The organism is Orrella sp. JC864 (assembly GCF_037026685.1).
In the GTDB taxonomy this organism is placed as follows: domain Bacteria; phylum Pseudomonadota; class Gammaproteobacteria; order Burkholderiales; family Burkholderiaceae_B; genus Orrella.
Genome location: NZ_JBANET010000004.1, coordinates 168,944 through 282,442, shown reverse-complemented (window position 1 = coordinate 282,442; position 113,499 = coordinate 168,944). Strand labels below are relative to the sequence as shown.

Genomic DNA, 113,499 nt, shown 5'->3' with positions numbered 1-113,499 from the left:
GAGCAGGATGAATCCTCCCTTCGACCCCAGCTTCCATTATTCCTTTCGCAAGATGCCGGTGCTGGCCGCCAACGTGGTCAGCACCACCCAGCCGCTGGCCTCGCAAGCCGGCCTGCGCATGCTGCTGGCCGGCGGCAACGCCGTCGACGCCGCGCTGGCCACCGCCATCGCCCTGACGGTGGTCGAGCCGGTCATGAACGGCATCGGCGGCGACATGTTCGCGCTCGTCTGGCACGAAGGGCAATTGCACGGCATCAGCTCCTGTGGACGCTCGCCCGCCGCCTGGACGCCCGAATATTTCGCCGGGCGCGACGCCATGCCGCCCACCGGCTGGGGCACGGTCACGGTGCCGGGCCAGGTGGCCGGCTGGAAGGCGCTGTCGGACAGGTTCGGCAAGCTGCCCTTCGCCCAGCTGTTCGAGCCAGCCATCGAATACGCCTCGCGCGGCTTCCCGGTCTCGCCCACCATCGCCCGCCAATGGGCCACCCAATCGCCCAAGCTGGCGCACGAGCCGGGCTTCAAGGAAGCCTTCCTGCCGGCCGGGCGCGCGCCGCAGGCCGGCGAGGTGTGGCGCTTCGAAGCGCAGGCCCGCACGCTGCGCGAGATCGCCGAAACCGGCGGCGCCAGCTTCTATCGCGGCGAACTGGCCCGGCGTATCGCCGACTTCGCCGCCCGCACCGGCGGCGCCCTGACGGCCGATGACCTGGCCGCGCACGAGGCCGAATGGGTCCAGCCCATCTCGCAGCGTTTCCGCGACGTGCACCTGCACGAGATCCCGCCCAACGGCCAGGGCATCGCCGCGCTGATCGCGCTGGGCATCCTGGAACACTTCGACCTGGAGTCCATGGGCCGCGACAGCGCCGACTACTACCACGTCAGCATCGAGGCCATGAAGCTGGCCTTTGCCGACCTGCACCACCACATCGCCGACCCGGCCCACATGCGGGTCGGCGCGGACCAGCTGCTGGACCCGGCCTACCTGGCCGAGCGCGCCAAGCTCATCCGGCTGGACCGCGCCGGCACGCCGGCAGCCGGCACCCCGCCGGCCGGCGGCACGGTCTACCTGACCGCGGCCGACGCCAGCGGCACCATGGTGTCGTTCATCCAGTCCAACTACCACGGCTTCGGCTCGGGCGTGGTCGTGCCCGATACCGGCATCAGCCTGCACAACCGCGGCCTGAACTTCGTGCTCACGCCCGGCCACGTAAACCAGGTCGGCCCGCGCAAGAAGCCCATGCACACCATCATCCCGGGCTTCGTCACGCGCGGCGGCCAGCCGCTGATGGCCTTCGGCGTGATGGGCGGCTCGATGCAGGCGCAGGGCCACCTGCAGATGGTCACCCGCCTGGCCGCCTTCGGCCAGAACCCCCAGGACATGAACGATGCGCCGCGCTTTCGGGTCGAGAACGGCCCGGTGGTCAACGTCGAGTCCCACCTGCCCGCCGACGTGGCGCAGGTGCTGCGCGATCGCGGCCACAACCTGGCGGTGGCCGCGCCCGACAGCCTGGAGTTCGGCTCGGCCCAGCTCATCCAGCGCCTGGGAGAGCACTACTTCGCCGCCTCGGACGCCCGGCGCGACGGGCAGGCGGTCGGGTTCTAGGGCCGCCTGCTGGCAAAAGGCCCCGCTGCGCGCGGGGCCTTATCCGTTTTCCTAGGTGGTACATTCTGCGCAGGTTCAGCGCCAGGCAAACGACGTTCCACTGCCCTGCACTAACTAGATTGGCAGCCAGGAAGGAGGACCATCATGGGTAGCCGAATTGATCCAACAACGGATAGCGCGGTCCGAGAGTTCCTGGCGGCAGTAAAGAAACGGCCGGACTATGCCGGTGCTGTGCTTTTCGGGAGCCGCGCGCGCGGGACGCACATTGGCTCTAGCGATGCTGATGTTGCCATTCTCCTGAAAGGGCCTGCGCAAAAAACCATTCCGATTGCTTTGGAAATGGCGGATGCGGCTTATGCTGTATTGCTGAAGACAGGGGTGAATGTCCAGGCGATGCCGATCTGGGTTGACCAGTGGGAACACCCGGACCGACATTCCAACCCTTGGCTGTTGAAAAACATCAAAGAGGAAGGGGTTCTGTTATGAGCTCATCTGATTTGATGGTAAAGGCAAAGCGCGCAGCGATGTCGGCCCAATCCCTGCTTGATGATGGCGATCCTGACGGAGCCGTGAACAGAGCGTATTACGCAATGTTCGATGCAGCCAAAGCGGCGCTGATTTCTGCTGGAGTGCCGCAAGGGAAAACACACAAGGGAACGCTTGCGGCGTTTAGCGAACATTTCGTGAAAACCGGCATTATTTCAACCGAGACCGGCCGTTCCTTGAAATGGGCGGAAACGGTTCGCCTTGCTGCGGACTACTCTGACGAAAGCGTCGATCTTGATACCGCCCAAAAGATCGTACAGGAAACCGAACGGTTTATTTCTGTGGTCGAGCGGAAAATAAAGCTGCCCCAGGAGCAACGCAATTCAGAGCCGCGCAGGCCAGGTCCATGACAATGGGCCAAGATGCCGCAAGCCCCGCAGGACCCGCCCCCTCCCGCCTGACCACTCCCGTCATCGTGCTGATGTCGGTGGCCACCGGCCTGGCGGTGGCCAGCAACTACTACGCCCAGCCGCTGCTGCACACCATTTCGCTGGAGTTCGGCCTGTCCACCGCGCGGGCCGGCGCCATCGTGACCACGGCCCAGCTCAGCTACGCGCTGGGCCTGCTGCTGCTCGTGCCCCTGGGCGACCTGCTGGAGCGGCGCCGGCTGATCGTGCTGATGACGCTGCTGTCGGCCTGCGGCCTGCTGCTGACCGCATCGGCGCAAGCGCCCGCCATGATCTTTGCCGGTACGGCCATCACCGCCCTGCTCTCGGTGGTGGCCCAGGTGCTGGTGCCCTATGCCGCCACGCTGGCCGGGCCGGCCCAGCGCGGCCGGGCGGTGGGCACCATCATGAGCGGCCTGCTGCTGGGTATCCTGCTCGGGCGCACGGCCGCCGGCGCGCTGGCCGACCTGGGCAGTTGGCGCACCGTCTACTGGCTGGCCGCCGGCGCCCTGGTGCTGTGCGCCGCCGCCTTGTGGCGGGTGCTGCCGGCCTCGCGCAGCGCCGAACGGCTGTCCTATCCCAGCCTGCTGCGCTCGGTGGGCGAACTGTTCGTGCAGGAGCCCCTGCTGCGCGCCCGCGCCCTGCTGGGCGCACTGGTCTTTGCCATGTTCGGCGTGCTGTGGACCGCCATGACCTTCCTGCTGGCCGGGCCGGCCTATGGCTATTCGGACACGGCCATCGGCCTGATGGGCCTGGCCGGGGCCGCCGGGGCCCTGGCGGCCACCCGCACCGGCCGCCTGGTCGACCGGGGGCTGGGCAACCGGCTGACGCGCTGGGGCCTGCTGATGCTGCTGGCCGCCTGGGCGCCGCTGGCGCTGGCGCCAGTCTCGCTGGCAGCGCTGGTGGCCGGCGTATTGGTGCTGGACATGGCCATCCAGGTGGTGCACGTGACCAACCAGAGCACGCTGTACCGCATCCGCCCGGATGCCCGCAGCCGGCTGACCGCCGCCTACATGACGGTGTACTTCCTGGGCGGGGCGGCCGGATCCCTGCTGTCGGCCACCCTCTACGAACACGCTGGCTGGACGGGCGTATGCCTGGCCGGCGCGGCCCTGGCGCTGGCCGCCCTGGCCTACGAATGGCGCTCGCCCGCGGCCCGGGTGCCCGCCCTGCCGCCGCCCGGGCAACCCTAGCCGCGCCGCTACTTCTATAATCAAGAGCTTTGGCCGCGCGAGCGCGCGGCCTTCGACCCATTTTTGCCGCACGCCCGGACCGCCATGCAGGAACGCTATCAACCCAATGCCGTCGAAGCCGCCGCCCAAGCCGATTGGCAGGCCCGCGACGCCTACCGCGTCGTCGAGCACGCCAAGCGCGCCGACGGCAGCGAAAAACCCAAGTTCTACGCCTGCTCGATGCTGCCCTACCCCAGCGGCAAGCTGCACATGGGCCACGTGCGCAACTACACCATCAACGACATGATGGCGCGCCAGCTGCGCATGCGCGGCTACAACGTTCTCATGCCCATGGGCTGGGACGCCTTCGGCATGCCGGCCGAGAACGCCGCGATCAAGTCCAAGGTGCCGCCGGCAAAATGGACCTACGACAACATCGCCTACATGAAGAAGCAGATGAAGGCGATGGGGCTGGCCATCGACTGGTCGCGCGAAATGTGCGCCTGCGATCCCGAATACTACAAATGGAACCAGTGGCTGTTCCTGAAGATGCTGGAAAAAGGCATCGCCTACCGCAAGACGCAGATCGTCAACTGGGACCCGGTCGACCAGACGGTGCTGGCCAACGAGCAGGTCATCGACGGGCGCGGCTGGCGCTCGGGCGCGCCGGTCGAAAAGCGCGAGATCCCGGGCTACTACCTGGGCATCACCGCCTACGCCCAGGAACTGCTCGATCCGGTCCAGAACGGCCTGCCGGGCTGGCCCGAGCGCGTGCGCGTCATGCAGGAGAACTGGATCGGCAAGAGCGAAGGCGTGCGCTTCGCCTTCCCGCACGAGATCCGCGACGAACAGGGCCGGCTGGTGCAGGACGGGCGCCTGTATGTCTTCACCACGCGCGCCGACACCATCATGGGCGTGACCTTCTGCGCGGTCGCGCCCGAGCACCCGCTGGCCGAACTGGCCGCGCGCGGGCAGCCCGGGATCGCCCGTTTCATCGAGGAGTGCCGCAAGGGCGGCACCACCGAGGCCGAAATCGCCACCCGCGAAAAGGAAGGCATGCCGCTGGGCCTGTCCGTCTCGCATCCGCTGACCGGCCAGCCGGTGCCGGTCTGGGTGGGCAACTACGTGCTCATGAGCTACGGCGACGGCGCGGTCATGGGCGTGCCGGCCCACGACGAGCGGGACTTTGCCTTCGCCCGCAAGTACGGCATCGAGATCCGCCAGGTGATCGAGGCGCCGGGCCGCGAGTTCTCGCTGCAGGCCTGGCAGGACTGGTATGGCGATAAGCAGGTCGGCCGCACGGTCAACTCGGGCAAGTACGACGGCCTGCCCCACGCGCAGGCGGTCGATGCGGTAGCCGCCGACCTGGCCGCGCTGGGCCTGGGCGAGAAGCAGACCACCTTCCGGCTGCGCGACTGGGGCATCTCGCGCCAGCGCTATTGGGGCACGCCCATCCCCATCATCCATTGCGAGGACTGCGGCCCGGTGCCGGTGCCCGAAAAAGACCTGCCGGTGGTGCTGCCCGAAGACCTCATCCCCGACGGCAGCGGCAACCCGCTGGCCAGGCACGAGGCCTTCCTGGCCTGCCAGTGCCCGCGCTGCGGCAAGCCGGCGCGCCGCGAAACCGACACCATGGACACCTTCGTGGACTCGTCCTGGTATTTCATGCGCTACGCCTCGGCCGGCAACCCGAATGCCATGGTCGATGCCCGCAACGATTACTGGATGCCCATGGACCAGTACATCGGCGGCATCGAGCACGCCGTGCTGCACCTGCTGTACGCCCGCTTCTGGACCCGCGTCATGCGCGACCTGGGCCTGCTCAAGTTCGACGAGCCCTTCACCCGGCTGCTGTGCCAGGGCATGGTGCTCAACCACATCTACTCGCGGCGCACGCCCCAGGGCGGCGTCGAGTACTTCTGGCCCGAAGAAGTCGAGAACACCTATGACGCGCGCGGGGCCATCGTCGGCGCCCGTCTCAAGTCCGACGGCAGCCCCGTGGACTACGGCGGCGTGGGCACCATGTCCAAGTCCAAGAACAACGGCGTGGACCCGCAATCGCTGATCGACACCCAGGGCGCGGACACCGCGCGCCTGTTCGTCATGTTCGCCAGCCCGCCCGAGCAGACGCTCGAATGGTCCGACTCCGGCGTGGAAGGCGCCAACCGTTTCCTGCGCCGCCTGTGGTCGGCCTGCCATGCGCGCCAGGCCCGGGTGCAGGCCGCCCTGGCCGCCGGCGTCCCCGTGCACGCGGCCGACGCGCCGGCCGCGGCCAAGGACCTGCGCCGCGAAATCCACACCCTGCTCAAGCAGGCCGACTACGACTACGAGCGCATCCAGTACAACACCGTGGTCTCGGGCTGCATGAAGATGTTCAACGCCATCGACGGCGCCCAGCTGCCCGAGGGGCCGCAGGCCGACGCGGCCCTGGCCGAGGCCCTGGGCGTGCTGCTGCGCGTGCTCTACCCCGTCGTGCCGCACATCACCTGGCTGCTCTGGCGCGAACTGGGCTATGCCGGCGTCTATGGCGACCTGCTCGACGCGCCCTGGCCGCAGGTGGATGAAGCGGCCCTGGTTGCCGAGCAGATCGAGCTGGTGCTGCAGGTCAACGGCAAGCTGCGCGGCTCGCTGCGCGTGCCCAACGGCGCCGCCCGCCAGGACATCGAAGCCCAGGCGGCCGGGCACGAGGCCGTGGCGCGCTATCTCGAAGGCCGCCCCCCGAAACGGGTTATCGTGGTGCCGGGCAAGCTGGTCAACGTCGTAGGCTGAGGTCTCTCCCATGGTTCGCTCCCTGTCCCTTTCCGCTCTCCTGCCCCGCCTTGCCGGCGTGGCGCTGCTGGCCATGCTGGCCGGCTGCGGCTTTGCGCTGCGCGGCGCGCAGCCGATGCCGCTCGAGACGCTGTACATCGGGACGCCGGACAACACCCGGTTCGGGGCGGACCTGCGGCGCGCGCTGCAGGCCAGTTCGCCCAACACGCGGCTGGTAGCCACGCCCAAGGAAGCGCAGGCCTCGTTCGTCGAGGTGGCGCGCAGCCGCGGCGAGCGGGACGTCTCGCTCAACCCGGATGGCCGGGTCGAGGAATACGAGCTGACGGTGCGCTACGTCTTTCGGCTGGTGGACGACCGGGGCAGGGTGATCCTGCCCGACACGACGCTGACGGCCGTGCGCGACATGCCGTATGACGACCAGGTGCTGCAGGCCAAGCAGCAGGAGGCCCAGACACTGTTCGAGGACATGGAACGCTCCCTGGTCGCGCGCATCGTCCGTCGCCTGACCGCGCCCGACGTCACGCTGGCCATCGAGAACCTCAGGGCCAATCCCGACGCCGAAACGCTGGGCCCTGCCGTGGCTGCGCCCGCGCCGCAGACGGGACCCGACAGGCCAGCCGCGCCGGACCAGCCCCCCACCCTGGGATCGCGGCCCAGCCGCTACTGATCCGCCCATGCCCCAGCCGATCGAGGCGGACCGCCTGATCCAGTCGCCGCAGCAAGCCGCCACGCTCGCGCCGCTGTATTGCGTGACCGGCGACGAGGCGCTGCTGGTCACGGAGGCGTTGGACGCCCTGCGCGCCGCCGCACGCCAGAAGGGCTATACCGAACGCCGCACGCTGGTGATGGACGCGCGCAGCGACTGGGGCGCCGTGGCCGCCGAGACACAAAGCGTCTCGCTCTTCGGCGAGCGCAAGCTGCTCGAGATCAAGCTGCTGTCGGGCAAGCCCGGCAAGACCGGCGGCGAGACGCTGGCGCAACTGGCCGAGGCCTCGCGCGGCCAGGCCGATCCGGACACCGTGGTGGTGCTGTCGCTGCCCCGGCTCGACCGCGCCACGCGCGAGAGCAAATGGGCCGGCGCGCTGGCCGCGCACGCCGCCTTCGTCGAAGTGCCCACCATCGACCGCAGCCGCCTGCCCGGCTGGATCGCCCAGCGCCTGGCCCGGCAGAACCAAAGCGTCGATGCCGCGACCCAGCAATGGATCGCCGACAAGGTCGAAGGCAACCTGCTGGCCGCCCACCAGGAGATCATGAAACTGGGCCTGCTCTACCCCGAAGGCCCCATTGCGGCCGAGGACGTGGAGCGGGCGGTCATGAACGTCGCCCGCTACGACGTATTCGGCCTGCGCGACGCCATGCTGGCCGGCGACGCCCCGCGGGTGGTGCGCATGCTCGAAGGCCTGCGGGCCGAAGGCGAGGCGCTGCCGCTGGTGCTGTGGGCCGTGGGCGAGGAAATCCGCTCGCTGGCGCGCCTGGCCGAGGCCCGTGCCGGCGGCCAGGACGTCAACGGCCTGATGCGCCGGCTGCGCTTCTTCGGCAACCACGAGCGCCTGGCGCTGCAGGCGCTGTCCCGCGTTCCCGCCCAGGCATGGCCGCTGGCCGTGCAGCACGCCCATGACGTGGACCGGCTGGTCAAAGGGCTGAAAGTGCCCGGGCGACTGGCCGATCCCTGGGAAGAAATGCTCAGGCTGGCCTTGCGGGTGGCGGCGGCTTCTGGCGCTCGGCAGCCGGGTAAAATCCTCAAAAATGCGTATTGATGCTGCCCTCTTCCGGCATGTCCGCAGCGGCTGGCTACTGGGTAGACAGTCCTAGACCTGAACAACAAGGATCTCGATGAAGCTTATTCCCGTCATCATGTCCGGCGGCGTCGGCAGCCGTCTCTGGCCCGTTTCGCGACAGACGCATCCCAAGCCGTTCATGCCCTTGCCGGACGGCGACAACCTTATCCGCAAAACATTCCGCCGCGCCGCTGCGCTGGAAGACGTGGTCGAAATCATCACCGTCACCAATCGCGAACTGCTGTTCAAGACCGAGGACGAGTACAAGCAGGTGCCCACGGCCGAACTTGCCCTGAGCTACGTGCTGGAGCCCTTCGGCCGCAATACCGCCGCCGCTGTGGCGGCCGCCGCGCTGCATGCCCAATCGCAGCACGGCGACGATAGCATCCTGTTGGTGCTGGCCGCCGACCACCTGGTGTCGGACGAAAGCGGCTTCAAGGCTGTCGTGGGGCAGGCCAGCAAGCTGGCCGCCGCAGGCTACCTGGTCACCTTCGGCATCGAGCCGTCGCGACCGGAAACTGGCTATGGCTACATCGAATGCGACGCACAAGCCCCGCTCGAACACGGCTTTCGCGTCAAGCGCTTCGTGGAAAAGCCAGACCTGGAAACGGCCCGCATGTATGTGCAAGCGGGCAATTTCCTCTGGAACTCGGGTATGTTCTGCTTGCGCACCGGCACAGTCATCGCCGAACTGGCCCGGCATGCCCCCGACGTGCTGCAATCCGTACAGGCGACTCTGGCAGCCTCGCGCCTGGCCCAATCGAAGAACTATGCCAGCATCACCCTTGATGCCGAACAGTTCGGCCACGTGCCCGACATTTCCATCGACTATGCCCTGATGGAGCGCTCCGACCAAGTGGCCACCATCCCATGCTCGATAGGCTGGAGCGACATCGGTTCCTGGGACGCGGTCAGCGAGCTGATCCCGGCAGACGAATCAGGCAACCATATCGAAGGCGAAGTCCTGTTGCATCAAGCCTGCAACAACTACGTGCGCAGCACCGAACGGCTTGCGGCGCTGGTCGGCGTGCAAGACCTGGTCGTGGTGGACACCAGCGATGCGCTGCTCATCGCCCACAAGGACAAGGCGCAGGACGTCAAGCACATCGTCAGCCAACTCAAGCGCTCGGGCCATAGCGCCCATCTGGTCCACAGCACGGTCCACCGGCCCTGGGGCACCTACACTGTCCTGGAAGAAAGCGAACGCTTCAAGATCAAGCGCATCGTGGTCAAGCCCAAGGCCTCTCTTTCACTGCAGATGCACCACCACCGCAGCGAGCACTGGATCGTCGTCAACGGCATGGCCCGCGTGATCAACAACGACATGGACCTGCTGCTCAACACCAACGAATCGACGTTCATCCCGGCCGGGCACAAGCACAGGCTGGAGAATCCCGGCGTGATTGACCTGGTGCTGATCGAAGTGCAAAGCGGGGACTACCTGGGCGAAGACGACATCGTCCGGTTCGAGGATGTGTACGGTCGCGCCTGATGGTCATTAACATGTTCAAGGCCGTCTGGGCCTACAGGGGTTTCATCAAGGGCAGCGTCAGCCGCGAATTCCAGGCCAAATACCGCAATTCCCTGCTGGGCGCCGCCTGGCCTGTGCTGCAACCGCTAGCGATGATCGTGATCTACACGGTCATCTTCTCCCAGGTCATGCGCGCCCGCCTGCCTGATGCCACCGGCACGTTCAGCTATAGCATCTACCTATGCGCCGGACTGCTGCACTGGGGACTGTTCTCGGAAATCACCTCGCGCGCGCAGAACACCTTCATAGAAAACGCCAACCTGCTCAAGAAGCTCAATTTCCCCCGCCTGTGTCTGCCGATCGTCGTCACCATCGGCTCGCTGGTCAACTTTGCGATTATATTTTCGCTGTTTACGGCATTCCTGCTGATCACCAGCAACTTTCCCGGCATCCCCATTCTGGGGCTGATTCCCATCCTGCTGGTGCTCGTGACATTCTCGATCGGCCTGGGCATGACCCTGGGCGTGCTGAACGTCTTCTTTCGCGACGTAGGTCAACTGTTCGGCATCGTGCTGAACTTCTGGTTCTGGGCCACACCCATCGTCTACCCCATCAGCATCCTGCCCAACATCGCGCAGCGCCTCATGCGTTTGAATCCCATGGCCAACCTGCTCGAGGCCTGCCAGACCATACTGGTGCAGGGCAAATGGCCGGCGTGGCAGAACCTGGTGCTGCCCGGGGTGCTTGCCGTCGCGTTCTGCCTGTTGGGGTTCTGGCTGTTCCGCAAGCATGCAAGCGAAATGGTGGATGAACTCTGATGAGCAGCAGCATTACCGTCACCGGCCTGGGCAAAGCCTACAAACAGTACCCCTCCCGCTGGGCGCGCCTGAAAGAATGGCTCAGCCCCGTGCGCAAGCCGCGCCATCAGTTGCACTGGGTACTCAAAGAGATCGATTTCACCGTGGCACAAGGCGAGGCGGTGGGCATCGTGGGCGTCAACGGCGCAGGCAAGAGCACCTTGCTCAAGATCATCACGGGCACGACCCGTCCCACCACCGGCAGCGTCCAGATCAACGGCCGCATCGCGGCTCTGCTCGAACTAGGAATGGGATTTCACCCGGACTTCACTGGACGGCAGAACGTGTTCATGGCCGGGCAGCTCCTAGGTTATTCCGCCGAGGAGATCGGCCGTCTGATGCCCGACATCGAAGCGTTCGCCGAGATCGGTGACTACATCGACCAGCCGGTGCGCATCTATTCCAGCGGCATGCAGGTCCGGCTGGCGTTCAGCGTGGCAACTGCGGTACGGCCCGATATTCTGATCGTCGACGAGGCCTTGTCGGTAGGCGACCGATACTTCTCGCAAAAGGCCTTCAACCGCATTCATGGATTTCTGAACCAAGGCACCACCCTGCTGTTCGTCTCGCATGACGCGACCTCCATCAAGGCCTTGTGCGACCGGGCTATCCTGATGGAAAACGGTAGCATCTCGATGATAGGCAACCCGGAAACTGTCATCGACCGGTATAACGGCCTGCTGCTGGAGAAAGCCAACCAGGCGTCCGCAGGCTCCGACAAGCGGTCTGCGGGCACGGGCCAAGGATCCAAGCATGCCAGCGGCAAGCCGGTAAAGGGATTTCGCGATACGCACGCACAGATCGATACGCAGGAAGTGGTACTGACCGATTTTGCCGTATTTAACGCAAGGGGCGAACCCACCATTTCGGTAACCATCGGGGATACGGTCCTGATTCGCTACACGATCCAGGCTCTCACCGACCTGGATGACCTCTATTTCGGCATATCGATCAGAAACAATCTTGCGATATCCATCTTCAACAGCAATTCGCATGCGATGAACCGCGAGCCCGTCTCCCTGAAAAAAGGAGAATACTGCTCGGTATCGTTCAAGATGAAGCTGCCGCTGCAGGTCGGGCAATACGGCCTGTGCATCGGCGTGGCTGCCGGGGGCGGGGGTGCAGGCGCGTTCGACCGCTACCTGCTGAACATCATCAATGCGGAGGTATTGGAGATCATTGGCGACGGGCCAAGCCGGTTTGGCGGGGTAGTCGACCTCAACCCGACTTTCGAGGCTACGAAATGACCTTGCGCGTGATCAGCATCACGACTTCGAACTACCTCAGGCACACCATCCGCCTGGTACGCAGCGTAAGACGCGTGCATCCCGATGCGGAAATCACAGTCTACGGGGAATCCGACGAGCTCGCGCCCAGGCTGGCCGCCCACGGCGCCAGGATGCACATACTGCCCGAAATCGCCACCCTGGGCGTGAAGCGGGCGAAGTTCTACGCTTACGCCCATGCCGCCCAACAGGGCGGATTCATCTATCTGGACGGCGACATCGTGGTGCTCGAACCGCTTCAGGCCCTGTGCCGGGTCGAGCGGTTCACGGCCTGCCGCGACGACCTCAGCGGCTGCGATTTCATCGAAGATAAGGCATACCCCTGGGTCAACGACCCGGCGCTCTCGGGCGAACGCTACTTCAATAGCGGCGTATTCGCCGTGCCGCAAGGCTTGGGTACTTTCTTCGAGAGTCTGCGCACCAGCGCCGCCAGCGACGAGGACTGGCTGCGCTACATCATTCCGGGCAAGCTCCATGACAACCATTATTTGTGCGCGAAATTGGCCCAACAGGGACTGGAGGTCGACTTTGTCCCGGAGCACGAATACAACTGGCAGGGCTTCACGCATCAGGGCCGGCTCGACTGCCATGCCGACGATGACGGCAGGCTACGCAGCAACGCCACGGGCGCGACACTAAGACTGGTGCATTTCGCCGGCATCGACGGGATCGACGCGTTCCTGGCCTCGCTGCCGGCTGAAGTGCTGCGCCCCATCGCCAAGGCGCTGGGTGAGGACGATACCGGTTTCCTGGAGGCCGCCAGCTTCCTCTGGCGACTCGACCCGCAGGCCGCCGCCCAGTTCCGCCTGCCGATTATCAGGGCCCTGGGATCGCTTTCCTCGACGGAGCCGCTGGCGCCGGGCAAGGAAGTTTCCCTGCTTGGCGCGGACGCGGCCTCGGCGGTGTCGATCGCGCTTTCCTCGGCCGACAGCCAGTTCGAATGGAACGGCCTGCGCTGCGGCAACGCCTATCTGTCAGCCCCGGAATACAAGCTGCTGCGGGACTTCATCAAGACCCATAACATCGATTCGGTACTGGAATTCGGCGCCGGCTACACAACCGTGCTGTTCAAGCGGCTGGTCCAACAGCAAATCGCCATAGAAGGCTGGGAAGGCCCCTGGAGCGATTTCGCCAGGCGGCACGGATGCCGGGTGACCATCACGCCCTTCTCTACCGCCAGCGGCTTCGACGAAGCCGCCGTCCAAGCAGCAGCGCAAGGCGTCACCGCCCGGTCCCGGCGCTCAATGATCTTTTTAGATTCTCCGCAGGGCACCTACAACCGTTCGCTGGTGGCCGAACAGATCATCGCCCATGCCCCCGCGGCCGATTTCTACGTCGTGCACGATTCGGTACGCGATTCGCAGAACGTCTATCGCCTTGCCTGCGCCTTGAATCTGCGGATCATCGGCCATTTTCCGTCCTTGCGCGGAATGACCTTCCTGGCCAGGGAAGCGGACAGCGGTCTTCCGGACCAGCACAGCCAGGTGGACGAGGCGCTAGCGCGGGACATCCGCTTTACGGTGACGCCAGGCCAAACGCTGCGCCAGCCTGGCCACGGCTGGCGCATCAAGATAGGGCTGAAAAATACCGGTTCAGTAGCCATTGCTTGCGCCGCCGAAGGCGCGCTGCGGTTCTCGCTGCATTTCATCGGGCAGGAAGGACTGCAGGTGGCATGGGATACTCCTCGCTACGTCCTCCCGGTGGACATTGCGCCGGGCGACGAAATCGGTTTCTGGCTGACCTACGACGGCGCCCACGGCGCCTTGCAGGCGGTGGAGTGCGACTTCGTCAAAGAAGGGGCTTTCTGGTGGTCCCAGCTATCCGGCACTCCGGCCCCCCGCATCCCTCTGGTCTAACCCGCCCCAAGGCGGCTGCGCCCGCCCCTTCACTGCGTGCGCGGCAGGCAAGCCCTGGCGACTTGGCGGGCGCTGTCGGCCCAGGTTTGCCATGTCAGGCCTTGCGAGCCGGGATGCTCGCCCGCCCGGAACGCCGCCAGCCACTGCGAGAGGGACTGAGCCATCGCAGCGTCCTCACCTCGACCCGCGGAAACGTACCACGCCCGTTCGCCGGCGATTTCCCGGAACACCGGGATGTCGCGCAATACCAGCGGCAGCCCCCTGCGCGCGGCCTCGATAAGCGGTAGACCGAAACCTTCGCCCCAGGACGCGAACAGCAGCCCGCTGGCCATGCTGTAGAGCTGCTCCAGGTATTCGTCACTGACGCCTTCCAGCCAGAACAGGCGCTGCCCGCCTTGCGGATGGTTCCTCAGGCGCCTCACGGTCTGGGGAATATCACGGCGGGCTGCAGCCGGCAGATCGGTCCAGCCTTCTCGCCCGACAATGACCAGATTGAAATCTTCGCCGCGCGACCATAGCAGCTCGCAAGCCGATAGTGCCTGCGCATAGCCTTTTCGAGGTTCGATGGTGCCCACCATGAGCAGCGTCGGCCGCTGCGCGCAGGCCTGTGCCACGACGGGCGCGATGTCCGGCAGGCCCATCGTAGGCGCCGACTGGTCCAGGTCCGCGCCATGATGGAACCATTCGATGCCGAATCGGTCCGACCGCGCAGCAGCGTGCGCTTGTACCCAGCTGCTCAGCTCTTGGGCCACGGTACGGCTGACGCAAACCGCGCCATCGAGCTTGACGACCTGCTCCAGCCAGCGCACGTGCCCGGCATCGGCGTCCGGCGGGAAATACTGCGGCAGCGTCACCGGCAGAATGTCGTGCACGATGGCCCAGGCCTGCACGCCCATATCGCCGAGCCGGCGCAAGAGTCCTTGCTCGCCGGCCTGGACGAAGCGCTCGCCCGACAGATCGGCGACCAAAAGCGTGTCGCCCGCGCGGAACGACACCAGATCGTCCGCCAACGCGTGCGGCGGGCACTCGAGCAGCGCCAGGGTATAAGCGCGAGCATGACGGTAGGCCCAGCCGCCCGCCTCATGGCTCAGCCTGATAGGCTCCACGCGCAAGCCGGGCACCGCCCCGTCGAGCCAGGCCAAGCAAAGGGCGCGTGTCACGCGCTCGATGCCTGTGCGGCGATCGTTGTCCGCCGTGCCGGTCACATCCACGTACAGCACTGGCGCGCGATGCCGAAGTCCTATCGAGGCATCGAGCGCCTGCGCCAGGGCCTGGCAGTCGGCATCGTCAGGCAACGGAGCACGCCCATCCTCGGCATGGCGCAGGACGCTGTCCAGAACGGCCGCGGGATCGGCGAACCGCCCCTGGCGGTAGCACGCTTCCATGGCTTGCATATAGGCCTTCGCGCAGCGGTCCGGGTGGTGCCGCTGTGCCACGTACTCGCGGGCCCGCACCGCCATCTCCTGGCGCCGGGCGGGATGATTCCAAAGCGCCTCTAGCGCCTGGGCCAACCGCTGCGGATCGAAGTCGTCCGGCAGCATTTCCACCACATCGGCCGGCAGCTCGCCAAAGGATCCGTTGGCATTGACGATGGTGGGCAGGCCAAAATTCAGACAGTCGAGCACCGCTCCGGACGTCTCGCCACGCGATGATGCGCGCAGTTGGACCGCCAGGTCGGCGGCGCCCAGATGGCGGCGAAATCCGTCCAGGTCCGTCCAACCCGTGATCTGCACGCGTTCCGGGGCCTGGCAGCCCGCGATGGTCTCGGCCAGCATCCGGCCATAGTCGCCGCCGTGATTTTCTCCGACGAACACCAGCCTGCAGCGCGGATCGGTGCTCAAGGCGCTGTCAAGCCAGGCGCGCAGCAAGACGTGATTCAGCTTGGTGGCATCCAGAAAGCCGAAGCTGCATACGACGAAGTCGTCAGCGGCCCAGCCCAGTTCGCGGCGCGCCTGGGCGCGCTGCTGCGCCTGCGCCACCGGCGCGCGCAACAGCGGCACGTAATGCAGGCTGGCAGCGGCCTTGGCGCCATACCAGTCCATGGCCAGCTGCCGGGCATACTCGGAATGCACGGCCACCCCGCGCGCATGCTGCAGCACCTCGAAGCTGGCCGGGTAGCGCAGCTTGACCTGGTCGAATGGCTCGTGAAAACGGGCGCGCACGGCATCATAGCCATGCGATTCGTACAGGGCCTGCACCCAGGCGCCCTCCTCGCCCGCCTCGACCTCCAGCCATGACTTGGCCGAACTGAGGAAGAAGTCGTGCAGCACCACCATGCCGGGAATATCTCTGAGCAAGGCGAACATGTGCCGGTGCAAGGGCGAATTGCCTACCTGGTACAACACCCGGTCGAGACGGTGCGCATGCGCGCGCAGCCAAGCCACGTCGCGCAGCTGCACCCCGTGTTCAGCCAATGGCGCAAGCGCCTTGCGATCGACGCTGTCCTGGTCCACCACCAGCTCGATACGGTAATACCTGGCCAACGCGGGCAGCAGCTCCACGCTGTAGTCGGAGATACCGCTGCGCTCGGGCGGCAAGGGCGAAACGTAAGCCAGCACAGGCTTCGTACCGGCCGTATCGGCTAGCCCCTCTGTCTGCCACGCCGCACAGCCTTCGAAAGCCTGCCACGCCTTGCGCGCGCTGTCGTCCCAGGAAAACGTGGCAGCCCGCTCCAGCCCGTGCTCGCAAAGCGACTGCCGAAACGCCTCATCGGTCAGCACCCGCTGCAGGCTGTCGGTCATGGCCTGGGTGGAGTGCGGATCGAAGAGTGCCTGCCGGCAGCCGATGACTTCCGGCAAGCTCGATGTATTGGCGCCGATCACCGCCGTCCCGCAGCGCATGGCCTCCATGGCCGGCAGCCCCAGGCCCTCGTGCCAGGACGGAAAGACAAAGACCTCGCACAAGTTGTAGAGCAGCACGAGATCTTGGTCCGAAACATAACCGGTCAGTACCAGTTCGCCCTTGCGCAAGCCTGCGGCGTGCGCCTGGCCCCTGAACGCCTGTGCCTCGGCGTCGGAAAAATGGCCGGCAAAAACCAGCTGATGCGTCGCGCGCAACGCGGCCGGCAATGCAGCGTATGCCTGGATCAGCCGTGGCAGGTTCTTGCGCCGGTCGGCCCCGCCCGTGTAAAGGATAAAGTTCCGGTCGATGCCGAGCCGCGTGCGTTCGGCCAGGCCTTCGGCCTGGGTCAGCCGCAGCGGCGCAAAATCGCCATCCACCGCCCCGAAGACATTGACGATCCGCGAAGGTTCCAAGGCCAGGTGCGTCAGGCCTTCCTGCCGGGTGGAATCGGAATTGGCCAGCAGCAAGGCCGCGTGCTGCAATTGCGCGATCTTGTCGCGATAAAAAGCCTCGAAAACCGAATCGTGCAGATACTGCTCGGGATTGAGCAGGGGAATGAGATCGTGCAGCGTGACGCACACCGGCGTGGCGGTATCGAGACGGCCGATACTGACGGCCGCATCATCCACGAAGCCTTCAAAAAGGTTGGGAACGTAGATGAGATCCGGCGCTAGGCTGGCCAGTGCGGCCTCGCGGCTCAGTTCAGCGGCGTGGCGGCGCCAGGCGTTGGCCGGCTGGTGGGCAGCCACCGGGCCGGGTGGAAACCATACATGAATACTGCCTGGCGGCAGCATTGGCGCGAAAGTTTCGCGCAACGGACCGAGGGTCTCTTCGAAGGCGCCATTGAGTAGCAGCAGCACCTCGTGCTCGCCGCGTAGTCGTATCAGGGCCCGGCACAGCGACAAGGCATATCGGCCGACGCCCCTGTACCGGCTGGCGGTCTGGGCGCCCTGCATATCTATTACTACCCTCATCGATCGTCCTTGCGCAAAGAATCCATGGCTTGGCTCAGCCGCGCGTACAGTCTGCCCGCGCGCGGCGTCATATGCTGGCCGCCTTGCGCCACGGCTTGGCCATGGCGGTGCATACGGGCTTGATGCTGTATGCGGTGGTACAAAGCCCGCAAGGGCTCGTGCAAGCCCAGGCGCACGGCCCAGGCCGCGCTGCGCTCGCGCAGCACTGGATGCGCATGCAGTAAAGCGCTCAGTCGCGCCGCGGCTGGGCGTCCGAAACGCACGGCCGCGCGCCGCATCCTTTGCCTGAGCCCTTGCTCGCGCAAGGCGCGCGCCTGCTCCACACTCCAGCGCAGCGGCGCGGTCAGCCGCCAGGAACTGCTTTGCCTGATTGCCTGCAGCTCGGCAACGGCTAAGGCATGCGCCTGCTGGGCCTGCGCCAGGCGAGCTTCCATCTGCGCATGCTGTGTCCGCAACTGCTCTCCCAGGCCTTGGATCGCCTGATGGATCTCGCGTTTGGATTGATGCCACTGGGCGTCATAACGCAATGCCAGCGCCTCGGTGGTCAAGCCCGACTTCATGGCGAAAGCGGCATCGAAACCGGCCAGGAAGTCGGCATCGCCTCCCTTCTGCGCGATGACGGCATAGTCGGGGCTGGCGCCGTCGATGACTTCCTGAAGGCCAACCTGCTCGCGTTCGCGTAGATCGGCGCGCTCGTGCAGTGGCATGATCTTCACGCGCGCAAAACCGGCATGCTCGGCCACGAAGGCCAGCAGGTCGGAAGGAATGGGCTTGCGGTGCGTGGGATCCCTGTAAAAATCCCGCGAGGCCACCACGAGATTGTCGGGATTGGGCGTCTCCAGAATGAGCAAGCCCCCGGGCGCTAGCGCGCGCATAGCATCGGCGGCCAACTGCCGCAGGGCGTCGAACTCGATATGTTCGACCAGGTGGAAAGCCGATACGATAGCCTGGCTTTGCGCAGGCAGGCCTGCCAGCCACGCCAGCGCATCGGTCTCGTGCACCGTCAAGTCGCGCTCGCGACAGGCCGCCAGCATGTCCGTGTCCAAGTCGGCCCCTTGCGCGGCAAAACCCAGTTCTTGCGCCAGTTCCAGCCATTCACCGCGGCCGCAGCCCAGGTCCGCCAGGGCATGCGTGCCGGGCTCGGCACGCCAGGCCTGCAGGAAAGGGACATAGCACTCGAGCCGCTGCCGCACCACCTCGCGTGGGCCCCGGTGCCTGTCCTCGAACGCTCGGTAAAAACCCTTTTCCATAGCGTGCACGTGATCTCGCCTGTTTGAAAGAAGAATCGCCATTGCCCGATTCGCATCAGACAATGGCGCAGCGCCTGCCGGCCCTGCGGATTTTAACTGAAGCGTCCCGTGCAGCTGCCCTTTGCATGTCGGCCTCCGGCGGTCGCGCACACCCGCTCGTAAAGCGCCAGGTATTGCCGCCCGAAGTACGCCCGGCCGCACAAAGCATCGAACCAGTCCCGCGCCGCGCGGCCATACTTCTGCGCCAGTTCGGGTGACTCCCACAGGATGCGCATCGCCTGGCGCAAGGCTGCCGGATCGGCCGGCGGCACCACGATCCCCGTTTCCCCGTCCCGGTTGACGAAGCTGGTTCCCGTGCCGATCTCTGCGCTGATCATCGGGCGGCCCAGCATGCTGGCCTCGAGCAGGCTGATGCCGAATGCCTCCGAACGCAGATGCGACGGAAAGACGAAAGCATGGCAGGCCTGCAGCAAGTCCATTTTTTCCTGCTCGCTCACCTCGCCGATGAAATGGACGTTCTTCAAGCCCAGCGAGTCAGCCATGGCGCGCAAGCGTGGCAATTCGGGACCGCCGCCGGCCAGCACGACGGGCCACGGACAGCCGGCCAGCGCCTGCATGAGGAAATGCAGCCCCTTGTAGTAGCGCAGCACACCCACGAAAAGAAAGAAACGCCCGCCAAAGCGTTCGCGAAGCGCCGCCACCTTGCAGGCGTCTGGCTCGGGATAGAGAGCCTGGTCAATCCCCAGGGCAATGACCTCGGTTTTTTCCCGGAATTGCGCCAGCACGGACGAACTGGCCAGGTAATTGGGGCTGGTGGCCACGATTGCGTCCACGCTGCCCAGGAACCGCCGCATCAAGGGCTGGTACAGCCTGTTGAAGAAACGCTGGCGGACAATGTCCGAATGGTAGGTCACGATGCTTGGTTTTTGCGCACGGGCCAGGAAGTGCGCCACGTCCATATAAGGCCAGGGAAAGTGGTAGTGCACCACGTCGGCCTGGGCCGCCAGCTCCGAGAATTTGCCGACCGCCGAAAAGGAAACGCTGGTCGAGGCTAGGCGGAAATCCTCCTTGGCATGGTGCTGGACATAGTCGGGCGTCACCCGCGCGGGCTGCGGCCGCGGTTCGAGCGAAAGCACGGTATGCGCCACACCCAGCGGGGTGGTGACGTGTGCTAGGTGCGTGATGAAATGCGCCACCCCGCCGCGCTCCTTGCCGCCGAATGCCTTGTAGAAATGCAGCACTTTCATGGATGCATCCCCTTGTTCGCGACGCGGGCATCCGCCGTGGCACCGATCCCAGTCCGGGGTTTAGGCTTTTGCAGCATGTTCATAAGCATGGATCGTCAGCTCTGCACACCGGTCCCAGCTGTGGCGCGCGGCGATGCGCGGCCCGGCCCGGCCCGCGGCCTGCCGGCGGACTGGATCTTCGAGCAGCCCGCCCAGCACCTGCGCCAAGGCCTCGCCTTGGCCGGCCGGAAACGTCGTGCCAGCCACGCCGCAGAACTCCTGCATGGCCGTGCCTGCCGCTATCACGACGGGGGCCCCGCAAGCCATGGCTTCCAGTACGGGCAGGCCAAAGCCTTCGTAGACCGAAGGGTAGACAAAAACCGCCGCCCCCGAATAGAAGGCAGGCAAGTCCGCCAGTGGGAGGTAGCTGAGCAGGCGGATTTCGCCGGTCCGCCGCAGGCGCTCCATGCGCCCGAGCAAGGCGCTGTTCTGCCAGCCCGATGCGCCGGCGATAGCCAAGGGATAGGCACGGCGCAGCGCCGCGGGCAGTTGGAGATACGCATCGAGCAGCACATCCAGGCCCTTGCGCGGCTCGAGGGTGCCGACGAAGGCCAGATACCGGCCATGCTCCAGGCCGTAGGCCTGCAGCGTCTTGTCCGTCTGGATGCAGGGGCGGAAATGCGCCGAGACGCCCAGATGGGTGGCGCTCACCTTGCTGGCAGGCACGGCGAACTGTTCGATCAACTCCTGGCGGACCAGTTCGGACACGGTCAGCACATGGCAGGCCCGCGCCAGCGTGCCGGGCAATTCGCGGTTGAGCCAGCGCACCCGCTCGGGAGGATGAAAAGCCGGATAGTGCACGAAGGAGAGGTCGTGCACCGTCACCACGCTGGGCCCGGGGTGCGGCTTGAGAATGAAGTTCGGTTCGTGATAGACCCAGTCGGCCAGGGCACCGGAGCGCCGGGCGTACTGCAGCTCGCGCACCTTTGCCCGCAGGGGATAGGCAAACGGAAGGCTGCGCAAGCCTGCCTTCAGGCCCGCGAGCCAGCCTTGGCCGGCCGCGGGTGCGGCACTCATGCGTTCGCAGGCCGCCAGCGCTTGCGCCGCGCTTGCCCAGCCGGCGTCGGAGAAACAATCGATGCGTTCGAGCTGCGGCTTGCGCAGCAAGGCGGCCAGCAGATGAAACGTATAGTTTCCGATGCCGGTCAATGGCGGCCGCAGCGACTCCGACCCCAACACCAGCTTCATCGGCAATGCACCATTTTGCCCGGCATGTTCATTGCGAGTGCCATGACCTCATGAATCCGCAGAAATTCATGCCCGACCCTGTACCTGATCAATCAATGAGGGGAGAAAAGACGTGCTCAGGTCTGGAATAAGGGCAGAAACAGGAAAATGACCGGCGATTGTACCCGAGCCCTCCGGCGGCTTTCGCCCCGGCGCTCCCCTTCGCCGGGCGGGCAGAATCTGTACACTTGCAGGCCAGCTGGCGCGCAAGACCGCGCCGTCCATACCGGAAAAAAGCGCATGACTACCCCGTTATACCAATCGATGCAGCAGATCGGCCGCCGAGCCCGCGAGACCTCGCGCCGGCTGGCCCGGGCCAGCGACGCGGAAAAAAGCCAGGCGCTGCGCGCCATCGCCCGATCGCTGCAAGCCCAGCGCGCCACCCTGAAGGCCGCCAACGCCCGCGACCTCGAAGCTGCCCGCGCCGGCAACCTCGCCCCTGCCCTGCTCGACCGCCTTACGCTCTCGGACCGCGCCCTGGACACCATGGCCCTGGGCCTTGAGCAGATCGCCGCCATGCCCGATCCAGTGGGCAGCCTCTCGGCCTCGAGCGTGCGCCCCAACGGCATGCGCGTGGCACAGATGCGCGTGCCCCTGGGGGTGATCGGCATCATCTACGAATCGCGTCCCAACGTCACCATCGATGCCGCGGCGCTGTGCCTGAAGTCGGGCAACGCCACCATCCTGCGCGGCGGCAAGGAAGCGTTGCATTCGAACCTGGCGCTGGGCAAGGTCATCCAGGAAGGCCTGGCGGCCGCCGGCTTGCCCGAGGCCGCGGTGCAGGTGGTGGACACCGCGGATCGCGAGGCCGTGCGCCATCTGGTCACCATGACCGAATACGTGGATGTGATCGTACCGCGCGGGGGCAAGGGATTGATCCAGCGCCTAGCCGAAGAGGCCCGCGTGCCGATGATCAAGCACCTGGACGGCAACTGCCATGTCTACGTCGACGAGGCGGCGGACCTGCAAAAGGCCCACCGTGTCGCCTTCAACGCCAAGACCTATCGCTACGGCGTGTGCGGCGCGATGGAAACGCTGCTGGTGCACGAAAAAGTCGCCGCGGCGCTGCTGCCCGGCCTGGGCCAGGCGCTGGCCGACCACGGCGTGGAACTGCGCGGCTGCGAACGCACGCGCCAGCTGCTGCCCGGCGCGCTGGCGGCCACCGACGAGGACTGGGCCACCGAATACCTGGGCCCGGTCCTGGCGATCCGGGTCGTGGACGGCATCGAGCAGGCCATGGACCACATCGCGCGCTGGAGTTCGGGCCACACCGAATCCATCGTCACCGAGAACCTGGCGGCGGCGCGGCGCTTCCAGCGCGAGGTCGATTCCAGCTCGGTCTACGTGAACCTGCCCACCTGCTTTGCCGACGGCTTCGAATACGGCCTGGGCGCCGAGATCGGCATCTCCACCAACCGGCTGCATGCGCGCGGGCCGGTGGGCCTGGAGGGGCTGACCACCTACAAATGGGTGCTGGAAGGCGATGGGCAGTTGCGGGGGTGAGTCCCTTCGCTTCCATCTTTCCAGCCAATTTTAGGGCGCGTATAATGTACTAAACTTTGCGCAAGCCTTGAAGGAGCCGGATATGGCTATCTCCGCCGTTGACGTGATTCCGCTGTCGCAAGCCAGGGCAAACCTGTCTGAACTGGCCGACCAAGTCAAGGCTGGTGCCGAAAAGATCATCACCAAGAACGGCGAGAGCTACGTAGCCCTCATCGACGCCCACCGTTTGGACTACTACCACCAGTTGGAGCGCGAACGCATCCACCTGCTGCTGCTCGACGACGCCGGTCGAGGCCTCGCGGATGTCGCTGCGGGCAAGGTCAAGGACGCACACAGCACCCTGTCCGCCATCAAGCGTCGCCGTGCTGCCAAGACCGCTGGCTGACACCCAGCACGGCATCGTGACAGTCCAGCATACCGTCAAACTCACCGCCAACTTCGAGCGAAATCTTGAAGAAATCGAAACTTTCCTGGCGCAAGCTGAGGTCCCGCACGCCTTCGATGCGCTGCTGGACGAGTTAACGGATATCGTTATTCCGAACCTGGAGAACTTCCCCGGCATGGGCCGTTTGCTCCTGGAGCGCCCCGTACGTTCGGTCGAGGTCGCCAACAGCATGGCTCGCTTGCACAAGCAACTTGGCACCCTCGCCGGGGAGATCCAGCTGCACGAGTACGTAATGACGCATTACCTGCTGCTGTATGCACGGGTCAGCAGTTCGGTACTCCTGCTTTCGATCCGCCATCAGCGGCAGCTTTCATTCGATTTTCAGGCACTGTGGCTTGCCTCACCTTGATATCGCCGCCCCGCCGCCTGCAAAGCCTCCCGCACGTCCACGGCTGGCTGCCACCCCAGCAGGCGGCGGGCCTTGGAAGCATCCACCACCAGGTCATCGCACAATTGCCGGCACATCGCCGGCTTGCCCACCAGCGCGGCGCCCAGCCGCAAGCCGGCCGGCGGGAACGGAAACAGGCGCGCCGGCCTGCCCATGCCCGCCGCCAGCGTCCGGATGATGGCCGGTGTTGACAGGGCCGCTTCGTCGGCCACCAGGAACACCTGGTTTGCCGCGCCAGGGTGGCTGGCCGCCGCAATCAGAAAATCGACCAGGTTTTCCAGCGCCACCATGCTGCGCCGGTTGCGCACCGACGCCAGCGGCAGCGGCACGCCCCGGCGCACCCACCGGAGCAGCCGGCCGAAATTGCCCGGCGCATGGGCCGCATACACCAGCGGCGGGCGCACGATCACCCACTGCATGGCCTGGCCGGCCAGCATCCGCTGCAAGCCGGTCTCCGCCTCGAACTTCGACACGGCATAGTCGGCCGCCGGCTGGCAGCGCGCGTTCTCATCGAACGGCATGCCGGCGGTGCGGGCGCCATTGACGCCGATCGAGCTCACGAAAACCAGGCGCCGCACGCCGGCATGCATGGCCTGCTCGGCCAGGCCCAGCGTAGCCGCGGTGTTGACAGTCCGGAATGCCTGCAGCGGGTCGTGGCCGGACTCCTTGAGCACGTGCGCCCGGCCGGCCAGATGCACCACGCAATCGACGCCCGCCAGGGCTTCACGCCAATCCGTGGCCCCGGAAAGTTCGCCGACGGCACAGGCCTGCACGCCCTCGGGCAGCGACGCGGCGCCTGCATGGCGCAGCGCGGCGCGCACTTCATAGCCAGGCCGCCGGGCCAGCTCCTGCACCAGGCGCGCGCCGATGAAGCCCGATGCGCCAGTCACCAGCACCCTCATGGCGCCGCTACCAGGGAAAATCGATCAGCTCGCCATACAGGCGGCGCAAGGTCTGCTTGACCTCGGGCGATTGCTGGTAGATCTGGATGAACTTGAGCAGCCGCGGGTCCTGGGCGCGCTCGGGCACGGTCACCCAGCGGATGGCGTAGCGCTTGAGGCTGTCCATATCGGTGTTGTCGAAGGCCAGGCCGTCCTTTTCGTCCAGGCCGCCGTGCTTGGCGAAGGTGGTATAGGTGACCGATGCGGTCACGTCGTCGAAGGTGCGCGCGGCCTGCGCCCCTTCGATGGGCACCAGCTTGATGCGGCGGGGATTGGCGACGATGTCGGCCTGCGAGGCTTCGTGGCCCACGCCTTCGCGCAGCTGCAGCAGGCCCATGGACTGCAGCAGCAGCAGGGCGCGCCTGGTGTTGACCGGATCGGAAGGGATGCCGATGGTCGCGCCCTGCGGGATTTCGTCGCCGCGCCTGAGCTTCTTGGAGAACAGCCCGATGGTGGTGGAATAGCCGTAGGCGATGGCTTGCAGGTTCGCGCCGCGATTGCGGTTGAACTGCAGCATGAAGGGCTCGTGCTGGAAGAAGTTGGCGTCCACCGAACCGTCGGCCACGGCAATATTGGGCAGCACCCAGTCGCTGAATTCCACCAGCCGCACGTCCAGCCCTTGCTGGCGCGCCTGTTCGATGGCGATCTCGGTGGCTTCGTTGGCCACGCTGGGGATGACGCCTATGCGCAAGGGCTGTGCCTGGGCGGCGCCCAGCGCCAGCAGGCAGGCCAGCCAGCCAGCCAGATGGCGCAGAATCGTTTGCAGTGTCATGGCGATGCTCCCGGGCTCGGACAAGGGGACACGATACTATCGCATGCGCCGCCCGGGTGCTTGCCCGCGCCGCGCGCCGCGTTATACGCAGCGGATCGCTAGAGCGGCGCCAGCACGTGGGCCAGGGCCTCGGCTGCCAAGGGCCGCGAGAACCAATAGCCCTGCACTTCGTCGCAGCCCATCTGCTGCAGCTTGTCGGCCTGCTCCTGCGTCTCCACCCCTTCGGCGGTTACCCGCAGCCCCAGCGCGTGCGCCATGGCGATGACGGCGCTGACGATGGCGGCGCTGCGCGTATCGTGCAGCATGCGCACGATGAAGGAACGGTCTATCTTCAGGCGGTCGGCCCGCATGCGCGTCAGGTAGGCCAGGCTGGAATAGCCGGTGCCGAAATCGTCGATGGCCACGCTCACGCCCAGTTCGCGCAAGGCATCCAGCGTCTGCAGCGCAGCCTCGGTATCGCCCAGCAGCACGCCCTCGGTCAGCTCGATCTCCAGGTGCCTGCCCTGCAGCCCGTGAGCCTGCAGGCAACGCTGCACCACCTGGGGCAGGTCCTGGTTCTGGAACTGCACGGGCGAGACATTGACCGACACCATGGGCGTGCTGCCCAGCTTGCGCAGCAGCTGGCTGGCCTGGCGGCAAGCCTGGTCCATCACCCAGGCGCCCAGGTCCAGGATCAGGCCGCTTTGCTCGGCTACGGGGATGAACTCGGCGGGACTGACGGTGCCGCGGACCGGATGCTGCCAGCGAACCAGCGCCTCCATCAGCCGGATCTCGCCCGAGGCCAGGTGCAGCTGGGGCTGGAACACCAGCCTGAACTCCTGCTTGTCCAGGCCCGCGCGCAGCAGGCTCTCCAGTTCCAGGCGGCCGACCGCGCGCGATTGCATGCCCGGCTCGAACCAGCGCAGCTGCCCGCCGCCGTCCTGGCGCGCCGCGGCCAACGCCAGGCTGGCGCGGCGCAGCAAGGCGGCGGGCTCGGCCGTGCCCTCGCCCCGGCACAAGCCGGCGCTGGCGGTCAGGCGCAAGGCCAGCGCGCCGCCGCCGCAGGGCAAGGCAAGCTGCCTGAGCCACTGGCGCACCCGGTGCGCGAAATCGTCCTCGTGCGCCTCGCTCAGTACCGCGAACCGGCTCTCGTCCACGCAGGCCAGGCTCTCTCCGGGTCCGAGCAGCGCGCGCAGCCGGGCCGCCACCATGCCCAGCGTGGACGCCAGGGCCTCGGCGCCCAGCGAATCGCGCACGCGGTCCAGCTTGTCCGCCTCGATCAGCGCCAGCAGAAAACGGCCCTGGCCCTGCCGGCTGCGCGCTATCTTCAGCGCCAGGCGCTCTTCCAGCCAGGTCTGGTTGGGCAGGCCGGCCCCGGCGCGGTGCTCGGGCAGGCGCCATAGCAGGGACAGGTCGGGCGATGCCTCGTCCCGCGGCAGCAGCGTACCCAGCAGGCCGCAACAGCGCCCTTGCGCATCGTGCGCGGGCCGCATGGCCAACATCAGGGGCAAACGGCTGCCGTTCTTGTGCCGGCAGGTACACGCGCGGTGCAGCGGCGCGGCGCCGCCCTGCCCTGCCCACGCCGCCAGCGCCGGGCCGGCGCGCTCGGGACAGTCGCGCAGCAGGTCCGTGTGGCGCAGCCGGCCCGCCAGCTCGGCGGCCGTATGACCGGTCAACGCTTCGAAAGCCTCGTTCACGTGCGTGAAAACCCCTTGCGGATCGCAAATGAAGGCAGCGCAAGGGGATTGCCGCCAGGCCATGTCCGGCGAGGGAGGGGCCGGCGGCGCATCGAAGGCCCCGTTGCCGCAGGCGGAAGACGGAAGGTCGGTCAGCATGGCAGGCCGGCTAGGAAAAAAGGCCGTCCAAGTGTAACGGGCCTGCCCGGGACGCGGGCAAGCGACAGCCTCAAGGCTGCGAGCATCGCGCCGTCCCGGACAAGGGGCGCGCCGGTTCAGCCCGGCGCGCGGGCCTGCTCCTGCAGCAGCCACTGCAGTTCGGCTTCGGTAAAACCGGCGGCGCGCCGGGCCTGCAGGTTGAAAGGCCCCTTGGGCCTTGGCGCATCGTAGCGCGCCGCCACGCGCGCATAGGCCAGGACAGGATCCTCGCCGCGCTCGCGGCACAGATGGCCGAACCAGTGGTTGCCCACGGCCACGTGGCCGATCTCGTCGCGCAGGATGATGTCCAGGATGGCCGCGCCGCCGGCATCGCCGGCCTGGGCCAGCTTCTCGCGGATCAAGGGCGAGGCGTCCAGGCCGCGCGCCTCCAGGGTGCGCGGCACCAGCGCCAGCCGGGCCAGCAGGTCGCCGCTCGTTTTCTCGGCCATGTCCCAAAGCCCGTCATGGGCCGGGAAATCGCCATACGCGTGGCCCAGCGTCCGCAAGTGGCCGCACAGCAGGCCGAAGTGCATGGCCTCCTCGGCCGCGACCGTCGCCCACTGGCGATAGAAGGCCGGCGGCATGCCCGCGAAACGCCACATGATGTCCAGCGCCAGGTTGATGGCATTGAACTCGATGTGCGCCAAGGCGTGGACCAGCGCGGCCCGGCCCTGGGCGCTGCCCAGCGAGCGCTGGCGCACCTTGGCCGGCGCCACCAGCTCGGGCCGCGCCGGACGACCGGGCAAGGGACGGCTGGGCTGCAGGCCGGCCAGCGGATCGACCAGGCCGCCGCTGTCCAGGCGCTGCACCGCCGCCACCTTGGCCTGGGCATCGTCCTGCTGCAAGGCATGCAGGGCCGCGGCGCGCAGCTCGGCTGGCAGGGCCTGTCCGCTCATATGAGGTTCCCCACGTCGAACAGGGCCATCAGCCCCAGCACCAGGAAGATCGCCGCGGCCACCGCGTGGATGGCCCCGATGGGCACCTTGCGCGTGACCCGCTCGCCCAGCAGCACCGCGGGCACGTTGGCCAGCATCATGCCCAGGGTGGTGCCCACCACCACCGCGCCGAAGGCGGCATACTGCGCGGCCAGCGCCACGGTGGCGACCTGCGTCTTGTCTCCCATTTCGGCCAGGAAGAAGGCCACTGCCGTCGTGCCGAAAACGCCGAACAGCCGGTGCTCCTGGCCGCCTTGCGCGTCGAGCTTGTCAGGGATCAGGGTCCAGACAGCCATGACGAGGAAAGACAGGCCCAGCACCCAGCGCATGACGTCCGGCCCCAGCCGCTGCGTCACCCACGCGCCGATGGCGCCGGCAAAGGCATGATTGACCAGGGTAGCCACGAGGATGCCCAGGATGATGGGCAGAGGGCGGCGAAAACGGGCCGCCAGCATGAGGGACAGGAGCTGGGTCTTGTCGCCCATCTCGGCCAGGGCCACGACTCCGGTCGATACCAGGAAAGCTTCCACGTAGATGACTCCGGCCGGACGGACGCAAAACGACCGCGCCGCCCTCCGGCCAGCTGGAGGCAACGCGGTCGATGGTCTCGCCAAGCACGGGCACCACCTGCGCCATGCCCGTAATGGACAAGTGTGTTGACGCAGGTCCCTCTGGAAGGAAGGAGGCTACTCCCCAAAGACCCGGCGATTGTAGCCTAAGGCCGGACCCATGCCTTGCGTGGGCTCAATCCGGCTCGTATTCGGCGCAGATGTGCACCTGCGGCGCGCCGCCCAGGGCGACCGAGGCGATGCAATCCTTGCCGCTGCGCTTGGCGTGCGCCAAGGCCTGGGCCACGGTCATCATGGCCTGCACGGGCATGACGCGGTCCTGGCCGGGCTGGAGCGAAAGCACGCCGATGCTCGCCGTGAGCCGGTCGGCCGGCCGGCCGTCGTGCGCGAGCTTGGCCTTGTGCAGTTGCAGGCGCACGGCCTCGGCCACCTGCAGCGCCTGCGCGGCGTCGGCATCGGCCAGCACCATGAGGAACTCCTCGCCGCCGGTGCGGATCACCGCGTCGCCGGCCTGTCGCCGCGCATCGCGCAACAGGCCCGCGCACACCTGCAGGCAGCGGTCGCCCTCGGAGAACCCGTAGCGCTCGTTGAAATCGCGAAAGCAATCCAGGTTGAACGCCAGCAGCGCGAGCGGGGCATCGCGCGTATCGGCGCGCAGCCATTCGCGGCCCAGCAAGGGCTTGAGCAGCTTGCGCTGGTAGGCCCCGCTCAGCGGATCGTAGAGGGTCTGGCCGTGCAGGCGTATCAGGTCTTGCACCACGGCGCCCAGCTCGATCAGCATTTGCCGGGAAGCATCCGCCAGTTCGTGCGGCGTGCTGTCCATCATGCACAGCACGCCCACGCGCTTGCCCCCGCGCCCGCGGATCGGCACGCCGGCATAGTGGCGGATCGGATCGACCGCCGCGGTCACCATCGGATTGTCGTGGAACCGTTCGTCGTTGCGCGCATCCTGCACCACCATGATCTCGTCGGACAAAATGGCATGGCTGCAAAAGGCGATATCGCGCGAGCTTTCGCTCAGGCTCGTGCCCACGCGGTTGATCACGCGCTGCATGTCGCCGTCGATGACGGTCAACGCCGCCATGCGCGGCTTGCAGGTCATGTGCAGCACCTGGACCACCCGCTGCAGGCTCTCGCGCAGGGCGGCATCGCGCAGCAGCAGGTCGTCCACCGCGCGCTGGCGTTCAATTTCGTCCGCAGGAATCGGCGGTTTCTTCATGAAGCCCCCACTGGGTAAGCAAGCAAGCTTGCGACCCTGGAAATACTAGGGGGCGGCCCCGTTTCATGGCGCCTTTTTTTCAACCCGATACGCGCAGGCAGGTTTGCCAACAGCGCCGATACGAAAGCCGTGGGCTACAGGTGTTACGCCGCCGGCTCAAAGCCCATCAAGCATTATTCGAATGTAACCCCCAGCCCACGCCGGCGCTGCGCGGGCCATTACATTTGCCCACAACAGTCTTTTGACGCTCTGGGGGCGGCGCATTAATGTGTCCCCATGCCAACGGGAACGCCGCGCGGCAACGGCCGGCGGCGAGGAACCAACACAGCACAAAGCGAGGTGCATCATGGCTATCAACCAAGACATCATGGCAGGCAAATGGAAGCAGCTGGCTGGCAAGGCCAAGATCGCGTGGGGCAATCTCACCGATGACGACCTGGCTCGCATCGACGGCAATGCCGAGCGCCTGGCCGGCGTGATCCAGGAGCGCTACGGCAAGACCCGCGAGCAAGCCGAGCAGGAAGTCAACGACTTCTTCGAGCGCAACCGCTAAGCACCCGCAGACAAGGAGAAGCATCATGCTGCACTATGCCGTCATCTTTTTCATCATCGCCCTGATCGCCGCGGTCCTGGGCTTCGGAGGCATCGCGGCAGGCGCCGCCTCGATCGCCAAGATCCTGTTCTTCATCTTCCTGGTGCTGGCCGTGCTGTCGCTGCTCAGCGGCGCGCTGCGCAAGAAATAGCCGCCTGGCGCCAGGTGCCTGGCGCGCGGCCCACGCCTCGCGCCCCGAGCTTTGACCCGGCCGCCTGCCGGCGGCCACCCGGAAGGAGGAAAAACATGTCCGCACGCAAATACTTCGCAGCCCTGGCCCTGGGCGCAGCCGGCACGCTGGCCGCTCCCGCCGTCCTGGCGGCCGGCAACGAGGCCGACAAGCAGCAATCGGCCGGGGAATATGTCGACGATGCGGTCGTAACGACCAAGATCCGCGCGGCCATCGTGGCCGAGGACAACCTGAGCAACTTCGATATCGGCGTGGAAACCATCGATGGCGTGACCACGCTGACCGGCACCGTCGAGACCGATGCGCAGAAGGAAGCCGCCGAGCGCGTGGCCAAGGAAGTCGAAGGCGTGCGCCGCGTGAACAACGACCTGCAGGTCAAGGGCTGACCCCGGTTCGGACCGGACGCCGGACCCGGCCGCGCACCGAACCCCCGCCGCCCGGCACACCCGGCGTTTCCGAAAGTCAAAAGGCACTGCCTGCAAGCAGTGCCTTTTGGCTTTTCGCCCCGGACCGGCCAGGGGACCGCGGCGGCCCGGCGGCGTTTGCCTGCTGCGGCGCGCTCAGACGTTGACCACGCCCTGCCCCAGCGGCATCACCCGCCCCCCTACCCGGATGGCCCCGTCCGGACGCACCTCCAGCTGCAGGGTGCAGGGCCGGCCTACGAAGGTGCCTTGCTCGACCTTCACATGGGTAGGCACTTCCTTGCCGGTCAGGATCAGCCAGCCGCCCAGGTTGGCGCAGGCCGAACCGGTGCCTGGATCCTCGTCGATGCCGCCGGTCACTGTCGAGAAGAAGTAGCGCGCCAGGGCCCGCTTGCCGAAACGCGTGGGGCCGGCCGATTCAAGCGGCGAGAACACGTAGGCATTCTTGCGCCCGCGGGCATTGGCCGGCCACGTGCCGAGCAAGGCGGCGTTGGGCTGCGCCCGGCGCACGATATCGGGGTTCTTGACCGGCACCAGCAGCTGCTCGTTGCCGGTGTCCACCCAGACCGGATGATCGAGCAGATCGTCCACCTGCAGGCCCAGCATGGCCGCGATCTCCGCATTGCTGGCCAGCGGCCGGTTCATGCGCGGGCCGCCGCTGGGCACTGGCGCCGTGAACACCCAATCGTCGCCCACGGCCTCGAGGGTGACGGCGCCCGCCTGCGTCTGCAGCGTGACCGGCGAGGCGCCGCCAGCCAGGCGGCTGACCACGTGCGCGGTGCCGATCAGGGGATGGCCGGCGAAAGGCAGCTCCATGCCCGGCGTGAAGATGCGCACCCGCGCGTCGGCGCCGCCTTCTGGCGGCAGCACGAACACGGTCTCCGACAGGTTGAACTGCCGGGCCAGCGATTGCATCTGGCTTTCGGTCAGCCCCAGCGCATCCTCGAACACGCACAAGGGGTTGCCGCCGAAAGGCGCCCGGGCAAACACGTTGACCAGGCTGAAGGCATACTCAGCCAATCCGTTCCCCCGGGCTTTCGGCCTGGTCCGGCTGCTGCGAATCGTCGTAGCCGGTCTGCTCCGAGCCAGGCGCCCTGCGCTCCAGGCGCTGTTCCCTGCCCGAGCGGTACAAGCCGACCTTGATCAGCAGCATGGCGCTCAGCGGCGCCGTCAGCACGATGAAGCAGGTGATCAGCAGTTCGTGGATCACCGGCCGGCCGGAGGTGGCGGTGAAATAGATCATGGAGGCGATCAGCACGCAGCCGCAGCCCAGCGTCGCGCCCAGCGTGGGCGCATGGATGCGCTGGTAGAAGTTGGACAGGCGCACCAGCCCGAACGAGCCGATCAGCGCCAGCAGGCCGCCGGCCACCAGCAACAGCGCCACCGGGATGGCGAGCCACAGCGGCAGGGTTTCGACCTGGGCGCTCATGGCTCGATGACCTCCCCGCGCAGCAGGAACTTGGCCATCGCCACCGAGCCCACGAAACCGAACAGGGCGATCAGCACGGCCACCTCGAAATACACCGCGGTGCCCAGCCGTATGCCCTGGGCGAGCACCAGCAGCATGCCGTTGATGTAGAAAGCGTCCAGCGCCAGCACGCGGTCCTGGGCGGTGGGGCCGCGCAGCATGCGCACGGTGGTGCAAGCCATGCCCAGCAGAAAACAAAGGCTGGCGAAGCCGGCCGCCAGCGGTACGATGGCGTTCATTCGTAGATCTCCCGAAGCGGGCGCTCGTAGCGCGTCTTGACGATACGGATCCATTCGGCCTCGTCCTTGAGGCTGAGCACGTGCAGCGTCAGCTCGCTGCCGTCGGCCTTCAGTCCGGCAAAGACGGTGCCTGGGATCGAGGTGACCACCGCGGCCAGCACCGCCAGGCCGTGCGGATCGCGCAAGTCCAGGGGCACCTGGATGAACCCGGAATGCTGGCGCCGCTCGTCCCTGCCTAGTATGACGCAGGCCACGGCAATGTTCGAGCGCACGTTATCGACCAGCACGTTGCCCAACAGCCTGAGGATGGCCGGCGTGAGCCGCGCGCGGGCCTTGAGCGGGCGCAGCCGGTCGGCAGCCACCGGCCCGAACCAGGCCAGCGCCAGCCCCAGGGCAACGTATCCGGGCGAAGTGCTGTCGTTCATCAGCAGCCACAGCACCAGCAGGAACGCCGACAGCGGCAGCGACGGGAACCAGCGGGATTTGAAGGATTTCATCGCCCGCCTCCTTGGCCGAGCACGGCATCGATATAGCCTTGCGGCGCGTGCAGGGCCTGCGCGGTCTGGTTCAGGTAGACCAGCACCGGCTCGGCCCAGATGGTCAGCGCCACGCAGCACAGCACCAGCGCGAATACCGGCGCGGCATCGAGCAGGCCGAGCTTGAGCACGTTGCGCTCGACCGCCCAGAAGGTACGGATGCCCGAGCGCGCCAGCGCCAGCACGCCGGCCAGCCCCGACAGCAGCAGCCCGGCCATCATGAGCCAGCCGGTGGCGGGCACGGCGGCGCCCTGCCCGCCTTGCAGCGAAGCCGACAGCAGGCCGAACTTGGCCACGAAGCCCGACAGCGGCGGCAGCCCCGTGATCAGCAGCGCGCAGACCACGAAACCCACGCCCAGGATGGCCATGACCGCGGGCAGCGCCACGCCGACCACTTCGTCCGGGCGGTCAGGGTCCACCGGATCGTCCAGGCCGAAGGCTTCCAGGCTGATCGCCAGCATGTTGGCGCCGAACGGCCGGTTGCGTTCGATCAGGTCGATCAGCAAAAAGAAGATCGAGACCGCCAGGGTGGACGTGATGAGGTAGTACAGCGCCGGCCCCAGCGCCGCCGTGCTGCCCAGCCCGATGGCCGCCAGCAGCGTGCCGGAGGACACCAGCACGCTGTAGGCGGCCTGGCGCCGCAGCTCCTGCGCGCCTAGCAGGCCGGCCGAGCCCAGCATCAGCGTGAGCAGCCCGCCGGCGAACAGCCAGTCGCTGGCCAGCACCTGGCTGGCGCCCTCGCCCGAGAGCAGCGAGCTCAGCCGCAGCACCGCATAGATGCCGACCTTGGTCATGATGGCAAACAGCGCTGCCACCGGCGGCGTGGCCGAGGTATAGGCGGCCACCAGCCAGAAGTTCAGGGGCCAGACGGCGGCCTTGATGAGGAAGGCGCAGCCCAGCACCGCCAGGCCGGCATGCAGCAAGGCGCGCTCCGGACCGGCGATGGCCGGCATGCGCACTGCCAGGTCGGCCATGTTCAGCGTGCCCGCCGCCCCGTAGATCAGGCTCACGCCGATCAGGAACAGGAAGGCGCCGACCAGGTTGACGGCGATATAGTGCAGGCCCGAGCGCACCCGCGCCACGCCCGAGCCATGCAGCAGCAGGCCGTAGGAAGAGGCCAGCAGGATCTCGAAGAACACGAACAGGTTGAACAGGTCGCCCGTCAGGAAAGCGCCGTTCAGGCCCATCAGCTGGAACTGCAGCAGCGGGTGGAAATGCACCCCCACGCGGTCCCAGCGCGAGAGCGAGGCCACCAGGCAGGCCAGCCCCAGGACGGCCACCAGGACCAGCATCAGCACGGCCAGCCGGTCGGCCACCAGGACGATGCCGAAGGGCGCGGGCCAGTTCGCCGGCAGGTACACCAGGCTGCGCACGCCCGTCTCGCCGCTGACCTGGCCCAGCAGCAGCAGCGAGACCGCCAGCAGCAAGGTGGTGGCCACCAGGTTGAGCACGGTGCGCGCGGTACGGTGCGAATCGCCCAGCAGCAGCATGGCCGCGCCGGTGACCAGCGGCAGCACGATGGGCAGGATGGGAAGATGGTTCAGCAGGAAGTTCACGACTCGGACTCCTTGCCATCCACGTGATCGGTGCCGGTCAGGCCGCGCGAGGCCAGCAGCACGACCAGGAACAGCGCCATCATGGCAAAGCCGATGACGATCGCGGTCAGCACCAGGGCTTGCGGCAGCGGATCGGTATAGTGGGCCAGGTCGGTGGGCACCCCGTCCACGATGAGCGGGGGCATGTCCGTCTTGAGCCGCCCCATGCCGAAGATGAACAGGTTCACCGCGTAGGACACCAGCGACAGGCCCATGATGAACTGGAAGGTGCGCGGGCGCAGCAGCAGCCAGACGCCGGAGCCGGCCATGACGCCGATGGCCAGGGCAAGAATCAGCTCCATCAGCCTGCCCCCCCGTCGCCGGCCTTGCGGTGGCTGCGCGCCGACTGGTGGGCCAGCGCCACCAGGATGAGCACGGTGGCCCCTACCACGAGCATGTATACCCCTATGTCGAAGAACAGCGCGCTGCCCAGGTGGATCTCGCCCAGCAGCGGCAGGTAGCCGTGGTAGGACAGGCTGTCCATGTAGGGCTGCCCGGCCAGCCAGGATGCCGCCCCGGTCAGGGCGGCGATCAGGATGCCCAGCCCTACCCAATGTTGCGGATGCAGGCGCATGCGCGATTCGACCCAGGCGGTGCCGCCGACCATGTATTGCAGGATCACCGCCATGGCCATCACCAATCCGCCCACGAAGCCGCCGCCGGGCTGGTTGTGCCCGCGCAGCAGGAAGAACACGGAAGCCAGCGCCGCCACCGGCAGCAGCAGGCGCACCAGCACCGCCGGCACCCGCAGGTAGCCATCGGGCAGCTCGCCGCTTTCGCGGCTGCTGGCATAGGCATGCGGATCGCGCTGCTGGTGCGGCAGGTCCATGCTTTCGGGCGCGGGGCGGAAGCGCCGCAGCAAGGCATAGACGGTCAGCGCCACGATGCCGAGCACGCCGATCTCGCCCAGGGTGTCGAAACCGCGGAAATCCACCAGGATGACGTTGACCACGTTCCGGCCTTCGCCTTCGGGCAGCGCGCGCTCCAGGAAGAACGGCGCGATGCTGTCGGGCGCCTGGCGCGTGAACACGGCATAGGACAGCCAGGCGATGCCCGCGCCCGCGCCCCCGGCGATCAGCAGGTCGCGGCCGCGGCGCAGCCGGGCGCGCAGCGAGGTCTCGGCCATGGGCAGGCGCTTGGGCAGCCAGCGCAAGCCCAGCAGGATCAGCACCAGGGTGACGATCTCCACGCCCAGCTGGGTCAAGGCCAGGTCGGGGGCCGACAGCCAGGCGAAGGTCAGGCAGGTGACCAGGCCCGCCCCGCCCATCAGCACCATGGCGGCCAGGCGGTGGTACTTGGCCTGGTAGGCCGAGGCGATCGCGCATACGCCGCCCAGCAGCCACAGCAAGGCGAACCAGGGATCGAAGGCGGAAACCACCTGCCCCGGCGAGCCGGCGCCCTGCCCCCACAGCGCCAGCGCGCCCATGGCCAGCACCACGCAGACCAGGGCCAGCATCTGCACCTGCAGGCGTTCGGAATTGACGGTGCGGGTGAGCCACTCGGCGCCCGTGGCCAGGGCCTCCTGGAACCATTCGAAGGTGCGCTTGCCGTCGAAGCGGTAGATCAGCGGCGTGCCGTCGAGCTGGCCCATCTTGAGGTTGCGCCGCAGGGTGTAGTAGCCGATCACGCCGCCGGCCAGCGCCAGCAGGCTCATGATCAGCGGCAGGTTCACGCCGTGCCAGACCGACAGGCTGAATTCGGGCAGGCGATCGCCCAGCACCGACAGTCCGGCCGCGCCCAGCACGCCGCTGACCGTCAGGCCCGGCACCACGCCCACCACCAGGCACAGCAGCACCAGGAATTCGATGGGGAAACGCATCCAGCGCGGGGCCTCGTGGGGCTCGCGCGGCAGGTCGGTGGCCAGCGGGCCAAAAAAGACCTGGTGGATGAAGCGCAGCGAATAGATCACGCTGAAGGCGCCGGCCACCGTGGCCGCCACCGGCAGCCCGATCTGGGTCCACATCGAGCCCGAGGTGGTGTAGACCGTTTCGGCGAAGAACATTTCCTTGGACAGGAAGCCGTTGAGCAGCGGCACGCCCGCCATCGAGGCGCTGGCCACCATGGCCAGGGTCGCCGTGATCGGCATGGCCCGGTATAGGCCGCTGAGCCTGCGCATGTCGCGGGTGCCGGTTTCGTGGTCGATGATGCCGGCGGCCATGAACAGCGAAGCCTTGAAGATCGCGTGATTGAGGATGTGGAAGATCGCCGCCAGCGTCGCCAGGTCGCTGTTCATCCCCAGCAGCAGGGTGATCAGGCCCAGGTGGCTGATGGTCGAGTAGGCCAGCACGCCCTTGAGATCCTGCTGGAAGATCGCCGCGTAGGCGCCCAGCACCAGCGTGCACAGCCCCGGGCCGCCGACGACCCAGAACCACAGCTCGGTGCCATCCAGCACTGGCGAGAGCCGCGTCAGCAGGAACACGCCAGCCTTGACCATGGTGGCCGAATGCAGGTAGGCCGAGACAGGCGTGGGCGCGGCCATGGCGTGCGGCAGCCAGAAATGGAAGGGAAACTGGGCGCTTTTGGTCAGCGCGCCCAGGGCCACCAGCACCAGCACCGCCGCATAGGCGGGATGGTTGCGGATCAGCTCGCCCGAGCCCAGCACCTCGTCCAGGTCGTAGCTGCCCACGATATGGCCGATGAGCAGCACGCCGGCCAGCAGGCACAGGCCCCCGGCGGCAGTGACCGTCAGGGCCATGCGCGCGCCCTGCCGCGCATCGACCCGGTGATGCCAATAGGCGATCAGCATGAACGAGGCCAGGCTGGTCAGCTCCCAGAACAGGGCCAGCTGGATCAGGTTGCCCGACAGCACCACGCCCATCATGGCGCCCATGAAGGCCAGGAAGAAGGAGAAGAAGCGCGGCACCGGATCCTGCGGCGACATGTAGTAGCGCGCATACATGACCACCAGCGTGCCGATGCCGGTGATCAGCATGGCGAACATCCAGGAGAAGCCGTCCATGCGCAGCGAGAAGGTCAGCCCCAGCGCGGGTATCCAGGGCAGCGACAAGGCCACGACGCCGCCGTCGGCCACGCGCGGATACAGCAGCGCGACCTGCACCAGCCCGGCCAGTGCGATCAGGCCGGCCAGCCAGGCTTCGGCGTTGCGGGCGTTGGGCCGCATCAGCGCGGCCACCAGGCAGCCGGCAAAGGGCAGGCCCAGTATCCAGAGCAGCGACCATTCGTTCATGGACGGGCTCCGGCAGGAACGGCGGCCGCAACGCTCATGGACGGCCTCATGATCCGGCGCAGCGCCAGGTCATGAGGTCGGCCGGCGATGCGGGCCGGCTGGCAGGCGCTGGGCAGGCGCCACGGGTAAGGATCGGCATGCTTGGACAGACTTTTCTCCTGGAAGCGGCGCGCCGCCAGGACAGCGCGCAGGTTCGTTGGCAGGGACGCGTCGGCAGGCGCCAGCCCGGCCGCCCGCCAAGACCGGGCCTGGCTTGCAGGCCGACACCCGAGCGGCGATCTCCCGGTAACAGCAGGATCGCGACGGCAGGGTTGATGGGTTTTGGTTTTAGCGGGCGTCGCCCCGGGCGCCCACACGGGGCCCGGCGGCTGGTGCGCGTGCTGCGCTGCGCTTTACTTTACCAGACCGGCACGCCTTTCCACACAGTGAAAAGCAAAAAAAACGTATCAGCCTTTGTTGCGCGTGCCGGGCCCCTGTCCGGGGCCGAAGGGGAAGTTCGAGAACATGGAGCGGGTCTGGTCCTGCATCTGGTCCTGCATCTGCACGAACAGGTTCTTGCTCTGCTCGATGTAGCTGTTCATCATGTTCTGCATCATCGGGGTCTGCACGTTCATGAACTGGGCCCAGGCCTCGGGGCCGAACTGCTGGCCGTACAGCCCCTTGGAGTGCTCGGTCATGCGCTCCTGGATTTCCATGAAGGCCTGCAGGTTCTTCTCCAGGTAGGAGCCCATCATGCCCTGCAGCGCATGGCCGTAGAAACGGATGATCTGCGCCAGCATGTTCGAGGAGAACATCGGCACGCCGCCGCTTTCCTCTTCCAGGATGATCTGCAGCAGGATGCTGCGCGTCAGGTCCTCCGAGGTCTTGGCGTCCACGACCTGGAAGGCCTCGTGGGCCAGCACCAGCTGCTTGACGTCGGCCAGCGTGATGTAGGTGCTGGTGCGCGTGTCGTACAGGCGCCGGTTGGGGTATTTCTTGATCAGTCGGGCGTCGCTTGCCGGGTTTTGTTTCATGGACATGTTCTCCGCTCAGCCCATGTGCAGGCCGCCGTTGAGCGAGAAGTCCGCTCCGGTGGCAAAGCCCGCATCGTCCGAGGCCAGCCAGGCCACGATGGAGGCGATTTCCTCGGGGGTGCCCAGCCGCTTGACCGGTATGGTGTTGACGATCTTGTCCAGCACGTCCGAGCGGATCGCACGCACCATGTCGGTGCCGATATAGCCCGGCGAAACGGTATTGACCGTGACGCCCTTGCTGGCCACCTCCTGGGCCAGCGCCATGGTAAAGCCGTGGATGCCGGCCTTGGCGGTGGAATAGTTGGTCTGGCCGAACTGGCCTTTCTGGCCGTTGACCGAGCTGATGTTGATGATGCGGCCCCACTGCCGGTCGACCATGCCGTCGATGACCTGCTTGGTCACGTTGAACAGCGAGTTCAGGTTGGTGTCGATCACCGCGCGCCAGTCGTCCAGCGTCATCTTGCGGAACACGCCGTCGCGGGTGATGCCGGCGTTGTTGACCAGCACGTCGACCTCGCCATGCTCGCGCTTGACCTTGTCGAAGGCGGCCTGGGTGGAATCCCAGTCGGCGACATTGCCCACCGAGGCATGGAACTCGTAGCCCAGCGCCTTCTGCTCATCGAGCCACTGCTTGAAGTTGCGGCTGGGTCCGCAGCCCGCCACCACGCGAAAACCTTCCTTGGCCAGCCGTTGGCAGATGGTGGTGCCGATGCCGCCCATGCCGCCGGTCACGTAAGCTAGTTTGCCGCTCATACCTGTCTGTCTCCCGTTCGAATGCGCCGCGCGGCTTGAAGACCAGGCCGGCCGGTAAATGTGTCAACCATACCAGAGTGCAACCGGTCCGTCAGACCGCCCGCACTTTCACGTAGCGGCCTGGCGCCGCCTCGATCGCCGGATAGCGGGCGCTGCCCGGCGTCCTGTGCTTGCGCAGCCTGCGGCCCGAATGGGCGGCCAGCCACTGCGACCAGTCGTTCCACCAACTGCCCGGCTGCTCCTGCGCCTGCGCCAGCCAGGCATGCGGGTCGCCGGGCAGGCGCCGCGCCTGCCCGGGCCAGACCCAATGGCTGCGCCGCCCGCGCGCAGGCGGATTGATCACCCCCGCCACGTGCCCCGAGGCGCCCAGCACGAAGCGGCAGGGCCCGCGCAGCACGGCGCTCGAGGCGTAGGCGGTGGTCCAGGGCACGATATGGTCCTCGCGCGAGCCGAACAGGTAGGCCGGCATGTCCAGCCGCGTCAGGTCCAGCGGCACGCCGCCGACCTTGATGCGGCCCGGCTGCTGCAGGTTGTTCTCCAGGTAGGTATTGCGGAAATACCAGGCGAAGAACGGGCCCGGCAGGTTGGTGCTGTCGGCGTTCCAGTACAGCAGGTCGAACGGCGGAGGCGTCTCGCCCTTCAGGTAATTGCCCACCACGTAGTTCCAGACCAGCTCGTTGGGCCGCAGGAAGGCAAAGGTGTTGGCCAGCTCCAGCGCGGACATCAGCCCGCCGGCGCCCAGCAGCTGGTCGCGCAGCGCCGCGTGGGCCTCGTCCACGAACACATCCAGCACGCCGGTCTGGCGGAAATCCAGCATGGCGGTCAGCAGCGTGAGCGCGGCCACCGGCCGGCGTCCGCGTGCGTGCGCCAGCGCCAGCGCCGAGGCCAGCATGGTGCCGCCCACGCAAAAGCCCAGCGCGTTGACCTGCGGCTGGCCGCAGATCTCGCTGGCCACATCGAGCGCACGCAGCACCGCGTGGTCGATATAGTCGTCCCAGGTCGCGCGGTCCACCCCGTCCTTGTCGCCAGGCAAGGGGTTGCGCCACGAGATCATGAAGACGGTAAAGCCCTGCCCGACGGCATGGCGCACGAAGGAGTTCTCGGGCTGCAGGTCCAGGATGTAGTACTTGTTGATGCACGGCGGAACCATGACCAGCGGACGCGCATGCACCGTCGGCGTGGCCGGCTCGTACTGGATCAGCTGGAACAGCGGGTTCTCGTAGACCACGCTGCCCGGGGTGACGGCCAGGTTCACGCCCACTTCGAAGCGGGACTCGTCCGACTGCAGGATGCGGCCGCGCCGCAGGTCGCGCAGCAGGTTCTCGATCCCCGCCTGCAGCACCTCGCCGCTGGACTGCACCAGCCTTTGCTGGGCCTCGGGATTAAAAGCCAGGAAGTTGGACGGCGCCATGGCGTCGATCCATTGCATCACCGAAAAGCGCAGGCGTTCGCGCAGCGCGGCCGGCACGTCTGCGGCATCGACCAGCCGCGCAAGCGAACGGGCGGCGACCAGGTACAGGTGCGCCATGAGCAGGTGCTGCGGGCTGCCGGCCCAGGCCTCGCCCTGGAAGCGGCGGTCGGCGGGGGGCGTGAGGGCCTGCCTGCCCGCCTCGGCGACCACGCGGCTCCATTCGCGGGAAAACTCGGCCTGGATCTCGGCCAGGGCCTGCGGCGCCACGGCGCTGGCCGTCCATGCGGCAGGATACGGGGCTTTCACGACAACACCTTGTTATGCGGCTTGCTGGGCTGGGAAAAGCGCGCCGCCTTTGCGCGCCTTGTCTCCCAAGGCATGGTGCATCGCAGCCTTGGCGCTGTCAATCCGCAGCCTTCAGGGCTAACCCGCACCCGTGCCGGTGAGCCAGGCCAGCACCGCCTGCCGGCCGGTCACGCCGCGGTCGCGGCGGTGCGAGAAAAAGACCTGCGGCTCGCTGGCGGTGCAGCGCTGGGCGATGTGGATTTCCTGGACCCCGGCGGCCGCCAGCCGCATGCGCGCCAGCGCATACAGGTCGGCCCACCACTTGCCCGGCGCGCGCGCGGGAAAGAACGCCGCCTCGGCCTGCGCCTGCGTGTCGAGAAAGGCCTGGCGCACCTCCTCGCCCACCTCGAAAGCCTGCGGGCCGATGCCCGGGCCTACCCAGGCCCGCCAGTGCTGCGCACCGGGCTGTCGCCGGCGCAAGGCCGCCACGGTGTTCTCCAGCACGCCCGCCGCCAGGCCGCGCCAGCCGGCATGGGCAGCGCCCAGCACGCGCGCCTGCGCATCGCAGATCACCACGGGCAGGCAATCGGCGGACATGACGGCCAGCACCCGGTCCGGCACGGCCGTGACGGCGGCATCGGCCTGCCGGTCCTCGATGGGACCGTCGGCATCGAGCACGCGCGCCCCATGCACCTGCGCAAGCCATAGCGGCTCGCCGGGCAGCGCCTGGCGCAGGCGCCGGCGGTTCTCGGCCACCGCGCCGGGATCGTCGCCAGCCTTCACGCCCAGGTTCAGGCTGGCATAGGGCCCCTGGCTGACGCCGCCCGCCCGGGTGGTGCAAAAGCTGCGCACCCCGGGCCAGTCGGGGCCGGATACCGGATCGAGCCGGGCCAGGGCCTGCTGCCGGGCGGCGGAAACTAGCTCTGCCATGCGATCTGCTCCATCACTTGCCGGATGTCGTCCGGCACCGGGGCCTCGAACGAGACGGGCGGCCCGCCGCCGGGATCCTCGAAAGCCAGCCGGCGCGCGTGCAGCATCTGCCGCCCCGCCCCGCCCAGCGCCTTGCCGCCATACAGCTCGTCGCCCAGCAGGGGGTGCCCGATGCCGGCCATGTGCACGCGGATCTGGTGCGTGCGGCCGGTCTCCAGGCGGCATTCGACCTCGGCCACCGGCTGGCCTTGGACCACCCCGCGGCGCAGGCAGGCATAGTGCGTGACGGCCGGCTTGGGCGCGAGCGGCCGGTCCACGCTCATGCGCACGGGGATGCGGGCATCACGCCCCACCGGCCGGTCGACCGTGCCGGCCTCGGGCGGCCTGCCCTGCGCCAGGGCCAGGTAGCGCCGGCTGACGGTGCGGGCCTGAAGCTGGCGCACCAGGTGGGTCTGGGCCTTCTCGTTGCGCGCCACCACCAGCAGGCCGGAGGTTTCCTTGTCCAGGCGATGCACGATGCCCGCGCGCGCGACCTGGGCAAGCTCGGGATAGCGGTACAGCAGCCCATTGAGCAGCGTGCCGCGCCAATTGCCGGCCCCCGGGTGGGTCACCAGCCCGGCCGGCTTGTCCACCACGATCCAGTCGGGGCTTTCGCCCAGCACCTCGAAGGGCACGGGCTCGGGCACGAAGGCCCCGGCCTCGGGGGCGGGCTGCTCGAACACCGTCAGTACCGCGCCGGGCCCGACCGCCTGCCTGACCTTGCCGGGGCGGCCATCGACCAGCACGTGGCCGGCCTCTATCCAGCCCTGCAGGCGGCTGCGCGAATGCTCGGGAAGCAGGGCCGCCAGCACCTTGTCGAGCCGGTCGGCGCGCGCCTGGGGCGGAACGGTCAGGACCTGCGGCTCGTCGTCGGAAAACCCCTGCGCGGAATCGGCTGTGTGGAGCATGGGCACAAATCATATAATCGGCTTGGCATGCTAACACCAAGGAAACCAGTCTGATGCGCCACTCTTCTGTCCCCGCAATTTCCGCCCCGACCGCGGGATCGGCCCTGCGGGTGCTGCTCGTCGCCGCGCTCTGCCTGCTGATGGCCGCTTGCGGCACGCGCAGCGCCGATTACGACGAGACCGCGAACTGGACGGCCGAACAGCTCTATCAGGATGCCAAGGCCGAGATCAGCGCCGGCAACTGGTCCGCCGCCCGCACCCGGCTCACCTCGGTCGAGGCGCGCTATCCCTTCGGCGTCTATGCCCAGCAGGCCCTGGTGGACCTGGCCTACGTCAACTGGCGCGACAACGAGCCCGAGCAGGCGCTGGCCGCGATCGCACGCTTCCAGCAGCAATACCCCAACCACCCCGGCAACGACTACATGCTCTACCTGAAGGGGCTGGTCAACTTCACGCCGCCCAGCGCCTTCATGTCCAGCGTCACCCGCCAGGACCCGGCCGAGCGCGACCCCAAGGGCCTGCGCCAATCCTACGACGCCTTCAACGAACTGCTGCAGCGCTATCCCGACAGCCGCTACGCCGACGATGCGCGGGCGCGCCTGACCTGGCTGGTCAACACCATCGCCATGAACGAAGTGCACGTGGCGCGCTACTACTACCAGCGCGACGCCTACGTGGCCGCCATCAACCGCGCCCAGACGGTCATCACCGACTTCGAGGGCGCGCCGGCCGCCGAAGAGGCGCTCTACATCCTGACCCTGGCCTACGACAGGCTGGGCATGACCGACCTGCGCGACGACGCCCGCCGGGTGCTGCAAGCCAACTACCCCAACAGCCGGTTCGTGGCCGAGGGCTACAAGGGCCCGTCGGCCTGGTACGACCCGTTCGGCTGGTTCAACTAGCGGCCTGCTCGGCCTGGGACACGCCGGTCGCGGTCCGCCGCGCATAGAACGCCAGCGCCTCGGCCTGCTCGCGGGTGCGAGCAAAGGGCGGCAGCCCGCGCCAGAGCTGCTTGCCATAGGGCTTGTCCACCAGGCGCGTGTCGCCCACCATCAGCACGCCCCAATCCGATTCGGTCCGGATCAAGCGCCCGGCGCCCTGCTTCAGGGCGATGGCCGCTTCGGGCAGCTGGTATTCGGCAAAGGGGTTGCCGCCGCGTTCACGGCAGGCGCGGATGCGCGCCTCGATGACCGGGTCGTCGGGGGGTGCGAAAGGCAGCTTGTCGATGGCCACCAGCGTGAGCGCATCGCCGGGCAGGTCTATGCCTTCCCAGAAGCTGGCGCTGCCCACCAGCACCGGATGCTCCAGCTTGCGGAACTGCTCGAGCAACTCGCGCCGCGGCGCCTGCCCCTGGCGCAGCAGCGGCCAGTTCCAGCCGCGCGCCTCGAATGCCTCTTGCAGCAGCTCGGCCACCCGCTCGACCGCCCGCAGCGTGGTGCACAGCACCAGCGCGCCGCCCGGACTGGCCTCGATCAAGGGCAGCAGCTGCGCCACGAAGCGCTCGGCGAACTGCGGCGACTGGGGCAGCGGCAGATCGCGCGGCACGAACAGCAAGCCCTGCTCGGCATAGGAGAACGGCGATTCCCAGCGCATGGCCTGGGCGTCGGTCAGCCCCAGCTGCGAAGTGAAGTGATAGAAGTCGTTGTGCACCGATAGCGTTGCCGAGGTCAGCACCCAGGCCTGGCCCGCCGGACGCAGGCGCGAGAAGGCCTGCGCCACCGACAAGGGCGCGGCGTGCAGCCGCAGGTGGTGCGCGCTCATCTCTATCCAGCGCACGGCGGCGCCCTCGGCCAACGCGGCCGCCGCCACCGACTCGCGCGCGGCCAGGCCGGCCTGCCCGGGCTGCGTTGGATCGGCAAGGCTGGCCGGCGGCACCGCCACCGGCGCGGGCTCGGCCTGGGGCTGGCGCCAGCGCTGCACGCGCTGCAGCAGTTCGCCGGCGCCGCGCGCCGCGGCCAGGATATCCGGATGGCGCTCGGCCGAGGCGGCCAGGGCTTGCTGCAAGGCATCGAGCGCCTGCTGCACGTCTTGCAGCGCGCCTTCGACGGCCTGCAACCCGCCCTGAGCCAGGGCTTCGAAAGTCAGCTTGCGCCCGGGCATCCGTTCTATCGGCGCGCACGCCAGGCGCAATTCGCGCGCCGCGGTCTCCAGCCGGCGCGAGGCGTCGGCCCAGTTGCAGGCCTCGCGCGCATGCGCCAGCCCGGCGGCTTCGGCGTTGCGGGCCAGGTCCAGCAGCTGGTGGGTGGAAACCGAAGTGCCCAGGAAGCGGGTGGCGGTGTCTGGCAATTGATGCGCTTCGTCGAAAATGACCGTGTCGGCCTGCGGCAGCAGGTCGGTGACGCCCTCTTCGCGCAGCATCAGGTCGGCCAGGAACAGCGCGTGGTTGACCACCACCACGTCGGCCTCCTGCGCCTGGCGCCGGGCCTTGAGCACGAAGCAGTCGCGTACCCGCGGGCAATCCTGCCCCAGGCAGTTCTCGCGCGTGGAGGTGACACGCTGCCAGATGTCGGCCTCTTCGGGCACGCCGGCCAGGTCGGCACGGTCGCCGGTACGGGACTCCCGGGCGAACAGCTCGATCTTGCGCAGCTGCCCGATCTCGCTGCGCGACTTGAGCGCCCGCTCGTCCTCGCGCAGCCGCTCCAGGTGGTAGTGGCAGACGTAGTTGCCGCGCCCCTTGAGCAGGGCCGCCGTCACGGGCACCGACAGCGCCGCGCGCACGCGCGGCAGGTCGCGCCCGAACAGCTGGTCCTGCAGGGCGCGCGTGCCGGTGGAGATCAGCACCTTGCCGCCGCCCAGAAAGGCCGGCACCAGGTAGGCCCAGGTCTTGCCGATGCCGGTGCCGGCCTCGGCCACCAGGGTGCCGCGCCGCGACAGGGTGCGGGCGATGGCCTGCGCCAGTTCGATCTGCGGGGTGCGCACGCGGTAGGACGGCGAGGCGGCGGCCAGCGGGCCATCGGGCGAGAAAAGTTCGGAGATTTCCGTATCGAGCATGGAAGAAGGCCTCCCACGCATCATACAGCGCCGGCGCCCGCGGCGCGCCGGCCGGGCGAGCCTGGCCGGGGCATTTTTGTCCTGCCCGCCCGCCAGGTGCACGGGCCGGGCGCCGGCAGCCTTATGGCACAATCCTGCGCTTGGTTTTCCCGTTTTCCTTGCCCGCAACGATGTCCGATACTTCCGTCTCCTACACCGCCGAGTCCGCCGACACCGTCAAGGCGCGCATCGTCGCGCAACTGGCCACCGAACTGGGCGTGCGCGCCAACCAGGTCGCCGCCACGCTCGAACTGCTCGACGACGGGGCGACCGTGCCCTTCATCGCGCGCTACCGCAAGGAAGCCACCGGCGGCCTGGACGACACGGTGCTGCGCAATCTGGAAGCGCGCCTGGGCTACCTGCGCGAACTCGAAGAGCGGCGCGGCGCCATCCTCGAATCCATCGCCCAGCAGGGCAAGCTCACCGAGGCCCTGCAACAGGCGCTGCGCGAGGCCGACACCAAGCAGCGGCTCGAAGACCTGTACGCACCCTACAAACCCAAGCGCCGCACGCGCGCCCAGATCGCGCGCGAAGCCGGGCTCGAGCCCCTGGCCGATGCCATCCTGGCCGATGCCGGCTGCGACCCGCAGGCGCTGGCCGCCGGCTATGTCAACGCCGAGGCCGGCGTGGCCGATGCCAAGGCGGCCCTGGACGGCGCGCGCGACATCCTGGCCGAACGCTACGCCGAGAACGCCGACCTGCTGGCCAGCCTGCGCGAGCACCTGTGGTCCACGGGCTTGCTGGTCTCCAAGGTGGTCGAAGGCAAGCAGGCCGAGGGCGACAACTTCCGCGACTGGTTCGACTTCAGCGAACCCTTGCGCACCCTGCCCTCGCACCGCGTGCTGGCCCTGCTGCGCGGACGCCAGCAAGGCGTGCTCGAGCTGCGGCTGGCGCTCGAACCCGAGTTCGAAGCGCAGGTGCCGCATCCTTGCGTGACCAGGGTGGCCGATTTCCTCAAGCTGGGCCGCGGGCTGTTCGACGCCGACGCCCCGCCGCGGGCCCGCTGGCTGGGCGAGGTCTGCCGCTGGACCTGGCGCGTCAAGCTGCTGACCGCCTTCGAGACCGAACTGATCGGCAAGCTGCGCGAAAACGCCGAGGCGCAGGCCATCCAGGTCTTTGCCGAAAACCTCAAGGACCTGCTGCTGGCCGCCCCGGCCGGCCCCAAGACCGTCCTGGGCCTGGACCCGGGCATCCGCACCGGCGTGAAGGTGGCCGTCATCGACCGCACCGGCAAGCTGGTCGACACCGCCACCGTCTACCCGTTCGAGCCGCGCCGCGACCGCGCCGGCGCGCTGGCCACGCTGGGCGCACTGGCCAAGCGCCACCAGGTCGAGCTCATCGCCATCGGCAACGGCACGGCCTCGCGCGAGACCGAGAAGCTGGCCGGCGAACTGATGGCGGCCCTGCCCGAGCTGAAGATGCACCGCATCGTGGTCTCCGAGGCCGGCGCCTCGGTGTATTCGGCCTCGGAACTGGCCGCGGCCGAATTCCCGGACCTGGACGTCAGCCTGCGCGGCGCCGTGTCCATCGCGCGCCGCCTGCAGGACCCGCTGGCCGAGCTGGTCAAGATCGAACCCAAGGCCATCGGCGTGGGCCAATACCAGCACGACGTCAACCAGCGCGAACTGGCCCGCTCGCTCGATGCGGTGGTCGAGGACTGCGTGAACGCGGTCGGCGTGGACGTCAACACGGCCTCGGTGCCGTTGCTGGCGCGAGTCTCGGGGCTTAACAGCCTGCTGGCCAAGAACATCGTCTCCTACCGCGACAGCAACGGCGCCTTTCCTTCGCGCCGGGCCCTGCGCGAAGTGCCGCGCTTCGGCGAGAAGGCCTTCGAGCAGGCCGCCGGCTTCTTGCGGATCCGCGACGGCGAGAACCCGCTGGACGCCTCCTCGGTGCACCCCGAAGCCTATCCCGTGGTCGAACGCATCCTGGCGCGCATCTCGGCCGATGCCAAGCAGGTGCTGGGCAACCGCGAAGCCCTCAAGGGCCTGTCGCCCGGCGACTTCACCGACGAGCGATTCGGCCTGCCCACCGTCAAGGACATCTTCGCCGAACTCGAAAAACCCGGGCGCGACCCGCGCCCGGAGTTCAAGACCGCCACCTTCAAGGAAGGCGTAGAAACGCTCAACGACCTGCTGCCGGGCATGATCCTGGAAGGCGTGGTCACCAACGTGGCGGCCTTCGGCGCCTTCGTGGATATCGGCGTGCACCAGGACGGCCTGGTGCACATCTCGGCCCTGTCCGAGAAATTCGTCAAGGAACCGCGCGACGTGGTGCGCGTGGGCCAGACCGTCAAGGTCAAGGTCCAGGAAGTGGACGTGGCGCGCAAGCGCATCGCGCTGACCATGCGGCTGAACGACGACGCGCTGCCGGCGCGCCGCGCCGCGGGTGCCTCGGCCGAGCCGCGGGGCGGCCGTGGCGGCGCCGGCCGGCGGCCCGGTCAATCGGCTCCGCCGCCCAGCGGCGCGATGGCCGAGGCCTTCGCCAAGCTCAAGGCGCGGCAGTAACCCTGGGCGCGGCGGCTGGCCTGCCCAAGGCCGGCCATCGGCCCGGCGGCTCACGCTGCCGGGCCGGCGCGGCTCAATGCAGGGTCGTGCCGGCCGGCGGAGCGGGGTCGCCCTGCAGGGCCTGCGCCCACTTGCGCAGCGGCACGCAGGTCTTCAGGCGCACGATGGCCTGGCGCACCAGCGCCGGATGCAACTCATGGCCCACGCGCCAGGCCACGTCTATCGTGGCATCGCCCTGCAGCTGCGCCAGGCGGTCTTGCGCGGCTTGCGCATGGCGCACCGGCACGACGGCATCCTGGGCGCCGTGCAACAGATGGATGGTGGTATAGCGCGGCGCAGTGGCCGGCAGGCTGGCATAGCGCCCGCCGAAGGCCAATACGCGTCCGGCCAGCAGCCGTTCGGCCTGCACGGCCTCCAGCGCCAGGGTCGCGCCCTGGCCGAAACCGGCCAGGGCCGTGTCGGCGCCGCGCAGTTTCAGGCGGTGCTGCGCCGCCCGCACGTAGTCGATCAACGCGGGCAAGGCCTGCGCCACCCGTGCCGGACGGTTGGCCTCGTCCACCCCGTGCTCGGAAAACCACTGGCGGCCCGGACGGCCGCCGTCGCAGGCTTGCGGGCCGGCCGGGATAAGGACCGCCGCGCCGGGAAACGCCACCCTTAGCGCCAGGCCCAGGGCCTCCAGGCCTTCGGGGCTGCCTGCCGCATCATGCAGCAATACGAACAACTGCCGCACTCGGGTGCCGGGGTTGGGCGAAAAAGCGATGCTGGAAACGGCCAATAGATGTCCTGTACAGGCGGCCGGCCTGCCGGGCCGGCGTCCCGGCCATTCTACGACAGGCCGGGCCGCGTAAGCCTAGCCGGCCGCCAGCGCAGCCAAGGCCTGCCGGGCGCGCGCCAGCAATGCGTCGCGCGCGGCCAGGTCGTCGGCCGCGGGACTGGCGGCCACGACCTGTTCGTCGAGCCGCAGCACGAAGCGCGGCCCGTCCTCGGCCTGCAGCTGTGCCGCCTCTCCCCCCTGCAGGCGCTTGAGCACCGCGCCGGCGGACTTGGGGTCGTCATAGGCGACCGAGCACAGCAGTTCGACGCCGTCGGCCGCCAGCAGGCGGAAGCGGAAGCGGCCGTCCTCGTCGCGGAAGCTGACAAAGCGCGCCTGGCGGGCAGCCTTGCCCGAGGCGGCCGGCTTGGCCGCGGCGCGGGGCGCAACCAGGCTGCGCAGGCCCACGGCCTCGCGCAGCGCCTGCATGCGGGGGCGGGCAATGCGGCGGGCGCGCTCGGCGCCGGCCATGAGGATTTCCTCGAGTTGATCGGGCCGCGCCATCAGGGCTTCGTAGCGCTCGCGCATGGGGGCCAGGTCGCGCTCGATCCGCTCGAACAAGGCCTGCTTGGCTTCTCCCCATCCCAGGCCGTCTTCCAGCGCCCGGGCGAACGAGGCGGTCTCTTCGGGCGCGGCAAAGGCCTTGTACAGGGTGTACAGGTGCGAGCTGCCCGGGTCCTTGGGTTCGCCAGGTTCGCGCGAATCCGTGACGATCCGCATGATCGCCGCGCGGGTGGCCTTGGCCCCGCCCTCGAGCAAAGGAATGGTGTTGTTGTAGCTCTTGGACATCTTGCGCCCGTCCAGGCCAGGCAAGGTGGCCACGTCTTCCTCGATGGCCGCCTCGGGCAGCACGAACAGCTCCTGGCCCTGCCCGTACAGATGATTGAATCGCTGGGCGATGTCGCGCGCCATCTCGATGTGCTGGATCTGGTCGCGCCCGACCGGCACCCGGTGGGCATTGAACATCAGGATATCGGCCGCCATCAGCACGGGATAAGAGAACAGGCCCATGGTCACGCCGTCGTCGGGTTCTTCTCCCTTGGCCACGTTCTGGTCCACCGAGGCCTTGTAGGCGTGGGCCCGGTTCATCAGCCCCTTGCCGGTCACGCAGGTCAGCAGCCAGCACAGTTCGGGGATCTCGGGAATGTCCGACTGGCGATAGAAGGTGACCTTCTCCGGGTCCAGCCCGGCCGCCAGCCAGGTCACCGCGATCTCCAGGCGCGAGCGGGCGATGCGGGCCGGATCGTCGCACTTGATCAAGGCGTGGTAGTCGGCCAGGAAAAAGAAGGCATCGACGCCGGGCTGGGCGCTGGCGGCCACCGCCGGGCGGATGGCGCCGACATAGTTGCCCAGGTGGGGGGTGCCGGTGGTGGTGATGCCGGTCAATACGCGGGTGTTCATGGGCGCGCGGGCTGCGTAGGAAACAAAGCCCGCAGTTTACCGCGCGCGCCGGCCGGTCCGGGCCGGTTCAATTCTCGGCCGCGCCCGAGACCTCGACCACCTGCTTCCACTTGTCCGACTCCTGGGCCAGGAAATCCTGCAAGCGGGCCATGGGCATTTCCATGGGCACCAGCCCCAGCCCGTTCAGCCGCTCGCGCACTTCCTCGGTCTTGAGCAAGGCGGCCGTCTCGCTGCGCAGGCGATCGAGGGCGTCCTGCGGCGTGCCGGCCGGCGCCAGCAGCAATATCCAGCCCTGCAGGTCGAAGCCGTCCAGCCCCTGCTCCTGCAAGGTCGGGATGTCGGGCAGCGAGGAGATGCGCTGGGCGGCGGTCACGCCCAGCGGCTTGACCTTGCCCGACTGCAGCAGGCTGCTGACCACCGGCACGTTGTCCGAGATGAAGTCCACCTGCCCGCCCACCAGGTCGGTGGCGGCCTGCACGCCGCCCCGGTAGGGCACGTGCGTGGCCTGGATGCCCGCCTGGTTCAGCATCTGCGAGATGACCAGGTGGGGCGTGGTGCCGTTGCCCGAAGAGCCGAACGCCAGCCGCCGGCCCGGCTCCTTGGCGTAGGCCATGAAGGATTTGAAATCCGAAACCGGATAGTCGGCGCGCACCACCAGCACCTGCGGCGCCCAGGCGACCGCGGCCACGGGCACGAAATCCTCGGCGGCGTGGTAAGGGACGGTGCCAGGCCGCAGCCACTGGGCGATGGACATGGGGCCGGTCGAGCCCATGGCCAGCGTGTAGCCGTCGGCCGGCTGCTTGGCCGCATAGTCGGTCCCGATGACCCCGCCTGCCCCGGTGCGGTTCTCGACGACGACGGCCTGCCCCAGCGCGGCGCCCAGCTTCTCGGCGATCAGGCGCATGGAGACGTCCGAGGAATTGCCTGGCGGAAACGGCACGATGATGCGCAGCGGCCGATCCGGCCAGGCGGCCTGGGCCGGCGCCGACGCCAGCGCGGCGGCCACTGCGGCCAGGATGCTGTGGCGCGCGCATGCGCGCATGATTCGAACGAACATGGTTGATTCCCCTTGCTTTGAATGAAACGGGGTCTGCGTGCCCCTGGTCCGGTCGCCTCCGGGACGGGCTGCCGTCCCGCCTCCTGAAAGCTGTTCCGCGCGGTTCAGCCTTGCATGGCGCGCAGCACGTGGGCGCTGGCCCCCGAGAGCTCGCCCAGGCGAGCGCCCCGTGCGATGCTGGCCGCGTTCTCTTCCTGCCTTGCCTGCTTGGCCAGCGCCCAGCGCGCCACCTCGTCCACGTCCTGCGGCGGCAGCACCAGCACGCCGTTCTCGTCGGCCAGCACCACATCGCCAGGGTTGACCACCACGCCGCCGCAGGAAACCGGCATGTTCAACATCCCGGCCAGGTCGTAGATGCGGGTCGTGATGGGCGAGATGCCCCGGCACCAGACGGGAAAATCCAGGCCCGCGATCTCGGAAGGATCGGTACACATGCCGTCGACCACCGCCCCGGCCGCGCCCGCCGCCACCGCGGCCTGCGTCACGCCGCCGCCCAGGCAGGCGTGCTTGCGATCACCCAGGCGGTCGATGACCAGCACGTCGCCCGGCCCGATCAGGCCCAGCGCGTGATGCAGCAGCGTGGAATCCTGGGCCGGCAGCGCCAGGGTGATGGCGCGGCCGACGACCTTCCTGCGGTGGTCGAGCGGGCGGATGGCCGGGCTCATGAAGCCCCAGTGGCGGACATGCCCCACCGTGGCCGTCTGCACCGGGGCCAGTTGCGCGGGCACCTGCGGGTCCAGCGGGCCGGGCATGGGTCCGATAACGTACTTTTTCATCACAGCACCTTGTGTTGTTCAAGCGGAATCTGCTGGCGCACCTGGGCAACGCGGTCCATGTCCAGCCATGCCGAGACATGGCCTTCGCCGTCGCTGGCCTTGGCGATAACGTGGCCCCAGGGGTCGCACACCAGCGAATGGCCGTAGTTGTGGCGCGTCTGGCCGCCCTGGCTGAACGGCCCGAACTGGCCGCAGGCCAGGAAGTGGCACTGCGTCTCGATGGCGCGCGCCCGGCACAGTACTTCCCAGTGGTCCTTGCCGGTCTGCAGGGTGAAGGCCGCCGGCAGGACGATGACTTGCGCGCCTTCGCGCACCAGCCGCTGGAACAGCTCGGGAAAGCGCAGGTCATAGCAGATCGCCAGGCCCACGCGCACACCGTCGACCTGCGCCACCACCACCTCGCTGCCCGGCGCCACGGCATCGGACTCGCCATAGCGCATGCCGTCGGGCGTGACGATGTCGAACATATGGATCTTGCGGTAGCGCGCGATCTCGCGGCCCTGGGGGTCGAACACCACCGAGGTGTTGTAGACCTTGTCGCCGCGCCCGCTCTGCTCGTAGAAGCTGCCGGTATGGACATAGATGCCGAACTCGCGCGCCAGGCCCTGGCACATCGCATAGGCCGGCCCGTCCCGCTCGGGCTCGCCAGCCGCCACCTTCTCGGCCACGGTTCCGCCGGACCAGTCGAAATGTTCCGGAAACATCACCAGGCGCGGCCGGTCCCTTTCGATGGCGCGGCGCGCCAGGCGCTCGGCGGCCTGCAAGCTGGCGTGCTTGTCCGACAGGCCGTTGGTCTGTATCAATGAAACCCTCATGGGTGCTCCTGTGTGGAATCGTCGTCCTGGCTGGCCCAGGCCCACGCCGGATCGGCGCTCTCGCAATACAGGGCGGCGGCCTGCCGGGCCAGCGCCGACACCGCCCGAGGCAGTTCGCTTTGGCCTTCGCGCGCAAAAGCGGCCACGTAATGCACGGGCACCGGCGGCTTGGCCGCAGGCAGGGCCACCAGCGTGCCCTGCTCGATCTCCCGGCGCACCGCGGCCCACGGCACGGGCGCAATGCCCACGCCGGCCGCCACCATCTGCACATTGGTAGGCAGGGTGGCCGAGGCATGGATGACCACGGTCTGTTGCGCGTGGTCGGCGAAATAGGCATCGATGCGCGCCTGCGAAGGCGAGCCCGGCGGATAGCCGATGATGGGATGCTGGGCCAGCTCCTGCGGCGTCAAGGGCCGCGAGGTGTCGATTCCCAGCGCGGGACTGGCCACGAAATGCATGGAAAACGAGCACAGCGGCGTGATCTCGAACTCCGGGCCCAGCACCGGCGGACTGGACACCAGCAGCATGTCCAGCTTGCCCGCCTGCATCTCCCTGAGCAGCCGGTCCGGCAAGTCGGTCGTCACGCTCAGCGAGACATGGGGAAAGTCCTCGCGCACCGTGCGCACCAGCGCCGGCAGGACGGTGGGCACCAGCGTGCTGACCGCGCCCAGCCGCACGTGGCCCCGCAACTGGCCCGGGTCCAGCATCTCCCGGCGCAGCAGGTGGCAGGCCTGGACGATGTCCTGGGCCCGCTCCAGGAAACGCAGGCCGGCCGGCGTCGGCATGAAGCCTTCGTCCGAGCGCTCGAACAGCCTCACGCTCAGGTCCTGCTCGATGGCGGAGATGCGATTGGACACGGCGGTCTGCGTAATGCACAGCTTGTCGGCGGTGGCCTTGATGCTGCGCAGCCGCGCCAGCCACAACACGGTTTCCAGAAATCTGAGGTTCATGCGGCTCTCTCGTGATGCGCCAGGTCGGGCCGGTGGCCGCCCATCCGGACCTAGAGCGCAATGCCTGCGGGGACGACGGCCATGCGCGGCGGTTCGCCCTCCAGCGTCGTGCGGTACATGGTGCGGACGTATTTCCCGTCATCGAAGCCGGTGGCGCAATGCTGCGTACAACGGTTGTCCCACAACACGGCATCGCCCGGCAACCATTGCTGGCGGAAAATGAAACGCGGCTGCTGCGCGAACTGCTGCAGATAGGCAATGAGCCTGCGTCCTTCCTCGGGCGGCAGGCCTTCGACGTCAACCGCCCAGCGGCCGATGTACAGCGCCGTGCGTCCGCTGCGCGGATGCTCGCGCGCCAGCGGATGGAACACGTCGGGCCGCTCCCGCTTTTGCTCCTCGGTCAGCGGCTCCATATAGGGATAGTGCACGGCATGCAGGTCTATCCGGCTGTAGCGGGCGCGCCGCCCGGCAATGGCTTGCTTGACGTTGGCCGGCAAGGCCTCGTAGGCGGCGTACATGTCCACGAACAAGGTATCGCCGCGCTCGGGCGGCACCCGGCGCGCATACAGCAGCGAACCGGCATTGGGAACGCGCTTGTCCTCGCCGTCGGTATGAAAGCCCTCGCCGGCGCGCCGCAGGCCCGCCTCGCCCGCCGCATCGACGGGGGCCGGCCGTGCCGGATCCTCCTTGCTGGCATTGGACACCACGAAGACCTCTGGATAGCCCTCGAGATTGAACTTCAGCGGCGTCATGACATGCAGCGGGCCGAAGCGACGGGTAAAGGCGATGTGCTGCGCCGGCGTCAGGTCCAGGCCCCGAAAGCGCAGGATGCTATGGCGCAGCCAAGCCTGCTCGATGAGCCGGAACTGGTCGTCGCTGACTTCCAGTTGCGGCGATATGCCGGCCACGTCCGCGCCGAAACCGTTTTCGAAAGGAATAATCTGCACCACGATGCTGGCCCCCTGTTTGGATGGAGCACAGTATCTGCCCGGGCAGGCGCGGGTGTCGAACGGGTTTTTATTGGATCGCGGCCAATTTTTTCTTGCCGCCGGGGGCCCGCCCGGGCGCGGCGGGATGGCCTACAGCACCGCGGCGGCCCGGCGTTCGGATTCCAGGTACTCGCGCGACTGCATCTCCAGGATGCGCGAGACCGTCCGATGGAATTCGTTGGCCAGCGTGCCCTCGGTGTAGATCTCCTCGGGCGGGCACTCGGCCGACATGATCAGCTTGACCTTGTGGTCGTAGAACACGTCCACCAGCCAGGTAAAGCGCCTGGCTTCCGAGGCCTGGCGCGGGGCCATGCGCGGCACGCCGGACAGGATCACGGCATGGAAGCGGCTGGCCAGCTCCAGGTAGTCGTTCTGCGAACGCGGCCCGCCGCACAAGGTGGCGAAATCGAACCACACCACGCTGCCGGCCAGCTTGCGCGCCCGGATCTCGCGGTGCTCGATGCGCAGCACCGGCTCTTGCGGCGCGGTGTCGGCCAGCCGGTCGAAGGCTTCGGACAGGGCCTGCTCGGCCGCCTCGTCCAGGGGCTGGTGGTAGCTTTGCACCTGCTCGAGCGAGCGGCGCCGGTAGTCCACGCCGGCGTCCACGTTCATCACGTCCATGCGGTCCTGGATCAGCTTGATCGCCGGCAGGATGCGGTCGCGGTGCAGGCCCTCGGGATACAGCGTGGACGGCTCGTAGTTCGAGGTCATCACGAACGAGACCCCGTTCTCGAACAGCTTGAGCAGCAGCCGATAAAGAATCATCGCATCGGCCACGTCCGAGACATGGAACTCGTCGAAGCAGATCAGCCGGTAACGCTTGGCGATACGGCGCGCCACTTCGTCCAGCGGATCGGACGTGCCCTTGACCTCGTCCAGTTCTCGATGCACGCCGCGCATGAACTCGTGGAAATGCAGGCGCGCCTTGCGCTGCACCGGCACGGTGGCGTAGAAGGCGTCCATCAGGAAGCTCTTGCCGCGCCCGACGCCGCCCCACATATAGACGCCGCGCGGCACCTCGGGACGCCGGATCAGGCGCTTGATGCGATTGGCACGCTGCTTCTTGAACTCGACCCAATCGTCGTAGAAACGCTGCAGGCGCCCGATCGCGGCACCCTGCGCCGCATCGGGCGCGTAGCCGCGCTCGCTCAAGGCCTTGTGATAGTAGTCGAGGACATTCATGAAGAGGAGTCCCCCCGAGACGCTTACGCGCCTTCCCCAGGGGCGCGCCCGCGGACTGGCAAAGCCAGCTCCGCGGCGCCCCGCTCGGGCCGGGGTTCTTAAGGGTGCGTCCGGGCGGCCTTAGAAGTTCAGCGTGCGCTTGTCCACCGCCAGCGCGGCTTCCTTCATGGCCTCGGACAGGGTCGGATGCGCATGGCAGATGCGGGCGATGTCCTCGGCGGCGCCGCGGAACTCCATGATGGTGACCGCCTCGGAGATCAGCTCGGAGGCCATGGGGCCGACGATGTGCACGCCCAGCACCTCGTCGGTCTTGGCGTCGGCCAGCACCTTGACGAAGCCCGTGGTGTCTCCCAGCGCGCGGGCGCGTCCGTTGGCCAGGAAGGGGAAGCTGCCGGCCTTGTATTCGCGGCCGTCCTTCTTGAGCTGCTGCTCGGTCTGGCCCACCCACGCGATTTCCGGCGAGGTGTAGATCACCCACGGGATCGTGGCGAAGTTGACGTGGCCGTGCTGGCCGGCGATGCGTTCGGCCACCGCCACGCCCTCTTCCTCGGCCTTGTGCGCAAGCATGGGGCCGCGCACCACGTCGCCCACCGCCCAGACATTGGCCAGGTTGGTCTTGCAGTCTTCGTCCACGACGACAAAGCCGCGCTCGTCGAGCTTCAGGCCCACCGCCTCGGCGTTCAGGCCGCCGGTATAGGGCACCCGGCCGATCGAGACGATCAGCTTGTCCACCACCAGCTTCTGCTCGGCGCCCGCGCTGTCGGTATAGGGCACGGTCACCTGCTTGGCCGAAGTCTTGATCTCGCCCAGCTTGACGCCCAGCTTGATGTCCAGGCCCTGCTTGGTGAAGACCTTCAGGGCCTCCTTGGCGACCTGCTGGTCGGCCGCGGCCAGGAACTCGGGCATGGCTTCGAGCACGGTGACTTCCGCACCCAGGCGGCGCCACACGCTGCCCATTTCCAGGCCGATCACGCCGGCGCCGATCACGCCCAGCTTCTTGGGCACGGCCTCGATGTTCAGCGCGCCGTCGTTGGACAGCACCTGCTTCTCGTCGAAGGGCAGGCCCGGCAGCTCGCGCGCCGACGAACCGGTGGCCACGATCACGTGCTTGGCCACGAGCTCTTCCTCGGTGGTGCCGCTGACCTTGACCGACCAGCCGCCCTCGACCTGGCCGCCGAAGGCGCCCTTGCCGTGGAAGAAGGTGACCTTGTTCTTCTTGAACAGGTACAGGATGCCTTCGTTGTTCTGCTTGACCACGGCGTTCTTGCGGCCGACCATCTTGTCGACCTTGATGCTCACGCCCTTGACCTCGATACCGTGGTCGGCGAAGTGGTGGTTGGCCTGCTCGAAATGCTCGGACGACTGCAGCAGCGCCTTCGAGGGTATGCACCCGACGTTGGTGCACGTGCCGCCGGGAGCCGGGCCGCCCTGGCCGTTCTGCCAGGCGTCGATGCAGGCCACCGACATGCCCAGCTGGGCGGCGCGGATGGCGGCGATGTAACCGCCAGGACCGGCGCCGATCACGACTACGTCAAACTGTTTGGACATGATGTTCCTTGGCAATGATTACAGGTCCAGCAGCAGACGCTGCGGATCTTCCAGCGCTTCCTTCATGGCCACCAGGCCCAGCACCGCTTCGCGGCCATCGATGATGCGATGGTCGTAGGACAGGGCCAGGTAGTTGATGGGGCGGATCACGATCTGGCCGTTCTCGACCACGGGGCGTTCGCGGGTGGCGTGCACGCCCAGGATGGCCGACTGCGGCGGGTTGATGATGGGGGTGGACAGCATCGAGCCGAACACGCCGCCGTTGGAGATCGAGAACGTGCCGCCGGTCAGCTCTTCCAGGCCCAGCTTGCCCTCGGCCGCGCGCTTGCCGAAATCGCCGATCTGCTTCTCGATCTCGGCGATGGTGAGCTGGTCGGCGTTGCGCAGGATGGGCACCACCAGGCCGCGCGGGCTGCCCACGGCGATGCCGATGTCGAAGTAGCCGTGGTAGATGATGTCCTTGCCATCCACCGAGGCGTTGAGCAGCGGGAACTTCTTGAGCGCGGCCACGGCGGCCTTGACGAAGAAGGACATGAAGCCCAGCTTGACGCCGTGCTCTTTCTCGAACTTTTCCTTGTACTTGTTGCGCAGGTCGATCACGCCCTGCATGTTGACCTCGTTGAAGGTCGTGAGAATGGCGTTTTCCTGTTGCGATTGCAGCAGGCGCTCGGCCACGCGGGCGCGCAGGCGGCTCATGGCCACGCGCTGCTCGGGGCGGCCGTCCAGCGACTGGCTGGGCGCGGGCGCGGCGGGCGCGGCCGGGGCGCCGGCCTTGCTTTCGCCCGCGGCCAGGGCGTCGCCCTTGGTGATGCGCCCGCCCCGGCCGGTGCCTTGGACGTCTTCGGCGTTCACACCCTTGTCGGCCAGGATCTTGGCGGCTGCGGGCGAGGCGGCGGTCGAGGCCGAGGACTTGGCTGCGGAGGCGGCCTGCTGTTGCGGCGCGGGGGCGGCAGCGGCTTCGGTGGCGGCCTTGGGCGCTTCGGCAGCCGGCGCCGTGGCGGGCTGGGCCGCCGCCTTGGCCTCGGTGTCGATGCGGGCGATGACTTCGCCGGAGGTCACGGTGCTGCCGTCGCCCTTGACGATTTCGGACAGCACGCCTGCCTGGGGCGCGGGCACTTCGAGCACGACCTTGTCGGTCTCGATCTCGATCAGGATTTCATCGGCTTCGACCGCCGCGCCAGGCTGCTTCTTCCAGGTGAGCAGGGTCGCTTCGGACACCGATTCGGACAGTTGGGGGACAACAACGTCGGTAATGGCCATGATTCTTGATTCCGTGAAATGGGGTGGATTCGTTGTCCGCGCACGGCCGGACAAGGCCGTGCGCGAGGATGCGTTTGATCGACTGCCTTACTTGGTGACCGAATAGCCCTTGAACTTGCCGAAGGCCTGCTCGATGAGCGCCTTCTGCTGCTCCTGGTGCTTGGCAAGGTAGCCCACGGCCGGCGAAGCCGACGCGGGGCGTCCCGCGTAGCCCAGCTTCTGTCCCGAGCTCATGTTCTCCCACAGGTGATGCTGGATATAGAACCAGGGGCCCTGGTTCTGCGGCTCGTCCTGCACCCACACCACTTCGGTGGCCTTGGTGTACTTGCCCAGCTCGGCTTCGAAGGTCTTGTGCGCGAAGGGATAGAGCTGCTCGACGCGGATGATCGCCACGTCGCCGGCTCCGCGCTCGCGGCGGGCGTTGACCAGGTCGTAGTACACCTTGCCCGAGCACACCAGCACGCGCTTGACGGCTTCGTCCTTGATGGCGTCGTCGACCTCGCCGATGACCGGCCGGAAGCTGCCGCCGGCCAGGTCCGACAGCGGCGAGCCGGCGTCCTTGTTGCGCAGCAGCGACTTGGGCGTGAAGATGACCAGCGGCTTGCGGAAGGGCCGGATCATCTGGCGGCGCAGCAGGTGGAAGATCTGCGCGGCGGTGGTCGGCTGCACGGCCTGGATGTTGTTGTCCGCGCACAGCTGCAGGAAGCGCTCGATACGCGCCGAGGAGTGCTCGGGGCCCTGCCCTTCGTAGCCGTGGGGCAGCATCATGGTCAGGCCGGACTGGCGGCCCCACTTGGCTTCGCCCGAGACGATGAACTGGTCGATCACGACCTGCGCGCCGTTGACGAAGTCGCCGAACTGCGCTTCCCAGATGGTCAGCGTGTTGGGCTCGGCCGAGGAATAGCCGTATTCGAAGGCCAGCACGGCCTCTTCGGACAGCACCGAGTCGATCACCACGAAAGGCGCCTGGCCTTCGGAGACGTTCTGCAGCGGCACGTAGGTACCGTCGTTCCAGCGCTCGCGGTTCTGGTCGTGCAGCACGGCGTGGCGGTGGGTGAAGGTGCCGCGGCCCGAATCCTGGCCGGTGATGCGCACGGCATAGCCCGAAGCCACCAGCGTGGCGAAGGCCAGGTGCTCGCCCATGCCCCAGTCCAGGTTCAGCTCGCCCTTGGCCATGTTGCGGCGGTCGTTCAGCAGCTTGGCCACCAGCGGATGCACGGTAAAGCCATCGGGCACGGTGGTGATGCGCTCGCCGATGCGCTTGAGCTCGGCCAGCGGTACGGCCGTGTCGGCCTGGTCGGTCCACTTGGCGCCCAGGAAGGGCGACCAGTCGATGGCGTACTTGCTCTTGTAGTCGGTGAGCACCGGCTCGACGGTGCGCTGGCCGTCGTCCATGAGCTGGCGGTAGTCCTTGACCATCTGCTCGGCATCGCCCTCGGCCAGCACGCCTTGCGCCAGCAGGCGATCGGCGTACAGCTTGCGGGTGCCGGGGTGGTGGCCGATGCGCTTGTACATCAGCGGCTGCGTCAGCGAGGGGGTGTCCTGCTCGTTGTGGCCCAGCTTGCGGAAGCAGACGATGTCCACCACCACGTCGTGATGGAAGGTGCGGCGGTAGTCCAGCGCCAGCTGGGTGACGAACACCACCGCTTCGGGATCGTCGCCGTTGACGTGAAACACCGGGGCCTCGATCATCTTGACCACGTCGGTGCAGTACAGCGTGGACCGGGAATCGCGCGGGTCGGAGGTGGTGAAGCCGATCTGGTTGTTGATGACGATGTGGACCGTGCCGCCCGTGCCGTAGCCGCGGGTCTGCGCCAGGTTCAGCGTTTCCATCACCACGCCCTGGCCGGCGAAGGCCGCATCGCCGTGCACCAGCACCGGCAGCACCTGCGAGCCTTCCTTGTCGGCGCGGCGCTCCTGGCGCGCGCGCACGCTGCCCTCGACCACCGGGTTGACGATTTCCAGGTGCGAGGGGTTGAAGGCCAGCGACAGGTGCACGGGGCCGCCGCGCGTGGAAACGTCGCTGGAAAAGCCGTTGTGGTACTTGACGTCGCCGTCGGTCAGGCCTTCGGCATGCTTGCCTTCGAACTCGGCAAAGAGGTCGCCGGGCATCTTGCCCATGATGTTGACCAGCATGTTCAGGCGGCCGCGGTGGGCCATGCCGACCACGATCTCCTGCACGCCGGTTTCGCCGGCATGGTTGACCAGCTCGTCCATCGCGGCGATGAAGCTCTCGCCGCCTTCGAGCGAGAAGCGCTTCTGGCCGACGTACTTGGTGTGCAGGTAGCGCTCCAGGCCTTCGGCCTCGGTCAGCTGCTGCAGGATGTGGCGCTTTTGCTCGGGCGTGAACTCGGGCGTGGCCAGGCGGGTTTCCAGGCGCTCCTGGATCCAGCGCTTGGCGGCCGGATCGGAGATGTACATGAACTCGGCGCCCACCGAGCGGCAATAGGTGTCACGCAGCGCCTTCAGGATGTCGCGCAGCGTCATCGAGGTGGCGGTGGTGAAGTAGGTGTTGGTCGCCGCGTAGACCTGGTCCAGGTCGGCTTCGGTCAGGCCGTAGAAGGACGGGTCCAGCTCGGGGATGGGCGGACGGTCCTGGCGCTTGAGCGGATCGAGGTCGGCCCAGCGCGAGCCCAGCGAACGGTATGCGGCGATCAGCGTCTGGACGACCACCTGCTTGCTGGCCACGGACAGGTCCGGCTCGGCCTTGCGCGCCGCGAAGGCGTTGGCGCGGGCGCGCTGCGCGAAGGACTGGACGATGGGGGCGTGCGCCTGGTCGCGGGTGGATTCCTGGCCATCGGCGGCCGGTTGATGCTGCAGCTGGTCGAAATACTCGCGCCAGTTCTCAGGAACCGAGCCGGGATTGTCGAGATACGCCTCGTAGAGTTCCTCTACGTAGGGGGCGTTGCCGCCAAACAAATAAGAGTTGGATAAACTTTCTTTTTCCGATGACATATGACGCTTCACCTATCCGGGTGCTTCACCCGTTTACGATGCAGGAAAACCTTCCGCGACACGGTCCAACCGTTAAGCGGATAGCGGGGCAGAAGGCGCTTTACAAGCCTTGATAGCCTATCCTGGCAGTATAACGCCAACCTCCGGGGCGTGCCGGCCCCGCCCAGAAAAAAGCTCCCGCGCCACGCCGCCTGCCAACTTCCCCGCACCCAGCGCTTTTTCCCGCGTGCTGCCCGATCCGTCTTCTCTCCTGGCCACGCCATGCTGCTGCGCAGCACAAGACATTGCCCGGCAAGCGCGCATTTTCTGGTCAAATGAACGGTTCGGCCGCCGGGCCACCCCCGCGCGGCCTTCGCAGGCCCCCACCCCGCCGGCCCCTTCTTCTTTTCGCAACAACGGGCAGCTTTCCGCAGAGCAATGGACGACAAACTCACCAAACTGGCGCTGGACTACCACGCCTATCCCACCCCCGGCAAGATTTCCGTCACCCCCACCAAGCCGCTGGCCAACCAGGACGATCTTTCGCTGGCCTATTCGCCCGGCGTGGCGATTGCCTGCATGGCCATCCACGGCGAAGGCGAGGCCGCGGCGGCCAAGTACACCTCGCGCGCGAACCTGGTGGGCGTGATCACCAACGGCACCGCCGTGCTCGGGCTGGGCAACATCGGCCCCCTGGCGGCCAAGCCGGTGATGGAAGGCAAGGGTTGCCTGTTCAAGAAATTCGCCGGCATCGACGTGTTCGACATCGAGCTGGCCGAGACCGACCCGGACAAGCTGGTGGACATCATCGCCGCCCTGGAGCCCACGCTGGGCGGGGTCAACCTGGAGGACATCAAGGCGCCCGAGTGCTTCTACATCGAGAAGAAGCTGCGCGAGCGCATGAAGATCCCGGTCTTTCACGACGACCAGCACGGCACGGCCATCATCTCCTCGGCCGCCATCCTCAATGGCCTGAAGGTGGTAGGCAAGGACATCGGGCAGGTCAAGCTGGTGTGCTCGGGCGCCGGCGCGGCGGCCATCGCCTGCCTGGACCTGCTGGTGCACCTGGGGATCAAGCGCGAGAACATCTACGTGACCGACTCGCGCGGCGTGATCTGGGAAGGCCGCGAAGAAAACATGGAGCCCAACAAGAAGCGCTATGCGCAGGCCACGTCCGCCCGTACGCTGGCCGACATCATGGTCGACTGCGACGTCTTCCTGGGCTGCTCGACCGCCGGCGTGCTGACCGGCGAAATGGTCAAGACCATGGCGCGCCAGCCGCTCATCCTGGCCCTGGCCAATCCCGAGCCCGAGATCCGGCCCGAGGTCGCCAAGGCCGCGCGCCCGGACTGCATCATCGCCACCGGCCGCTCGGACTATCCGAACCAGGTCAACAACGTGCTGTGCTTTCCCTTCATTTTCCGCGGGGCCATGGATGCCGGCGCCACCCGCATCACCGAGGAAATGAAGCTGGCCTGCGTCTACGCCATCGCCGAGCTGGCCGAGGCCGAGCAGAACGACGAAGTCGCGCGCGCCTATGCCGGCCAGGAGCTGAGCTTCGGCCCGGACTACATCATTCCCAAGCCCTTCGACCCGCGCCTGATCGTCAAGATCGCACCGGCCGTGGCGCAGGCCGCGGCCGACTCGGGCGTGGCCACGCGTCCCATCGAGGACATGGACGCCTACCGCCACCAGCTCGGCGCCTTCGTCTATCACTCGGGCCAGCTGATGCGCCCGCTGTTCAAGCAGGCGCAGCAGGCGCCCAAGCGCGTCATCTATGCCGACGGCGAGGACGAGCGCGTGCTGCGCGCGGTGCAGACCGTGGTCGACGAAAAGCTGGCTCACCCCATCCTCATCGGCCGGCCGGCCGTGATCGGCATGCGCATCAAGAAGTACGGCCTGCGCCTGGAGGCCGGCCGCAACATCGAGATCGTCGATCCCGAGGACGACAGCCGCTACAACGAAACCTGGAACGCCTACTACAAGCTCAAGGGCCGCCAGGGCGTCACGCCCAACATCGCCAAGGCCATGGTGCGCAAGCACAACACGCTGATCGGCGTGATGCTGCTGCAGCGCGGCGACGGCGATGCGCTGCTGTGCGGGGTGGCCAGCCGCTACGACAACCAGCTCAAGTACGTGGACGAAGTCATCGGCCGCAAGCCCGGCGCGCAGACCTACGCGGCCATGAACGTGCTGATGCTGCCCGACCAGACGCTGTTCATCTGCGATACGCACGTCAACGAGAACCCTTCGGCCGCCGAGATCGCCGACATCACCATCCAGGCGGCCGAGGAGATGCGCCGCTTCGGCGTCGAGCCCAAGATCGCGCTGCTGTCGCACTCGAACTTCGGCAGCCGCCCGACCGAATCCTCGCTGAAGATGGCGCAGGCGCGCCGCCTGGTGGTCGAGCGCGCGCCCGACCTGGAGGTGGACGGCGAGATGCACGCCGACGCGGCCCTGTCCGAGCAGATCCGCCTGGCGGCCTATCCGGACAGCGCGCTCAAGGGGCGCGCCAACCTGCTGATCACGCCCAACCTGGACACCGGCAACATCACCTACAACATGCTGAAGATGACCGGCAGCCACGGCATCGCCATGGGGCCGATCCTGCTGGGCGCGGCACGGCCCGTGCACATCCTGACCACCTCGGCCACCGTGCGGCGCATCATCAACATGACGGCCCTGGCCGTGGTCGATGCGCAGCAGGAGGCGGGCCAGGCGCCGCTGGCCTAAGCGCCGCAGCGCCGGCGCTTGCCGGGGCCAGCGCCCCGGCGCGGCGCCGTCTCCGCAGGCCGGCTTGGCCCGGCCGCGGGACGGTCCGCGCCGGGGCGTTTTATTTTCCTGTCGCAAGACGGCCCTAGAATAGGCGCACGATCGGCGGGCCGGCCCGGCCCGCCCTGACCGGAGACCGTCATGCTGCAAGACGCCCTGCTGGCCTGGCTGCATTACCTGGCCATCTTCCTGCTCATCACCGCCCTGGCCGCGCAGGCCACCCTGCTGCGCCCGGGCCTGGCGGCGGCCACGGCCCTGCGCCTGGCCAACTACGACAGGCTGTACCTGGCCTGCGCGATCGCCGCCCTGGCCACCGGCCTGGCGCGGCTGATGCTGGGCCCCAAGGGCACGGCCTTCTACATGTCCAACGGCTGGTTCCACGCCAAGATGGCGCTGTTCGTGCTCATCGGCCTGTGCTCCATCCCCCCCACCCTGCAGTACCTGCGCTGGCGCAAGGCCGGCCGCGACGCCGGCTTCGTGCCGGCCGACGCCCACGTGCGGCGTGCGCGGCGCTGGGTGATGGTGCAGGCGCACTTGATCGTGCTGTTGCCGCTGTTCGCGGCCTTGATGGCGCGAGGGATTTGAGGGTGCTGGCGGGGGAGTGAGCGGGGTGGCGACGGCTTCAGGCCAATGGTACGACGCCACGCTATCTGCGCTCGCCCGCCCCTGAAATCTTCGGCCCTGCCCCGCTGCCCCTTCCCCTCAAATTCCGCGGTCGAATGCGAAAGAAGGGGCGCCTGCGCGCCCCGCTTGAGCGGCCCTGCAAAGTCTTTCTCTTTTCAACCGGGGCAGCAGAAGAATGCAAGAACGACTCCGCCCCCAGCGCCGGAACACATCCAGACTACGCAGTCCGCCGAGGCCGGGCGGGGTGGCGGGCGATTTCTGGCGCCAGGCGCGGCGCAACCGCGCCGCACGGCGACGGCATCGCCCGACGCCCCGACCGGACTCGGCGGACGTGTTCAAACGCCGAACAACCTACCGCTTGGGCACGTCACGCGGCACGTGGCCGGTGAACAACTGGCGCGGGCGGCCGATCTTGTAGTCGGGATCGGACAGCATTTCGTTCCACTGGGCGATCCAGCCCACCGTGCGGGCCAGCGCGAAGATGGCCGTGAACAGCGAGGTCGGGATGCCGATGGCGCGCTGCACGATGCCCGAATAAAAGTCGACGTTGGGATAGAGCTTGCGCTGCACGAAGTAGTCGTCTTCCAGCGCGATGCGCTCCAGTTCCATGGCCAGCTTGAACAGCGGGTCGTTTTCCAGGCCCAGCGACTGCAGCACTTCCTTGCAGGTCTCCTGCATGAGCTTGGCGCGCGGGTCGTAGTTCTTGTAGACGCGGTGGCCAAAGCCCATCAGGCGCACGCCCGAGGACTTGTCCTTGACCTTCTCCATGAACTCGCCGACCTTGGCCACGCCGCCGTTGGCCTGCAGCTCTTCGAGCATCTGCAGGCACGCTTCGTTGGCGCCGCCGTGGGCCGGGCCCCACAGGCAGGCCACGCCGGCCGAGATGGCGGCAAAGGGATTGGTGCCCGAGGAGCCGCACAGGCGCACAGTCGAGGTCGAGGCGTTCTGCTCGTGGTCGGCGTGCAGGATGAAGATGCGGTCCAGCGCGCGCTCGACCACTTCGTTGACCTTGTATTCCTCGCAAGGCGTGGCAAACATCATGCGCAGGAAGTTGCCCGTGTAGGACAGGTCATTCTGCGGATAGATGTAAGGCTGGCCTTGCGAATACTTGTAGGCCATGGCGACCAGCGTGGGCATCTTGGCGATCAGGCGGATCGCCGAGATGTGGCGGTGCTGCGGATTGGTGATGTCGGTCGAGTCGTGATAGAAGGCCGAAAGCGCGCCCACCAGGCCGGTCAGCACGGCCATCGGATGGGCGTCGCGGCGAAAGCCCCGCAGGAAGAAATGCAGCTGCTCGTTGACCATCGTGTGATGGGTGACCTGCGAGTCGAAGTCGGTCTTCTGCTCGGCATTGGGCAGCTCGCCGTTCAGGATCAGGTAGCAGATGTCCAGGAAGTCGCAATTGACCGCCAGTTGCTCGATGGGATAGCCGCGATAGAGCAGCTCGCCCTTGTCGCCGTCGATGTACGTGATGCCCGACTCGCAGGCGGCCGTGGACATGAAGCCCGGGTCGAACGTGAACATGCCCGTCTGACCATACAACTTGCGGATGTCGATGACATCCGGACCGACCGTGCCCTGGTAGATCGGAAACTCCACGGAAGGGGAGTTGTCGGAAAAGCTCAGGACGGCCTTCTTGTCGGACAATTTCATGGAAATTCCTCTCGAAAAAATCAGGTCTCGCGCAAGCGGCGGAGCACGTCGCGCACTGGCGGCGTATCCAGCTTGCCTTCGGGCTCGGTGCGTCCCAGCAGCAGGTCCATGAGGTCGTTGTCGCCCTCTTCGAACAGCTGCGTGAGCGCGGCCACGTCTGCGTTGGTCAACGTCTGTTCATGCGCATCAAGAAAACGCGTGATGATCAGGTCGTTCTCGAGCAGCCCCCGGCGGGCGCGCCAGCGCAGGCGGGTGCGATCCAGGTCGGAGAGCGTGCTCATGAAAGGCCCCTGTCCATCAAACCGCGCGGCGAACCAGAAGTTCCTTGATCTTGCCGATCGCGCGAGTCGGGTTCAGTCCCTTGGGACAGACATCGACGCAGTTCATGATCGTATGGCAACGGAACAGCCGGTACGGATCCTCGAGATTGTCCAGGCGCTCGCCAGTGGCCTCGTCGCGGCTGTCGGCGATGAAGCGGTAGGCCTGCAGCAGGCCGGCCGGGCCGACGAACTTGTCGGGGTTCCACCAGAACGACGGGCACGAGGTCGAGCAGCAGGCGCACAGGATGCACTCGTAGAGACCGTCGAGCTCTTCGCGGGCCTCGGGCGACTGCAGGCGCTCTTTCTCGGGCGGCGGCGCGTCGTTGATCAGGTAGGGCTTGACCGAGTGATACTGGTTGAAGAAGTGCGTCATGTCCACGATCAGGTCGCGGATCACGGGCAGGCCAGGCAAGGGACGCAGGACGATGGGCTCCTTGAGCTCGCGCAGGTTAGTGGTACAGGCAAGCCCGTTCTTCCCGTTGATGTTCATGGCGTCCGAGCCGCACACGCCCTCGCGGCAGGAGCGGCGCAGGGCCAGGCTGTCGTCCACGTCGTTCTTGATGCGCACCAGCGCGTCGAGCAGCATCTTGTCGGTGGGCTGCAGCTCGACTTCCAGCTTCTGCATGTAGGGCCGCTCGTCCTTGTCCGGGTCGTAGCGGTAGATCTCGAACTTCACGATTCGTTTGGTGCTCATTGCAGCGTCCTGCTCAGAAAGTCCGCGCCTTGGGCGGGAAGGAATCAACGGTCAGCGGCTTCATCTGGACGGGCTTGTAGTCCAGGCGGCTGCCCTCGGAATACCAGAGGGTGTGCTTGAGCCAGTTCTCGTCGTCGCGGTTGGGATGGTCGTCCAGCGCATGCGCGCCGCGGCTCTCGGTGCGCTTGGAGGCCGACAGGATGGTGGCGCGGGCCACCTCGGTCATGTTGGACAGCTCCAGCGCCTCGACGCGGGCGGTATTGAAGACCTTGGACTTGTCCTTGAAGGACACGTGCTGGGCCTGCTGGGCCAGCTCCTCGATCTGTCCCACGCCCTCTTCCAGCAGCTTGAGCGTGCGGAACACGCCGCAATGACGCTGCATGGAGACGCGGATGGCGTTGGCCACGTCCTGCACCTTCTCGGTGCCGGTGCCGTTCTCTAGCTTGTCCACGCGGCCCAGCGAGAAGTCCACCGCCTCGGCCGGCAGCGGCTGGTGGGCATGCTGGCGCTCCAGGTGCTGGCTGACGATGTGGTTGCCCGCGGCGCGGCCAAAGACCACCAGGTCCAGCAGCGAATTGGTGCCCAGGCGGTTGGCGCCGTGCACCGACACCGCCGCGCATTCGCCGATGGCGTACAGGCCGTTGACGACCTGGCTCTGGCCGTCTTTCCAGTGCACGACCTGGCCGTGGTAGTTGGCCGGGATGCCGCCCATCTGGTAGTGGATGGTGGGCACGACCGGGATGGGCTCCTTGATGGGATCGACGTTGCCGAACTTGATGGCGATCTCGCGGATCGAGGGCAGGCGCTTCTGGATGGTCTCGGCGCCCAGGTGATCGAGCTTGAGCACCACGTAGCTGCCGTCCGGACCGCAGCCGCGGCCTTCCTTGATCTCCTGGTCCATGGAGCGGGACACGAAATCGCGCGGAGCCAGGTCCTTGAGGGTGGGCGCATAGCGCTCCATGAAGCGCTCGCCGTCCTTGTTCAGCAGGATGCCGCCCTCGCCGCGCACGCCTTCGGTGATCAGCACGCCCGCGCCGGCCACGCCGGTGGGGTGGAACTGCCAGAACTCCATGTCCTGCAGCGCCAGGCCGGCGCGCGCGGCCATGCCCAGGCCGTCGCCGGTGTTGATGAAGGCATTGGTCGAAGCGGCCCAGATCCGGCCCGCGCCGCCGGTGGCCAGCACCGTGGTCTTGGCTTCCAGGATATAGATATCGCCCGTTTCCATTTCCAGCGCGGTCACGCCCAGCACGTCGCCGGCATCGTTGCGCAGCAGGTCCAGCGCCATCCATTCGACGAAGAACTGCGTGCGGGCCGCCACGTTGCGCTGGTAGAGCGTGTGCAGCAGCGCGTGGCCGGTACGGTCGGCAGCGGCACAGGCGCGCTGCACGGGCTTCTCGCCGAAGTTGGCGGTATGGCCGCCGAACGGGCGCTGGTAGATCGTGCCGTTGGCATTGCGGTCGAAGGGCATGCCGAAGTGCTCGAGCTCATACACGGCGTTGGGCGCTTCGCGGCACATGAACTCGATGGCGTCCTGGTCGCCCAGCCAGTCCGAACCCTTGACGGTGTCGTACATGTGCCAGTACCAGTTGTCTTCGCTCATGTTGCCCAGCGAGGCGCCGATGCCGCCCTGGGCGGCGACGGTGTGCGAGCGCGTGGGGAACACCTTGGAGAGCACCGCCACGGAGAGCCCGGCCTGGGCCAGTTGCAGCGAGCAACGCATGCCGGCGCCGCCGGCGCCCACCACGACAACATCGAACTGGCGGCGGGGCAAAGATTTCTTGACAGCGACCACGGCTTAGAGTCTCCAGAGGATTTGCGCGAAATACACGATCGAGGCGACCAGCCACAGAACGGTCAGGACTTGCAGGAACAGGCGGGTGCCGACGGGACGGACGTAGTCCATCCAGATGTCGCGCACGCCGATCCAGGCGTGCCAGGCCAGTGCCAGGAAGGCCAGCATGGCCAGGATCTGGCCCACGGGCAGCATGAAAACGGTAAAGGTGAACAGGGCGCGCCAGTTCTCATAGGTGAAGGCGGGCATGACCAGGATGCCGATGGCCAGCACCAGGGTGTAGACGGCCAGGATGATGGCCGTGACACGCTGGACCAGGAAGTCCTTCATGCCGTAGTGCGCGCCGACCACCAGGCGGGTCGGGCCGTAGTTCTTGGGCGTTGCCATTTACCAAGCTCCGAACAGTTTGAGGGCGAAGACCAGGGTCAGCGCCAGGCTGACGCCGAACACCACGCCGGCGCTTTTCTGCGCGGACGCCTTGTCCAGTCCCATGTGCAGGTCCAGCACCAGGTAGCGGATGCCGGCACAGAAGTGATGCAGGTAGCCCCAGATCAGGACCAGCATGACCAGCTTGACGATGGGATTGCCGAAAACCGTGGCCATCTGGGCAAAACCCGCCTCGGACGATACGCTCATGGCGAACAACGGCAGGATCACCAGCGGCAAGCAGAGAAACAGCAGCGCGCCGCTGATACGGTGCAGGATGGAGAGCTTGCCGGCCAGCGGCAGCCGGTACTTCATGAGTTGGGGCAATGTGAGATTGCGATACTGCGGGCGCGCTTTGGCAGCAGAGTCGGTCATGGGGACGGCCTCGGTTCAAACAAACTTGGGAAACTGATCGAAAAAAACTATAGGCAAACGCTCTATTTTCGCCGATGTAAGCAAGCGGTTCAAATCGACATAAAAAACCTTGTCAATTCAAAACCCTATCCATTGAGACTATTTCGGTAGTGGTAACGCTCGGTCAGATACTGGCCGCGCCGCCACTCCACCGGCCGGTTGCCGTAGGTATACGAAACCCGTTCGACCTGCAGCAGCGGCGTGCCGGGCTCGGCCTGCAGCAGCGCGGCCGCTTCCTGGCCCGCGGCCACGGCCCGCAGCTTCTCGTCGGCGCGCACCATGCTCACGCCGAACTCGGTCTCGAACAGGCCGTAGAGCGGGCCGCGATAGCCGGCCAGCAGCTCGGCGGTCAGGCCCTTGAACAGGCTGCCCGCCAGCCAGATGTCGTCCAGCACGGTGGGCACGCCGCCGAAGGTGAGCACGCGGCGGATATTGACCGCCGCATCGCCGCTGCGCAGCTCCAGCACCCGGGCCACCTCGGCGCCGGCCCGCACGCGGCGGCAATCGATGATGCGGCTTTCGGCCCGCTCGCCTTCGACGCCGTCGTCCGGCGCCAGGCGCAGGAAGCGGTAGCGGGTGCGCGGCTCCAGGTGCGTGGCCACGAAAGTGCCCTTGCCCTGGCGGCGCAGCAGCAGGTGCTCGGCGGCCAGCTCGTCGATGGCCTTGCGCACCGTTCCCTGGCTGACCTGGTAGCGCGCCGCCAGGTCGAACTCGCTGGGAATGGCCTCGCCCGGCCGCCACTCGCCCTTTTCCAGGCTTTCGACGATCAGGGCCTTGATCTGCCGGTACAGCGGGCTGAACGCGGCTGCCGCGCCGGGCTGGCGCGACGGCCGGGACGGGCTGTCGGAAGGGGAACGCGGATCGCTCATGAGGTGGTGGTGTGCGCAGGGCCGGCCACGCAGGCACGGCGGGGCTGGGCGCGATTGTCGCACAGGCGCGCGCCGCGGGTCCAGACTCTTTTGTCTTATATAAGATATAAGACAATTGACGCTCCGCGCGGATTCCTCTACGATTTCCGGCACTTTTCCCGGGGCCGCCCTTGGCTGGGCGGCCCTTGCACCGGCTGCCGCAACGGCCGGGGGCCGCGGCGCCAGGCCGCCTCGCGGCCCCCGCCAAATCGGTACACTGGCAGATGGGATCCTAGAAACCAACTGTCCCTCACTCAATACGGAGATCGTTTCATGTCCAAGCCAGCCATGCGCGTAGCCGTCACCGGCGCCGCCGGCCAAATCGGTTACGCCCTCTTGTTCCGCATCGCCTCGGGCGAAATGCTGGGCAAGGACCAGCCGGTCATTCTGCAACTGCTCGAAATTCCCGACGAGAAGGCCCAGAAGGCGCTCAAGGGCGTCATCATGGAGCTGGACGATTGCGCCTTCCCGCTGCTGCAGGAAGTGACCGCGCACAGCGATCCGCGTACCGCCTTCAAGGATGCCGACGTGGCCCTGCTGGTGGGCGCGCGCCCCCGCGGCCCCGGCATGGAGCGCAAGGACCTGCTGTCGGTCAACGCCCAGATCTTCACCGCCCAGGGCAAGGCGCTGAACGAGGTCGCCAGCCGCGACGTCAAGGTGCTGGTGGTCGGCAACCCGGCCAACACCAACGCCTACATCGCCATGAAGTCGGCGCCGGACCTGCCTGCCAAGAACTTCACCGCCATGCTGCGCCTGGACCACAACCGCGCGCTGTCGCAGCTGGCCGCCAAGGCCGGCGTGGCCGTGGCCGACATCGAGAAGCTGGTGGTGTGGGGCAACCACTCGCCCACCATGTACCCGGACATCCGCTTTGCCACCGTCGGCGGCAAGAGCCTGAAGGACCTGGTCAACGACGAGGCCTGGAACCGCGACGTCTTCATCCCCACCGTGGGCAAGCGCGGCGCCGCCATCATCGAGGCGCGCGGCCTGTCCTCGGCCGCCTCGGCCGCCAACGCCGCCATCGACCACGTGCGCGACTGGGTGCTGGGCAGCCAGGGCAAGTGGGTCACGATGGGCGTGCCCTCGGACGGCTCCTACGGCATTCCCGAAGGGATCGTCTACGGCGTGCCGGTGACCACCGAAAACGGCGAGTACACCCGCGTCAAGGACCTGGAGATCGACGCGTTCTCGCGCGAGCGCCTGGACTTCACCCTCAAGGAGCTGCTCGAGGAGCGCGACGGGGTCAAAGACTTGCTGTAACCCCCGAGAGGCGCGTACGCGCCTCCCCCCTCCAGGGGGCGCGCCTGCGGACCGGAAGGAAAGCCCACCCCCGAGGCGCTGTGCGCCTTCCCCCTCCAGGGGGCGCGCCTGCGGACCGGCGGAGCCCGGTTCCGCGGCGCCCCGGTCGGGCCGGGGTATTTAAGTAAGACGTAAGACTGAAATACCAGCATTTGGCAATACCCGCTTGCAGCGGCCCGAAGGGCCGGGTTTTTAAGTACACCTAGATACCGGAGACCACCATGTCACGACCCGAATCCGCCGGCGCCCTGTTCCGCGCCGCGCTGGCTGCGGAAAAGCCGCTGCAGATCATCGGCGCGATCAACGCCAACCATGCGCTGCTGGCCAAGCGGGCCGGCTTTCGCGCCATCTACCTGTCCGGCGGCGGCGTGGCGGCCGGGTCGCTGGGGCTGCCCGACCTGGGCATCAATACGCTGGACGACGTGCTGACCGACGTGCGCCGCATCACCGACGTATGCGATACGCCGCTGCTGGTGGACATCGACACCGGCTTCGGCCCTTCGGCCTTCAACATCGCGCGCACCGTCAAGAGCCTGATCAAGTTCGGCGCGGCGGCCTGCCACATCGAGGACCAGGTCGGGGCCAAGCGCTGCGGCCACCGGCCCGGCAAGGAAATCGTCAGCACCCAGGAAATGGCCGACCGTGTGCGCGCGGCCGTGGATGCGCGCACCGATAGCGATTTCTTCATCATCGCCCGCACCGACGCGATCGCCGTGCATGGCGTGGACGCCGCCATCGAGCGGGCCCTGGCCTGCGTCCAGGCCGGCGCCGATGCGATCTTCGCCGAGGCGGCCTACGACCTGCCCACCTACCAGCGCTTCGTCGATGCGGTGAAGGTGCCCGTGCTGGCCAACATCACCGAGTTCGGCAAGACGCCGCTGTTCACGGTGGAGGAACTGCGCGGGGCCGGCGTGTCGATGGTGCTCTATCCGCTGTCGGCCTTCCGCGCCATGAACAAGGCCGCGGAAATGGTCTACCAGAGCGTGCGCCGCGACGGCCACCAGAAGAACGTGGTCGACCTGATGCAGACGCGCGACGAACTGTACGACCGTATCGGCTATCACGATTTCGAACAGAAGCTCGATGCGCTGTTCGCCCAGAGCAAGACCTGAGCACAACCCGCAAACGCATTCCCCCATCGGAACAGGAGCAAAGAGACATGGCGACGTCCCAGAACAGCAAGAAGACCGAGCAGGCGGCCCCCGCGGAAAAACCCGGCTTCAAGCCCAAGAAATCGGTGGCGCTTTCGGGCGTGGTGGCGGGCAATACCGCGCTATGCACCGTCGGACGCACCGGCAATGACCTGCACTACCGCGGCTACGACATCCTGGACGTGGCAGACACCTGCGAGTTCGAGGAGATCGCCCACCTGCTGGTGCACGGCAAGCTGCCCACGCGCGCCGAACTGCGGGCCTACAAGGAGCGCCTGCGCGCCCTGCGCGGGCTGCCCGCGGCCCTGCAGACCGCGCTCGAGGCCCTGCCGGCCTCGTCGCACCCGATGGACGTGATGCGCACCGCCGTGTCCGTGCTGGGCTGCGTGCTGCCGGAAAAGGACGACCACAACATTCCGGGCGCGCGCGACATCGCCGACCGCCTGATGGCCAACCTGGGCTCGGCGCTGCTGTACTGGTACCACTACAGCCACAACGGCCACGTCATCGACGTGCAGACCGACGACGACAGCATCGGCGGCCATTTCCTGCACCTGCTGCATGGCAGCAAGCCCAGCGATGAATGGGTCAAGGCCATGCATACCTCGCTGATCCTGTACGCCGAGCACGAGTTCAACGCCTCGACCTTCACCTGCCGCGTGGTGGCGGGCACCGGCTCGGACATGTATTCGGCCATCGCAGGCGGGATCGGCGCGCTGCGCGGACCCAAGCATGGCGGGGCCAACGAGGTCGCCTTCGAGGTGCAGAAGCGCTATGACACGCCGGACGAGGCCGAGGCCGACATCCGCCGCCGCGTCGAGAACAAGGAAGTGATCATCGGCTTCGGGCACCCGGTCTATACCGTCTCGGACCCGCGCAACAAGGTGATCAAGGAGGTCGCCCGCAAGCTTTCCAAGTCGGCCGGCAACACCAAGATGTTCGACATCGCCGAACGCCTGGAAACGGTGATGTGGGACGCCAAGAAGATGTTCCCCAACCTGGACTGGTTCTCGGCCGTCTCCTACCACATGATGGGCGTGCCCACCGCGATGTTCACCCCGCTGTTCGTGATCGCGCGCACGGCGGGCTGGTCGGCCCACATCATCGAGCAGCGCATCGACAACAAGATCATCCGGCCCACCGCCAACTACACCGGTCCGGAGAACCTGAAGTTCGTGCCCCTCGACAAGCGCAGGTAAGCCCCTGCGCACGCCGCCCCTTCCCGCCCGGGACGGGGCGCGCCCGCGGCGCGGCGCCGGCCGCGGGCCACCGCCACAGGAGCCAGCGATGTCCGCCCATGCCTGCCCAGCCGCCCGCCCCGCGCCCGACCAGGTGCTGTGCGATATCGCCGATTACGTGATCGGCTACGAGATCGACAGCGAGCTGGCCTACGAGACGGCGCGGCACTGCCTGATCGATACCCTGGGCTGCGGCCTGCAAGCGCTGGCGTATCCGGCCTGCGCCAAGCTGCTCGGGCCGATCGTGCCCGGCACGGTGGTGCCGCACGGGGCCAGGGTCCCGGGCACGCAGTTCCAGCTCGATCCGGTCCAGGCGGCCTTCAACATCGGCACGATGGTGCGCTGGCTGGATTTCAACGACACCTGGCTGGCGGCCGAATGGGGCCACCCCTCGGACAACCTGGGCGGCATCCTGGCAACCGCCGACTGGCTCTCGCGCAATGCCGTGGCTGCCGGCAAGCAGCCCCTGGCCATGCGCCAGGTGCTCACCGCCATGATCAAGGCGCACGAGATCCAGGGGTGCATCGCGCTGGAGAACGCCTTCAACGCGGTGGGCCTGGATCACGTCGTGCTGGTCAAGGTGGCCTCGACCGCGGTGGTGGCGCACATGCTGGGGCTGGACCGTGACGAGATCATCGCGGCGCTGTCGCTGGCATGGGTGGACGGCCAGAGCCTGCGCACCTACCGCCATGCGCCCAACACCGGCAGCCGCAAGAGCTGGGCGGCGGGCGATGCCACCAGCCGTGCGGTGCGGCTGGCGCTGATGGCCGCCAAGGGAGAAATGGGCTATCCCTCGGCGCTGACGGCCAGGACCTGGGGCTTTTACGACGTGCTGTTCAAGGGCAGGCCCTTCGTCTTCCAGCGCCCCTACGGCAGCTACGTGATGGAGAACGTGCTGTTCAAGGTTTCCTATCCGGCCGAGTTCCACGGGCAGACGGCGGTCGAGTGCGCCATGCAGCTGCACGAGCGCCTGCGCGCGGCCGGCAGGAGCGCCCAGGACATCGCGCGCATCACCTTGCGCACCCACCAGGCCTGCCTGCGCATCATCGACAAGACCGGCCCATTGCACAACCCGGCCGACCGCGACCACTGCGTGCAGTACATGGTGGCGGTGGCGCTGCTGTTCGGGCGGCTGACGGCGGCCGACTACGAGGACGAGGCGGCCAGCGACCCGCGCATCGACGCGCTGCGCGGCAAGATCGAATGCGTGGAGGATCCGGCCTTTACCCGCAGCTATCACGACCCGGACCGGCGCGCCATCCCCAATGGCCTGACCGTGCATCTGCGCGACGGCAGCCAGCTGCCGGAAGTGGTGTGCGAATACCCGCTGGGCCACAAGCGGCGCCGCGCCGAAGGCCTGCCGCTGCTGCAGGCCAAGTTCCGCGCCAACCTGGCCCGGCGCTTTGCGCAGCGCCAGCAGCAGCGCATCCTGCAGGCCTCGCTGGATGCGCGCGTGCTCGAGGCGATGCCGGTGCACGAATACGTCGACCTGTACGTGGTCTGAAGCGCCCGGCCCCGCCGCCGCTGCACGCAAGGCGCCGCTCCGGTAGCATAGAAGGGCCAGCTACGTCTTTCCGCCTTTTTGTGCCCGGCCCCGCCGGCGCGCCCGTTCCCGCCATGCAAAGCTATCTTTACCCTGCCCTGTCCATCGCCTTCAGCCTGTTCGTCGCCTGCGCGAGCGTGTTCCTGATCTCCGGCGTCTATCTTTACTTCTTCAAGCTGGATCGCACCAACGCGGTGATGAAGCATCCCTATCTGCAGCACCAGCCCTTTCACCGCTATCCCCGCTCGCTGCAGATGGGCATGCTGCTGGACTATTTTTTCCGGCTGGCCTTTCCCAACAGCCAGTTCTCGCTGATCGGCCACGCCAACCGGCAACTGGCCCACGTCGATCCCAAGGCCGTGCCCACCGACGTCAAATGGCCGCTGTTGGGCCTGTGGGGCGGCTGCTGGGTCGGCCTGGCGGCGATGATCGCCGTCTGGATCCTGCTTGCGCTGGGCGCAAGCGCCCCCGCCTGAGGAGTCCTCCATGACGACCGAAGTCCATCATCATCCCGAACACTCCCGCTTCGAGGCCGAAGTCGACGGCCACCTGTGCGTGCTCGACTACCTGCTGCACGAGCGGACGATGACCATCACCCACACCGGCGTGCCCGCCGCGGTCGGCGGGCGCGGCATCGCCGCGGACCTGACCCGCGTGGCGCTGGACACGGCCCAGGCCCAGGGCTGGAAGGTCGTGCCGGCCTGCTCCTATGCCGCCGCCTACCTGCGGCGGCACCCGCAATACCAGGGCCTGCTGGCCTAGGGGCGGACAGGCTTGCGCGGCGCGCTAGCGCAAGAAGCCGGCCGCGCCCTGGCCCAACAGCCCCAGGCCGGCCGCCGCCAGCAGCAGCAGGACCAGGCGCCGGACCAGGCGCACCGACTGGATGGGGCCGTAGCGCTGTACCAGCCAGGTCGTGGCGATCACCACCGGAATGGCCTGCAGGCTCATCCAGACGGTGGTGAGCGTGAAGGCGCCGTCCTTGACCATCAGCAGCAGGCGCCACAAGGAATTGGCCGCAAACAGCACGACCAGCGAATGGCGGATGGTGTCCAGCGGCAGGGGCTGGCGATAGAACAGGTAGACGATGGGCGGGCCGGAGGCCGAAAACAGGCCACCGAGCACGCCCGAGAGCGCGCCCACCGCCGCGAAGGGCCCGGCCCCCGAGACCTGTGCGAAAGGCCGGGAGCGGGCCCCCAGCAGCAGGGCGCAGCCCAGGATGGTCGCGCCCAGCAGCATCTGCAGCGCCATCGCGGCATCGGCGCTGAAACGGTGCAGCAGCCACACGCCCAAGGGCACGCACAGCAAACTGGCCGCCACGGCGGGCAGCAGCTGCGGCTTGGCCAGCACGGGCCGGCGGCGGGCAAAAAGCGCGGCCAGGTTGGCCAGCACCAATATGCTGATGACGTTGGTGACTTCGACCAGCGGCGCAATTGCCAGCACGCTGGTCAGGCCCAGCAGCACCAGGCCGAAGGCAAAGCCGGTCAGCGTCTGCGCGCCGGTGGCCAGGGCAACGCACAACAGAAAGATAACGTGATCCAGCAGGCTCATCGGGCTACCTTCGTGCCGCGCACGCCGGTATCGGCCCCGGCACGGCCGGGCTGGCGCATGGCACACGGGCCGTCGGCCCAATCTTCTAGTTATTAAAAGACTGGATACTACGCCTATTTTGAAATATGGACAGCGAGCCCCTTTCCTTCTCCATGCCCTGCCCCTGCGGCAGCGCGCTTGCCTATGGCGCATGTTGCGGCCGCTGGCACCACGGTCCGCAGCGGCTGGCCGCCCCCGACGCGCAGGCGCTGATGCGCTCGCGCTACAGCGCCTATGTGCTCGACGAGCTGGACTACCTGCTGCAGACCTGGGATCCGGCCACCCGCCCACCGGCGGTCGCGCCCAACCCGCCCGGCCTGAAATGGCTGGGACTGGCGATCAAGCGCCATGAGCGGCAGGACGAGGACCATGCCGTGGTGGAGTTCGTGGCGCGCAGCCGCCTGCACGGACGCGCGCACCGGATGCACGAGACCAGCCGCTTCGTGCGGCGCGAGGGGCGCTGGTTCTACGTGGACGGGGACATGGCCTGAACGCCGGGCGCGGCCGGGGCGCGCCGCCCCATCCGTTCAGCAGTTGCCCTTCTTGGCCTGGCCTGGCGGGCAAAAGCCGCGGTCGATCCCGTAGGGGTCGACAACCACCGAGGCATCGCGGGTGTGGACCGCGCAGCCCCCCAGCATGAGACAGGCCAGCACGAGGGCGGCAAGGGTGTGATGCTTCATCTCGATACTCCCGAAGTCGTTGCGCAGACAATGATAGGCCTTTTGCCGCCCGCTTCCGGAACGAGTGGGACCGGCGGCGGTTCCGCATGTCTTATATAAGATATAAGACTATTGCCGCCCCGCCCTGCTTACCGTACAATCGCCCGCCATAACCCTTCGACCAACCCGACCTTAAGCAGGCCCGCCTCCATGCTGGAAACCTACCGCCAACACGTTGCCGAACGCGCAGCCCTGGGCATCCCGCCCTTGCCCCTGTCTGCCAAGCAGACCGCCGAACTGATCGATCTGATCAAGAACCCGCCCCAGGGCGAGGAGCAGACGCTGGTCGAGCTGCTGACCCATCGCGTGCCGGCCGGCGTGGACGACGCCGCCAAGGTCAAGGCTTCCTTCCTGGCCGCGGTGGCCCTGGGCAAGGAACCGTGTGCGCTGATCAGCCGCGCCCGCGCCACCGAGCTGCTGGGCACCATGCTGGGCGGCTACAACATCGGGCCGCTGATCGAGTTGCTGGACGACGCCGAAGTGGGCGCCATCGCCGCCGGTGCGCTCAAGACCACGCTGCTGATGTTCGACGCCTTCCACGACGTCAAGGAAAAAGCCGACCAGGGCAATGCCAACGCGCGCGCCGTGCTGCAAAGCTGGGCCGAGGCCGAGTGGTTCACCAGCCGCCCCGAGGTGCCCGAGAGCCTGACCATCACCGTCTTCAAGGTGCCGGGCGAGACCAACACCGATGACCTGTCTCCGGCCCCCGACGCCACCACGCGCCCGGACATTCCCATGCATGCGCTGGCCATGCTCAAGAACAAGCGTGAAGGCGCTGCCTTCGTGCCCGAGGAAGACGGCAAGCGCGGCCCCGTGCAGTTCATCAACGAGCTGAAGGAAAAGGGCCATCTGGTGGCCTACGTGGGCGACGTGGTGGGCACCGGCTCCTCGCGCAAATCGGCCACCAATTCGGTGCTGTGGTTCACCGGCCAGGACATCCCCTTCGTGCCGAACAAACGTTTCGGCGGCGTGTGCCTGGGCGGCAAGATCGCCCCGATCTTCTACAACACCATGGAGGATGCCGGCGCCCTGCCCATCGAGCTGGACGTCTCGCAGATGGAGATGGGCGACGTGATCGAGCTGCGCCCCTACGAGGGCAAGGCGCTCAAGGACGGCAAGGTCATCGCCGAATTCCAGGTCAAGTCCGAGGTGCTGTTCGATGAGGTCCGCGCCGGCGGACGCATCCCGCTGATCATCGGCCGCGGGCTGACCGCCAAGGCGCGCGAAGCGCTGGGCCTGCCGCCCTCGACGCTGTTCCGCCTGCCCAAGAACCCGGCCGACTCGGGCCGCGGCTTCAGCCTGGCGCAAAAGATGGTCGGGCGCGCCTGCGGCCTGCCCGAGGGCCAGGGCATCCGCCCCGGCACCTACTGCGAGCCGAAGATGACCTCGGTGGGCAGCCAGGACACCACCGGCCCCATGACCCGCGACGAACTCAAGGACCTGGCCTGCCTGGGCTTCTCGGCCGACCTGGTGATGCAGTCGTTCTGCCATACCGCCGCCTATCCCAAGCCCGTGGACGTCAAGACGCACCACACCCTGCCCGAGTTCATCAGCACGCGCGGCGGCATCTCGCTGCGTCCGGGCGACGGCGTGATCCACTCCTGGCTCAACCGCATGCTGCTGCCCGACACGGTGGGCACCGGCGGCGATTCGCATACGCGCTTTCCGATCGGCATCTCGTTCCCGGCCGGCTCGGGCCTGGTCGCCTTTGCCGCGGCCACGGGCGTGATGCCGCTGGACATGCCCGAATCGGTGCTGGTGCGGTTCAAGGGCAAGATGCAGCCGGGCGTGACGCTGCGCGACCTGGTCAACGCCATCCCCTACTACGCCATCAAGCAGGGCCTGCTGACCGTGGCCAAGCAGGGCAAGAAGAACATCTTCTCGGGCCGGATCCTGGAGATCGAAGGCCTGCCCGACCTGAAGGTGGAACAGGCTTTCGAACTGTCGGACGCCTCGGCCGAACGCTCGGCCGCCGGCTGCACGGTGCGCCTGAACAAGGAACCGATCATCGAGTACATCAACAGCAACATCGTGATGCTCAAGTGGATGATCGCCAACGGCTACCAGGACGAGCGCTCGCTGGCGCGCCGCATCAAGGCCATGGAGGCCTGGCTGGCCGATCCCAAGCTGCTCGAGCCCGATGCCGACGCCGAATACGCCGCCGTCATCGAGATCGACCTGGCCGACGTGCACGAGCCCATCGTGGCCTGCCCCAACGATCCGGACGACGTCAAGACGCTGTCGGACGTGGCCGGCGCCAAGATCGACGAGGTGTTCATCGGCAGCTGCATGACCAACATCGGGCACTTCCGCGCGGCGTCCAAGCTGCTCGAAGGCAAGCGCGACATCCCGGTCAAGCTGTGGGTGGCCCCGCCCACCAAGATGGATGCCGCGCAGCTGACCGAGGAAGGCCACTACGGCGTGTTCGGCACGGCTGGCGCGCGCACCGAAATGCCGGGCTGCTCGCTGTGCATGGGCAACCAGGCGCAGGTGCGCGAGGGCGCCACGGTGATGTCCACCAGCACCCGCAACTTCCCCAACCGCCTGGGCAAGAACACCAACGTCTACCTGGGCTCGGCCGAACTGGCCGCCATCTGCTCGAAGCTGGGCCGCATCCCGACCAAGCAGGAATACCTGGCCGACATGGGCGTGATCAACCAGAGCGGCGAGCAGATCTACCAGTACCTGAACTTCGACAAGATCGAGGACTACAAGGACGTGGCCGACACCGTGCAGGTGTAGGCGGCACGCGCTTGGATCCCGGCGCCCTCGCGGCGCCGGGGCCGATATACCCCGGCTGGGCCAGGCGGCCCGCCGGGGTTTTGTTTTGCCGCCCCGCCGTGGGCCGGCGGGCACCGTTTGGGTGCAAAATTGCGATGATCTTGCGCAGGCTCTTGTAGCCAAGAGGGCCTGGCAGGCTGGCACGTGTCTTGCTTCAGAACGCCCGTCGCGGCCCCGTGCCGCCCTCTCGCCAGACAACCACCAGGGTTTCCTCATGCAGCACGCAACGTCTCTCGCACTTCCCGCGCCGTCGCGCACCCTTTGCCTGAGCGGCCTGCGCCGCTGGGCCGGCCTGCTGGCCGGCGCCGCCGCGCTGGCTGCCGCGCCGCTGGCCAGCCACGCCGCCTACCCGGAGAAGGCCGTCCAGGTCATCATCTCCTTCCCGCCGGCCGGGGCCACCGACGTGCTGGCGCGGGCCGTGGGCGCGGCCCTGTCCAAGGAACTGGGCCAGCCCATCGTGGTGGAGAACCGCCCCGGCGCAGGCGGGGCCATCGGGCTGGCCGCCGCCGCCAAGGCGCCGGCGGACGGCTACACCATGTACCTGGCCGCCATCACCAACCAGGCCATCGCGGCCTCGGTCTATGCCAAGCAGCCGGCCAGCCTGATCGAGGACTTCGAGCCGGTCGGCGGCGTGGGCGCGGTCCCGCACGCATTGGTCGTGCCAGCCGGCCTGCCGGTCAAGGACCTGGCCGGCCTGGTCGAGTACCTGAAGCAGGCCCCCGGCAAGCATAACTTCGCCTCGCAGGGCACCGGCACGCTGTCGCACCTGGAATCCGAGCTGTTCCTGCTCAAGACCGGCACCCAGGCCCTGCACATTCCCTACAAAGGCAGCTCGCAGGCGCTGCCCGAGCTGGTCAACGGCAGCGCGGCCATGATGTTCGACAGCATTCCCGGCTCGATGCCGCTGGTGCAAGGCGGCAAGCTGCGGTATCTGGCGGTGGCTTCCAGCCGGCGCGTGAGCCTGCTGCCTGACGTGCCCACGGTGGCCGAAAGCGGCGTGCCGGGCTTCGAGGCCGACAACTGGTTCGGCTTTTCCGCGCCCAAGGGCACGCCACAGGCCGCCATCGACATTTTCAGCGCCGCGCTGCAAAAGGTGCTGGCCCAGCCCGAACTCCAGCAGCAGCTGGGCAAGCAGGGCGCCGAGCTGCGCTACCTGCCCCCCGCCGAGCTCGATGCCCTGATCCGGCAGGAACACGAAACCTGGGCCGGCGTGGTCAAGAGCGCCAACGTACAGGTGCAATAGCGCGCGTCCAGCGCTTCGGCGTGCTTGGGCGGGGGCTCTGCCGGCGGCCGGATCCCCATGCGGTGCCCTGGCAACGCAGGGCCACCCGCATGGGAACGGCTACGCGATGGGAAGGTCGCTCAAAACTCCATGCTGGCGCTGAGCCAGAAGGTGCGCGGCGTGCCCAGGGTCAGGTGGCCCTGGCCGGGGTAGCCGCCCACCGTGGCCCAATAGTCGCGGTTGGCGATGTTCTCGACCCGGGCGCGCAGTACCACCAGGCGATCGGCCACGTCGGTCACGTAGCGCAGGCCGGCATCGAAGCGGGTCCAGCTGGGCACGCGCAGCGTATTGGCCGCGTCGGCATAGGACGAACCGGTATAGACCAGGCGGCCGTCCACCGTCAGGCCGTCCACGCCGGGGATGTCCCACTCGGCGCCCAGGTTGGCCTGCCAGCGCGGCACGCCGATGACCCGCTTGCCGTCCAGGCCCTCGGTGCCCGTGTCGCGCCGCTTGGCATCCAGCCATGTCACCCCGCCCAATACCCGGACGTTGCGCGCGGCCTCGCCGAACACGGTCAACTCTGCGCCCTGATGGCGGTCTTCGCCGGAAGCCGAGAAGAAGTCGTTCTCGTCCATCTGGCCGCTTTTCCTGTTGGTCGAGAACAAGGCCAGGCCCGCGCCCAGCGAGCCGCCGTCGTACTTCAGGCCGATTTCCTTCTGGCGCGAGACGTAGGGCTTGAGCGTGGTGCCGGCGTTGATCGCGTCGCTCGGCGCGGTCGCCCCCTTGACCAGGTTCTCGATGTAGTTGGCGTAGACCGAGAAACGGGGATCGATCTTGAACACCAGGCCGGCCGCCGGGGAATTGCGGCTGGCGGCATAGCTGTCGGTGAGCTGGTCGGCGCTGTAGTTGTAGCTGCGCGTGGCGATGCGCTGGTGGCGCAGGCCCAGCGTCAGCAGCACCCGCTCGTCGACGAACGACATCGTGTCGCCCAGCGCAAAGCTGCGCGTGCGCGTGCGCCCCAGCAAGCCGGGATCGTCCAGGTCTCCGCCAGCCCAGGTAAAGGGCCCGAAATCAGACTTGGCATAGCTGACCGGCTCGTAGAGATTGGTGGCGAGGCTGGCAGTCATACCCGCCGCGTTCTTTTCACGGTGATCGTAGTAGTTGGCCGAAACGACGAACTCATGTCCCACCGCGCCGGTGCGGGCCTTGGCCCGCAAGCCAACCTCGCCGGTATGCACCAGTTCTTCCCGGACGTTGTCGAAACGATAGCTCGTGCCGTCCCCGGTGCGCCCGTCCGTCAGGCTCAAGCCGGCCAGCAGGTTGTCTTCCTTGCTGTCGCGCACGCCGAAGGCCGCCCAGCCCGTGATACGGTCGTTGAAGTCGTACTCGCCGCGCAAGGTGGCGAAGGTGTCGCGTTCATTCGAATGCGTCCAGGACTGCGCCCAGTTCGAACTGGCCTTGGGCGCGTCGGGCAAGGTGTCCAGCCCCGAGACGCGGACACTGGGGCGGGTGCGCTTGAGCCGGTTGTCCTGCCAGCCGATGTCGGCCGACAGGCGCACGTTCTCGCCGCGCCAATCCAGCCCGAGCAGGCCCGCGCCCAGGCGCGAGCTTTCGTCGTCCACGGCAGTGTCGCCGCCGCGCGCAACGGCATTGAAGCGGATGCCGAAACGATCCTCGTTGTAGCGGCGCGCCACGTCCGTGGACAGCGACGCCTGCCCGCCGCTGCCCGCGCCGGCCGTCACACGCGTCAGCGGCTCGTTCGGGGCGCGCTTGGGCACGAGATTGATGGCGCCGCCCGTGGTCGTGCCGGCGGGCGCCGCGCCGCTCAGGAAGGTGGAGGCCCCGCGCAGCACCTCGACACGCTCGAAGAACTCGCTGGCGATGTATTGGCGCGGCAGCATCCCGTACAGGCCGTTGTAGGCGATGTCGTCGGAATAGAGGATGAACCCGCGGATGAAGTAGGTTTCCTGGAAATTGCCGAAGCCCCGCCCCATGCGCACGCCCGGATCGTTCTGCAGCACGTCGGCCACGCTGCGCGCCTGCCTGTCCTGGATGAGCTCGTTGGTATAGCTGGTCACGCTAAAGGGCGTTTCCATGTTGTCGCGGGTGCCCAGGATGCCGATGCGCCCGCCCGTAGCGACCTGCCCGCCCGCATACGGCGCGGCCAGGCCTTCGGCGGACGCATCCGCGCTGGCTTGGACGCGGACGGCCTGCATCTGGATGACGGTTCCAGGGGTGTCCGCGGCGCCTTGCGCATGCGCGGCGCCGGCCGCCCCGATTGCGGCCAGGGCAAGGACAAGCTTGTTTTTCTTCATGGAGATTCCGAAGTGCGGCGGGAAAAAAGGCGCGCCGGCCAGGCGCGCCGGCAAAGGCGGCGAAAGCCCCATGGCGGCCGCACGTTTCCCCGGGATCCGTGACGGGCGCCGTCTAGGGAAAAATATTAACAAAGACAATCATTCTCATTACCAAATATATTTTTATCCTGGCGCAACCGTTGCGGGCCGGCAACAGCGCCGCCCCGCGGCTGGCGGCTGGCGGCTGGCGCGGCTAAGCGCCCAGCAGGACCACTCCGCCGATCAGGATGGTGCAGCCGGCCAGACGCCAAGGCCCGGCCTTCTCGCCCAGCACCAGCATGCCCAGCAAGGCTCCCGCCATCATGGACATCTCGCGCGCCGGCGCCACCAGGCTGACCGGCGCGCCGCCGCGCAAGGCCTGCAGCACGAGAATGTAGGACAAGGGCGCCAGCGCGCCGATAGCCCAGGCCAGCGGCCAGTAGCCGCGCATGGCCTGCCAGCCGCGGCGGCCCTGCCGCGCCACGTAGGGCGCCAGCATGCCGGCACGCAGGGCGCTGGTGAACCAGTCCAGCAATATGGGCGAGATCAGCAGGACTTTGACGCCATAGGCATCGACCACCGTATAGCAGGCGATCAGCAAACCCGTACAGGCGCCCCAGCGCACCCCCGTCCAGGCCTGGGGCTGGGCGAACCGGGCCCACTGCCCTTGCGTGGCGATGCAAAAGATGCCGGCCACCACGCACAGCACGCCAGCGACGGTCGACAGATGCGGCGTCTCGCCCAGCAGCGCGAAGGCGGCCACCGAAGAGAGCAGCGGCCCGGTCCCGCGCGCCACCGGATAGACGACGGACAGGTCCGCCACCTGGTAGCCGCGTTGCAGGCACAGGCTGTAGAAAAGGTGCAGCGCGGCGCTCGCGAATACGCACAGCGCCGCGGGCACGGTCCAGCGCATGTCCCCGTCCATCAGCGCCCATGCCGCCCAGGGCAGGTACAGGACGGCCGAGCACAAGGCGTACGAAAACACGAATACCGGGCCCACCGCCGCGGCGCGCTTGGCCAGGAGGTTCCAGCCGGCATGGATGATGGCGGCAAGAACGACCAGGGAAAGGGCAGCGAGAGACATGCAGCGCAGGAAAGCCGCCGGCGGGAAGCCTTGGGGCGTGAAGATCGTCATATTACGGCAACACGCCATGCCGCCAGCCCGCCGCCGCTTCGCGCGGGAGGGGATTCCGCCAGCCGCCTGTCAGCCGGACTCGCTACACTGCCCGCTTGGCCCCGCCCTGCCCCATCCTGCCCAGCCCCCGCCGCAATGCCGCTTAGCCACTTCCTCCTTGCCCTGTCCGTGGTTTTTATATGGGGCACGAATTTTGTGGTCATCAAATGGGGGCTGGCGGACTTCCCGCCGTTCCTGTTCGCCGCGCTGCGCTTCCTGCTCTCGGCATTGCCCTGGATCTTCTTCTTTCGCCGTCCCGCCGTGCCGTGGCCCTACCTGGCCGGATTCGGCACGCTGATCGGCGTGGGCCAGTTCGGGCTGCTGTACTGGGCCATGCAGCGCGACATTACGCCGGGGCTGGCCTCGCTGGTCATCCAGTCGCAAGTGTTCTTCACGATCCTGCTGTCCATGGCCTTTTCGGGCGAACGCCTGTCGCGCACGCAAGCCGCGGCGCTGGGGCTGGCAGCCGCCGGCTACGCCATCGTGGCCTGGCACGGCGCGGCCGACCGCGAGGCGGCCCTGACGCTGCTGGGCCTGGCGCTGGTGCTGGCGGCGGCCGTCTGCTGGGCCTGCGCCAATGTCCTGGTACGCCGCGCCGGACGCCTGAACATGGTGTCCTTCACCGTCTGGAGCAGCCTGTTCGCCATCGGTCCGCTGACGCTGCTGAGCCTGCTCACCGAAGGAGCGCCGGCCTGGGCCAGCGCCCTGGCCCAGGCCGGCGCCGGGGCCTGGGCGTCGGTGCTGTGGCAGGCCGTCGGCAATACGATCTTTGGCTTTGGCGCCTGGAACTGGCTGCTGATGCGCCATCCCGCCGCCACGGTGACCCCGATGGCGCTCTTGGTGCCGGTGTTCGGCATGCTGGCCTCGGCCCTGCTGCTGGCCGAAGCCCTGCCCCTGTGGAAGCTGACGGCGGCCGGCCTGGTGATGGCCGGGCTGATGCTGAATTTCCATGCCGGCCGCATGGCCGCGGCGCGTGCACCGCAAGCCTGATTGCGGTATGCTTTCGTAACTCTTATATAAGACATAAGAGTGCCACAGAACCCGGCGCTCACATACAATTCAGGTACCCGCACACGCCGCCATCCACGGCTTGCGCCTGAAGGCCAACCTCACGGAGTCCATCATGCCGCACAACACGTTCGATACCCTGAAAACCTTCAAGATAGGCAAGCAGTCCTGTCAGTACTATTCCTTGCCGGCCCTGGGCAAGGCACTGGGCATCGACGTGCAGCGCCTTCCCGTTTCCATCCGCATCGTGCTCGAGTCCGTGCTGCGCAATTGCGATGGCAACAAGGTCACCGAAGAGCACGTGCGCCAGCTCGCCGGCTGGCAGCCCAATGCCAGGCGCGAGGACGAGATCCCCTTCGTGGTCGCGCGCGTGGTGCTGCAGGACTTCACCGGCGTGCCGCTGCTGGCCGACATCGCCGCCATGCGCGGGGTGGCCGCCAAGATGGGCAAATCGCCCAAGAGCATCGAGCCGCTGGTGCCCGTGGACCTGGTGGTCGATCACTCGGTGATGATCGACTACTTCGGCACCAAGAACGCGCTGGACCTGAACATGAAGCTGGAGTTCCAGCGCAACAAGGAGCGCTACCAGTTCATGAAGTGGGGCATGCAGGCCTTCGATACCTTCGGCGTGGTGCCCCCGGGCTTTGGCATCGTGCACCAGGTCAACCTGGAATACCTGGCGCGCGGCGTGCACCGGGACAAGGCCACGGGCGTGTACTACCCCGACTCGCTGGTGGGCACGGACAGCCACACCACCATGATCAACGGTATCGGCGTGGTCGGCTGGGGCGTGGGCGGCATCGAGGCGGAGGCCGGCATGCTGGGCCAGCCGGTGTATTTCCTGACGCCCGACGTGGTCGGCGTCGAGCTCAAGGGCCAGCTGCGCGGCGGGGTCACCGCCACCGACCTGGTGCTGACGCTGACCGAGATGCTGCGCCGTGAAAAAGTGGTGGGCAAGTTCGTCGAGTTCTGCGGCGAAGGCACCGCCAGCCTGTCGGTCACCGACCGCGCCACCATCGGCAACATGGCGCCCGAGTACGGCGCGACGATGGGCTTTTTCCCGGTCGATGACCGCACCATCGAATACTTCGAGGGCACCGGCCGCACCGCCGAGGAAATCGCCGCCTTCGAGGCCTATTTCAAGGCGCAGAAGATGTTCGGCGTGCCGCGCGCGCGCGACATCCAGTACACCAAGCTGCTGACGCTGGACCTGTCCACGGTCGCGCCTTCGCTGGCCGGCCCCAAGCGCCCGCAGGACCGCATCGAGATCGGCAAGGTCAAGGAAACCTTCATCGACCTGTTCTCGCGGCCGGCCAGCGAGAACGGCTTCAACCAGCCCGCCGACAAGCTGGAAAAGGTCTACACCACCAGCGCCGGCACGCGGATCAAGAACGGCGACATCCTCATTGCCGCCATCACCTCCTGCACCAACACGTCCAACCCCAGCGTGATGCTGGCCGCGGGCCTGCTGGCCAAGAAGGCGGTCGAGGCCGGCCTGACGATATCCAAGCACATCAAGACCTCGCTGGCCCCCGGCTCGCGCGTGGTGACCGAATACCTGGTCAAGACCGGCCTGCTGCCCTACCTGGAAAAGCTGGGCTTTGACGTGGCGGCCTATGGCTGCACCACCTGCATCGGCAACGCGGGCGACCTGGCCGCCGACCTGAACGAGGCCATCCTCTCCGAGGACCTGGTATGCGCGGCCGTGCTTTCGGGCAACCGCAATTTCGAGGCGCGCATCCACCCGAACATCAAGGCCAACTTCCTGGCCTCGCCGCCCCTGGTGGTGGCCTACGCACTGGCCGGCACGGTCACGCGCGACCTGATGACCGAGCCGGTGGGCCGCGGCAAGAAGGGCGACGTGTGGCTGGGCGATATCTGGCCCAGCACCGAGGAAATCGACGCGCTGGTGCGGCACGCGCTCAACCCCGACGCTTACCGCGCCAACTACAGCCAGGTCAAGGGCAATCCCGGCAAGCTGTGGGAGCAGATCAAGGGCGTGTCCGGCGACCTGTACAACTGGCCCGAATCGACCTACATCGCCGAGCCGCCCTTCTTTGCCGGTTTCGACATGACCCCGGGCGCGATCCCGGTCGTCAAGGGCGCGCGCGCCCTGGGCATCTTCGGCGACTCGGTCACCACCGACCACATCTCGCCGGCCGGCTCCATCAAGGAGAACTCGCCTGCCGGCCGCTGGCTCAAGGAGCACGGCGTGATGAAGGCCGACTTCAACAGCTACGGCTCGCGCCGGGGCAATCATGAAATCATGATGCGCGGCACCTTCGCCAACGTGCGCATCAAGAACCTGATGATCCCGCCGCGCCCGGACGGCAGCCGCTTCGAAGGCGGCGAAACGCTGTTCCAGCCTTCGGGCGAACAGATGTCCATCTACGACGCCGCCATGCAATACGTGGCCCAGGGCACGCCCACCGTGGTGTTCGGCGGCGAGGAATACGGGACCGGCTCCTCGCGCGACTGGGCCGCCAAGGGCACGCAGCTGCTGGGGGTCAAGGCCGTGATCGCCCGCAGCTTCGAGCGCATCCACCGCAGCAACCTGGTCGGCATGGGCGTGCTGCCCCTGCAATTCAAGGGCGAGGACAGCGTGCAGTCCCTGGGCATCACCGGCGAAGAGACCTACGACATCTCGGGCCTGGAAAACGGAATCAAGCCCATGCAGGACGTGACGCTGACCATCCACCGCAAGGATGGCAGCCGCCAGGACGTGGTGCTTACGCTGCGCGTGGACACCCCCATCGAGGCCGACTACTACAAGCACGGCGGCATCCTGCCCTTCGTGCTGCGGCAGCTGCTGGCCGCCTGAGGCCAGGGCGCCCGCGCCTGCAAGCCCGGCGCCTGCCGGGCTTTTTCTTGTACGCGCAGCATGCACGCACTCCTTGCAACGCGGCTGGGATCCGGCCTATGCGCAAAACCGCAGGCCGCCGCCTGGCGTTTCAGTCCAGCCTCACGCCCGAGCGCTTGACGACCTCGGCCCAGCTGGCCACTTCCTTGCGCATCAGCTCGGCCAAGGCCTCGGAGGAGGACGACTCCAGGATCAGCCCTTCGTCGGCGTACCGCTTCCTGAATTCGGGGTTGTCCAGCGCCTTGGCCATCATGGCTTGCAAGGTCTGGGCGACCTGCGGCGGCAGGCCTTGCGGCGCGACCACCGCATACCAGGTGGTGGCCTCGAGGTTGGGCACGCCGAGCTCCTGGGCGGTCGGCACCTGCGGCACGACATCCAGCCGCCGGGTGCCGGTGATCGCCAGCGGCCGGACCTGGCCGGCCCGGTACTGCTGCAGCATCTCGGCAACCTGGGTGACGCCCACGTCGAGCTCTCCGGACATCATGGCCATGACCACGGGGGCGCTGCCCTTGTACGGGACGTGCACCATCGAGCCCTCGGCGGCGATATTGAGCAGCTCGCCCGTCAGGTGGGTGATGCTGCCCGCGCCCGACGAGCCGTAGTTGAGCTTGCCCGGGTCGGACTTGGCCAGCGCGACCAGTTCGGGCAGCGTACCGGCCTGCACGCCGGGGCCGACCGAAAATACCAGCGGGCTGCGGCCGACCAGCGTGATCGGCGTGAAGTCCCGCAACGGGTCATAAGGCAGCTTGGCGTAGAGACTGGGCGCGGTGGCCAGCGTGGATACGTTTCCCAGCAGCAGCGTATAGCCGTCGGGCTCGGCCTTGGCCACCGTGGCGGTGCCGATGGTGCCCCCCGCGCCGGCCCGGTTCTCCACCACCACTGGCGTGCCCGTGGCCTCGTTCATGCTCTTGCCCAGCGCGCGCGCCAGCGTATCGGCCGCCCCGCCCGGCGGGAACGGCGTGACCAGCCTGATGGGCTTGCTGGGGTAGGCGGGCTGGGCCTGCGCGATGGCGGCCGGCGCGGCCAGGCCCAGCGCCAGCGCGCCGGCCAGCGCGCGCCTGCGCAGGTCGATACCGTTGTTCTTGTCCATTGCTGTCTCCGTTGTTGTCATGGTGATCGTTGCCCGCCGTTCAGGCGGGCATCAAGGCCGCGCCTTATTCGGACGGCGGGTGCACGGCCAGCCAGTGCCGCGCGATATCGACGCGCCGGCACACCCAGACCCCGGCTTGCCGCGCCACATAGTCCAGGAACCGCTCCAGCCCGGCCGCCCGGCCGGGCTGGCCGACCAGGCGCAGATGCAAGCCCACGGACATCATCCGGGGCTGCGTAGCGCCTTCGCGATAAAGCATGTCGAAGGCATCGCGCAGGTATTCGAACAGGTCCGTCCCGGTTGCCATGGCCCCGCGTATGAATTTCGCGTCGTTGTTGGCCAGCCCGTAAGGCAGGACCAGGTGGGGCCGCCCGCCGACCTGCACGTAGTAGGGCAGCTCGTCGTTGTAGGAGTCGGAGTCGTACAGAAAGCCGCCCTCTTCGGCGACCAGCCGCCGGGTGTTCACGCTGGGACCGTAGCGGCAATACCAGCCGTGCGGACGCTCGCCCAGCAAGGCCTGGATCGAGGCGACCGTGCGGCGTATCCGCTCGCGCTCCTGGGACTCGGAAAGATTCTGGTGGCGCTCCCAGCGATAGCCGTGCGCGCATACGTCCCAGGCCGCCTCGCGGATGGCCTGGCACGCGAGCCCATTGCGCTCGAGCGCCAGCGCGCAGCCGAATATCGTGGCTGGCAGGCCGCGTTCGCGCAGCAGGCGCATGACACGCCAGAAGCCGACGCGGCTGCCGTATTCGAACATCGATTCGGCCGCCAGGTCCCGGCCGCTAAAGCCCCCGCCCCCGCCTTCGGTCAGCCCCGTTTCCGAGGCGTCATCGCCGTCCGGGACCGAAGGCTCGCCGCCTTCCTCGTAGTTGATGCAGAAGTTCAGCGCCAGGCGCGCGCCGCCGGGCCATTTCGGGTCGGGCGGGTTGGGACCGTAGCCGACGAAGTCGCGTTGCAGGCAATCAGGGCGCATGGCAAGGCTCCGGTGCGCAAGCCGCCTCGGGCGGCAGGATGTCCACGGGCCGGGGCATCGGCCAGAATTCGTCGTCCTCGCCCGTCCCGGTCAGCGTCATCACCACCGCGAACTCGGCCGGGGCCTGCAGCACCGACAGCCCGTGATGCCACACCCCGGGCCGGTAGCAGACGCCCTGGCTGCCGGCGGCCACGAAAGCCTGCAGGCGACCCAGGTCGGGCGTGCCGTCCCGGGCCTCGGGCGCCACCACGACCAGGTATGGCGCGCCGCTCAGGGGAATGAAGCTTTGCGCGCTATGCGGGTGGCGCTCCATGTTCTGCAGGCGGCACGGCAGCGCGCAGGCCTGCCCTGCCCGGCTGACCCACATCGCCGGGCGCGTTGCCATGGCGCCGTGCTCGAACGGCACGTCCAGGTGGCGCCGCCGCCCGGGCCCCGCATGCTCGATGACATCCCCGAAGGGGGCGAAGGCCTCGCGGGTCAGGGGCACGGCCCGCACCTGGCGCGTTTGCGGCTCATGCGCCATGGTCGAGATACCCCAGCGTCTTGATGAAGGTGCTGCGCACATTGTCCAGATGCCCGACCATGGCGGCGCGAGCCTGTTCGCCATCGCGGCTTTGCAAAGCCTGGACGATGGCCAAGTGTTCCTGCCGAGCCAGCACCGAGCGCTCGGGTACGAGTTCGACCGCGCACATGCGCGCGCGGCGGCGGGCGTCCGCGATCATGCCGGCCAGCGACTTGTTGCCGCAGAAATTGGCCACCAGGTCATGGACTTCGTTGTCTGCCGTCCAGTCCGCGCTCTCGGGGCGGTCACCTTGCATGACATCGAGCAGGCGCAGCCGCACCGACTCCAGCATCGCGGCGGGAATGCGGCCGGCGGCCATGGCCGCCGCTTCGCCTTCGAGCAGCCGGCGGATCTGCAGCAGCTCCAGCAGTTCGGCCGCGCCGAACTGCTGGACCACGATGGAACCGTTGGAAAGGCGCGAAAGAATCTTCTCGCCCAGCAGCCGGTTCAGGGCGGCCCGCATGGGCGTGCGCGACACGGCGAATTCAGCCGCCAGGCGGCGCTCTTCGAGCACCTCGCCGGCGCGGATCTGGCGCGAGACGATGCGCCCGAGCAGGGCTTGATAGGTCCGCTCGGAGACGCTGAGCTCGGTTTCGTCATCAAGCGAAGGGGACGGGATTGCTAGACGGCTCATCAATTTGGATACAGGTGGGATCCCACTAAAAAACAAAGTGTACCCCTGTTGCAGCCAAACCTCCAGGGGCACGCGGGCCGGGCCGGGCGGCGGCGGTTCAGTCCTGCGTGCCGAAGGCCCAGGCGTCCATCGCCAGCGCCCCGTAGGTGACTTCGTCGGTCAATCGCCGCGCCGGCATGCCGCCCGCCCCCAAAGCCACGTACAGCGGCATGAGATGGTCGTCGTGCGGATGCGCCTGCAAGGCGCCGGGCGCCTGGCGCTGCCAGTCGAACAAGGCTTCGGTGTCACCGGCCATCAAATGACGGGCGTACCACTGCTGGAATGCCGGCACGTATGCCAACGGCGGCGCGTCGCGGCGCGCCTGCACGTGACGCAGGTTGTGCGTGAGCGAGCCCGAGCCGATGATGAGCACGCCCTGCTCGCGCAGCGGCGCCAGCGCCTGTCCCAGGGCATGCTGGGCGCGCGCGTCGCGCCCGGCATCGAGCGAGAGCTGCACGACCGGGATGTCCGCCTGGGGATACAGATAGCGCAAGGGCACCCAGGCGCCATGATCCAGGGGACGCTCGGCATCGGCGCGGGCCGCCATGCCCGCCTGCGCCAGCAGGCCGGCCAGCCGCTGCGCCAGGCCGGGCGAGCCGGGCGGCGCATACGCAAGCTGGTAGAGCGGCGCGGGAAAACCGCCGAAGTCGTGCCAGGCCTGCTGCCGCGCCCGGGTCGAGATGGCCAGCCCGGGGCCGCGCCAGTGCGGCGAGACCACCAGGATCGACGAGGGCCTGCCGGCCAGCGTGGCGGGCCAGGCGGCCAGCGCGGCGCCGGCCTGGCCCGGATCGAGCGCCAGCATGGGCGAGCCGTGGGAGACAAAAAGGGTGGGCAGGCGCATGCGGGCTCCGGGCCATGATGGAATGCGGGAATTGTCCCCGATCCGGATACGGCGATAAACCGCGCCGGACGCGACTTGCCGTTCCATGCCTGGACCAATCGCTCGGCGCGCGGGGCCGCGCCCACGGCTTCGGCCCTGGGCCCACTGACAGTAAACTAGCGTGTTACGCCTTTCAAACTCCTATCGGTCACTACGATTTCATGGCCCGCAACCGCACCCCTTCCTCTCCTCGCCTGAACCGGGATGCCTCCCGTCTGGTCGCCCTTGCGCTGGCGCTGGACGAATCGGGCAGCCGGGTCGAAGACCGCTACTGGGAGGCCGAGCTCGCACGGCTGATCGGCAAGCATTTGCGCGCCGGCAACGACGCCACCCTGGAAGCGGCCCTGGACCATCTCTCGCGCCTGAACGCCGGCGGCTACGAAGTGCTGATCGAGCAGGCCGAAACCCATTCCGAATCCATGACGCTGGACAAGGACGGCGTGCGGCACGACGTGCTGCTGGTGGTGGCGCCCGTGGTGGCCTGGACCCGCTACAACATTCCTTCGGCGCCCATTCCCGAGGCGGCCCGCGATACGCTGCGCGCCCAGCTGCATGGCCACATCCTGGCGCAGGACGCCCGGCTGGCGCTGCTGCCGCACCTGGTCAGCCTGGACCAGATGCCGCGCACCTTTTCCGAAACCTGGCAATGGCTGAACCGGCTGGGCTCGCAAGCCCTGGGCCTGCCCGCCCCCGCCCCGGCGCTGGGCGCCGACCCGGATCCGGACGCCCCGCCCATGCTGGCCGACACCCGCTACCTGGTGGCGGCGGTGGCGGTGCCCGAGGGCGCGCCCCTGTTCATCTGGCAAGAGCCCGGCCAGGCCGGCCACGGCCGCAGCCAGGCGCTCTCGCGCTGGACCGAGCAGGTCCAGCCCACGCTGGCCGCGCTGCTGCCCGGCTGCGGCCTGGAGCTGTTGCTGCCCGATGCCTACTACGTCAGCAACCGCGAGGCCGACCGGCGCGTGCGCCCGTTCGCCCTGAAGGCGGCGCTGGCCTGGCTGGAAACCGCCGTGTCCATGCCGCCGGACCAGCTGCGCGCCGTAATCGGGGCCTGCGGCACGGCGGGCGTGGAGGAATACCGCGTCAGCTTCACGCCGCGCAGCCGCAACGACGTGCTCTACGGCTGCGTCTGGCCCGTCTACGGCCGCGAGGAAGAGATCGCGGCGACCGACGAGGAAGCGCCGGACACCGTCGATGAAATCGCGGCCCTGCTCAAGGAGCACGGCGTGGCCGACATCCGCCGCCTGCCCGGCCTGCTGCCGCCCGAATACTGCGAAGACTGCGGCGCGCCCTACTTCCCCAATCCCCTGGGCGAGATGGTGCACCCGGAGCTGCCCGAGGAAGCCGACAGCGCGCCGACGCACTTTCACTGAAGCCGGGCCGCCCACATGCTGGCCGATATTTTCTGCCGGGTCGTGGACAACTACGGCGACATCGGCGTGTGCTGGCGGCTGGCCCGCAGGCTGGCGCAGGGGCGTGGCTGGCGGGTGCGGCTATGGGTGGACGCCCTGCCGGCCTTCGCCGCCATCGCGCCCGAGGTGGACCCGAGCCAGGCCAGGCAACAGGTGCAAGGCATCGAGCTGATACGCTGGCGCGACCCGCTGCCCGAGCTGGCTCCTGGCCAGGTGGCCATCGAGGCCTTTGCTTGCGATCCGCCCGCCGACTACGTCGCGCGCATGGCCGGGCAAGGCACCGTGTGGATCAACCTGGAGTACCTGAGCGCGGAAGACTGGGTCGAGCACTGCCACGCCCTGCCCTCGCCCCAGGCCGGCGGCCAGCGCAAATTCTTCTTTTTTCCCGGTTTCACGCCGGCCACCGGCGGGCTGCTGCGCGAACCTGGCCTGATCGCCCAGCGCGACGCCTGGCAGGCCGACCGGGGCCAGGCCGAGCGCCTGCTGGAGCAGCGGCTGGGCCTGTCCGATGCGCTGCTGCAGGCCTGGCGCGAAGGCGCGCGCCTGGTCACGCTGTTCTGTTATGCCCATGCGCCGGTGCAGGGCCTGCTGCGCGCCCTGGCAAGGGACTCCCGCCCCAGCGTGCTGCTGGTGCCGCAAGGCGTGGCGCCGCAGGCCGAGCAGGCGCTGGCGGCCAGCCACTGCCAAACCGGCTCGATGCCGCGGCTGGCGCGTATTCCCTTCGTGGACCAGCCCGGCTTCGACCGCCTGCTCTGGAGCGCCGACCTGAACCTGGTGCGCGGCGAGGATTCCTTCGTGCGCGCGCTCTGGGCCGGCAGGCCGATGCTCTGGCAAATCTATCCCCAGGCCGAACAGGCGCACCAGCCCAAGCTGCAGGCCTGGCTGGACCGCTATGCGCCGCCGGCGGCGGTGCGCCAGGCCATGCTGGCCTGGAACCGCGCCCTGCCCGAACATACGGGCACCCAGCGCGCCCAGGCCGAGGCGGCGTTCGAGGCGGCGCTGGGCGCGGCCCTGGCCGAACCCGCCTGGGCCGGCTGGCAGGCGGCGGCCGCGCAATGGACCCGGCAGGCGGCGCGCCGGAAGGACTTGGCCGACGCACTGGCCGACTTCTGCGAAAATCGGGCGCAAACAGGCTAGAATAAATGGTTTACCCAGCGCGGCGTGCAGGGGCGCGGGCGCGGCGGGTAGCCACAGCAGCAATCGCAGTCATAGCAATCAGTCGCGGGGGCCTGGCGAGGGATCTGCCAGTTTCCGCCCGCCAGCATGCAGACGGAATCGTCTGGAAAATACCGGAGTTTTACCAATGAAAACCGCACAGGAACTGCGCGTGGGCAACGTGGTCATGGTGGGCAATGAGCCCCTCGTGGTCCAGAAGGCCGAGTACAACAAGTCGGGCCGCAATGCCGCGGTCGTCAAGCTCAAGTTCAAGAACCTGCTGTCCGGCTCGGGCAGCGAGTCGGTCTACAAGGCCGACGAAAAATTCGAAGTCGTGGTGCTCGACCGCAAGGAATGCACTTACTCGTACTTCGCCGACCCGATGTACGTCTTCATGGACGAAGAGTACAACCAGTACGAGGTCGAGGCCGACAGCATGGGCGATGCCCTGCACTACCTCGAGGAAGGCATGCAGGTCGAGGTCGTCTTCTACGAAGGCCGCGCCATCTCCGTCGAGCTGCCGACCATCATCGTGCGCGAGATCACCTATACCGAGCCGGCCGTGCGCGGCGACACCTCGGGCAAGGTGCTCAAGCCCGCCAAGATCAACACCGGCTGGGAGCTGCCCGTGCCGCTGTTCTGCGAAATCGGCGACAAGATCGAGATCGACACCCGCACCGGCGAGTACCGCAGCCGCGTGATGTAACGCACCCGCCCGCTGCGCGGGCCCGCCAAAGCAGACACCCCGCCAGCCGGCGTTCCGGCGCGGGGTATTTTTTATTTCAGCAACAGGCTGACCAAACCGTCAGCCGTAGCGCGCAAGCGTTTTTCATTCCGGTAGACCCGTTCCATGACCACCAGCCCCCGCGTCATGGTAACCACCAGTGCGGCTGCCTGTTGCGGGTCTACGCGAAGCCGGCCGACAGCGTCGGGGCGCGAGAATCGCTCGCGAACGGCTGCCTCGATATCGTCGATCAGCTCGCGGATTGCGCAGCGGATCGGCTCTTCGAGATCCTCCGTGCCGAGCGCCGTTTTCGTACTCAAGCAGCCCCGGCTGGGCATGCCGGTTGTCATGGACTTGATGGCGAAGACAAAGAACTGCCGCAGCGCCGAACGCAGCTCGGCCTTGTTGAGGGCGTCCTTCATTTGCCCCACATATCGTTCCTTGTATAGGTCGAACACGCGCAAGAACAACGATTCCTTATCGCCGTAGGCGTTATACAAGGAACCACGCTGCACGCCGGTTGCAGCGGCCAGATCCTGCATCGTCGTATTGGAATAGCCCTGTTGCCAGAAGACTGCCAGCGCCTTGTCCAGCATCTCGCTCTCATCGAATTGGCGAACTCCGACCATCTTTTCTCCAGAGTGACGGCTAGCTGTGCCTTAAGGAGGTCGATTGGATCACCTCTTTGACACCAATGTCAATTTTGACTAGCATGACAAACTTGACACTAATGTCAAAAATACGATCCGACTCGGCGTCGGACCACGTCCTTCCCTCACAGGCCGGAGTCTCAATGTCACGCTCTTCGTTGTCCCCTGCAAAGGTCGATCGGATACTCGTATGGCGGTATATATTTGCCGGCCTGTGTGCAAGTCTCGATAGCATCGGCCTGGCCCGTTTTGCCTTCACGCCACTGATCCCCGAGCTGATCCGGAACCAATGGTTTCCAGCTTCCGCGGTGATGTACCTCGGCGCCGCCAATCTCGCCGGTTATGTTCTCGGCGCCCTGGTCGGACGTCCCATCGCCTCGCGTCTGGCCAACGAACACGTGCTGCGGCTCATGATGGTGCTCATTACCGCCGCGTTCTTCGGCTGTGCCGTGCCCTTGTCGTTTTCGTGGTACTTCGGATGGAGGTTCCTGTCGGGAGTCGCCGGCGGGGTAGTCATGGTGCTCGTGGCGGGAACCATACTGCCACATGTGCCTGCCGCCCGTAAGGGCACGGCCGCAGGCGCGATCTTTCTCGGGCTTGGCTTGGGCATTGCAGGCTCCGGCACCGTCATCCCGCTGCTGCTCGAATCGGGACTGGGGCAAACCTGGATCGGGCTGGGCATCATATCCACCGTCCTGACGGCAGTCAGCTGGTTTGCCTGGCCTTCAAGCAGGTTGACGGGCGCCGTAGAAATCCGCAGCGCAAAGCGGGCACATGCCGTGCGTTTCGGCAGGCAGGTCAGGCTGCTCTATCTGCAATATGCGCTGATGGCAGCAGCAGCGGTGCCGCCAATGGTCTTCCTCGTAGACTTCGTAGCGCGCGGCCTGGACATGGGCACACATCTGGGATCGGTGTTTTGGGCAATCTATGGCCTGGGCGCTATCGCAGGCCCTCCGCTCTACGGTTACTTGGCCGATCGCGCAGGGCCACGGTTTACCGTACGTATCGTGACGGCTGTCATGGCAGTTGTTTTTGCCGGATTTCATGCCCTGGACCATGTGATCGCGCTCGGTGTTCTCACCGTGATCGTCGGGACTTTCGCGCCGGGCATGGTTCCGCTGGTCCTTGCCCGGGTTCACCAGGAGCTGGCCGGCCATGCGAATCATCAGAACCTCGCATGGACACGCGCCAGCGTGATCTCGGCCGCCGGCCTCGCGGCAGCAGCCTATGCGTTCTCGGCATTGTTCAACATGACCGACGGCGACCATCGTCTCCTGTTCCTCTTATCGGCCGGCATGCTGCTCATCGTGCTGCTGGTCGATGCTGGTGCGCGCAGCGCCCATTCCCGCCGCTTGGAAGACAACCTCACCTGACGGAATCCCTCGATCGTTTTACAGGCAGGCGCTCGGTCCCGGTCGATGGCGGTTTTACGGCCTGGATCGCTCGGTCGCGAGTCCTGCAAAACGTTTGCGGTATTCTGCGGGCGTCACGCCCGCATGCCGCACAAAGACACGCCTTAGCACATCGGCATTCGCGAAGCCGCAATATGCCGCCACTTGCTTGGGCGTCTTGTGCCCCAGCTCCAGAAGCCGGCGGGCGGCGCCCACGCGCGCCTGCTCGACCCAACTGGATGGCGTGATCCCGACCTCGGCACGGAAAACCCTCGCGAAATGCCGGGGACTCAAGTCCATTCGCTTGGCCAGACTCGCGACGCTGTGCTCCAGTCCGGGATTGGCCGCCACCCAGCGTTGAAGCTCCTGCAGGGCCGAACGGCCCGCGAGTTCGGCTTCCCCATTGCGGCTGAACTGCATCTGCCCGCCCGGTCGCTTGAAAAACATCACGAGGTGGCTGGAGACCCGTAGCGCGATTTCGCGTCCGAGGTCTTCCTCGACGAGCGATAGCGCCAAATCGAGGCCCGCTGTCACGCCGGCTGCCGTCCGCAAGGGGCCGTCGCGAACCTGAATCGCGTCGCTGTCAACAGAGACTTGCGGGAACCGCTCGGCGAGCTGGCCGGCGACAGCCCAATGCGTAGTGACCCTGCGCCCGTCGAGCAACCCCGCCGCGGCGAGAAAGAACGCACCACTGCAAATCGAACCGAAGCGCCGGGCTGAAGGTGCCCGCCGCCTGAGCCAGTCCGTTAAGGCTGCCTCGACCTGGATATCAGCCGCGTTCGGCCGTCCGGCCACCAAAAAGGTGTCGACCGGCTCGTCGACATCCCTGCCTATGCGCAGATCCGGCATGAGCCGCACGCCCGATGAGGTGCGAATGGCTCCCGGCCCGGTTGCGGCCACAAGCAGGCGGTATGCCTCATAACCGGCCTGCATGTTGGCCTCGGCAAACACGTCCAACGGACCCGATATATCGAGCAGTTGCACGCCCGGAACCGCCACCATCACTATCGTTTTCGCCTGGGTTTTCATCTGTGGCCGTTTCGATCCGCGTTTGTCCTTATCAGACGTATCACGTCTATTGCAGACAAATTAACGGATGCCTATGCTGGTTGCAAGCCACATTACCCAGGAGAAAACGATGCCGCTTATTCCCCGAGAGGCCGCCATTCCCGATTCCAGCTTGGCTCGCGCCATCACCGAGTTCATCCGCGATACAGAAACGGAATTACTGTTCAACCATTCCAGCCGCGTGTACCACTTCGGCGCGCTTGCCGGCATCCGCCGAGCGTTGAAGTTTGACCGCGAACTGCTCTATGCCGGCGCGATGTTCCATGACATCGGCTTGATGCCAAGCCACAGCAGCCAGCACGAACGCTTCGAGGTCGACGGTGCCCATGCCGCACGCGACTTCCTGCGCAGTCATGGCATATCCGAGGAGGATGCGTACACGGTATGGACGGCGATCGCACTGCATACGACGCCGGGCATACCGGTGCATATGCACCCGGTGGTGGCCCTCGTCACGGCAGGCGTGGAAATGGATGTGCTAGGCCTGACCTACAACGAATACCCCGACGCCGAACGCGAGGCGGTCGTCAAGGCCTTCCCCCGTACCCCGCAGTTCAAGGAGGACATCATCCGGGCCTTCTATGACGGGATCAAGCACAAGCCGCACACGACCTTCGGCAACGTCAAGGCCGACGTAATCGCCGACAAGCAGCCACATTTTCATGCCGGCAACTTCTGCAACGTGATCCGTTGCTCGGCCTGGACCGGTTAAGAAAGGACCTGAGGTTAAGTTGCGTTTTTTTAACGCCGGGCCGCCCCAAGGCAAAAACAGCCCCGGCCTTCGATGGGTCAGGCGGCGTCGGCCGCCTTTCTTGACAGCAGCAGGCCACCGCCGGCCGCGCCCAGCAGGCCGGCGCATATCCGGTTGAACAGGCGCCTGCGCGCCGGCACGGCGAACCATTTTCCCAGGTGCGATCCCATATAGGCATACGCCGCGATGGCGACCCATTCCAGGACAAGAAAAAGCGCGCCGAGCAGGGCGAACTGCGGCGCGGCCGCCTCGGCCGGATTGACGAACTGGGGCAGGAAAGCCGTGAAGATCAGGATGGCCTTGGGATTTCCGGCGGCCACCATGAACTCCTGCCGGGCCAGGCGCCACAGGCTCGCCGAACGGATGCCGGCGGCCAGGGCGCCGTCAGGCGCGGGCCCCGCGGGCGCGCGCCACAGCTGGATGGCAAGGTAGAACAGGTACAGCGCCCCCACGGTCTTGATGACGGTAAAGGCCAGGGCCGAAGCCTGCAGCACGGCCGCCAGGCCGCATGCGGCGATGGCGATCATGCCGACGAAGGCCGCCAGGCGCCCGGCGCCTGCGGTACAGGCGGCGGCGAAACCGAAACGGCTGGCATTGGAGACGGACAGGAGGTTGTTCGGGCCCGGGGCCATGTTCAGTGCAAAACAGGCGGGAACAAAAACCAGCAGCAGTTCTGGCGACACGGGCCACTCCTATCGCCGCGATCGCGGCAGCGTGTGCGGGTTATTGCAGGCGATCGTCGTCGAAAATGTCCGGCAGCGCCACCACGGCGATGCCGTCGGCCGCCAGCGCCTCGCGTTCGGCCGGCGTGGCCACGCCGCGGATCGGCCGTTCGTCGGCCTCGCCCTCGTGAATGCGGCGCGCCTCGACGGCAAAGCGATCGCCCACGTTTTCGGTATTGCGCACCAGGGTGCGCAGCTGCTGCATGATGGCCGCCTGGATACGCGCGGCCTGGGCCGGCTGCGGCGAGCCCGCCTGCCCGGACGGGACCTGCGGTGCATGGCCCACATTGACGTGGGGCGCCGAAAGCCGCTTGCTGACCTGGGTGATGCCGCACATGGGACAGGACAGCAGGCCCCGGGCCTGCTGCGTGTCATAGTCGTCATGCGAGGAAAACCAGCCTTCGAAAAGGTGGCCCTGCGCGCATTCGAGATCGAAAACCTTGATCGCCATGCCGGATAGATAAGGCCTGTGCCGGAAAAAACAAGACCCGCCAGTATGTCACAGGCGGGGCGGCACGCGAATTGCGGCGATGCAACAGCGCCGGGCCGGCGGGCGCGCCCGTGCAAGGACGTGCCCGCGCCCGAGAAGCTTATTTCTCGGAAACCGGGGAAGCGGCCCGCTGGCGCGGCGCGGCGCGCGGGGCGCCAGCCTTGCGCGCTTCGGGCTGGCCGACGGTGGCCGCCTGGCGCTCGAGCACCTTGATGCGCTCCTGCAGGCGGCGCAGTTCGGCCGCGGCTTCCTTCTGCTGGGCGGCCAGCTGGCTGGCCTCTTCCTCGGCCTGGCGCTGGGCGGCGGCGACCTGGGCAGCCTGCTGGCGCTGGCGGCTCAGGTCTGCCTCGAGCGCATCGAGTTCGCTGGAGCGGTCCGACAGCAGGCGTTCGGTCCGGGCGCGTTCGGCCTGCAGCTTGATGCGCCGGATGTCCACCTCGGCCAGTTCGGCGGTTTGCGCGACGAAGCGGCGATAGATCTGGTCGGCCTCGCTGGCCGAATCGGTCTTGCTGACGCGCAGGAACTCCTTCTGGCGAAACAGGGCCACGTAATAGACCAGCTCGTCCGGCTTGAACAGCAGGCTGGCGCCGTAGCTGCCGTTGTAAGTGGTGCGCAGCTCGTTGACCTGGCGCGACTGGATCAGATGCTGGACCTCGGCCGTGGGCCCCAGCGCCGCGGGCGGCGGCGCGACCGGCGGCGTGGCGCCCGCCGGCGGCGTGACCGGCTGGGCGGCGGCCTCGGGCGTCTGGGGCGCTTCGGTCTGCGCGACGACAGGACGTTCGGCCTCGGACTGCAGCATCGCGCAGGCGGACAATCCGGCCATGAACAGGCCAGCGAGCAGGCCACGGGCGGCCAACTGCTGCACACGGCGATTCTTCATGCTTTCCCCGTAAAAAAAGTTGAGGAACTATAGCAACTTTCCATCATGCCCAGATACATTAATCGCGACTTATCGGATATTCGGGCGGCGTCTCGTTGCCCGGGGCTTCCACGGCTTCGGCCTGCGCGCCGCCCAGTTGCAGCTTGCGCATCTTTTCCCACAGCACCTTGCGGCTGATTCCCAGGTATGCCGCGGTATCCTGCCGGCGCCAGCCATTGGCCTCCAGCGCCGCCAGCACCCGGCTGCGCTCGGCCTGCTCGGCCTCGCCCAGCGGGGCGATGACGGCCGCCGGCGACACGGCCGCGCCAAAGACCTTGGCGCAATCGGCCAGGCGGTCGAACACGCGCTCGATGCGCGGGCGGTCCCAGGCGCCGAGCTGGCGCCGCACGATGGCCACCCGCTCGACCACGTTCGAGAGCTCGCGCACGTTGCCGGGAAACTCGGTGCCCTTGACCCGCTCGATCAACCAGTCCGGCAGATCGGAGGCCGGCTCGGGCAATTCGCGCTCTAGCAGCGCCTTGAAGATGGCGGCCTTGTCCTCGGGCCCGCGCTCCTGCAAGGACGGCACGTACAGTTCGATGACGGCCAGCCGGTAGTACAGGTCGGCCCGGAAGTCGCCGCTGGCCACCCGCTTGCGCAAGTCGCGGTTGGTGGCCGCCACCAGGCGGAAATCCACCGGCACCTCGGCGGTCGAGCCCAGGCGCGTGATGACGTTCTGCTCCAGCACGCGCAGCAGCTTGACCTGCTGGTACAGCGGCAGGTCGCCGATCTCGTCCAGGAACAGCGTGCCGCCGCTGGCCTGCTCGAAATAGCCCTTGTGCGCCCCGACCGCCCCGGTGAACGCGCCCTTGGCGTGACCGAAGAAGTGCGCCTCGAACAGGCCTTCGGGCACGGCGCCGCAATTGACGGCGACGAAAGGCCCGCTGGCCCAGGAAGCATGCTCGTGCAGCAGCCGGGCCACGCGCTCCTTGCCCACGCCGGTCTGGCCGTGGATGAGCACGCTGGTGCGGCAATCGGCAAACATCTGCGCCTCGGCCAGCAGCTCGCGCATGACCGGCGAGACCGCCACCAGCGGCTTGGGCGCCCGGCGCGGCTGCGCGCGCGCGGCCTGCGCCACGCCAGCGAGCTTGAACACCAGCTTGCGCAGCTCGGCGCCCGAGAACGACGGCGACAAGGTGTGCGAGTAAGCGGGCGGAAAGTACCGGGCGTCGCGGTCGCGGTCCTCGGCCGACACCCAGATCACCGGTACGCCCTCGGACGCCAGCCAGTCGTAGCCGGTGAACCGGGCGTCGCCCATCACCGACACCGACACCAGCGCGATGGCGGTGCTCAGCTTGTCGCGCGGCGGCGGAAAGGCGATGCCCATGTCGGCACGCACCACGGTGATGTCGTAGCCCGCCAGGCAGCGCTCGGCCCGCGCGGCGATGTCCGAGGTGCCTTCCCAGACGTAGAGCTCGAGGTTGTCGGTGGCGATGTCCTGGGTCACGGCGCCCTCCCCGTCCAGCCCTCGCGCGAGCCACGGATGGCGCTTGTTCTGCTTCCTTTCACTTTCATTCAGTACACCAAACGCGATTCGCCGCAGCGAACCGAGTAAAGGGACAGGTCCGTCTGTCCCAGCGAGATGCCCAATACATCCCTAAGCACGGACTGCAATATCTGGCTCAGCAAGGTCAGCAGCGGGTCCAAGGCATCGAGCAATATGCTGCTCACCAAGGCCGTGATACCGGTCTTGCCCTTGACCATGGCTTCCACGTATGGCCGCTTGCAGTTTCTCACCGCCTGCGCGCCGCCCAGCCCTGCAATCCCGCATACGGTGTCCCCAAGCGGGGCGGCCAGCACGACGTTGAGCAAGGCCCCCACTTCGCTGAGCAAGCCGTTCAGGATGGCGCCGCTGGCCCATTTTTCGCCACGGGCTCGCAATGCTTCAGCCGAATATCTTTGCTCTGCCGTGATCTCCGTCAGGCTGCGCCCCGCCCGGCTCGGTCCGAGCAGGAACTCCACTGTCTCGCTCACCGCGACTGGCGGCAGTGCCGCCACACCGTCCGAGGCACCGAGCAGATCGTTCAGCAATCCGCCCTCGACCTGATCGATCACCTGCCGGATCTGGCTGCCCAGGTCGACATTGCCTTGCGGCGTAACCGTGACGATTTCGGGCTCCTCTCCCTGCTCGGGCGCGGTCAGGGTTACCGTCTGCACGCCGGAATCCAGGACCGGCAGATTGATGCCGCCGGCATTGAGCTCCAGGATCCCCAGCACCCGCAGGATACGGTGCTTGTCCGGCACCGTACCGGCCTCGAAGGCCGAGCAGGTGTTCTCGCTGGAGAAAAAACTGTCTTCGCCAATGCCGGCAGCCATGCGGGGAAAACTGCCCAGGCACAACCTGGCCGCGTTGGAAACCACCGCGACCTCGGCCTCGTTCCTGGCCAGCGGCGCCTCGCAAATATTCTCCAGCCGGGCCTCGGATCGTCCTACCTCCAGGATCAAAGGAACGTCGATGTGCGTATTGAGTAGCCCTAGCAGCCCGCCCACCAAGGGGATCGCATCGGTGCTGACGCGCGCATAGACCCTCACCTGAGGACTGAATGCGGTAACGCCCACGCCGCCAATGGCGATCTGCGCAGGATCGATCACCCTGGCGCGAGCCTGCACCCCGGGCAGGCTCAACGACGGCACATCCAGCAAGTGGCTGCCCGTTGCAGCCAGCAGCGTCGTGCTGACAAGGTCCAAAGCGTTGACCCGCGTCATCAAGGCCGATATGGGATCGCCGGTGGTCACCAGCGCAAATACGCCGCCCTCCCCGAACAACGAGACCGGCAGAGTCAGGGGGTTGAGCTTGTCGACAAGATTCAGGCGCAGGCCCGCTATCAGTCCCGCCAAGGCATCGATGCCCGTCTGCGCCACGCCTTCCGTGTTGGACAATGCAGCGACATAGGCTTGCAGCAGCTCACCCAGCGTCAACTGCTGCAATCTGAGCAACTCATCCGGTGTCCCCACGCCGGCAATGACCGTCGGCGGCAGGCCGAGCGCCTCCAGTAACCCGGCAGGCGTGATATGGGTCGTTGCCAGCCCCGATGCGCTGAGTGCGTCGATCTGCTGCACCGACAGGCCAAGTGTTCCCAAGAGCTGCCCCGCAATGCTGTCGCCTTGCAGCCGCAGCAGACGCGAGCCCACCGAGAACACGGCAACGGGGTCCTCGCGGCGCGCGATCGCCCGGACCTCGACCTGCCGGCTGGCGCCGAACAGCGGCGCGATCAGCGGCACCTCGCCACGCAGGGCAACCCGCACGGCGTTGAGCGGACTGCCATCCGCGCGCGGCTCGAAATAGCCGGCGGCCGCCGCACCGCCGCCAGCTTGCGGCTCGGGGGGATCCCAATATCCGCAGTCGATCTGCGGCGGGCCTGCGGCGGTGGCCGTAGAACGGTTCTCTTCGATGATCCGGTTGGCCGCCGCCAAGGCCGCGCCGCAGGTCTCGCGCGTCAGTTGCTGGGCGGCCGAGAGCGCGGCCAGATCCGCCGTGTTCTGCAGCGTGCGCTTGGCATGGAACATGTACCCGAACTGCGCCGCGCCCAGCAGTAGAACGCCCACGAGCAGCGACGCGGCCACCGGTACAAGGATGGAGCCTTGCTGCGTGGACCTGGGTGCGATGACGCGGGATAAGGGGTGCATTGAGTACCGTCTACAGGGAATGGGGCAAAGGCGAAGGCAATGCCGCCTATTCTTTGATGTCGACCCGCTCGTCGAACCATTGCGGCAGCGGCAGCGTGAAGCTGTCCATATATCGCTGCCAGGCCAGGTCGGCCGACGCGCCCAGCATGGGCAGCGCCGTACCGGCGCGCCGGCCATCGGCCTGCGCCGCCAGCAGCAGGCGCGTCACGTCGCCCAGCCGGGGCCGGGCCGGTGCGCCCGACGCGGCGGGCGCCGGCTGCGGCGCGGGCGCGGCCACCTGGCTGACCACGGGCCGGGCCGGCGCGGCGGGCCCCTGGGGCGCCTGCACGCCCGTCGCAGGCGAGGCGGCCGGCGCGGCCGGCACGGGAACGGCCTGGGCCGCCGCCGGCGGGGCCGCGGGGCCGGGAACGGCCTGGGTCAGCGGCACGTTCTGCGCCTGGGCGGGCGCGAAGCAGCAGGCCAGCACGGCCGCCAGGGCCAGCAGCATGAAAGCCCTGGCCGGGTTCTCGGAGGCCTGCGCGGGCGCGTGCGGGCCAGGGCAGGCGTCGGCGGGCGGAAAGGACAGGCTTGCCATGTGCAGCTCCTTACTGGGTCATGCGGGAATGGTTGAAATGTTCGGCCAGCGGCGTGCCGGGCTGGCCCGCTGGCGCCGCGCCGCCAGCGGCCGGCGCGGCGGCACGCTGGCCGGCCTGCACATCCTGCGCCAGCCGGTAGACCTGGCTGCGCACGTCGCTGGAGAAGGCGGCCTGCTCCATCAATCGCTGGGCCTGGACGGCCTGTCCCTGGACCAGCAGCAGCACCGCCATGTTGGCCAGCGTACGGGTGTTGGCCGGGGCCAGCTCGGCGGCCTGCCCCAGCGGAATGCGCGCGCCGGCCACGTCGCCCGCGCGCAGGCGCGCATAGCCCAGGTCGTTGAGCACGTCCGCGTCGGTCGGCGAGAGCGCCGCGGCGCGCTGCAGGTACTGCGCGGCCTGGACAAAATCGCCGCGCGCGCCGGCCAGCAGGCCTAGGCCGTGCCAGGCCTGGGCGGCGCGGCCCGCCTTGAGCAGCGAGCGATAGACCTGCTCGCTTTGCTCGGTCTGGCCCGTCAGGCGCAAGGCACGCGCGCGCAAGGCCTCGATGTCGGGATCGCTGCCGTGGCGCTGCACATAGGCGTCGATATAGGCCAGCGCGGCAAAATACCGTCCCTGCGCCAGGGTTTCGCGGATCATGGACTGCATCAGCCTGGGTTCGGGCGGCACGCGCTGGCGCGCCTGCTCGGCCTCGTGCTGCGCCAGCAGCCGCTGCTCGGCCTTCTGGCGCTCGATCACTTCCCAGGCGGTATCGCTGCGGCTGGCCGAGCAGCCGGCCAGCAGCGCGGCGGCCGCGGGCAGGGCCAGCAAGGGCCAGCGCATCTTCGGTATCCGGCGCATCAGCTTGCTCCCGCCACGCGCGACAGGCCGCGTATCACGGCCAGGAAACCGGCGCCGCCCGTCACGATCAGCAGCGCCGGCAGCAGGGTCAGCACCATCACGCCGGTCATCTTCACGGTCAGGCGGCCGACGTTCTCCTTCAGTTCGAGCTTGCGGCGCTCCCTGACCCTTTCGCTGAAACGCTGCAAGGGCTCCTGCACCGCCCCGCCGTGCCGGTCCACCTGCGCGATCAGCCGGCAAATGGCGCCCAGGTCGTCATTGCCAAAGCCGTTGGCCAGGCGCGCCAGCGACTGCTCGCGCGTGCGGCCCCGGGCGTACTGCTCGACCGCCACCTTGAGCTCGGCGGCCAGCACGGGCATCGCCTGCCGGAACTCGTTGACCACCACGTGCAGGCTCTGGTCCATGGACAGGCCCACGCCTTGCAGCAGGCGCAGCAGGTCGATCAGCAGCGGCAGCTCTTCGGCGGCCGCGCGCTTGCGCTGCGACACCCGCCGCTGGACTGCCCACTTGGGCAGCATCCAGCCCAGCCCGAAACCAAAAAAGGCCAGGCAGATCCAGCCGAGCATGCGGTTGCCCAGGGGCGCAAACCCGTCCAGCAGCAACAGGCCGGCCAGCGGCAGGCCCGCCGCCAGCACCAGGCGCGCGAAGATGAACAGCGCACGGGCGCGCCCCAACTGCTCGTAGCCGGCCATGTCGACCAGCCTGCGGTCTTCCTCGGCCATGACCAGGCTGCCCAGGCGCCCCTGCCCCCACCTGCCGCCCAGCTCCACGGCCCGGTCGACGGCCTGGCCCACGGCGCGCGCGTTGCGATGCTGGCGCGTGGCGCGCTCGGCACGCGCGGCGGCGGGGTCGGCCCGCGTAGCCACGGCTTCGTCGACCACGCGCTGGTTGCGGGCGCGCCGGGCCTGCTGCATGGCCATCGACACGCCCACCACCAGCACCGCCAGGGCCAGCAGCCCCAGCGCCGCCGCCTGCAGCATGCTGGCATCCCATCCTTGCATCAACGCGTGCATATACCTGTGCGCTCCTATATCGACTTGGCCATGCGGTACAGCCAATAGGATCCGGCGATCTGCAGGGCCAGCGCGCCCAGCAGCATCTTGCTGCCGACCGGATCGCGCCACATGTTCATGAACAGATCGTTGTTGAACACCAGGATGAAGGCGGCGATGCCCACCGGCAGCAGCGCCAGGATCCAGGCCGACAGGCGGATCTCGGCCGAGAGCGCGACCAGTTCTTGCCGGGCCTGCTGCAGGTCGCGCATGAAAGCGGCCATGCGCTCTAGCACCTGGTCGCTGCGCCCGCCGAAACGCAGCGCCACGCCGACCACGGCGGCAACCAGGTACAGCTCGTGCAGACCGTACTGCGCCGAGACCTGACGCAGCGCGGCATCGAGCTCCTTGCCCGAGCGCGTCAGGCTGGCCACCCGGCCCAGCACTTCCTGCAAGGGCTCGTCGACCTCGGGCGCGGCCGCCTGGAAGGCCGATCCCAGGCTGTTGCCGATGGTGATCAGGCGCACCAGCGAATCCAGAAAGACCGGCAGTTGCTCGACCATGCGGCGATAGCGCTTTTCGGCTTTCCACCACAAGCGGAAATAGGACAGCACCAGCAGCACGGGCAGGGTCACCACGCCCGCCACCGGCCCCAGCAGCAGGAAGGCCAGCAGCGCCAGCAGCAGCGGCAGGCCCAGGACCATGCAATAAAAGCCGGGCGTGGGACTGACGCCGGCGCGCCGCAGCAGCCGGGCCCAGCCCTGGGTGCCCAGGCGCCAGACCGGCGCGCCGCCGGCCGGTGCGGACGCCTGGGCGGCCTGCCACTGGCCGGCGATCTGGCGCTCGACAAAACTGGCGGTGGCCTGGCGGCGCTCCCGTTCGCGCGACCAGGACCACAGCCACAGCCCGGCGGCCAGCAGCAGCAAGGCGATGGCGGCAATGGCCAGGGGCGCGGCGCTCATCAGCGTCTCCTGCTCCAGAACCCGCCGCCCGCTGGCTCGGGCGCATCGTCTTGCGGCGGCAGGCGCAGCTCGTCTCGGAACTTGGCCAGCTTGGGCGTATGCGGATGAATGCCCAGGCTGACCCACCGGTCGCGCTCCTCGCCTTCGGGCGACAGGTAAGCCTCGTAGCGATAGAGCTCCTGGGTGGCGATGACGTTATCGCCCATGCCGGTCACTTCGGTGATCGACAGCACCCGCCGCTTGCCATTGGAAAGCCGGCCGATCTGCACGATGAAATCCAGGGCGCTGGCGATCTGCCTGCGCAGGCTGTCCTCGCTGCCTTGGAAGCCCGCGAAGCCGGCCAGCATTTCGATCCGGTACAGGCACTCGCGCGGCGAGTTGGCGTGGATGGTGGCCATGGAGCCTTCGTGGCCGGTGTTCATGGCCTGCAGCATGTCCATCACCTCGGCGCCGCGCACCTCGCCGACCACCACGCGGTCCGGCCGCATGCGCAGGCTGTTGCGGATCAGCTCGCGGATGCTGACCTGGCCGCTGCCGTCGAATCCTCCCTGGCGCGACTCCAGGCGCACCACGTGCGGGTGGTTCAGCGACAGCTCGGCGGTGTCCTCGACCGTGACCACGCGCTCGTTCTCGGGAATGAAGAATGCCAGCGCATTGAGCAGGGAGGTCTTGCCCGAACTGGTGCCGCCCGAGACCAGGATGTTGCAGCGGTGGCGCACCGCCAGGTCCAGCAGGCGGTGGATGCTCTCGTCGAAGGTGCCCAGCGCCAGCAGGTCGTTGGGCTTGAGCGGATCCTGGCGGAACTTGCGGATGGAAACCATCGGCCCGTCCACCGCCAGCGGCTCGATCACCGCGTTCAGGCGGCCGCCGTCGGGCAGCCGCGCATCGACCATGGGGCTGGACTCGTCCAGGCGCCGGCCCAGCGGCGCCAGGATCCGGCGCACGATGCGCAGCACGTGCTGGTTGTCCGAAAAACGCAGGTTCTCGCGCTGCAGCACCCCGCGGCGCGATACGAAGACGTTGTCGTAGCCATTGATCAGGATGTCCTCGACCGAGGTATCGGCCAGCAGGTCCTCCAGCGGCCCCAGGCCGGCCAGCTCCTTGGTCAGGCTGCTGGCGACCTGCCGCACCTCGGACTCGTTGATCGCCAGGCGGCGCAGGCGCACGAAACCGGCCACCTCGATATCGACGAACTCCTGGATGGCGCCGCGCGTCCAGCGGCCGAATTCGGCGCCCAGTTCCTCGATGCGCGAGAGCAGGTGCTCGTAGGCCGCGCTCTTGATGGACTGGAAACGCTCGGACGCAAGGAAACCATCGTCCTTGTCTTCACCGAACTGCATCGGCGAGGTCATGATCATCCTGCACCCCGTTGATCATTCATCTTGGTTCACACCAGGCGCTGGCCGCGCCCCAGGCCCGGCAGCAGCGATTTGATCCAGGCGCCGCCATCGGCCGCCGGCGCATTGCCGCCGACCAGCCGCTCGACCTGGGCGCGCACCGCCTTGACGTACACGTCGCGTTCGGCCTGCTCGTGCAGCAGCTGGCCCAGGTTCGAGCAGGTCATCAGCTGCAGCGTGCGGTCGGGCAGGCTGCCCAGCAGCCTGAGCTTGAAACGCTGGGCGATCTGCTCGGCGGTCATGCCGTAGCGCTCGTCGTAGCGGTTGACTATCAGCCCCAGCCTGCCCGGGTCGATATGGCGATGCTCCAGCTCGCGCAGCAGGCTGGCCAGCGAAACCAGCGCGCCCACGCTCTGGTCGGTGACCAGCCAGGTCTCGTCGG

At 67.6% G+C, this 113,499-nt stretch carries 100 protein-coding genes and 1 riboswitch (1 of these 101 running past the window's edge); of the genes, 37 read left to right on the top strand and 63 right to left on the bottom strand.

Annotation, left to right across the window (positions count from 1 at the left end):
- Positions 1-7: 7 nt before the first annotated feature.
- The 11 genes from ggt to V8Z80_RS06080 all read left to right on the top strand — a co-directional run bounded on the left by ggt (position 8) and on the right by V8Z80_RS06080 (position 13,721).
- A complete protein-coding gene (gene ggt, locus V8Z80_RS06130) occupies positions 8-1,600 on the top strand; it encodes a gamma-glutamyltransferase (protein WP_155195237.1) in 1,593 nt (530 codons plus the stop codon).
- Positions 1,601-1,744: 144 nt separating this feature from the next.
- On the top strand, positions 1,745-2,086 hold the full coding sequence (locus V8Z80_RS06125) for a nucleotidyltransferase domain-containing protein (protein WP_336061369.1): 342 nt from the start codon (positions 1,745-1,747) through the stop codon (positions 2,084-2,086).
- On the top strand, positions 2,083-2,496 hold the full coding sequence (locus V8Z80_RS06120; protein WP_336061368.1) for a HEPN domain-containing protein: 414 nt from the start codon (positions 2,083-2,085) through the stop codon (positions 2,494-2,496). Before V8Z80_RS06125 ends, V8Z80_RS06120 begins: the two co-directional genes overlap by 4 nt.
- Positions 2,493-3,725: an MFS transporter gene (locus V8Z80_RS06115; protein WP_442951943.1), complete on the top strand. Its 1,233-nt coding sequence runs from the start codon at positions 2,493-2,495 to the stop codon at positions 3,723-3,725. Before V8Z80_RS06120 ends, V8Z80_RS06115 begins: the two co-directional genes overlap by 4 nt.
- Positions 3,726-3,809: 84 nt before the next feature.
- Positions 3,810-6,473, top strand: coding sequence for a leucine--tRNA ligase (leuS, locus tag V8Z80_RS06110; RefSeq protein ID WP_336061367.1), 2,664 nt, complete (start codon positions 3,810-3,812; stop codon positions 6,471-6,473).
- 10 nt (positions 6,474-6,483) lie between these two features.
- Positions 6,484-7,140, top strand: a complete 657-nt coding sequence (locus V8Z80_RS06105; protein WP_336061366.1) for an LPS-assembly lipoprotein LptE — start codon at positions 6,484-6,486, stop codon at positions 7,138-7,140.
- Between the two features lie 7 nt (positions 7,141-7,147).
- A complete protein-coding gene (holA, locus tag V8Z80_RS06100; RefSeq protein ID WP_336061365.1) occupies positions 7,148-8,230 on the top strand; it encodes a DNA polymerase III subunit delta in 1,083 nt (360 codons plus the stop codon).
- A 76-nt stretch (positions 8,231-8,306) separates the two neighbouring features.
- Positions 8,307-9,743, top strand: a complete 1,437-nt coding sequence (locus V8Z80_RS06095; protein ID WP_336061364.1) for a mannose-1-phosphate guanylyltransferase/mannose-6-phosphate isomerase — start codon at positions 8,307-8,309, stop codon at positions 9,741-9,743.
- 11 nt (positions 9,744-9,754) lie between these two features.
- The gene (locus V8Z80_RS06090; protein ID WP_336061363.1) at positions 9,755-10,540 is read left to right on the top strand and encodes an ABC transporter permease; all 786 of its coding nucleotides are present in this window, start codon (positions 9,755-9,757) and stop codon (positions 10,538-10,540) included.
- Positions 10,540-11,826 (top strand): ABC transporter ATP-binding protein, encoded by a 1,287-nt coding sequence (locus V8Z80_RS06085; protein WP_336061362.1) that lies wholly within the window; start codon positions 10,540-10,542, stop codon positions 11,824-11,826. The genes V8Z80_RS06090 and V8Z80_RS06085 overlap by 1 nt, the downstream gene beginning before the upstream one ends.
- On the top strand, positions 11,823-13,721 hold the full coding sequence (locus V8Z80_RS06080) for a hypothetical protein (RefSeq protein WP_336061361.1): 1,899 nt from the start codon (positions 11,823-11,825) through the stop codon (positions 13,719-13,721). The genes V8Z80_RS06085 and V8Z80_RS06080 overlap by 4 nt, the downstream gene beginning before the upstream one ends.
- A gap of 29 nt (positions 13,722-13,750) precedes the next feature.
- On the opposite strand, the gene V8Z80_RS06075 is transcribed toward V8Z80_RS06080, so the two are convergent.
- The 4 genes from V8Z80_RS06075 to V8Z80_RS06060 are packed head-to-tail and all read right to left on the bottom strand — an operon-like array spanning position 13,751 to position 21,260.
- A complete protein-coding gene (locus tag V8Z80_RS06075; RefSeq protein WP_336061360.1) occupies positions 13,751-17,518 on the bottom strand; it encodes a glycosyltransferase in 3,768 nt (1,255 codons plus the stop codon).
- 14 nt (positions 17,519-17,532) lie between these two features.
- Positions 17,533-18,936, bottom strand: coding sequence for a class I SAM-dependent methyltransferase (locus V8Z80_RS06070; RefSeq protein ID WP_336061359.1), 1,404 nt, complete (start codon positions 18,934-18,936; stop codon positions 17,533-17,535).
- Positions 18,879-20,033, bottom strand: a complete 1,155-nt coding sequence (locus V8Z80_RS06065) for a glycosyltransferase (RefSeq protein WP_336061358.1) — start codon at positions 20,031-20,033, stop codon at positions 18,879-18,881. Before V8Z80_RS06065 ends, V8Z80_RS06070 begins: the two co-directional genes overlap by 58 nt.
- A 60-nt stretch (positions 20,034-20,093) precedes the next feature.
- Positions 20,094-21,260, bottom strand: coding sequence for a glycosyltransferase family 4 protein (locus V8Z80_RS06060; RefSeq protein WP_336061357.1), 1,167 nt, complete (start codon positions 21,258-21,260; stop codon positions 20,094-20,096).
- A 279-nt stretch (positions 21,261-21,539) separates the two neighbouring features.
- On the opposite strand from V8Z80_RS06060, the gene V8Z80_RS06055 reads away from it, so the two are divergent.
- The 3 genes from V8Z80_RS06055 (at position 21,540) to V8Z80_RS06045 (ending at position 23,596) form a co-directional block, all read left to right on the top strand.
- Positions 21,540-22,802: a glutamate-5-semialdehyde dehydrogenase gene (locus V8Z80_RS06055; RefSeq protein ID WP_336061356.1), complete on the top strand. Its 1,263-nt coding sequence runs from the start codon at positions 21,540-21,542 to the stop codon at positions 22,800-22,802.
- An 82-nt stretch (positions 22,803-22,884) separates the two neighbouring features.
- Positions 22,885-23,187 (top strand): type II toxin-antitoxin system Phd/YefM family antitoxin, encoded by a 303-nt coding sequence (locus tag V8Z80_RS06050; protein ID WP_336061355.1) that lies wholly within the window; start codon positions 22,885-22,887, stop codon positions 23,185-23,187.
- Between the two features lie 16 nt (positions 23,188-23,203).
- Positions 23,204-23,596: a type II toxin-antitoxin system RelE/ParE family toxin gene (locus V8Z80_RS06045; RefSeq protein WP_336061354.1), complete on the top strand. Its 393-nt coding sequence runs from the start codon at positions 23,204-23,206 to the stop codon at positions 23,594-23,596.
- Here the strand turns inward: V8Z80_RS06045 and V8Z80_RS06040 are convergent.
- The 6 genes from V8Z80_RS06040 to V8Z80_RS06015 all read right to left on the bottom strand — a co-directional run bounded on the left by V8Z80_RS06040 (position 23,569) and on the right by V8Z80_RS06015 (position 29,924).
- Complete coding sequence (locus tag V8Z80_RS06040; RefSeq protein ID WP_336061353.1) at positions 23,569-24,537, bottom strand: NAD-dependent epimerase/dehydratase family protein; 969 nt, start codon at positions 24,535-24,537, stop codon at positions 23,569-23,571. The two genes, V8Z80_RS06045 and V8Z80_RS06040, sit on opposite strands and share 28 nt — an antisense overlap.
- 7 nt (positions 24,538-24,544) lie before the next feature.
- Positions 24,545-25,348 (bottom strand): MetQ/NlpA family ABC transporter substrate-binding protein, encoded by an 804-nt coding sequence (locus V8Z80_RS06035; protein WP_442951942.1) that lies wholly within the window; start codon positions 25,346-25,348, stop codon positions 24,545-24,547.
- 98 nt (positions 25,349-25,446) lie between these two features.
- Positions 25,447-27,162, bottom strand: a complete 1,716-nt coding sequence (locus V8Z80_RS06030; protein WP_336061352.1) for a sensor domain-containing protein — start codon at positions 27,160-27,162, stop codon at positions 25,447-25,449.
- A gap of 116 nt (positions 27,163-27,278) precedes the next feature.
- Entirely contained in the window at positions 27,279-28,097 is an 819-nt protein-coding gene (locus V8Z80_RS06025; protein ID WP_155195379.1) for a ferritin-like domain-containing protein, read from the bottom strand.
- A complete protein-coding gene (locus V8Z80_RS06020) occupies positions 28,094-28,666 on the bottom strand; it encodes a TMEM165/GDT1 family protein (RefSeq protein ID WP_336061351.1) in 573 nt (190 codons plus the stop codon). The genes V8Z80_RS06025 and V8Z80_RS06020 overlap by 4 nt, the downstream gene beginning before the upstream one ends.
- Positions 28,667-28,668: 2 nt before the next feature.
- A riboswitch (yybP-ykoY riboswitch) is annotated at positions 28,669-28,848 on the bottom strand.
- 32 nt (positions 28,849-28,880) lie between these two features.
- Positions 28,881-29,924, bottom strand: coding sequence for a sensor domain-containing diguanylate cyclase (locus V8Z80_RS06015; RefSeq protein WP_155195380.1), 1,044 nt, complete (start codon positions 29,922-29,924; stop codon positions 28,881-28,883).
- Positions 29,925-30,276: 352 nt separating this feature from the next.
- Here V8Z80_RS06015 and V8Z80_RS06010 point away from each other — a divergent pair, with 352 nt between their 5' ends.
- From V8Z80_RS06010 to V8Z80_RS06000, 3 genes are all read left to right on the top strand, one after another.
- Positions 30,277-30,477 (top strand): CsbD family protein, encoded by a 201-nt coding sequence (locus V8Z80_RS06010; protein WP_336061390.1) that lies wholly within the window; start codon positions 30,277-30,279, stop codon positions 30,475-30,477.
- A gap of 25 nt (positions 30,478-30,502) precedes the next feature.
- Positions 30,503-30,667, top strand: coding sequence for a DUF1328 domain-containing protein (locus tag V8Z80_RS06005; RefSeq protein ID WP_155195382.1), 165 nt, complete (start codon positions 30,503-30,505; stop codon positions 30,665-30,667).
- A 95-nt stretch (positions 30,668-30,762) separates the two neighbouring features.
- Positions 30,763-31,092, top strand: coding sequence for a BON domain-containing protein (locus tag V8Z80_RS06000; protein WP_155195383.1), 330 nt, complete (start codon positions 30,763-30,765; stop codon positions 31,090-31,092).
- Between the two features lie 174 nt (positions 31,093-31,266).
- Here V8Z80_RS06000 and V8Z80_RS05995 read toward each other — a convergent pair whose 3' ends face one another.
- The 12 genes from V8Z80_RS05995 to V8Z80_RS05940 form a co-directional block, all read right to left on the bottom strand.
- On the bottom strand, positions 31,267-32,148 hold the full coding sequence (locus V8Z80_RS05995) for a PhzF family phenazine biosynthesis protein (protein WP_155195384.1): 882 nt from the start codon (positions 32,146-32,148) through the stop codon (positions 31,267-31,269).
- On the bottom strand, positions 32,141-32,557 hold the full coding sequence (mnhG, locus tag V8Z80_RS05990) for a monovalent cation/H(+) antiporter subunit G (protein WP_155195385.1): 417 nt from the start codon (positions 32,555-32,557) through the stop codon (positions 32,141-32,143). Before mnhG ends, V8Z80_RS05995 begins: the two co-directional genes overlap by 8 nt.
- Positions 32,554-32,835 (bottom strand): K+/H+ antiporter subunit F, encoded by a 282-nt coding sequence (locus V8Z80_RS05985; RefSeq protein WP_155195386.1) that lies wholly within the window; start codon positions 32,833-32,835, stop codon positions 32,554-32,556. Before V8Z80_RS05985 ends, mnhG begins: the two co-directional genes overlap by 4 nt.
- On the bottom strand, positions 32,832-33,332 hold the full coding sequence (locus V8Z80_RS05980) for a Na+/H+ antiporter subunit E (RefSeq protein ID WP_155195387.1): 501 nt from the start codon (positions 33,330-33,332) through the stop codon (positions 32,832-32,834). The genes V8Z80_RS05985 and V8Z80_RS05980 overlap by 4 nt, the downstream gene beginning before the upstream one ends.
- Positions 33,329-34,927 (bottom strand): monovalent cation/H+ antiporter subunit D, encoded by a 1,599-nt coding sequence (locus tag V8Z80_RS05975; protein WP_336061350.1) that lies wholly within the window; start codon positions 34,925-34,927, stop codon positions 33,329-33,331. Before V8Z80_RS05975 ends, V8Z80_RS05980 begins: the two co-directional genes overlap by 4 nt.
- Positions 34,924-35,268, bottom strand: coding sequence for a Na+/H+ antiporter subunit C (locus V8Z80_RS05970; RefSeq protein WP_155195388.1), 345 nt, complete (start codon positions 35,266-35,268; stop codon positions 34,924-34,926). The genes V8Z80_RS05975 and V8Z80_RS05970 overlap by 4 nt, the downstream gene beginning before the upstream one ends.
- Entirely contained in the window at positions 35,268-38,153 is a 2,886-nt protein-coding gene (locus tag V8Z80_RS05965) for a monovalent cation/H+ antiporter subunit A (RefSeq protein ID WP_336061349.1), read from the bottom strand. Before V8Z80_RS05965 ends, V8Z80_RS05970 begins: the two co-directional genes overlap by 1 nt.
- A 446-nt stretch (positions 38,154-38,599) precedes the next feature.
- Positions 38,600-39,166 carry a polyhydroxyalkanoate synthesis repressor PhaR gene (gene phaR / locus V8Z80_RS05960; protein ID WP_155195412.1) on the bottom strand — a complete coding sequence of 189 codons (567 nt, stop codon included), beginning with the start codon at positions 39,164-39,166 and terminating at the stop codon, positions 38,600-38,602.
- 15 nt (positions 39,167-39,181) lie between these two features.
- Positions 39,182-39,919 carry a 3-ketoacyl-ACP reductase gene (locus tag V8Z80_RS05955; RefSeq protein ID WP_155195390.1) on the bottom strand — a complete coding sequence of 246 codons (738 nt, stop codon included), beginning with the start codon at positions 39,917-39,919 and terminating at the stop codon, positions 39,182-39,184.
- Positions 39,920-40,010: 91 nt separating this feature from the next.
- Positions 40,011-41,636, bottom strand: coding sequence for a PHA/PHB synthase family protein (locus V8Z80_RS05950; protein WP_336061348.1), 1,626 nt, complete (start codon positions 41,634-41,636; stop codon positions 40,011-40,013).
- A gap of 117 nt (positions 41,637-41,753) precedes the next feature.
- Positions 41,754-42,545 carry a peptidoglycan editing factor PgeF gene (gene pgeF / locus V8Z80_RS05945; RefSeq protein ID WP_155195391.1) on the bottom strand — a complete coding sequence of 264 codons (792 nt, stop codon included), beginning with the start codon at positions 42,543-42,545 and terminating at the stop codon, positions 41,754-41,756.
- Complete coding sequence (locus tag V8Z80_RS05940) at positions 42,533-43,492, bottom strand: RluA family pseudouridine synthase (RefSeq protein ID WP_336061347.1); 960 nt, start codon at positions 43,490-43,492, stop codon at positions 42,533-42,535. The genes pgeF and V8Z80_RS05940 overlap by 13 nt, the downstream gene beginning before the upstream one ends.
- A gap of 53 nt (positions 43,493-43,545) precedes the next feature.
- Here V8Z80_RS05940 and V8Z80_RS05935 point away from each other — a divergent pair, with 53 nt between their 5' ends.
- The gene (locus tag V8Z80_RS05935; RefSeq protein ID WP_155195393.1) at positions 43,546-44,394 is read left to right on the top strand and encodes an outer membrane protein assembly factor BamD; all 849 of its coding nucleotides are present in this window, start codon (positions 43,546-43,548) and stop codon (positions 44,392-44,394) included.
- On the opposite strand, the gene V8Z80_RS05930 is transcribed toward V8Z80_RS05935, so the two are convergent.
- The gene (locus tag V8Z80_RS05930; protein WP_336061346.1) at positions 44,387-46,483 is read right to left on the bottom strand and encodes an ATP-dependent DNA helicase; all 2,097 of its coding nucleotides are present in this window, start codon (positions 46,481-46,483) and stop codon (positions 44,387-44,389) included. The genes V8Z80_RS05935 and V8Z80_RS05930 overlap by 8 nt on opposite strands.
- A gap of 170 nt (positions 46,484-46,653) precedes the next feature.
- On the opposite strand from V8Z80_RS05930, the gene V8Z80_RS05925 reads away from it, so the two are divergent.
- A complete protein-coding gene (locus tag V8Z80_RS05925; protein ID WP_336061345.1) occupies positions 46,654-49,029 on the top strand; it encodes a Tex family protein in 2,376 nt (791 codons plus the stop codon).
- A gap of 73 nt (positions 49,030-49,102) precedes the next feature.
- Here the strand turns inward: V8Z80_RS05925 and ypfH are convergent, their stop codons facing one another.
- The 11 genes from ypfH to V8Z80_RS05870 form a co-directional block, all read right to left on the bottom strand.
- Positions 49,103-49,804 carry an esterase gene (gene ypfH, locus V8Z80_RS05920; protein WP_155195396.1) on the bottom strand — a complete coding sequence of 234 codons (702 nt, stop codon included), beginning with the start codon at positions 49,802-49,804 and terminating at the stop codon, positions 49,103-49,105.
- A gap of 75 nt (positions 49,805-49,879) precedes the next feature.
- Positions 49,880-51,241 carry a tryptophan--tRNA ligase gene (locus V8Z80_RS05915; protein ID WP_155195397.1) on the bottom strand — a complete coding sequence of 454 codons (1,362 nt, stop codon included), beginning with the start codon at positions 51,239-51,241 and terminating at the stop codon, positions 49,880-49,882.
- Between the two features lie 67 nt (positions 51,242-51,308).
- Complete coding sequence (locus V8Z80_RS05910) at positions 51,309-52,298, bottom strand: Bug family tripartite tricarboxylate transporter substrate binding protein (RefSeq protein ID WP_336061344.1); 990 nt, start codon at positions 52,296-52,298, stop codon at positions 51,309-51,311.
- 104 nt (positions 52,299-52,402) lie between these two features.
- A complete protein-coding gene (locus V8Z80_RS05905; protein WP_155195399.1) occupies positions 52,403-53,074 on the bottom strand; it encodes an RraA family protein in 672 nt (223 codons plus the stop codon).
- Positions 53,074-53,889: a carbon-nitrogen hydrolase family protein gene (locus tag V8Z80_RS05900; RefSeq protein ID WP_155195400.1), complete on the bottom strand. Its 816-nt coding sequence runs from the start codon at positions 53,887-53,889 to the stop codon at positions 53,074-53,076. Before V8Z80_RS05900 ends, V8Z80_RS05905 begins: the two co-directional genes overlap by 1 nt.
- Positions 53,886-54,839: a LysR family transcriptional regulator gene (locus V8Z80_RS05895; protein ID WP_155195401.1), complete on the bottom strand. Its 954-nt coding sequence runs from the start codon at positions 54,837-54,839 to the stop codon at positions 53,886-53,888. The genes V8Z80_RS05900 and V8Z80_RS05895 overlap by 4 nt, the downstream gene beginning before the upstream one ends.
- 50 nt (positions 54,840-54,889) lie before the next feature.
- Positions 54,890-55,789 (bottom strand): TauD/TfdA dioxygenase family protein, encoded by a 900-nt coding sequence (locus tag V8Z80_RS05890; protein ID WP_336061343.1) that lies wholly within the window; start codon positions 55,787-55,789, stop codon positions 54,890-54,892.
- A gap of 129 nt (positions 55,790-55,918) precedes the next feature.
- Positions 55,919-57,010, bottom strand: a complete 1,092-nt coding sequence (zapE, locus tag V8Z80_RS05885) for a cell division protein ZapE (protein WP_336061342.1) — start codon at positions 57,008-57,010, stop codon at positions 55,919-55,921.
- A 120-nt stretch (positions 57,011-57,130) separates the two neighbouring features.
- Complete coding sequence (gene lpdA, locus V8Z80_RS05880) at positions 57,131-58,558, bottom strand: dihydrolipoyl dehydrogenase (RefSeq protein ID WP_336061341.1); 1,428 nt, start codon at positions 58,556-58,558, stop codon at positions 57,131-57,133.
- Between the two features lie 18 nt (positions 58,559-58,576).
- On the bottom strand, positions 58,577-59,818 hold the full coding sequence (gene odhB / locus V8Z80_RS05875) for a 2-oxoglutarate dehydrogenase complex dihydrolipoyllysine-residue succinyltransferase (RefSeq protein WP_155195405.1): 1,242 nt from the start codon (positions 59,816-59,818) through the stop codon (positions 58,577-58,579).
- Positions 59,819-59,905: 87 nt separating this feature from the next.
- On the bottom strand, positions 59,906-62,773 hold the full coding sequence (locus V8Z80_RS05870; RefSeq protein ID WP_155195406.1) for a 2-oxoglutarate dehydrogenase E1 component: 2,868 nt from the start codon (positions 62,771-62,773) through the stop codon (positions 59,906-59,908).
- Positions 62,774-63,190: 417 nt separating this feature from the next.
- Between V8Z80_RS05870 and V8Z80_RS05865 the strand changes: the two genes are divergently transcribed.
- Together V8Z80_RS05865 and V8Z80_RS05860 are read left to right on the top strand one after the other, a co-directional pair.
- A complete protein-coding gene (locus V8Z80_RS05865) occupies positions 63,191-65,485 on the top strand; it encodes an NADP-dependent malic enzyme (protein ID WP_155195407.1) in 2,295 nt (764 codons plus the stop codon).
- 180 nt (positions 65,486-65,665) lie between these two features.
- Positions 65,666-66,109, top strand: a complete 444-nt coding sequence (locus tag V8Z80_RS05860) for a DUF2214 family protein (protein WP_155195408.1) — start codon at positions 65,666-65,668, stop codon at positions 66,107-66,109.
- A gap of 390 nt (positions 66,110-66,499) precedes the next feature.
- Here V8Z80_RS05860 and gltA read toward each other — a convergent pair whose 3' ends face one another.
- The 7 genes from gltA to V8Z80_RS05825 form a co-directional block, all read right to left on the bottom strand.
- A complete protein-coding gene (gene gltA, locus V8Z80_RS05855; RefSeq protein WP_336061340.1) occupies positions 66,500-67,801 on the bottom strand; it encodes a citrate synthase in 1,302 nt (433 codons plus the stop codon).
- A gap of 20 nt (positions 67,802-67,821) precedes the next feature.
- Positions 67,822-68,082 carry a succinate dehydrogenase assembly factor 2 gene (locus V8Z80_RS05850; protein ID WP_155197512.1) on the bottom strand — a complete coding sequence of 87 codons (261 nt, stop codon included), beginning with the start codon at positions 68,080-68,082 and terminating at the stop codon, positions 67,822-67,824.
- A gap of 16 nt (positions 68,083-68,098) precedes the next feature.
- Positions 68,099-68,815 (bottom strand): succinate dehydrogenase iron-sulfur subunit, encoded by a 717-nt coding sequence (locus V8Z80_RS05845; protein WP_336061339.1) that lies wholly within the window; start codon positions 68,813-68,815, stop codon positions 68,099-68,101.
- A gap of 13 nt (positions 68,816-68,828) precedes the next feature.
- Positions 68,829-70,607, bottom strand: a complete 1,779-nt coding sequence (sdhA, locus tag V8Z80_RS05840; protein ID WP_336061338.1) for a succinate dehydrogenase flavoprotein subunit — start codon at positions 70,605-70,607, stop codon at positions 68,829-68,831.
- A gap of 3 nt (positions 70,608-70,610) precedes the next feature.
- Positions 70,611-70,994, bottom strand: coding sequence for a succinate dehydrogenase, hydrophobic membrane anchor protein (gene sdhD, locus V8Z80_RS05835; RefSeq protein ID WP_155197272.1), 384 nt, complete (start codon positions 70,992-70,994; stop codon positions 70,611-70,613).
- Positions 70,995-71,408, bottom strand: coding sequence for a succinate dehydrogenase, cytochrome b556 subunit (gene sdhC, locus V8Z80_RS05830; protein WP_336061337.1), 414 nt, complete (start codon positions 71,406-71,408; stop codon positions 70,995-70,997).
- Between the two features lie 125 nt (positions 71,409-71,533).
- Complete coding sequence (locus V8Z80_RS05825; protein ID WP_155197274.1) at positions 71,534-72,316, bottom strand: GntR family transcriptional regulator; 783 nt, start codon at positions 72,314-72,316, stop codon at positions 71,534-71,536.
- Between the two features lie 312 nt (positions 72,317-72,628).
- Between V8Z80_RS05825 and V8Z80_RS05820 the strand changes: the two genes are divergently transcribed.
- The 6 genes from V8Z80_RS05820 (at position 72,629) to V8Z80_RS05795 (ending at position 78,348) form a co-directional block, all read left to right on the top strand.
- The gene (locus tag V8Z80_RS05820; protein WP_155197275.1) at positions 72,629-73,615 is read left to right on the top strand and encodes a malate dehydrogenase; all 987 of its coding nucleotides are present in this window, start codon (positions 72,629-72,631) and stop codon (positions 73,613-73,615) included.
- A gap of 260 nt (positions 73,616-73,875) precedes the next feature.
- Complete coding sequence (prpB, locus tag V8Z80_RS05815; RefSeq protein WP_155197276.1) at positions 73,876-74,766, top strand: methylisocitrate lyase; 891 nt, start codon at positions 73,876-73,878, stop codon at positions 74,764-74,766.
- A gap of 47 nt (positions 74,767-74,813) precedes the next feature.
- A complete protein-coding gene (prpC, locus tag V8Z80_RS05810) occupies positions 74,814-76,004 on the top strand; it encodes a bifunctional 2-methylcitrate synthase/citrate synthase (RefSeq protein ID WP_336061336.1) in 1,191 nt (396 codons plus the stop codon).
- A gap of 88 nt (positions 76,005-76,092) precedes the next feature.
- Positions 76,093-77,547 (top strand): bifunctional 2-methylcitrate dehydratase/aconitate hydratase, encoded by a 1,455-nt coding sequence (locus V8Z80_RS05805; protein ID WP_336061335.1) that lies wholly within the window; start codon positions 76,093-76,095, stop codon positions 77,545-77,547.
- 113 nt (positions 77,548-77,660) lie between these two features.
- Positions 77,661-78,062, top strand: coding sequence for a hypothetical protein (locus V8Z80_RS05800; protein WP_155195582.1), 402 nt, complete (start codon positions 77,661-77,663; stop codon positions 78,060-78,062).
- A 10-nt stretch (positions 78,063-78,072) separates the two neighbouring features.
- On the top strand, positions 78,073-78,348 hold the full coding sequence (locus V8Z80_RS05795) for a GNAT family N-acetyltransferase (protein ID WP_155195583.1): 276 nt from the start codon (positions 78,073-78,075) through the stop codon (positions 78,346-78,348).
- A 24-nt stretch (positions 78,349-78,372) separates the two neighbouring features.
- On the opposite strand, the gene V8Z80_RS05790 is transcribed toward V8Z80_RS05795, so the two are convergent.
- Complete coding sequence (locus tag V8Z80_RS05790; protein WP_155195584.1) at positions 78,373-79,134, bottom strand: TSUP family transporter; 762 nt, start codon at positions 79,132-79,134, stop codon at positions 78,373-78,375.
- 125 nt (positions 79,135-79,259) lie between these two features.
- On the opposite strand from V8Z80_RS05790, the gene V8Z80_RS05785 reads away from it, so the two are divergent.
- Complete coding sequence (locus tag V8Z80_RS05785) at positions 79,260-79,664, top strand: YchJ family protein (RefSeq protein ID WP_155195585.1); 405 nt, start codon at positions 79,260-79,262, stop codon at positions 79,662-79,664.
- A 36-nt stretch (positions 79,665-79,700) separates the two neighbouring features.
- Here the strand turns inward: V8Z80_RS05785 and V8Z80_RS05780 are convergent, their stop codons facing one another.
- The gene (locus V8Z80_RS05780) at positions 79,701-79,853 is read right to left on the bottom strand and encodes a hypothetical protein (RefSeq protein WP_336061334.1); all 153 of its coding nucleotides are present in this window, start codon (positions 79,851-79,853) and stop codon (positions 79,701-79,703) included.
- A gap of 189 nt (positions 79,854-80,042) precedes the next feature.
- Here V8Z80_RS05780 and acnB point away from each other — a divergent pair, with 189 nt between their 5' ends.
- Together acnB and V8Z80_RS05770 are read left to right on the top strand one after the other, a co-directional pair.
- Entirely contained in the window at positions 80,043-82,634 is a 2,592-nt protein-coding gene (gene acnB / locus V8Z80_RS05775) for a bifunctional aconitate hydratase 2/2-methylisocitrate dehydratase (RefSeq protein ID WP_155195586.1), read from the top strand.
- A gap of 253 nt (positions 82,635-82,887) precedes the next feature.
- A complete protein-coding gene (locus V8Z80_RS05770; protein ID WP_336061333.1) occupies positions 82,888-83,916 on the top strand; it encodes a Bug family tripartite tricarboxylate transporter substrate binding protein in 1,029 nt (342 codons plus the stop codon).
- Between the two features lie 119 nt (positions 83,917-84,035).
- Here the strand turns inward: V8Z80_RS05770 and V8Z80_RS05765 are convergent, their stop codons facing one another.
- Positions 84,036-86,210: a TonB-dependent receptor gene (locus V8Z80_RS05765; RefSeq protein WP_336061332.1), complete on the bottom strand. Its 2,175-nt coding sequence runs from the start codon at positions 86,208-86,210 to the stop codon at positions 84,036-84,038.
- Between the two features lie 232 nt (positions 86,211-86,442).
- Positions 86,443-87,312, bottom strand: a complete 870-nt coding sequence (locus V8Z80_RS05760) for an EamA family transporter (RefSeq protein WP_336061331.1) — start codon at positions 87,310-87,312, stop codon at positions 86,443-86,445.
- A gap of 186 nt (positions 87,313-87,498) precedes the next feature.
- Between V8Z80_RS05760 and V8Z80_RS05755 the strand changes: the two genes are divergently transcribed.
- Together V8Z80_RS05755 and acnA are read left to right on the top strand one after the other, a co-directional pair.
- The gene (locus V8Z80_RS05755; RefSeq protein WP_155195590.1) at positions 87,499-88,392 is read left to right on the top strand and encodes an EamA family transporter; all 894 of its coding nucleotides are present in this window, start codon (positions 87,499-87,501) and stop codon (positions 88,390-88,392) included.
- Between the two features lie 133 nt (positions 88,393-88,525).
- Positions 88,526-91,231 (top strand): aconitate hydratase AcnA, encoded by a 2,706-nt coding sequence (gene acnA / locus V8Z80_RS05750; protein ID WP_155195591.1) that lies wholly within the window; start codon positions 88,526-88,528, stop codon positions 91,229-91,231.
- Between the two features lie 130 nt (positions 91,232-91,361).
- Here acnA and V8Z80_RS05745 read toward each other — a convergent pair whose 3' ends face one another.
- The 5 genes from V8Z80_RS05745 to V8Z80_RS05725 all read right to left on the bottom strand — a co-directional run bounded on the left by V8Z80_RS05745 (position 91,362) and on the right by V8Z80_RS05725 (position 95,409).
- Positions 91,362-92,360, bottom strand: coding sequence for a Bug family tripartite tricarboxylate transporter substrate binding protein (locus tag V8Z80_RS05745; RefSeq protein ID WP_336061330.1), 999 nt, complete (start codon positions 92,358-92,360; stop codon positions 91,362-91,364).
- A 64-nt stretch (positions 92,361-92,424) separates the two neighbouring features.
- Positions 92,425-93,333 carry an allantoinase PuuE gene (locus V8Z80_RS05740; RefSeq protein ID WP_336061329.1) on the bottom strand — a complete coding sequence of 303 codons (909 nt, stop codon included), beginning with the start codon at positions 93,331-93,333 and terminating at the stop codon, positions 92,425-92,427.
- The gene (locus V8Z80_RS05735) at positions 93,323-93,856 is read right to left on the bottom strand and encodes an ureidoglycolate lyase (protein WP_336061328.1); all 534 of its coding nucleotides are present in this window, start codon (positions 93,854-93,856) and stop codon (positions 93,323-93,325) included. The genes V8Z80_RS05740 and V8Z80_RS05735 overlap by 11 nt, the downstream gene beginning before the upstream one ends.
- Positions 93,846-94,529: a GntR family transcriptional regulator gene (locus tag V8Z80_RS05730; RefSeq protein ID WP_155195598.1), complete on the bottom strand. Its 684-nt coding sequence runs from the start codon at positions 94,527-94,529 to the stop codon at positions 93,846-93,848. The genes V8Z80_RS05735 and V8Z80_RS05730 overlap by 11 nt, the downstream gene beginning before the upstream one ends.
- 97 nt (positions 94,530-94,626) lie before the next feature.
- Positions 94,627-95,409 (bottom strand): DODA-type extradiol aromatic ring-opening family dioxygenase, encoded by a 783-nt coding sequence (locus V8Z80_RS05725; RefSeq protein WP_336061327.1) that lies wholly within the window; start codon positions 95,407-95,409, stop codon positions 94,627-94,629.
- A gap of 200 nt (positions 95,410-95,609) precedes the next feature.
- Here V8Z80_RS05725 and V8Z80_RS05720 point away from each other — a divergent pair, with 200 nt between their 5' ends.
- The 3 genes from V8Z80_RS05720 (at position 95,610) to efp (ending at position 98,718) form a co-directional block, all read left to right on the top strand.
- Entirely contained in the window at positions 95,610-96,818 is a 1,209-nt protein-coding gene (locus tag V8Z80_RS05720) for a DUF2863 family protein (protein WP_336061326.1), read from the top strand.
- Between the two features lie 15 nt (positions 96,819-96,833).
- Positions 96,834-97,994, top strand: a complete 1,161-nt coding sequence (earP, locus tag V8Z80_RS05715; RefSeq protein WP_336061325.1) for an elongation factor P maturation arginine rhamnosyltransferase EarP — start codon at positions 96,834-96,836, stop codon at positions 97,992-97,994.
- Between the two features lie 166 nt (positions 97,995-98,160).
- Positions 98,161-98,718 (top strand): elongation factor P, encoded by a 558-nt coding sequence (gene efp, locus V8Z80_RS05710; protein WP_155195602.1) that lies wholly within the window; start codon positions 98,161-98,163, stop codon positions 98,716-98,718.
- Positions 98,719-98,789: 71 nt separating this feature from the next.
- Here efp and V8Z80_RS05705 read toward each other — a convergent pair whose 3' ends face one another.
- Positions 98,790-99,365 carry a TetR/AcrR family transcriptional regulator gene (locus V8Z80_RS05705; protein ID WP_336061324.1) on the bottom strand — a complete coding sequence of 192 codons (576 nt, stop codon included), beginning with the start codon at positions 99,363-99,365 and terminating at the stop codon, positions 98,790-98,792.
- A gap of 164 nt (positions 99,366-99,529) precedes the next feature.
- Between V8Z80_RS05705 and V8Z80_RS05700 the strand changes: the two genes are divergently transcribed.
- Entirely contained in the window at positions 99,530-100,759 is a 1,230-nt protein-coding gene (locus tag V8Z80_RS05700) for a YbfB/YjiJ family MFS transporter (protein WP_336061323.1), read from the top strand.
- Between the two features lie 54 nt (positions 100,760-100,813).
- Here the strand turns inward: V8Z80_RS05700 and V8Z80_RS05695 are convergent, their stop codons facing one another.
- Positions 100,814-101,806: a GlxA family transcriptional regulator gene (locus tag V8Z80_RS05695; RefSeq protein ID WP_336061322.1), complete on the bottom strand. Its 993-nt coding sequence runs from the start codon at positions 101,804-101,806 to the stop codon at positions 100,814-100,816.
- Positions 101,807-101,915: 109 nt separating this feature from the next.
- Between V8Z80_RS05695 and V8Z80_RS05690 the strand changes: the two genes are divergently transcribed.
- The gene (locus V8Z80_RS05690) at positions 101,916-102,557 is read left to right on the top strand and encodes an HD domain-containing protein (RefSeq protein WP_336061321.1); all 642 of its coding nucleotides are present in this window, start codon (positions 101,916-101,918) and stop codon (positions 102,555-102,557) included.
- A 77-nt stretch (positions 102,558-102,634) separates the two neighbouring features.
- Here V8Z80_RS05690 and V8Z80_RS05685 read toward each other — a convergent pair whose 3' ends face one another.
- From V8Z80_RS05685 to V8Z80_RS05635, 11 genes are all read right to left on the bottom strand, one after another.
- On the bottom strand, positions 102,635-103,279 hold the full coding sequence (locus V8Z80_RS05685; protein ID WP_442951941.1) for a LysE family translocator: 645 nt from the start codon (positions 103,277-103,279) through the stop codon (positions 102,635-102,637).
- Between the two features lie 40 nt (positions 103,280-103,319).
- Positions 103,320-103,769: a DUF1178 family protein gene (locus V8Z80_RS05680; protein ID WP_336061320.1), complete on the bottom strand. Its 450-nt coding sequence runs from the start codon at positions 103,767-103,769 to the stop codon at positions 103,320-103,322.
- Positions 103,770-103,908: 139 nt separating this feature from the next.
- Positions 103,909-104,688, bottom strand: a complete 780-nt coding sequence (locus tag V8Z80_RS05675; RefSeq protein WP_336061319.1) for a DUF2968 domain-containing protein — start codon at positions 104,686-104,688, stop codon at positions 103,909-103,911.
- Between the two features lie 58 nt (positions 104,689-104,746).
- Positions 104,747-106,174, bottom strand: a complete 1,428-nt coding sequence (locus tag V8Z80_RS05670) for a sigma-54 dependent transcriptional regulator (RefSeq protein ID WP_336061318.1) — start codon at positions 106,172-106,174, stop codon at positions 104,747-104,749.
- 68 nt (positions 106,175-106,242) lie between these two features.
- Complete coding sequence (locus V8Z80_RS05665) at positions 106,243-108,354, bottom strand: TadG family pilus assembly protein (protein WP_336061317.1); 2,112 nt, start codon at positions 108,352-108,354, stop codon at positions 106,243-106,245.
- A gap of 46 nt (positions 108,355-108,400) precedes the next feature.
- Entirely contained in the window at positions 108,401-108,928 is a 528-nt protein-coding gene (locus tag V8Z80_RS05660) for a DUF3613 domain-containing protein (protein WP_336061316.1), read from the bottom strand.
- 10 nt (positions 108,929-108,938) lie between these two features.
- Positions 108,939-109,748: a tetratricopeptide repeat protein gene (locus V8Z80_RS05655; RefSeq protein WP_155195607.1), complete on the bottom strand. Its 810-nt coding sequence runs from the start codon at positions 109,746-109,748 to the stop codon at positions 108,939-108,941.
- A 17-nt stretch (positions 109,749-109,765) separates the two neighbouring features.
- Positions 109,766-110,779, bottom strand: coding sequence for a type II secretion system F family protein (locus V8Z80_RS05650; RefSeq protein WP_336061315.1), 1,014 nt, complete (start codon positions 110,777-110,779; stop codon positions 109,766-109,768).
- A gap of 14 nt (positions 110,780-110,793) precedes the next feature.
- Complete coding sequence (locus V8Z80_RS05645) at positions 110,794-111,720, bottom strand: type II secretion system F family protein (RefSeq protein WP_336061314.1); 927 nt, start codon at positions 111,718-111,720, stop codon at positions 110,794-110,796.
- The gene (locus V8Z80_RS05640) at positions 111,720-113,078 is read right to left on the bottom strand and encodes a CpaF family protein (RefSeq protein WP_336061313.1); all 1,359 of its coding nucleotides are present in this window, start codon (positions 113,076-113,078) and stop codon (positions 111,720-111,722) included. The genes V8Z80_RS05645 and V8Z80_RS05640 overlap by 1 nt, the downstream gene beginning before the upstream one ends.
- A gap of 29 nt (positions 113,079-113,107) precedes the next feature.
- Positions 113,108-113,499, bottom strand: the final stretch of a protein-coding gene (locus V8Z80_RS05635) for an AAA family ATPase (protein ID WP_336061312.1). The gene runs 928 nt beyond the window's last position; 392 of the gene's 1,320 nt are visible here — the last part of the coding sequence; its start codon lies beyond the right edge, outside the window; it ends in the stop codon at positions 113,108-113,110.

Excerpts from the sequence above, each read along its gene's own strand:
- ggt (WP_155195237.1), top strand. The coding sequence starts at position 8 with ATGAATCCTCCCTTCGACCCCAGCTTCCATTATTCCTTTCGCAAGATG.
- V8Z80_RS06125 (WP_336061369.1), top strand. The coding sequence starts at position 1,745 with ATGGGTAGCCGAATTGATCCAACAACGGATAGCGCGGTCCGAGAGTTC.
- V8Z80_RS06120 (WP_336061368.1), top strand. The coding sequence starts at position 2,083 with ATGAGCTCATCTGATTTGATGGTAAAGGCAAAGCGCGCAGCGATGTCG.
- V8Z80_RS06115 (WP_442951943.1), top strand. The coding sequence starts at position 2,493 with ATGACAATGGGCCAAGATGCCGCAAGCCCCGCAGGACCCGCCCCCTCC.
- leuS (WP_336061367.1), top strand. The coding sequence starts at position 3,810 with ATGCAGGAACGCTATCAACCCAATGCCGTCGAAGCCGCCGCCCAAGCC.
- V8Z80_RS06105 (WP_336061366.1), top strand. The coding sequence starts at position 6,484 with ATGGTTCGCTCCCTGTCCCTTTCCGCTCTCCTGCCCCGCCTTGCCGGC.
- holA (WP_336061365.1), top strand. The coding sequence starts at position 7,148 with ATGCCCCAGCCGATCGAGGCGGACCGCCTGATCCAGTCGCCGCAGCAA.
- V8Z80_RS06095 (WP_336061364.1), top strand. The coding sequence starts at position 8,307 with ATGAAGCTTATTCCCGTCATCATGTCCGGCGGCGTCGGCAGCCGTCTC.
- V8Z80_RS06090 (WP_336061363.1), top strand. The coding sequence starts at position 9,755 with ATGTTCAAGGCCGTCTGGGCCTACAGGGGTTTCATCAAGGGCAGCGTC.
- V8Z80_RS06085 (WP_336061362.1), top strand. The coding sequence starts at position 10,540 with ATGAGCAGCAGCATTACCGTCACCGGCCTGGGCAAAGCCTACAAACAG.
- V8Z80_RS06080 (WP_336061361.1), top strand. The coding sequence starts at position 11,823 with ATGACCTTGCGCGTGATCAGCATCACGACTTCGAACTACCTCAGGCAC.
- V8Z80_RS06075 (WP_336061360.1), bottom strand. The coding sequence starts at position 17,518 with ATGCAGGGCGCCCAGACCGCCAGCCGGTACAGGGGCGTCGGCCGATAT.
- V8Z80_RS06065 (WP_336061358.1), bottom strand. The coding sequence starts at position 20,033 with ATGAAAGTGCTGCATTTCTACAAGGCATTCGGCGGCAAGGAGCGCGGC.
- V8Z80_RS06060 (WP_336061357.1), bottom strand. The coding sequence starts at position 21,260 with ATGAAGCTGGTGTTGGGGTCGGAGTCGCTGCGGCCGCCATTGACCGGC.
- V8Z80_RS06055 (WP_336061356.1), top strand. The coding sequence starts at position 21,540 with ATGACTACCCCGTTATACCAATCGATGCAGCAGATCGGCCGCCGAGCC.
- V8Z80_RS06050 (WP_336061355.1), top strand. The coding sequence starts at position 22,885 with ATGGCTATCTCCGCCGTTGACGTGATTCCGCTGTCGCAAGCCAGGGCA.
- V8Z80_RS06040 (WP_336061353.1), bottom strand. The coding sequence starts at position 24,537 with ATGAGGGTGCTGGTGACTGGCGCATCGGGCTTCATCGGCGCGCGCCTG.
- V8Z80_RS06035 (WP_442951942.1), bottom strand. The coding sequence starts at position 25,348 with ATGACACTGCAAACGATTCTGCGCCATCTGGCTGGCTGGCTGGCCTGC.
- V8Z80_RS06030 (WP_336061352.1), bottom strand. The coding sequence starts at position 27,162 with ATGCTGACCGACCTTCCGTCTTCCGCCTGCGGCAACGGGGCCTTCGAT.
- V8Z80_RS06025 (WP_155195379.1), bottom strand. The coding sequence starts at position 28,097 with ATGAGCGGACAGGCCCTGCCAGCCGAGCTGCGCGCCGCGGCCCTGCAT.
- V8Z80_RS06015 (WP_155195380.1), bottom strand. The coding sequence starts at position 29,924 with ATGAAGAAACCGCCGATTCCTGCGGACGAAATTGAACGCCAGCGCGCG.
- V8Z80_RS06005 (WP_155195382.1), top strand. The coding sequence starts at position 30,503 with ATGCTGCACTATGCCGTCATCTTTTTCATCATCGCCCTGATCGCCGCG.
- V8Z80_RS06000 (WP_155195383.1), top strand. The coding sequence starts at position 30,763 with ATGTCCGCACGCAAATACTTCGCAGCCCTGGCCCTGGGCGCAGCCGGC.
- mnhG (WP_155195385.1), bottom strand. The coding sequence starts at position 32,557 with ATGAGCGCCCAGGTCGAAACCCTGCCGCTGTGGCTCGCCATCCCGGTG.
- V8Z80_RS05985 (WP_155195386.1), bottom strand. The coding sequence starts at position 32,835 with ATGAACGCCATCGTACCGCTGGCGGCCGGCTTCGCCAGCCTTTGTTTT.
- V8Z80_RS05980 (WP_155195387.1), bottom strand. The coding sequence starts at position 33,332 with ATGAAATCCTTCAAATCCCGCTGGTTCCCGTCGCTGCCGCTGTCGGCG.
- V8Z80_RS05970 (WP_155195388.1), bottom strand. The coding sequence starts at position 35,268 with ATGGAGCTGATTCTTGCCCTGGCCATCGGCGTCATGGCCGGCTCCGGC.
- V8Z80_RS05965 (WP_336061349.1), bottom strand. The coding sequence starts at position 38,153 with ATGAACGAATGGTCGCTGCTCTGGATACTGGGCCTGCCCTTTGCCGGC.
- phaR (WP_155195412.1), bottom strand. The coding sequence starts at position 39,166 with ATGAAACAAAACCCGGCAAGCGACGCCCGACTGATCAAGAAATACCCC.
- V8Z80_RS05955 (WP_155195390.1), bottom strand. The coding sequence starts at position 39,919 with ATGAGCGGCAAACTAGCTTACGTGACCGGCGGCATGGGCGGCATCGGC.
- pgeF (WP_155195391.1), bottom strand. The coding sequence starts at position 42,545 with ATGGCAGAGCTAGTTTCCGCCGCCCGGCAGCAGGCCCTGGCCCGGCTC.
- V8Z80_RS05940 (WP_336061347.1), bottom strand. The coding sequence starts at position 43,492 with ATGCTCCACACAGCCGATTCCGCGCAGGGGTTTTCCGACGACGAGCCG.
- V8Z80_RS05935 (WP_155195393.1), top strand. The coding sequence starts at position 43,546 with ATGCGCCACTCTTCTGTCCCCGCAATTTCCGCCCCGACCGCGGGATCG.
- V8Z80_RS05930 (WP_336061346.1), bottom strand. The coding sequence starts at position 46,483 with ATGCTCGATACGGAAATCTCCGAACTTTTCTCGCCCGATGGCCCGCTG.
- V8Z80_RS05925 (WP_336061345.1), top strand. The coding sequence starts at position 46,654 with ATGTCCGATACTTCCGTCTCCTACACCGCCGAGTCCGCCGACACCGTC.
- V8Z80_RS05915 (WP_155195397.1), bottom strand. The coding sequence starts at position 51,241 with ATGAACACCCGCGTATTGACCGGCATCACCACCACCGGCACCCCCCAC.
- V8Z80_RS05910 (WP_336061344.1), bottom strand. The coding sequence starts at position 52,298 with ATGTTCGTTCGAATCATGCGCGCATGCGCGCGCCACAGCATCCTGGCC.
- V8Z80_RS05905 (WP_155195399.1), bottom strand. The coding sequence starts at position 53,074 with ATGAAAAAGTACGTTATCGGACCCATGCCCGGCCCGCTGGACCCGCAG.
- V8Z80_RS05900 (WP_155195400.1), bottom strand. The coding sequence starts at position 53,889 with ATGAGGGTTTCATTGATACAGACCAACGGCCTGTCGGACAAGCACGCC.
- V8Z80_RS05895 (WP_155195401.1), bottom strand. The coding sequence starts at position 54,839 with ATGAACCTCAGATTTCTGGAAACCGTGTTGTGGCTGGCGCGGCTGCGC.
- zapE (WP_336061342.1), bottom strand. The coding sequence starts at position 57,010 with ATGAATGTCCTCGACTACTATCACAAGGCCTTGAGCGAGCGCGGCTAC.
- lpdA (WP_336061341.1), bottom strand. The coding sequence starts at position 58,558 with ATGTCCAAACAGTTTGACGTAGTCGTGATCGGCGCCGGTCCTGGCGGT.
- odhB (WP_155195405.1), bottom strand. The coding sequence starts at position 59,818 with ATGGCCATTACCGACGTTGTTGTCCCCCAACTGTCCGAATCGGTGTCC.
- V8Z80_RS05870 (WP_155195406.1), bottom strand. The coding sequence starts at position 62,773 with ATGTCATCGGAAAAAGAAAGTTTATCCAACTCTTATTTGTTTGGCGGC.
- V8Z80_RS05865 (WP_155195407.1), top strand. The coding sequence starts at position 63,191 with ATGGACGACAAACTCACCAAACTGGCGCTGGACTACCACGCCTATCCC.
- V8Z80_RS05860 (WP_155195408.1), top strand. The coding sequence starts at position 65,666 with ATGCTGCAAGACGCCCTGCTGGCCTGGCTGCATTACCTGGCCATCTTC.
- gltA (WP_336061340.1), bottom strand. The coding sequence starts at position 67,801 with ATGAAATTGTCCGACAAGAAGGCCGTCCTGAGCTTTTCCGACAACTCC.
- V8Z80_RS05850 (WP_155197512.1), bottom strand. The coding sequence starts at position 68,082 with ATGAGCACGCTCTCCGACCTGGATCGCACCCGCCTGCGCTGGCGCGCC.
- V8Z80_RS05845 (WP_336061339.1), bottom strand. The coding sequence starts at position 68,815 with ATGAGCACCAAACGAATCGTGAAGTTCGAGATCTACCGCTACGACCCG.
- sdhD (WP_155197272.1), bottom strand. The coding sequence starts at position 70,994 with ATGGCAACGCCCAAGAACTACGGCCCGACCCGCCTGGTGGTCGGCGCG.
- sdhC (WP_336061337.1), bottom strand. The coding sequence starts at position 71,408 with ATGACCGACTCTGCTGCCAAAGCGCGCCCGCAGTATCGCAATCTCACA.
- V8Z80_RS05825 (WP_155197274.1), bottom strand. The coding sequence starts at position 72,316 with ATGAGCGATCCGCGTTCCCCTTCCGACAGCCCGTCCCGGCCGTCGCGC.
- V8Z80_RS05820 (WP_155197275.1), top strand. The coding sequence starts at position 72,629 with ATGTCCAAGCCAGCCATGCGCGTAGCCGTCACCGGCGCCGCCGGCCAA.
- prpB (WP_155197276.1), top strand. The coding sequence starts at position 73,876 with ATGTCACGACCCGAATCCGCCGGCGCCCTGTTCCGCGCCGCGCTGGCT.
- prpC (WP_336061336.1), top strand. The coding sequence starts at position 74,814 with ATGGCGACGTCCCAGAACAGCAAGAAGACCGAGCAGGCGGCCCCCGCG.
- V8Z80_RS05805 (WP_336061335.1), top strand. The coding sequence starts at position 76,093 with ATGTCCGCCCATGCCTGCCCAGCCGCCCGCCCCGCGCCCGACCAGGTG.
- V8Z80_RS05800 (WP_155195582.1), top strand. The coding sequence starts at position 77,661 with ATGCAAAGCTATCTTTACCCTGCCCTGTCCATCGCCTTCAGCCTGTTC.
- V8Z80_RS05795 (WP_155195583.1), top strand. The coding sequence starts at position 78,073 with ATGACGACCGAAGTCCATCATCATCCCGAACACTCCCGCTTCGAGGCC.
- V8Z80_RS05790 (WP_155195584.1), bottom strand. The coding sequence starts at position 79,134 with ATGAGCCTGCTGGATCACGTTATCTTTCTGTTGTGCGTTGCCCTGGCC.
- V8Z80_RS05785 (WP_155195585.1), top strand. The coding sequence starts at position 79,260 with ATGGACAGCGAGCCCCTTTCCTTCTCCATGCCCTGCCCCTGCGGCAGC.
- V8Z80_RS05780 (WP_336061334.1), bottom strand. The coding sequence starts at position 79,853 with ATGAAGCATCACACCCTTGCCGCCCTCGTGCTGGCCTGTCTCATGCTG.
- acnB (WP_155195586.1), top strand. The coding sequence starts at position 80,043 with ATGCTGGAAACCTACCGCCAACACGTTGCCGAACGCGCAGCCCTGGGC.
- V8Z80_RS05770 (WP_336061333.1), top strand. The coding sequence starts at position 82,888 with ATGCAGCACGCAACGTCTCTCGCACTTCCCGCGCCGTCGCGCACCCTT.
- V8Z80_RS05765 (WP_336061332.1), bottom strand. The coding sequence starts at position 86,210 with ATGAAGAAAAACAAGCTTGTCCTTGCCCTGGCCGCAATCGGGGCGGCC.
- V8Z80_RS05760 (WP_336061331.1), bottom strand. The coding sequence starts at position 87,312 with ATGTCTCTCGCTGCCCTTTCCCTGGTCGTTCTTGCCGCCATCATCCAT.
- V8Z80_RS05755 (WP_155195590.1), top strand. The coding sequence starts at position 87,499 with ATGCCGCTTAGCCACTTCCTCCTTGCCCTGTCCGTGGTTTTTATATGG.
- acnA (WP_155195591.1), top strand. The coding sequence starts at position 88,526 with ATGCCGCACAACACGTTCGATACCCTGAAAACCTTCAAGATAGGCAAG.
- V8Z80_RS05745 (WP_336061330.1), bottom strand. The coding sequence starts at position 92,360 with ATGGACAAGAACAACGGTATCGACCTGCGCAGGCGCGCGCTGGCCGGC.
- V8Z80_RS05740 (WP_336061329.1), bottom strand. The coding sequence starts at position 93,333 with ATGCGCCCTGATTGCCTGCAACGCGACTTCGTCGGCTACGGTCCCAAC.
- V8Z80_RS05735 (WP_336061328.1), bottom strand. The coding sequence starts at position 93,856 with ATGGCGCATGAGCCGCAAACGCGCCAGGTGCGGGCCGTGCCCCTGACC.
- V8Z80_RS05730 (WP_155195598.1), bottom strand. The coding sequence starts at position 94,529 with ATGAGCCGTCTAGCAATCCCGTCCCCTTCGCTTGATGACGAAACCGAG.
- V8Z80_RS05725 (WP_336061327.1), bottom strand. The coding sequence starts at position 95,409 with ATGCGCCTGCCCACCCTTTTTGTCTCCCACGGCTCGCCCATGCTGGCG.
- V8Z80_RS05720 (WP_336061326.1), top strand. The coding sequence starts at position 95,610 with ATGGCCCGCAACCGCACCCCTTCCTCTCCTCGCCTGAACCGGGATGCC.
- earP (WP_336061325.1), top strand. The coding sequence starts at position 96,834 with ATGCTGGCCGATATTTTCTGCCGGGTCGTGGACAACTACGGCGACATC.
- efp (WP_155195602.1), top strand. The coding sequence starts at position 98,161 with ATGAAAACCGCACAGGAACTGCGCGTGGGCAACGTGGTCATGGTGGGC.
- V8Z80_RS05705 (WP_336061324.1), bottom strand. The coding sequence starts at position 99,365 with ATGGTCGGAGTTCGCCAATTCGATGAGAGCGAGATGCTGGACAAGGCG.
- V8Z80_RS05700 (WP_336061323.1), top strand. The coding sequence starts at position 99,530 with ATGTCACGCTCTTCGTTGTCCCCTGCAAAGGTCGATCGGATACTCGTA.
- V8Z80_RS05695 (WP_336061322.1), bottom strand. The coding sequence starts at position 101,806 with ATGAAAACCCAGGCGAAAACGATAGTGATGGTGGCGGTTCCGGGCGTG.
- V8Z80_RS05690 (WP_336061321.1), top strand. The coding sequence starts at position 101,916 with ATGCCGCTTATTCCCCGAGAGGCCGCCATTCCCGATTCCAGCTTGGCT.
- V8Z80_RS05680 (WP_336061320.1), bottom strand. The coding sequence starts at position 103,769 with ATGGCGATCAAGGTTTTCGATCTCGAATGCGCGCAGGGCCACCTTTTC.
- V8Z80_RS05675 (WP_336061319.1), bottom strand. The coding sequence starts at position 104,688 with ATGAAGAATCGCCGTGTGCAGCAGTTGGCCGCCCGTGGCCTGCTCGCT.
- V8Z80_RS05665 (WP_336061317.1), bottom strand. The coding sequence starts at position 108,354 with ATGCACCCCTTATCCCGCGTCATCGCACCCAGGTCCACGCAGCAAGGC.
- V8Z80_RS05660 (WP_336061316.1), bottom strand. The coding sequence starts at position 108,928 with ATGGCAAGCCTGTCCTTTCCGCCCGCCGACGCCTGCCCTGGCCCGCAC.
- V8Z80_RS05655 (WP_155195607.1), bottom strand. The coding sequence starts at position 109,748 with ATGCGCTGGCCCTTGCTGGCCCTGCCCGCGGCCGCCGCGCTGCTGGCC.
- V8Z80_RS05650 (WP_336061315.1), bottom strand. The coding sequence starts at position 110,779 with ATGCACGCGTTGATGCAAGGATGGGATGCCAGCATGCTGCAGGCGGCG.
- V8Z80_RS05645 (WP_336061314.1), bottom strand. The coding sequence starts at position 111,720 with ATGAGCGCCGCGCCCCTGGCCATTGCCGCCATCGCCTTGCTGCTGCTG.
- V8Z80_RS05640 (WP_336061313.1), bottom strand. The coding sequence starts at position 113,078 with ATGATCATGACCTCGCCGATGCAGTTCGGTGAAGACAAGGACGATGGT.